Origin of the sequence: Pseudarthrobacter sp. R1, from assembly GCF_024494415.1 — a bacterium.
Lineage (GTDB): Bacteria > Actinomycetota > Actinomycetes > Actinomycetales > Micrococcaceae > Arthrobacter.
The window spans coordinates 1,208,056-1,322,321 of the sequence record NZ_JAMKFI010000008.1; the positions used below are offsets into that span (position 1 = coordinate 1,208,056).

Annotated in this window: 103 protein-coding genes, 7 tRNA genes, 1 other RNA gene, 1 pseudogene and 1 riboswitch (1 of these 113 running past the window's edge); of the genes and pseudogenes, 80 read left to right on the top strand and 32 right to left on the bottom strand. The window is 65.1% G+C overall.

What is annotated here, in order from left to right:
- The first annotated feature begins 550 nt into the window (after positions 1–550).
- From M8J71_RS16550 to M8J71_RS16580, 7 genes are all read left to right on the top strand, one after another.
- Complete coding sequence (locus M8J71_RS16550; protein ID WP_163162713.1) at positions 551–970, top strand: DUF3052 domain-containing protein; 420 nt, start codon at positions 551–553, stop codon at positions 968–970.
- Entirely contained in the window at positions 967–1,461 is a 495-nt protein-coding gene (locus M8J71_RS16555; protein WP_256248849.1) for a peroxiredoxin, read from the top strand. Before M8J71_RS16550 ends, M8J71_RS16555 begins: the two co-directional genes overlap by 4 nt.
- A gap of 6 nt (positions 1,462–1,467) precedes the next feature.
- On the top strand, positions 1,468–2,388 hold the full coding sequence (locus M8J71_RS16560; protein WP_256248850.1) for an NAD-dependent protein deacetylase: 921 nt from the start codon (positions 1,468–1,470) through the stop codon (positions 2,386–2,388).
- Between the two features lie 105 nt (positions 2,389–2,493).
- Positions 2,494–2,566, top strand: a tRNA-Val gene (locus M8J71_RS16565).
- A 92-nt stretch (positions 2,567–2,658) separates the two neighbouring features.
- Positions 2,659–2,949 (top strand): hypothetical protein, encoded by a 291-nt coding sequence (locus M8J71_RS16570; protein WP_256248851.1) that lies wholly within the window; start codon positions 2,659–2,661, stop codon positions 2,947–2,949.
- Between the two features lie 247 nt (positions 2,950–3,196).
- Complete coding sequence (locus M8J71_RS16575; RefSeq protein WP_256248852.1) at positions 3,197–3,994, top strand: IclR family transcriptional regulator; 798 nt, start codon at positions 3,197–3,199, stop codon at positions 3,992–3,994.
- A 159-nt stretch (positions 3,995–4,153) separates the two neighbouring features.
- A complete protein-coding gene (locus tag M8J71_RS16580; protein WP_163162721.1) occupies positions 4,154–5,500 on the top strand; it encodes an MFS transporter in 1,347 nt (448 codons plus the stop codon).
- A gap of 304 nt (positions 5,501–5,804) precedes the next feature.
- Here M8J71_RS16580 and M8J71_RS16585 read toward each other — a convergent pair whose 3' ends face one another.
- Positions 5,805–6,869 (bottom strand): D-2-hydroxyacid dehydrogenase, encoded by a 1,065-nt coding sequence (locus tag M8J71_RS16585; RefSeq protein WP_256248853.1) that lies wholly within the window; start codon positions 6,867–6,869, stop codon positions 5,805–5,807.
- A 58-nt stretch (positions 6,870–6,927) separates the two neighbouring features.
- On the opposite strand from M8J71_RS16585, the gene M8J71_RS16590 reads away from it, so the two are divergent.
- The 3 genes from M8J71_RS16590 to M8J71_RS16600 are packed head-to-tail and all read left to right on the top strand — an operon-like array spanning position 6,928 to position 9,694.
- Positions 6,928–7,857: an NAD(P)-dependent oxidoreductase gene (locus M8J71_RS16590; protein WP_256248854.1), complete on the top strand. Its 930-nt coding sequence runs from the start codon at positions 6,928–6,930 to the stop codon at positions 7,855–7,857.
- Positions 7,854–8,624: an SDR family oxidoreductase gene (locus M8J71_RS16595; RefSeq protein ID WP_256248855.1), complete on the top strand. Its 771-nt coding sequence runs from the start codon at positions 7,854–7,856 to the stop codon at positions 8,622–8,624. The genes M8J71_RS16590 and M8J71_RS16595 overlap by 4 nt, the downstream gene beginning before the upstream one ends.
- The gene (locus tag M8J71_RS16600) at positions 8,624–9,694 is read left to right on the top strand and encodes an L-idonate 5-dehydrogenase (RefSeq protein WP_256248856.1); all 1,071 of its coding nucleotides are present in this window, start codon (positions 8,624–8,626) and stop codon (positions 9,692–9,694) included. The genes M8J71_RS16595 and M8J71_RS16600 overlap by 1 nt, the downstream gene beginning before the upstream one ends.
- A gap of 14 nt (positions 9,695–9,708) precedes the next feature.
- Here the strand turns inward: M8J71_RS16600 and M8J71_RS16605 are convergent, their stop codons facing one another.
- On the bottom strand, positions 9,709–10,434 hold the full coding sequence (locus M8J71_RS16605; protein ID WP_256248857.1) for a FadR/GntR family transcriptional regulator: 726 nt from the start codon (positions 10,432–10,434) through the stop codon (positions 9,709–9,711).
- A 200-nt stretch (positions 10,435–10,634) separates the two neighbouring features.
- Here M8J71_RS16605 and gndA point away from each other — a divergent pair, with 200 nt between their 5' ends.
- Positions 10,635–12,071 carry an NADP-dependent phosphogluconate dehydrogenase gene (gndA, locus tag M8J71_RS16610; protein WP_256248858.1) on the top strand — a complete coding sequence of 479 codons (1,437 nt, stop codon included), beginning with the start codon at positions 10,635–10,637 and terminating at the stop codon, positions 12,069–12,071.
- Between the two features lie 94 nt (positions 12,072–12,165).
- Here the strand turns inward: gndA and epsC are convergent, their stop codons facing one another.
- The 3 genes from epsC to msrA all read right to left on the bottom strand — a co-directional run bounded on the left by epsC (position 12,166) and on the right by msrA (position 14,316).
- A complete protein-coding gene (gene epsC, locus M8J71_RS16615; RefSeq protein WP_163162734.1) occupies positions 12,166–12,750 on the bottom strand; it encodes a serine O-acetyltransferase EpsC in 585 nt (194 codons plus the stop codon).
- Positions 12,751–12,790: 40 nt separating this feature from the next.
- Positions 12,791–13,726, bottom strand: coding sequence for a cysteine synthase A (cysK, locus tag M8J71_RS16620; protein ID WP_163162736.1), 936 nt, complete (start codon positions 13,724–13,726; stop codon positions 12,791–12,793).
- A gap of 65 nt (positions 13,727–13,791) precedes the next feature.
- Complete coding sequence (gene msrA / locus M8J71_RS16625) at positions 13,792–14,316, bottom strand: peptide-methionine (S)-S-oxide reductase MsrA (protein ID WP_256248859.1); 525 nt, start codon at positions 14,314–14,316, stop codon at positions 13,792–13,794.
- A 101-nt stretch (positions 14,317–14,417) separates the two neighbouring features.
- On the opposite strand from msrA, the gene M8J71_RS16630 reads away from it, so the two are divergent.
- The gene (locus M8J71_RS16630; RefSeq protein ID WP_256248860.1) at positions 14,418–15,341 is read left to right on the top strand and encodes a Nif3-like dinuclear metal center hexameric protein; all 924 of its coding nucleotides are present in this window, start codon (positions 14,418–14,420) and stop codon (positions 15,339–15,341) included.
- Positions 15,342–15,451: 110 nt separating this feature from the next.
- Complete coding sequence (locus M8J71_RS16635) at positions 15,452–16,189, top strand: zinc ribbon domain-containing protein (RefSeq protein ID WP_256248861.1); 738 nt, start codon at positions 15,452–15,454, stop codon at positions 16,187–16,189.
- Positions 16,190–16,269: 80 nt separating this feature from the next.
- Here the strand turns inward: M8J71_RS16635 and M8J71_RS16640 are convergent, their stop codons facing one another.
- On the bottom strand, positions 16,270–17,034 hold the full coding sequence (locus M8J71_RS16640) for a YaaA family protein (protein WP_256248862.1): 765 nt from the start codon (positions 17,032–17,034) through the stop codon (positions 16,270–16,272).
- A gap of 56 nt (positions 17,035–17,090) precedes the next feature.
- Here M8J71_RS16640 and rnpB point away from each other — a divergent pair.
- From rnpB to M8J71_RS16665, 5 genes are all read left to right on the top strand, one after another.
- Positions 17,091–17,483: RNase P RNA component class A (gene rnpB, locus M8J71_RS16645), an RNA gene on the top strand.
- 155 nt (positions 17,484–17,638) lie between these two features.
- Entirely contained in the window at positions 17,639–18,064 is a 426-nt protein-coding gene (locus M8J71_RS16650) for a TspO/MBR family protein (RefSeq protein WP_374114857.1), read from the top strand.
- Between the two features lie 261 nt (positions 18,065–18,325).
- Positions 18,326–19,804 (top strand): glyceraldehyde-3-phosphate dehydrogenase, encoded by a 1,479-nt coding sequence (locus tag M8J71_RS16655; RefSeq protein ID WP_256248864.1) that lies wholly within the window; start codon positions 18,326–18,328, stop codon positions 19,802–19,804.
- A 75-nt stretch (positions 19,805–19,879) separates the two neighbouring features.
- Positions 19,880–20,089 (top strand): hypothetical protein, encoded by a 210-nt coding sequence (locus M8J71_RS16660; protein ID WP_163162748.1) that lies wholly within the window; start codon positions 19,880–19,882, stop codon positions 20,087–20,089.
- Between the two features lie 112 nt (positions 20,090–20,201).
- Positions 20,202–20,999, top strand: coding sequence for an HNH endonuclease family protein (locus M8J71_RS16665; RefSeq protein ID WP_256248865.1), 798 nt, complete (start codon positions 20,202–20,204; stop codon positions 20,997–20,999).
- Between the two features lie 49 nt (positions 21,000–21,048).
- Here the strand turns inward: M8J71_RS16665 and def are convergent, their stop codons facing one another.
- The 3 genes from def to orn form a co-directional block, all read right to left on the bottom strand.
- The gene (gene def, locus M8J71_RS16670) at positions 21,049–21,621 is read right to left on the bottom strand and encodes a peptide deformylase (protein ID WP_256248866.1); all 573 of its coding nucleotides are present in this window, start codon (positions 21,619–21,621) and stop codon (positions 21,049–21,051) included.
- A 98-nt stretch (positions 21,622–21,719) separates the two neighbouring features.
- Positions 21,720–21,792: transfer RNA gene (locus M8J71_RS16675), tRNA-His, on the bottom strand.
- Positions 21,793–21,921: 129 nt separating this feature from the next.
- Entirely contained in the window at positions 21,922–22,551 is a 630-nt protein-coding gene (orn, locus tag M8J71_RS16680; protein ID WP_163162754.1) for an oligoribonuclease, read from the bottom strand.
- 167 nt (positions 22,552–22,718) lie between these two features.
- Here orn and mptB point away from each other — a divergent pair, with 167 nt between their 5' ends.
- On the top strand, positions 22,719–24,272 hold the full coding sequence (mptB, locus tag M8J71_RS16685; RefSeq protein WP_256248867.1) for a polyprenol phosphomannose-dependent alpha 1,6 mannosyltransferase MptB: 1,554 nt from the start codon (positions 22,719–22,721) through the stop codon (positions 24,270–24,272).
- On the opposite strand, the gene M8J71_RS16690 is transcribed toward mptB, so the two are convergent.
- From M8J71_RS16690 to M8J71_RS16700, 3 genes are read right to left on the bottom strand one after another with little or no spacing between them, the layout of a single operon-like run.
- A complete protein-coding gene (locus M8J71_RS16690; RefSeq protein WP_256248868.1) occupies positions 24,265–24,948 on the bottom strand; it encodes a DNA alkylation repair protein in 684 nt (227 codons plus the stop codon). The two genes, mptB and M8J71_RS16690, sit on opposite strands and share 8 nt — an antisense overlap.
- A gap of 7 nt (positions 24,949–24,955) precedes the next feature.
- A complete protein-coding gene (locus M8J71_RS16695) occupies positions 24,956–25,693 on the bottom strand; it encodes an alpha/beta hydrolase (protein WP_256249020.1) in 738 nt (245 codons plus the stop codon).
- 2 nt (positions 25,694–25,695) lie between these two features.
- On the bottom strand, positions 25,696–26,841 hold the full coding sequence (locus tag M8J71_RS16700; RefSeq protein ID WP_256248869.1) for a LacI family DNA-binding transcriptional regulator: 1,146 nt from the start codon (positions 26,839–26,841) through the stop codon (positions 25,696–25,698).
- 171 nt (positions 26,842–27,012) lie between these two features.
- Between M8J71_RS16700 and M8J71_RS16705 the strand changes: the two genes are divergently transcribed.
- Genes M8J71_RS16705 through M8J71_RS16715 form a run of 3 tightly spaced genes read left to right on the top strand, consistent with a single transcriptional unit; the run spans position 27,013 to position 30,232 of the window.
- On the top strand, positions 27,013–28,182 hold the full coding sequence (locus M8J71_RS16705; protein ID WP_163162762.1) for a Gfo/Idh/MocA family protein: 1,170 nt from the start codon (positions 27,013–27,015) through the stop codon (positions 28,180–28,182).
- A complete protein-coding gene (locus M8J71_RS16710; RefSeq protein ID WP_256248870.1) occupies positions 28,182–29,396 on the top strand; it encodes a dihydrodipicolinate synthase family protein in 1,215 nt (404 codons plus the stop codon). Before M8J71_RS16705 ends, M8J71_RS16710 begins: the two co-directional genes overlap by 1 nt.
- Positions 29,393–30,232, top strand: a complete 840-nt coding sequence (locus M8J71_RS16715) for a sugar phosphate isomerase/epimerase family protein (protein ID WP_256248871.1) — start codon at positions 29,393–29,395, stop codon at positions 30,230–30,232. The genes M8J71_RS16710 and M8J71_RS16715 overlap by 4 nt, the downstream gene beginning before the upstream one ends.
- A gap of 526 nt (positions 30,233–30,758) precedes the next feature.
- Here the strand turns inward: M8J71_RS16715 and xylB are convergent.
- Both xylB and xylA read right to left on the bottom strand, forming a co-directional pair.
- Complete coding sequence (gene xylB / locus M8J71_RS16720) at positions 30,759–32,177, bottom strand: xylulokinase (protein ID WP_256248872.1); 1,419 nt, start codon at positions 32,175–32,177, stop codon at positions 30,759–30,761.
- A gap of 2 nt (positions 32,178–32,179) precedes the next feature.
- Positions 32,180–33,396 (bottom strand): annotated as a pseudogene (gene xylA / locus M8J71_RS16725) (xylose isomerase).
- Positions 33,397–33,536: 140 nt separating this feature from the next.
- On the opposite strand from xylA, the gene M8J71_RS16730 reads away from it, so the two are divergent.
- Complete coding sequence (locus M8J71_RS16730; RefSeq protein ID WP_256248873.1) at positions 33,537–34,763, top strand: ROK family protein; 1,227 nt, start codon at positions 33,537–33,539, stop codon at positions 34,761–34,763.
- A 78-nt stretch (positions 34,764–34,841) separates the two neighbouring features.
- Entirely contained in the window at positions 34,842–35,663 is an 822-nt protein-coding gene (locus M8J71_RS16735) for a CPBP family intramembrane glutamic endopeptidase (protein ID WP_256248874.1), read from the top strand.
- A gap of 654 nt (positions 35,664–36,317) precedes the next feature.
- Here the strand turns inward: M8J71_RS16735 and M8J71_RS16740 are convergent.
- Positions 36,318–36,390, bottom strand: a tRNA-Arg gene (locus M8J71_RS16740).
- Positions 36,391–36,606: 216 nt separating this feature from the next.
- On the opposite strand from M8J71_RS16740, the gene M8J71_RS16745 reads away from it, so the two are divergent.
- From M8J71_RS16745 to ettA, 3 genes are all read left to right on the top strand, one after another.
- Positions 36,607–37,170 (top strand): single-stranded DNA-binding protein, encoded by a 564-nt coding sequence (locus M8J71_RS16745; RefSeq protein ID WP_256248875.1) that lies wholly within the window; start codon positions 36,607–36,609, stop codon positions 37,168–37,170.
- Between the two features lie 121 nt (positions 37,171–37,291).
- Positions 37,292–37,891, top strand: coding sequence for a DUF6993 domain-containing protein (locus M8J71_RS16750; protein ID WP_256248876.1), 600 nt, complete (start codon positions 37,292–37,294; stop codon positions 37,889–37,891).
- A 52-nt stretch (positions 37,892–37,943) separates the two neighbouring features.
- Positions 37,944–39,626: an energy-dependent translational throttle protein EttA gene (ettA, locus tag M8J71_RS16755; protein ID WP_163164096.1), complete on the top strand. Its 1,683-nt coding sequence runs from the start codon at positions 37,944–37,946 to the stop codon at positions 39,624–39,626.
- A 117-nt stretch (positions 39,627–39,743) separates the two neighbouring features.
- On the opposite strand, the gene M8J71_RS16760 is transcribed toward ettA, so the two are convergent.
- Positions 39,744–40,724, bottom strand: a complete 981-nt coding sequence (locus tag M8J71_RS16760; RefSeq protein WP_256248877.1) for an acyl-CoA thioesterase — start codon at positions 40,722–40,724, stop codon at positions 39,744–39,746.
- A 63-nt stretch (positions 40,725–40,787) separates the two neighbouring features.
- Here M8J71_RS16760 and M8J71_RS16765 point away from each other — a divergent pair, with 63 nt between their 5' ends.
- Positions 40,788–41,447 carry a hypothetical protein gene (locus M8J71_RS16765; protein ID WP_256248878.1) on the top strand — a complete coding sequence of 220 codons (660 nt, stop codon included), beginning with the start codon at positions 40,788–40,790 and terminating at the stop codon, positions 41,445–41,447.
- Positions 41,448–41,508: 61 nt separating this feature from the next.
- On the opposite strand, the gene M8J71_RS16770 is transcribed toward M8J71_RS16765, so the two are convergent.
- Together M8J71_RS16770 and M8J71_RS16775 are read right to left on the bottom strand one after the other, a co-directional pair.
- A complete protein-coding gene (locus M8J71_RS16770; protein ID WP_163164093.1) occupies positions 41,509–41,961 on the bottom strand; it encodes a globin in 453 nt (150 codons plus the stop codon).
- Positions 41,962–41,963: 2 nt separating this feature from the next.
- A complete protein-coding gene (locus M8J71_RS16775) occupies positions 41,964–42,647 on the bottom strand; it encodes a mechanosensitive ion channel family protein (protein WP_256248879.1) in 684 nt (227 codons plus the stop codon).
- Positions 42,648–42,765: 118 nt separating this feature from the next.
- Between M8J71_RS16775 and M8J71_RS16780 the strand changes: the two genes are divergently transcribed.
- A complete protein-coding gene (locus tag M8J71_RS16780; protein ID WP_256248880.1) occupies positions 42,766–43,758 on the top strand; it encodes an epimerase in 993 nt (330 codons plus the stop codon).
- 34 nt (positions 43,759–43,792) lie between these two features.
- Here M8J71_RS16780 and M8J71_RS16785 read toward each other — a convergent pair whose 3' ends face one another.
- Both M8J71_RS16785 and pepN read right to left on the bottom strand, forming a co-directional pair.
- Positions 43,793–44,272, bottom strand: coding sequence for an OsmC family protein (locus tag M8J71_RS16785; protein WP_256248881.1), 480 nt, complete (start codon positions 44,270–44,272; stop codon positions 43,793–43,795).
- Complete coding sequence (pepN, locus tag M8J71_RS16790; protein WP_256248882.1) at positions 44,269–46,848, bottom strand: aminopeptidase N; 2,580 nt, start codon at positions 46,846–46,848, stop codon at positions 44,269–44,271. The genes M8J71_RS16785 and pepN overlap by 4 nt, the downstream gene beginning before the upstream one ends.
- A 168-nt stretch (positions 46,849–47,016) precedes the next feature.
- Here pepN and M8J71_RS16795 point away from each other — a divergent pair, with 168 nt between their 5' ends.
- The 3 genes from M8J71_RS16795 to M8J71_RS16805 all read left to right on the top strand — a co-directional run bounded on the left by M8J71_RS16795 (position 47,017) and on the right by M8J71_RS16805 (position 49,547).
- Positions 47,017–48,033, top strand: coding sequence for a hypothetical protein (locus tag M8J71_RS16795; protein ID WP_256248883.1), 1,017 nt, complete (start codon positions 47,017–47,019; stop codon positions 48,031–48,033).
- A gap of 78 nt (positions 48,034–48,111) precedes the next feature.
- Entirely contained in the window at positions 48,112–48,606 is a 495-nt protein-coding gene (locus M8J71_RS16800; RefSeq protein WP_256248884.1) for a ribose-5-phosphate isomerase, read from the top strand.
- On the top strand, positions 48,606–49,547 hold the full coding sequence (locus M8J71_RS16805) for an Fpg/Nei family DNA glycosylase (RefSeq protein ID WP_256248885.1): 942 nt from the start codon (positions 48,606–48,608) through the stop codon (positions 49,545–49,547). The genes M8J71_RS16800 and M8J71_RS16805 overlap by 1 nt, the downstream gene beginning before the upstream one ends.
- A gap of 172 nt (positions 49,548–49,719) precedes the next feature.
- On the opposite strand, the gene M8J71_RS16810 is transcribed toward M8J71_RS16805, so the two are convergent.
- Positions 49,720–49,793, bottom strand: a tRNA-Gly gene (locus tag M8J71_RS16810).
- Positions 49,794–49,945: 152 nt separating this feature from the next.
- On the opposite strand from M8J71_RS16810, the gene M8J71_RS16815 reads away from it, so the two are divergent.
- The 6 genes from M8J71_RS16815 to M8J71_RS16840 all read left to right on the top strand — a co-directional run bounded on the left by M8J71_RS16815 (position 49,946) and on the right by M8J71_RS16840 (position 55,233).
- Positions 49,946–50,020 (top strand) — tRNA-Pro (locus M8J71_RS16815).
- Between the two features lie 81 nt (positions 50,021–50,101).
- Positions 50,102–51,490, top strand: coding sequence for a trigger factor (tig, locus tag M8J71_RS16820; RefSeq protein WP_256248886.1), 1,389 nt, complete (start codon positions 50,102–50,104; stop codon positions 51,488–51,490).
- Between the two features lie 276 nt (positions 51,491–51,766).
- The gene (locus tag M8J71_RS16825; RefSeq protein WP_163164168.1) at positions 51,767–52,393 is read left to right on the top strand and encodes an ATP-dependent Clp protease proteolytic subunit; all 627 of its coding nucleotides are present in this window, start codon (positions 51,767–51,769) and stop codon (positions 52,391–52,393) included.
- A gap of 36 nt (positions 52,394–52,429) precedes the next feature.
- Positions 52,430–53,089 (top strand): ATP-dependent Clp protease proteolytic subunit, encoded by a 660-nt coding sequence (locus M8J71_RS16830; RefSeq protein WP_013601337.1) that lies wholly within the window; start codon positions 52,430–52,432, stop codon positions 53,087–53,089.
- Between the two features lie 175 nt (positions 53,090–53,264).
- Complete coding sequence (gene clpX / locus M8J71_RS16835) at positions 53,265–54,545, top strand: ATP-dependent Clp protease ATP-binding subunit ClpX (protein WP_163164084.1); 1,281 nt, start codon at positions 53,265–53,267, stop codon at positions 54,543–54,545.
- Between the two features lie 73 nt (positions 54,546–54,618).
- Positions 54,619–55,233: a mycothiol-dependent nitroreductase Rv2466c family protein gene (locus tag M8J71_RS16840; RefSeq protein ID WP_256248887.1), complete on the top strand. Its 615-nt coding sequence runs from the start codon at positions 54,619–54,621 to the stop codon at positions 55,231–55,233.
- A gap of 345 nt (positions 55,234–55,578) precedes the next feature.
- Here the strand turns inward: M8J71_RS16840 and valS are convergent, their stop codons facing one another.
- Positions 55,579–58,200 (bottom strand): valine--tRNA ligase, encoded by a 2,622-nt coding sequence (gene valS, locus M8J71_RS16845; RefSeq protein ID WP_256248888.1) that lies wholly within the window; start codon positions 58,198–58,200, stop codon positions 55,579–55,581.
- Positions 58,201–58,316: 116 nt separating this feature from the next.
- On the opposite strand from valS, the gene M8J71_RS16850 reads away from it, so the two are divergent.
- Positions 58,317–59,075 carry an SDR family oxidoreductase gene (locus tag M8J71_RS16850; protein ID WP_256248889.1) on the top strand — a complete coding sequence of 253 codons (759 nt, stop codon included), beginning with the start codon at positions 58,317–58,319 and terminating at the stop codon, positions 59,073–59,075.
- Here M8J71_RS16850 and M8J71_RS16855 read toward each other — a convergent pair.
- Complete coding sequence (locus M8J71_RS16855; RefSeq protein ID WP_256248890.1) at positions 59,072–60,082, bottom strand: endonuclease/exonuclease/phosphatase family protein; 1,011 nt, start codon at positions 60,080–60,082, stop codon at positions 59,072–59,074. The genes M8J71_RS16850 and M8J71_RS16855 overlap by 4 nt on opposite strands.
- Before the next feature lie 361 nt (positions 60,083–60,443).
- Here M8J71_RS16855 and ileS point away from each other — a divergent pair, with 361 nt between their 5' ends.
- From ileS to ndk, 4 genes are read left to right on the top strand one after another with little or no spacing between them, the layout of a single operon-like run.
- The gene (gene ileS, locus M8J71_RS16860) at positions 60,444–63,782 is read left to right on the top strand and encodes an isoleucine--tRNA ligase (protein WP_256248891.1); all 3,339 of its coding nucleotides are present in this window, start codon (positions 60,444–60,446) and stop codon (positions 63,780–63,782) included.
- A gap of 3 nt (positions 63,783–63,785) precedes the next feature.
- Positions 63,786–65,144, top strand: a complete 1,359-nt coding sequence (locus tag M8J71_RS16865; RefSeq protein ID WP_256248892.1) for a bifunctional folylpolyglutamate synthase/dihydrofolate synthase — start codon at positions 63,786–63,788, stop codon at positions 65,142–65,144.
- A 3-nt stretch (positions 65,145–65,147) separates the two neighbouring features.
- Complete coding sequence (locus tag M8J71_RS16870; RefSeq protein ID WP_256248893.1) at positions 65,148–65,615, top strand: DUF4233 domain-containing protein; 468 nt, start codon at positions 65,148–65,150, stop codon at positions 65,613–65,615.
- A 54-nt stretch (positions 65,616–65,669) separates the two neighbouring features.
- A complete protein-coding gene (ndk, locus tag M8J71_RS16875; protein ID WP_104998214.1) occupies positions 65,670–66,089 on the top strand; it encodes a nucleoside-diphosphate kinase in 420 nt (139 codons plus the stop codon).
- 84 nt (positions 66,090–66,173) lie between these two features.
- Here ndk and M8J71_RS16880 read toward each other — a convergent pair whose 3' ends face one another.
- Positions 66,174–66,857, bottom strand: coding sequence for a vitamin K epoxide reductase family protein (locus M8J71_RS16880; protein ID WP_256248894.1), 684 nt, complete (start codon positions 66,855–66,857; stop codon positions 66,174–66,176).
- A gap of 450 nt (positions 66,858–67,307) precedes the next feature.
- On the opposite strand from M8J71_RS16880, the gene M8J71_RS16885 reads away from it, so the two are divergent.
- The 13 genes from M8J71_RS16885 to M8J71_RS16945 all read left to right on the top strand — a co-directional run bounded on the left by M8J71_RS16885 (position 67,308) and on the right by M8J71_RS16945 (position 80,870).
- A complete protein-coding gene (locus M8J71_RS16885) occupies positions 67,308–70,790 on the top strand; it encodes a ribonuclease E/G (protein ID WP_256248895.1) in 3,483 nt (1,160 codons plus the stop codon).
- A gap of 159 nt (positions 70,791–70,949) precedes the next feature.
- Positions 70,950–71,047: riboswitch (TPP riboswitch) on the top strand.
- A 7-nt stretch (positions 71,048–71,054) separates the two neighbouring features.
- The gene (gene thiD / locus M8J71_RS16890) at positions 71,055–72,578 is read left to right on the top strand and encodes a bifunctional hydroxymethylpyrimidine kinase/phosphomethylpyrimidine kinase (protein ID WP_256249025.1); all 1,524 of its coding nucleotides are present in this window, start codon (positions 71,055–71,057) and stop codon (positions 72,576–72,578) included.
- 263 nt (positions 72,579–72,841) lie between these two features.
- Positions 72,842–73,150: a 50S ribosomal protein L21 gene (gene rplU, locus M8J71_RS16895; RefSeq protein WP_142045052.1), complete on the top strand. Its 309-nt coding sequence runs from the start codon at positions 72,842–72,844 to the stop codon at positions 73,148–73,150.
- 59 nt (positions 73,151–73,209) lie between these two features.
- Complete coding sequence (gene rpmA, locus M8J71_RS16900) at positions 73,210–73,473, top strand: 50S ribosomal protein L27 (protein WP_009372867.1); 264 nt, start codon at positions 73,210–73,212, stop codon at positions 73,471–73,473.
- Between the two features lie 116 nt (positions 73,474–73,589).
- Complete coding sequence (gene obgE / locus M8J71_RS16905; protein WP_256248896.1) at positions 73,590–75,179, top strand: GTPase ObgE; 1,590 nt, start codon at positions 73,590–73,592, stop codon at positions 75,177–75,179.
- Positions 75,169–76,320, top strand: coding sequence for a glutamate 5-kinase (gene proB / locus M8J71_RS16910; RefSeq protein WP_256248897.1), 1,152 nt, complete (start codon positions 75,169–75,171; stop codon positions 76,318–76,320). The genes obgE and proB overlap by 11 nt, the downstream gene beginning before the upstream one ends.
- 26 nt (positions 76,321–76,346) lie before the next feature.
- The gene (locus M8J71_RS16915; RefSeq protein ID WP_256248898.1) at positions 76,347–77,726 is read left to right on the top strand and encodes a glutamate-5-semialdehyde dehydrogenase; all 1,380 of its coding nucleotides are present in this window, start codon (positions 76,347–76,349) and stop codon (positions 77,724–77,726) included.
- Positions 77,727–77,804: 78 nt separating this feature from the next.
- Positions 77,805–78,035: a hypothetical protein gene (locus M8J71_RS16920; RefSeq protein ID WP_163164071.1), complete on the top strand. Its 231-nt coding sequence runs from the start codon at positions 77,805–77,807 to the stop codon at positions 78,033–78,035.
- Complete coding sequence (gene nadD, locus M8J71_RS16925; RefSeq protein ID WP_256248899.1) at positions 77,980–78,705, top strand: nicotinate-nucleotide adenylyltransferase; 726 nt, start codon at positions 77,980–77,982, stop codon at positions 78,703–78,705. Before M8J71_RS16920 ends, nadD begins: the two co-directional genes overlap by 56 nt.
- A gap of 7 nt (positions 78,706–78,712) precedes the next feature.
- Positions 78,713–79,975 carry a hypothetical protein gene (locus tag M8J71_RS16930; RefSeq protein ID WP_256248900.1) on the top strand — a complete coding sequence of 421 codons (1,263 nt, stop codon included), beginning with the start codon at positions 78,713–78,715 and terminating at the stop codon, positions 79,973–79,975.
- A gap of 45 nt (positions 79,976–80,020) precedes the next feature.
- Positions 80,021–80,422 carry a ribosome silencing factor gene (gene rsfS / locus M8J71_RS16935; protein WP_163164069.1) on the top strand — a complete coding sequence of 134 codons (402 nt, stop codon included), beginning with the start codon at positions 80,021–80,023 and terminating at the stop codon, positions 80,420–80,422.
- 115 nt (positions 80,423–80,537) lie between these two features.
- Positions 80,538–80,610: transfer RNA gene (locus M8J71_RS16940), tRNA-Ala, on the top strand.
- A 187-nt stretch (positions 80,611–80,797) separates the two neighbouring features.
- Positions 80,798–80,870 (top strand) — tRNA-Ala (locus tag M8J71_RS16945).
- A gap of 92 nt (positions 80,871–80,962) precedes the next feature.
- On the opposite strand, the gene M8J71_RS16950 is transcribed toward M8J71_RS16945, so the two are convergent.
- A complete protein-coding gene (locus M8J71_RS16950; RefSeq protein ID WP_256248901.1) occupies positions 80,963–82,279 on the bottom strand; it encodes a class I SAM-dependent methyltransferase in 1,317 nt (438 codons plus the stop codon).
- 65 nt (positions 82,280–82,344) lie between these two features.
- Between M8J71_RS16950 and M8J71_RS16955 the strand changes: the two genes are divergently transcribed.
- From M8J71_RS16955 to M8J71_RS16980, 6 genes are all read left to right on the top strand, one after another.
- A complete protein-coding gene (locus tag M8J71_RS16955) occupies positions 82,345–83,427 on the top strand; it encodes an FAD-dependent oxidoreductase (RefSeq protein WP_256248902.1) in 1,083 nt (360 codons plus the stop codon).
- 45 nt (positions 83,428–83,472) lie between these two features.
- Positions 83,473–84,627: a class I SAM-dependent methyltransferase gene (locus M8J71_RS16960; RefSeq protein WP_256248903.1), complete on the top strand. Its 1,155-nt coding sequence runs from the start codon at positions 83,473–83,475 to the stop codon at positions 84,625–84,627.
- Positions 84,628–84,821: 194 nt separating this feature from the next.
- On the top strand, positions 84,822–86,024 hold the full coding sequence (locus M8J71_RS16965; protein WP_256249026.1) for an ROK family protein: 1,203 nt from the start codon (positions 84,822–84,824) through the stop codon (positions 86,022–86,024).
- 111 nt (positions 86,025–86,135) lie between these two features.
- Positions 86,136–87,488: an extracellular solute-binding protein gene (locus M8J71_RS16970; RefSeq protein ID WP_256248904.1), complete on the top strand. Its 1,353-nt coding sequence runs from the start codon at positions 86,136–86,138 to the stop codon at positions 87,486–87,488.
- Between the two features lie 3 nt (positions 87,489–87,491).
- Positions 87,492–88,373 (top strand): carbohydrate ABC transporter permease, encoded by an 882-nt coding sequence (locus tag M8J71_RS16975; protein ID WP_256248905.1) that lies wholly within the window; start codon positions 87,492–87,494, stop codon positions 88,371–88,373.
- The gene (locus M8J71_RS16980) at positions 88,370–89,251 is read left to right on the top strand and encodes a carbohydrate ABC transporter permease (RefSeq protein ID WP_256248906.1); all 882 of its coding nucleotides are present in this window, start codon (positions 88,370–88,372) and stop codon (positions 89,249–89,251) included. The genes M8J71_RS16975 and M8J71_RS16980 overlap by 4 nt, the downstream gene beginning before the upstream one ends.
- Positions 89,252–89,283: 32 nt before the next feature.
- Here M8J71_RS16980 and M8J71_RS16985 read toward each other — a convergent pair whose 3' ends face one another.
- A complete protein-coding gene (locus M8J71_RS16985) occupies positions 89,284–89,487 on the bottom strand; it encodes a hypothetical protein (protein WP_256248907.1) in 204 nt (67 codons plus the stop codon).
- A 140-nt stretch (positions 89,488–89,627) separates the two neighbouring features.
- On the opposite strand from M8J71_RS16985, the gene M8J71_RS16990 reads away from it, so the two are divergent.
- From M8J71_RS16990 to metE, 8 genes are all read left to right on the top strand, one after another.
- Positions 89,628–90,635, top strand: coding sequence for an AAA family ATPase (locus M8J71_RS16990; protein WP_256248908.1), 1,008 nt, complete (start codon positions 89,628–89,630; stop codon positions 90,633–90,635).
- Positions 90,636–90,642: 7 nt separating this feature from the next.
- Complete coding sequence (locus M8J71_RS16995; RefSeq protein ID WP_256248909.1) at positions 90,643–91,515, top strand: DUF58 domain-containing protein; 873 nt, start codon at positions 90,643–90,645, stop codon at positions 91,513–91,515.
- Entirely contained in the window at positions 91,505–91,972 is a 468-nt protein-coding gene (locus M8J71_RS17000) for a hypothetical protein (protein WP_256248910.1), read from the top strand. The genes M8J71_RS16995 and M8J71_RS17000 overlap by 11 nt, the downstream gene beginning before the upstream one ends.
- A complete protein-coding gene (locus M8J71_RS17005) occupies positions 91,963–92,964 on the top strand; it encodes a vWA domain-containing protein (protein WP_256248911.1) in 1,002 nt (333 codons plus the stop codon). Before M8J71_RS17000 ends, M8J71_RS17005 begins: the two co-directional genes overlap by 10 nt.
- The gene (locus M8J71_RS17010) at positions 92,961–94,004 is read left to right on the top strand and encodes a vWA domain-containing protein (protein ID WP_256248912.1); all 1,044 of its coding nucleotides are present in this window, start codon (positions 92,961–92,963) and stop codon (positions 94,002–94,004) included. The genes M8J71_RS17005 and M8J71_RS17010 overlap by 4 nt, the downstream gene beginning before the upstream one ends.
- On the top strand, positions 94,001–94,744 hold the full coding sequence (locus M8J71_RS17015; RefSeq protein ID WP_256248914.1) for a hypothetical protein: 744 nt from the start codon (positions 94,001–94,003) through the stop codon (positions 94,742–94,744). The genes M8J71_RS17010 and M8J71_RS17015 overlap by 4 nt, the downstream gene beginning before the upstream one ends.
- Before the next feature lie 358 nt (positions 94,745–95,102).
- A complete protein-coding gene (locus tag M8J71_RS17020; protein ID WP_256248915.1) occupies positions 95,103–96,068 on the top strand; it encodes a methylenetetrahydrofolate reductase in 966 nt (321 codons plus the stop codon).
- A gap of 83 nt (positions 96,069–96,151) precedes the next feature.
- Positions 96,152–98,482: a 5-methyltetrahydropteroyltriglutamate--homocysteine S-methyltransferase gene (metE, locus tag M8J71_RS17025; protein ID WP_256248916.1), complete on the top strand. Its 2,331-nt coding sequence runs from the start codon at positions 96,152–96,154 to the stop codon at positions 98,480–98,482.
- 75 nt (positions 98,483–98,557) lie between these two features.
- Here the strand turns inward: metE and M8J71_RS17030 are convergent, their stop codons facing one another.
- Positions 98,558–99,061, bottom strand: a complete 504-nt coding sequence (locus tag M8J71_RS17030; RefSeq protein ID WP_256248917.1) for a DUF2004 domain-containing protein — start codon at positions 99,059–99,061, stop codon at positions 98,558–98,560.
- Positions 99,062–99,106: 45 nt separating this feature from the next.
- Positions 99,107–100,024 carry a LysR family transcriptional regulator gene (locus M8J71_RS17035; RefSeq protein WP_163164052.1) on the bottom strand — a complete coding sequence of 306 codons (918 nt, stop codon included), beginning with the start codon at positions 100,022–100,024 and terminating at the stop codon, positions 99,107–99,109.
- 128 nt (positions 100,025–100,152) lie between these two features.
- Here M8J71_RS17035 and M8J71_RS17040 point away from each other — a divergent pair, with 128 nt between their 5' ends.
- The 8 genes from M8J71_RS17040 (at position 100,153) to nrdF (ending at position 108,830) form a co-directional block, all read left to right on the top strand.
- Positions 100,153–101,553 carry an NAD(P)/FAD-dependent oxidoreductase gene (locus tag M8J71_RS17040; RefSeq protein WP_256248918.1) on the top strand — a complete coding sequence of 467 codons (1,401 nt, stop codon included), beginning with the start codon at positions 100,153–100,155 and terminating at the stop codon, positions 101,551–101,553.
- Entirely contained in the window at positions 101,550–102,281 is a 732-nt protein-coding gene (locus tag M8J71_RS17045) for a DUF1365 domain-containing protein (protein ID WP_256248919.1), read from the top strand. Before M8J71_RS17040 ends, M8J71_RS17045 begins: the two co-directional genes overlap by 4 nt.
- Positions 102,278–103,672, top strand: coding sequence for a class I SAM-dependent methyltransferase (locus M8J71_RS17050; protein ID WP_256248920.1), 1,395 nt, complete (start codon positions 102,278–102,280; stop codon positions 103,670–103,672). Before M8J71_RS17045 ends, M8J71_RS17050 begins: the two co-directional genes overlap by 4 nt.
- A gap of 408 nt (positions 103,673–104,080) precedes the next feature.
- Positions 104,081–104,326 carry a glutaredoxin-like protein NrdH gene (gene nrdH, locus M8J71_RS17055; protein ID WP_013601222.1) on the top strand — a complete coding sequence of 82 codons (246 nt, stop codon included), beginning with the start codon at positions 104,081–104,083 and terminating at the stop codon, positions 104,324–104,326.
- Positions 104,327–104,471: 145 nt separating this feature from the next.
- Positions 104,472–104,924 (top strand): class Ib ribonucleoside-diphosphate reductase assembly flavoprotein NrdI, encoded by a 453-nt coding sequence (gene nrdI, locus M8J71_RS17060; RefSeq protein ID WP_256249027.1) that lies wholly within the window; start codon positions 104,472–104,474, stop codon positions 104,922–104,924.
- Between the two features lie 20 nt (positions 104,925–104,944).
- Positions 104,945–107,065 carry a class 1b ribonucleoside-diphosphate reductase subunit alpha gene (nrdE, locus tag M8J71_RS17065; protein WP_256249028.1) on the top strand — a complete coding sequence of 707 codons (2,121 nt, stop codon included), beginning with the start codon at positions 104,945–104,947 and terminating at the stop codon, positions 107,063–107,065.
- A gap of 35 nt (positions 107,066–107,100) precedes the next feature.
- The gene (locus M8J71_RS17070) at positions 107,101–107,859 is read left to right on the top strand and encodes an NUMOD3 domain-containing DNA-binding protein (protein ID WP_256248921.1); all 759 of its coding nucleotides are present in this window, start codon (positions 107,101–107,103) and stop codon (positions 107,857–107,859) included.
- Positions 107,856–108,830, top strand: a complete 975-nt coding sequence (gene nrdF / locus M8J71_RS17075) for a class 1b ribonucleoside-diphosphate reductase subunit beta (protein ID WP_256248922.1) — start codon at positions 107,856–107,858, stop codon at positions 108,828–108,830. Before M8J71_RS17070 ends, nrdF begins: the two co-directional genes overlap by 4 nt.
- 72 nt (positions 108,831–108,902) lie before the next feature.
- Here nrdF and M8J71_RS17080 read toward each other — a convergent pair whose 3' ends face one another.
- The 4 genes from M8J71_RS17080 to M8J71_RS17095 all read right to left on the bottom strand — a co-directional run bounded on the left by M8J71_RS17080 (position 108,903) and on the right by M8J71_RS17095 (position 112,808).
- The gene (locus M8J71_RS17080; protein ID WP_256248923.1) at positions 108,903–109,943 is read right to left on the bottom strand and encodes an AAA family ATPase; all 1,041 of its coding nucleotides are present in this window, start codon (positions 109,941–109,943) and stop codon (positions 108,903–108,905) included.
- 46 nt (positions 109,944–109,989) lie between these two features.
- Positions 109,990–110,757, bottom strand: coding sequence for an SCO1664 family protein (locus M8J71_RS17085; RefSeq protein WP_256248924.1), 768 nt, complete (start codon positions 110,755–110,757; stop codon positions 109,990–109,992).
- A complete protein-coding gene (locus M8J71_RS17090) occupies positions 110,757–111,308 on the bottom strand; it encodes a DUF3090 domain-containing protein (protein ID WP_256248926.1) in 552 nt (183 codons plus the stop codon). Before M8J71_RS17090 ends, M8J71_RS17085 begins: the two co-directional genes overlap by 1 nt.
- Positions 111,309–111,641: 333 nt before the next feature.
- Positions 111,642–112,808, bottom strand: coding sequence for a cytochrome P450 (locus M8J71_RS17095; RefSeq protein ID WP_256248928.1), 1,167 nt, complete (start codon positions 112,806–112,808; stop codon positions 111,642–111,644).
- A gap of 305 nt (positions 112,809–113,113) precedes the next feature.
- Here M8J71_RS17095 and M8J71_RS17100 point away from each other — a divergent pair, with 305 nt between their 5' ends.
- Together M8J71_RS17100 and M8J71_RS17105 are read left to right on the top strand one after the other, a co-directional pair.
- Entirely contained in the window at positions 113,114–113,872 is a 759-nt protein-coding gene (locus tag M8J71_RS17100; RefSeq protein ID WP_256248929.1) for a hypothetical protein, read from the top strand.
- 51 nt (positions 113,873–113,923) lie between these two features.
- Positions 113,924–114,266 carry the 5' portion of a hypothetical protein gene (locus M8J71_RS17105; RefSeq protein WP_256248930.1) on the top strand. It continues 17 nt past the right edge of the window, so 343 of the gene's 360 nt are visible here — the first part of the coding sequence; it begins with the start codon at positions 113,924–113,926; its stop codon lies beyond the right edge, outside the window.

The following is a 114,266-nucleotide window of genomic DNA, read 5'->3' on the forward strand; positions in this document are numbered from 1 at the left end:
GGTACCCTGTTCCCTGATCAACGAATCCAGGGACTCAACCCACTCGGCGGTCTCTTCCGGATCACGATCAGGCAGCTGGTTAGTCAACCCGCTGAGGATATGGGAGGTATCTTCTCCTGCAGCCACGTCCAACCTCTCTTTGCGCGCATTGATGGCGCACTCAGGCCGGGCAGGGTGACCGCCCGGCGTATATACGCCGTGTGCGACGTATCGGTTACAACAGCCCGGTCATGTGTGCCGGGCAGGGTCCTAGCATTGCTACGTCTGCATTGGAGTTACAGGGTTGTTGCCCCGCAGGCATAGTTGTCACCTGCCACTCTAACTCTGTCCGCAACACGATGCGTAGCCGCGGCTTGGACAGCTCTGTTGTATTTCGCCGTCATACTGGTTGTGTGACGAAAAGCCGCTGCGGGCGGGCTGGCCACACCGGTGTGACGCAGAATATGCGCCATCCCGGGGCGCCAGCTTGAAGCGCAGGCACAAAGGGTGTTGGCTTGGGAGTAATGGAAATCACTATGCGCACTGCATATATGAGGCATTGGAGGAACACGTGAGCGAGGCCGACGCCGCCACTTCGGTAAATGTGGCGGAAAAATTGGGTTTCAAGAACGGGGATCTGATTCAGGAGTTCGGTTACGACGACGACGTCGATTTCGACTTACGTGACGATATTGAAGACCTCACGGGCTCGGAGCTGTTGGATGAGGACGACCACGAAGTGGCGGATGCCGTCATCTTCTGGTGGCGCGACGGCGACGGCGACCTGGTGGACAGCCTCATGGATTCGTTGACCACCCTCAGCGAAAACGGGGTTGTCTGGGTCCTCACTCCGAAGTCCGGCAGGGCCGGATATGTTTCGCCGGCTGACATCCAGGAAGCCGCACCGACCGCCGGCCTGCACGTCACAACCTCTGCAGGCGTGTCCAAGGACTGGAGTGCAGCCCGCCTGGTGATGAGGAAAAACAAGTGACGGCAGCGCTTGACGCTGCTTCCGTAGTTGTGCCCGCGATTGGCGGGCCGGCACCTGACTTCGAACTCAGCAACCAGTTCGGCGAACCCGTCCGGCTGTCAGCCTTTCGAGGCCAGAACGTAGTCCTGGTGTTTTATCCGTTCGCTTTTTCCGGCATTTGCACCGGGGAACTCTGCGAGATACGCGACAACCTTGCGATGTTCGAGGATGCGAAGGCCACGGTCCTGGCCATCTCCGTCGACAGTAAGTTCAGCCTGCGCGCCTACGCCGCGCAGGAAGGCTACAGCTTCGACCTGCTGGCCGACTTCTGGCCCCACGGTGGCGTGGCCAGCGCCTACGGCGTCTTCGATGCGGACAGCGGCATGGCGAAGCGCGGCACGTTCATCATCGACGCCGCCGGCCACGTCCGCTACTCGGTGGTGAACCCGCGCGGCCAGGCCCGGGACCTTCAGGAATACCGCACCGCATTGGCCGGCCTGGGGGAGGCCTGACCGGCCATGGAACAGCGGCGGGCGGGTGTAGGCCTGACAGGCTTCGCCAGCATGCCGCCTGTCAAGGCAACGCGTCCTTCCGCCGAGGAGCTCGAGGTCCTGCTGCGGATTCGCGGGGTTCTCGCAGGCAACCCCTTTGCCCTGCTGACTGGCGCCGGGCTGAGTACCGATTCGGGCATTCCGGACTACCGCGGACCGGGTTCGCCGCCGCGTTCCCCCATGACGTACCAGGAGTTCATCAAGGACGAGGCCAACCGTCAGCGCTACTGGGCACGAAACCATATCGGCTGGTCACATCTTCGGCACGCTGATCCCAACCAGGGCCACCACGCGGCGGCCGAACTCGAGCGGCGCGGCTACCTCACCGGCTTAATTACCCAGAACGTTGACCGGCTCCATGAAGACGCCGGAAGTGCCAATGTGGTTGACCTGCATGGCAGGTATGACCAGGTGGTTTGCCTCCAGTGCCGCCGTACCTACTCCCGGCGCCTGCTAGCGGGAGTGCTCGAGGAGCTGAACCCGGACTTCCTGTCACGCGCAGCGGAGTCGGGCCTTGTGGAGATAGCGCCGGATGCAGACGCCACCGTCGAGGACCAGGCGCTGATCAGCAGCTTCGTGGTGGCTGTCTGCCCTGCCTGCGGCGGAACGCTGAAGCCCGACTTTGTGTACTTCGGTGAGAATGTGCCCAAAGAGCGCGTTGAACGCTCATACCGGATGGTTGACGATGCCGGTGCGCTGGTAGTGGCCGGATCATCGCTGACGGTGATGAGTGGCTTGCGCTTCGTAAGGCACGCCGCCAAGGACGGGAAGCCGGTCATCATCATCAACCGGGGGGAGACCCGCGGCGATGACAAGGCAACCATAAAGCTCGACGCGGGCGTCAGCGAATCGCTGACCTGGCTCGCCGCCGAGCTCCCGCACTTGTAGGGGGCGTTCAGGGACGCGGTCCCCGCCGATTCGCGTTTCGCGGCCTGCGTCGGGTAGAGTGTATGTTCGTTGGTTGCGGCGCTGAAGCGCTGGATTCAGCGCAATGGGTCTTTAGCTCAGCTGGTAGAGCGCCACGTTTACACCGTGGATGTCATCGGTTCGATCCCGGTAGGACCCACAAGGAAACCCTGTAGTTTTCGCCGTAATGGCGGAAACTGCAGGGTTTTTTCGTTGCGGCCCAATGTCAGTGCCCCGCCGTAGTTTGCAGGCATGGAACACGTGATGGTGCGGACGGGAAGCAACGGAATGCCGACGGCGGTAGTGACCAACGGCAGGGAATGGACTGTGGGTGCGGAACCAGTCCGATGGTTTGAGCGGGTCAACTGGTGGGAAGTCAACCGCAGGATGCCCAAAGGCCTCGGCAGGGTGGACGTCGAGGTCCTGCAGGTGCAGGTGAGGCTTGGAGGAAACAGCGGCTCTGCGCTGACCACCATGCTGCTGCAAAGGGACGGCGTGGGCGGCGGGTGGCGCCTGCGCGAAGCAGTCGCGGACGCAGCCTGATAGGCGCTCCTGGACGTATCAGGGTATTGGAAAACCCTCCACCGCGACTATTGGGGGATGCCGCGGTGGAGGGCCTGAAATGAATATACCGTGAACCCTCCGAAACAAGAAGTTGTCCGCACTGCGTGTCGGTAGCGTCTGGATGCTGTGGAGCGGCCGGACTCTACGACGCCCCAGCCATTAGAATGGTTGGTGTTCAGCTGGATGAACAACATAATCCAGCGCAGGCGCCTACATAAGGAGAATCATGGCCGATTCCCGCACCTCCCGACCCGCCGACGGCTTGGGCAGCGCTTCGCCGGCGCCCGCCGTCACCCGGGCAGCCGCTGTATTGGATGCCCTTGCCGCATCGGCAACCGGGAGGCTGACCCTGAGCGACCTTGCCCGCGAACTCGGCATTCCCAAGTCATCCACGTCCAATCTGCTTTTGGCACTGGAAGAGGCACGCCTCATCAGCAGGCAAGGAGCTGAATTCACCCTCGGCCGCAAGCTGGTGGAACTCGGCGCCGCCTATCTCAGCCGCCTGGACGAAGTGCAGGAGTTTTACCGGTACTGCGAGCAGGCTCCCACGCTGTCCGGGGAGACGGTCCGGATCGCCATGCTGGATGGAACCAACGTCATCTACCTCGCGCGGTATGAGGGACATCCCGCCGTCCGTCTGACCTCCAACATCGGTGACAAGATGCCGGTTTCCCTGTGCGCCGTAGGAAAGGCGCTGATCGCCCGGCTGCACGATCATGACATCGACGACATGTTCCCCGACGACGCGCAACTGCCCGTCCTGACGCCGAAGTCGCTGCGCACCGGCGCAGAGCTGAAAGCCCAGCTCCACACGATCCGGGAGCAGGGCTACGCGTTCGAGGATGAAGAATCCACTACCGGCGTGGTGTGCCTTGCCGTGTCCGTTCCTACCCGGGGTGCGCACGGCCCGAGCCTTGGACTTTCGGTGACTGCACTGAAGGCCACCTACACGGAGGAGCAGGGTTCGCAGATGGTCAAGGAACTCCGTGAGCTCGCGCGTTCCCTTGGAAACCCCATGGGGTGAAAGGGCAGGAACCGCGGCTGGCTCAACAAAAATAAATGTCCGGCACCCTTGCCGGCTGTTCAACTTGCTGTACGCTGTTCAATACAGTGACCAGCACGGCTCGTGCCGCCACTGACCCACCAGGCCAACGGGGGCCTGGCGTGTGATGAGGGAGTTCTTGTGACAACTCGTACTAATGCACCGCAGGCCGAGGACGGCGCCGTCGTTGAACCGGACCAGCTGCGAAGGGCAACTCTTGCCAGTTCCGTAGGTTCCGCCCTGGAATACTACGACTTCTACATTTATGGCCTCGCCTCAGCGCTGATCTTCGGGCCGCTGTTCTTTGCCCCGCTGGGTGAGAGCGGTGCCGTCATCGCTTCCTTTGCCACGTACGGAGTGGGCTTTGCCGCCCGTCCCTTCGGCGGGGTGGTTTTCGGCTACATCGGGGACAGGTTTGGACGCAAGATGGTCCTCATCCTCACCATCGGCTTGATGGGCATGGCCAGTTTCGCGATCGGTCTGCTGCCCACGTTTGAGCAGGCCGGCATGCTGGGTGCCGTCCTCCTGGTGGCCCTGCGCATCATCCAGGGACTGGGCGCCGGTGCAGAGCAGGCCGGCGCAACCACGCTCATCTCGGAAGTCGCGCCGCGCCGCCGTCGTGGTTTCTTTGCTTCCCTGCCGTTCGTCGGCATCCAGCTCGGTACCCTCCTCGGCGCCGGCACCTTCGCGCTGATGGCCTTGGCTGATAAGTCTGTCCTGCAGGGCTGGCTGTGGCGGGTGCCGTTCCTTGCCAGCTTTATCCTGATCGTTGTTGCCGTCTTTATCCGGCTCCGGCTGAAAGAGACTCCGGTCTTCCAGGAGCTCGAGAAGCACAAGGCCGTCGTAAAGAACCCGGTAGGCCAGATCTGGAAGCACTCCAAAAAGAGTGTGCTGGTGGGAATCGGCCTGCGGATGGGCGAAAACGGCAACTCCTCCATCTACTCAGCCCTTTTGGTGTCCTTCATCAGCATGCCTGCAGGCGTCTTCGCCGGCGACAAGTTCATCGGCCCCACCGGCCTGCTGATTGCCGCCGCATTCGCAGCAGTCATGGTGGTCACCTTCGGTGCACTGTCTGACCGGTTTGGCCGCGTCCCGGTCTACCGGTACGGCGCGCTGTTCCAGGCTGTCATCGCCCTTCCTGCGTTCTACCTGGTGACCCTTGGCAACGTCACGCTGGTGTGGGTGGTTATGGTGGTGGGCATCGCCCTTGGCGTGCAGTCGATGCTTGGCCCCCAGTGCGCAATGCTGCCCGAACTTTTCGGATCCCAGCACCGGTTCACGGGCGTTGCACTGAGCCGCGAACTCTCGGCAGTCCTCGCCGGTGGCTTTGCCCCGATGATCGGCGTCGCCCTTCTCGCCGCCACCAACCACTCCTGGCTCGTTCCGGCCATCTATTCGCTGGTCCTGGCATCGATCTCCTTCTTCACCACCTTCTTCACTCCCGAAACCCGGGGCAGGGACCTGGTCCTGGTGGAGGACGCAAGGTAGCCCGACAGCTCCAGGCGAGGGCCGCTTTCCCCTGTTGGGGGAAGCGGCCCTTCCCTATGCCCTGGGGCGGCGGAAGGGTGACGCTGGGCGGCGGGCAACGGGTAGCGGGCAGCGTGTATTGGGGTGCGGCCAGCGGCAGCGAACAGCAGGCAGCAGCAGATCGGCCTACAGCGGGTGTGCGGCCAAGCCTGGTGCTGCATGACGAAAGGCCCCGGCTGGTTCCTCCTGGAGAGGAGGCAGCCGGGGCCTTGCGTTGTGGGTCTGTAGCCCGCAGCCGGGAGTCTGTTGGGGCGGGAGCGGCCGTTTAGTAGAAGTGCACGGTGTCCACGAGGTGGGGCAGCTCGCCACCGTCAAGGAAGATGCGGAGGTTGCTGCAGAACCGCTCCGTGATCAGGCGGTTCTCTGCTGCGCTGAGGGCGGAGGTGTGCGGCGACACCAACACCTTGGGGTGGCTCCAGAGCGGGCTGTGTTGCGGGAGCGGTTCGACCGCAAAGACGTCAAGGCAGGCGTAAGAGACCTGGCCATTGTCCAGGGCCTCGAGCAGCGCTTCCTCGTCCACCACTGTTCCCCTTCCCACGTTGACGAAAACGGTGCCGGGCTTCATGGCCGAAAAGACGTCCCGGTTGAAGAGCCGTTCCGTGTAAGGGGTGCCGGGCAAGGTGTTGACCACAGCGTCTGCGGTGGCAAGGAGGGCCGCGAGGCCGTCATTGTCCGAAACCTGTTCAATCCCCTCCAGCGGTGCCACCGTGCGCTTGGTCCCGCTGACCTTCATGCCGAGGGCCCGGGCCAGGCGGGCCGTCTCAAGTCCGATTTCGCCCAGCCCGGAAATGACCAGTTGGGAACCGCTGACCAGCCGCGTGGGGGTCCTTAGCTCGGGCCAGACTTTGGCCTCCTGGTCCCGCACGAGCTCGGCGGTTCGTTTGAAGCCGTTAAGGATCCCCAGGGTGGCGAACTCGGCCAGGGGAAGGGCATGGACTCCTGCGGAAGTTGTTACCTTGAACTTCTGCAGCGTTTCCTGGTCCAGCCCGGAGGCTTTTACGGCTCCGCCGGCTCCGGCTGCCATGGCGTGGACCCACTGGAGGTGCGGGTTGTCTGCCGCCACGCGGGCGAGGCCGGCCGGGCTTTCGTTGGGGATGCCGTACAGGACCTGGGCTTTGTTGAGCATGTCCCAGTACCGTTCCTCCTGCCCGGGGGAGCGTTTGAAGGCGGGGTCGCCGGCGTGGTCGGCCGGGTACCGCTCCGGAGGGAGCAGTTGTGGGTCGTAGAGGACTGTGACGGACGGGTCGACAGCGCGTATGCGCTCGACGAGTTCCTCTTCGAGGGGGACGGCGATGGCCACGGTAATGGGAGAGGTCATGGTGTCCATCATACTGAATAGCGGCTAGAATACTGAACAATCTTGAAGCACGAGGACGTGGGGCTGATGTATGCACGGTAGAAAAGCAGGCTTTGTGGGCTTGGGCCTGATGGGCTTCCCGATGGCTGCCAATGCCATCCGGAACGGGTGGCAGATCACGGGATGGAACAGGTCGCCCGGCCCCGCCGTCGAGCTGCAAAAGCTCGGCGGCGCAAACGCAATGAGGATCGAGGACCTGCGCGACCTCCCGGTGATCGTGTTTATGCTGCCGGACCTTGCCCATATCGATGAGGCGGCGGCCGGGCTGCTGGGGAGCTGGGAACACCAGCCGCCGGCGCCGGGCACCATCGTGCTGGTCATGAGCAGCGTCTCGCCTACTTCCGTAAGGGACTTTGGCGAACGCGTTGCGGCAGTAAGCCGCGGCCATGTGCAGGTAGTGGACGCTCCGGTCAGCGGAGGAACAAAGGGCGCTGCGGAGGGAACGCTCGCCATCATGGCAGGCGGAGATACTGCAGCTTTTCGGAGTGTTGAGCCACTGCTGCAATCCATGGGTACCACCGTGCGGCATCTGGGCCCGCTGGGGGCTGGATCCCTCGCAAAGGCATGCAATCAGCTGGTTGTGGGAACCACGACGGCGGCGCTCGCCGAGGCTGCCGAGCTTGCCGAGCGTTCCGGGCTGGACCCCGCGGCGCTGTTCGAGGTGCTGGCGGGAGGGCTGGCCGGCAGCAAGGTGCTGGACATTGTGGGCCCGAGGTTGGTCAGTAAGGATTATGCACCCACCGGGCCCGCTAAATTTATGCACAAGGACCTCTCCTTTGTTGTGGAGGCAGCGCGGGCTTCCGGAACGGCAGTGCCCATGGCGGCAGCCGGCGTCGAACTTTATGCGGAATTGAAGCGCCAGGGCCTCGGCGACCAGGACCTCGCCGTGGTGCGCCACACTATTTCACACCTCAGCGGACGAACCACGGAAACCGTGGCGGAAGGAACAGTAAAGTCATGAGCTCTCTTTTTGACCTGACGGGGCGGGTTGCCCTGGTGACGGGTTCGAGCCGTGGGATCGGCAATGCGTTGGCGAGGGCATTGGCCGACGCCGGCGCCACAGTGGTGCTGAACGGTATCAACGGGGAGCGGCTCAAGGATGCCGCTGCCGCCATGGCTGCCGACTTCGCGCCGGGTCGGGTGCACAGCGTTGCCTTTGATGTCACGTCCGACGCCGGGGCCGCACGCGGCATTGCCTGGGTGGAAGAACACGTGGGGCCGCTGGAGATCCTGGTGAACAACGCGGGCATCCAGCACCGGGTGCCGATGCTGGACCTGGACGTGAAGGACTGGGAACGGGTGATTTCCACTGACCTGACCAGCGCCTTCCTCGTGGGGCGGGAAGCGGCCCGCTTTATGATTCCGCGCGGGCACGGCAAGATCATCAACATCTGCTCGGTCCAGACCGACCTGGCGCGGCCCACCATCGCCCCGTATATTGCGGCGAAGGGAGGGCTGCGGAACCTGACCCGGGCCATGACGGCCGAGTGGGCTGCGTCCGGGCTGCAGATCAACGGGATCGCGCCGGGCTATATCCACACCGAGATGACGCAGAACCTGGTGGACGATGAGGCCTTCAACTCCTGGATCCTGGGCCGGACGCCGGCGAACCGGTGGGGGACCGTGCAGGACCTGGCCGGCCCGGCGGTGTGGCTGGCGTCCAGCGGTTCGGACTTCGTGAACGGGCAGACGATTTTTATCGACGGCGGAATGACGGTGGTGGTCTGATGACACTGGATACAGCGCTCCCCAGCCCGGTCCTTCCTGCCACTGGCCCGGCCGTGGTGGCCCATGCGGCCGGGGACCTGCGGATCGACGAACTGACCCTGGCCGCTCCGGCCCTGGATGAGGCCGTGGTCGAGGTGCACTACGGCGGGATCTGCGGTTCGGACCTGCACTACTGGCTCCACGGCGCCGCGGGCGAGTCCATCCTGAAGGCCCCGCTGGTGCTCGGCCACGAGATCTCCGGGACGGTGGTCCGCGCCGCTGCCGACGGAACCGGCCCCGCTGCCGGGACGCCGGTGGCGGTCCACCCGGCCACGCCCGGTCCGGGTGCTGCCCGGTACCCGGCGGACCGGCCCAACCTGTCCCCGGGCTGCACCTACCTGGGCAGCGCGGCCCGTTTCCCGCACAAGGACGGCGCGTTCAGCCGGTACGTGAACCTCCCGGCCCGGATGCTCCGGGCCCTGCCGGACAGCATCGGCCTGCGCACCGCGGCCCTGATCGAGCCGGCTTCCGTGGCCTGGCACGCGGTGGCCCGGGCGGGGGACGTGGCCGGGAAATCAGCGCTGGTGATCGGCAGCGGCCCCATCGGCGCCCTGGCGGTCGCGGTCCTGAAGCGGGCCGGCGCGGCCCGGATCACCGCCGTCGACATGCACCAAAAGCCCCTGGAAATCGCCCAGGCGGTGGGAGCGGACCAGGTGCTGCAGGCCGGGGACGCGGCGGCGATCGCCGCCGTCGAGGCCGACGTCGTCATCGAATCCTCCGGCAACCACCACGGCCTCGCCTCCGCCATCCAGGGCGCAACCCGCGGCGGCACCGTGGTGATGGTCGGGCTGCTGCCCACCGGCCCGCAGCCGGTCTTGATCTCCCTGGCCATCACCCGCGAACTGGAGCTGAAGGGGTCCTTCCGGTTCAACGACGAGATCGACGACGTTATCGCCGCCCTCGCCGACGGCACCCTGCGCATCGACCCCGTCATCACCCACGAATACCCCGTGGACAAAGCACTCGAAGCCTTCGACGTCGCACGAAACTCCGCCGAATCCGGCAAAGTACTGCTGAGTTTTACTTCCTGACAGGACCGTGGGAGCTAGTGGCGCACGGGGATGAAAACGCGCGGCTGTTCGGTCCAGGTATCCGACATTTGGGACATGGTCCGGCGCATAATCCGGTCCGAGGCGTCACGGGCCGCCTCGGCGTCGCCCCGGGCGATCGCCTCCGCGACGTCGACGTGCCACTGCAGGGCGGCTTCGTGCGGATGGTCGGGCATAAGGCCATGGACGGTGCGCCCCGTCAGGGTCTCGGCCACCTGCCCCATCAGGTTGGCGAACATCTCATTGCCCGAGCCGGAGAGCAGCAGGGAATGGAACTGGATGTCCAGCTCCAGGAAGCGGGGCACGTCACCGTTGTGGCCGGCGTCGCGCATTGCGTAGGCGACGTCCACGAGTTCCAGGCGCAGCGGCGCGGGGGCGTTCCCGGCCGCCAGTTCCGCCGCCGCAGGTTCGACGGCGGCGCGCAGCTCGGCGAGGGAGCGCAGCTGGGCGCCCCGCGCGTCACTGGCAAGGCGCCAGCGGATGACCTGTGGATCGAACGGGTTCCAGCGGCTCGGCGGCAGGACCCGGATGCCCACCCGCTTGGTGGTTTCCACCAGGCCCAGGGACTGCAGTACGCGGACCGCTTCGCGGATGACCGACCGGGACACCTTCAGCTCGTCCTCCAGCTGCTCCGCCAGTATCACGTGGCCAGCGGGCAGGTTGCCCGAGACGATTCGGGTGCCCAAATTCTCGATGGCACGGTGGTGGAGGCTGGTGGTCATGCTGCTAAGCCTAGTGGCAGCCACTGCTCCGCATGCCTTCGGCCCTGGACGGCAAACGACACAAAAGGTTCCAATAGGTGGGCGTTACTTTCCTGTGACCCTGCGAATATATATGCTTTATTCAGACCCATGGTCTGCAACCGTGCTTCCGCGCAAAGGGAGCCACTGCACATCCAACGCACGTATGAATTGGAGTTTTGATGTCTGCACACATCGGTGTCACCGGCCTAGCGGTGATGGGCGCCAACCTGGCCCGCAACCTCGCGCGGAACGGCTTCACGGTCGCACTGCACAACCGTTCAGTGGAAAAGACTGACGCCCTGCTGGCGAAGCACGGCTCGGACGGCGACTTTGTCCGCACCGAAACCCTGCAGGAGCTGGTGGACTCCCTGGAGAAGCCCCGCCGCGTCCTGATCATGGTGAAGGCCGGCAAGCCCGTTGACTCCGTCATCGAGCAGCTCGAACCGCTGCTGGAGGCCGGCGATATCATCATCGACGCCGGCAACTCCCACTACGAGGACACCCGCCGCCGCGAAGCCGCGCTGGCCAAGAAGGACCTGCACTTCGTGGGCGTCGGCGTCTCGGGCGGTGAAGAAGGTGCCCTCAACGGCCCCTCCATCATGCCCGGCGGTTCCAAGGAGTCCTACAAGGCCCTCGGTCCGCTCCTGGAAAAGATCTCCGCCAAGGTGGACGGCGAACCGTGCTGCGCCTGGGTGGGAACCGACGGCGCCGGCCACTTCGTCAAGATGGTCCACAACGGCATCGAATACGCCGACATGCAGGTCATCGGCGAAGCGTTCGACCTGCTGCGCTCCGGTGCCGGCATCGAGCCGGCCGAGCAGTCCAAGATCTTCTCCGAGTGGAACAAGGGCGAGCTCTCCTCCTTCCTGATCGAAATCTCGGCAGAGGTCCTGGGCCACGTGGACGCCAAGACCGGCAAGCCGTTCGTTGACGTAGTGGTGGACGCCGCCGGCCAGAAGGGCACCGGCCGCTGGACCGTCATCTCCGCACTGGAACTGGGCTCCCCGGTTTCCGGCATCGCCGAATCCGTGTTCGCCCGCGCCCTGTCTTCGCAGGCGGGCCAGCGCAAGCTGGGCCAGGAGCTCCTGGCCGGCAACGAGGCTTCGGTGGAAATTCCGGAGACGTTCGTCGAGGACGTCCGCCAGGCGCTGTACGCCTCCAAGCTGGTGTCCTACGCCCAGGGCCTGGACATGCTTACGTCCGCAGCCAAGGAATACGGCTGGGAGCTGAAGCTGGACGAAATTGCTTCGCTGTGGCGCGCCGGCTGTATCATCCGCGCCGAGCTGCTCAAGGACATCACCAAGGCTTACGCAGCTGACGAGAAGCCTGCCAACCTGCTGTTCGCTCCGGCCTTCACCAAGGCCATCGCCGAGGCTGTTCCGGCCTGGCGCCGCGTTGTTGCCACCGCTGTCCAGCTGGGTATCCCGGTGCCCGTGTTCTCCTCCTCGCTGGCCTACTACGACGGCCTGCGCCGCAAGCGCGTTGCTGCCGCCCTGATCCAGGGCCAGCGGGACCTCTTCGGTGCCCACACCTACGGCCGCGTGGATGCAGAAGGCACGTTCCACACCCTCTGGGGCGAGGATAAGTCCGAAATCGAGGCAGTGGACACCCACTAGTTCCGCAGAACGCCGAATGGCCCGCAGCTCCTGGAGAAATCCAGGAGCTGCGGGCCATTTGTTCAGGTCAGCAGGGCGTCAACGCAGGTGAGGGTCAGAGATGGTATTCGATCTCGTACTCAGCCGGGTCCACGGCGGGCTTCGTCTCCCGCTGCGCGTCCCGGTGGCGCCACTTGGCGGGAACGCCGGTGACGATCGATTCCGGCGGCGCGTCCTTCACAACCACCGCGTTGGCGCCCACGGCACTGTCCTCGCCGATGGTGATCGGTCCCAGGATCTTCGCGCCGGCGCCAATGGTTACGCGGTCACCGATGGTGGGGTGCCGCTTAATCCTCGCCAGCGAGCGGCCGCCCAGCGTGACGCCGTGGTACATCATCACGTCCTCGCCGATCTCCGCCGTTTCACCGATCACCACACCCATGCCGTGGTCAATAAAGAACCGGCGGCCGATCGTGGCGCCGGGATGGATCTCGATGCCGGTGACGAACCTGCCCAGCTGGGAGATCAGCCGCGCAGGGAAACGCAGGGCCGGGTTCTGCCACAGACGGTGCGTCAGCCGGTGGATCCAGATGGCGTGCAGGCCGGAATAGGCGAAAAAGTTCTCGAAAGAACCTCGAGCCGCCGGGTCGTGGGACCGGGCGGCGTCGAGGTCTTCCTTTAGTCTTGCGAAAAAGCCCACAAAGTTCTTTCTACAGGAAACGGGCGGATGGTGGTTCTAATCAGCCGCGGATGTCGTCATAGAGCACCGTGGAGATGTAACGCTCACCGAAGTCGCAGACCACGGCCACGATCAGTTTGCCCGCGTTCTCCGGGCGCTTGGCCAGTTCCAGGGCGCCCCACACGATGGCGCCGGAGGAGATACCGCCGAGGATGCCTTCCTTGACGCCGAGCTCACGGGCTACGCGGACCGAGTCCTCGAGCGTGGCATCCAGGACTTCGTCGTAGACGTTGGTGTCCAGGATTTCGGGGACGAAGTTTGCGCCGATGCCCTGGATCTTGTGCGGGCCGGGTGCGCCGCCATTGAGGATCGCGGAGTCCTTGGGCTCCACGGCCACGATCTGGACGCCGGGCTTGCGTTCCTTCAGGACCTGGCCGACGCCGGTGACCGTACCGCCGGTGCCCACGCCCGCGACGAAGATGTCCACGGCGCCGTCAGTGTCAGCCCAGATTTCCTCAGCGGTGGTGTTGCGGTGGATTTCGGGATTCGCCTCGTTGGCGAACTGCTGGGCCCAGATGGAGTTCTCGGTGTTGGCGACAATTTCCTGGGCCTTTTCCACGGCACCGCGCATGCCCTCAGAGCCCGGCGTCAGGACAATCTCGGCACCGAAGGCGCGCAGCATGACCCGGCGCTCGGTGGACATGGTCTCCGGCATGGTCAGGATGACTTTGTAGCCGCGGGCAGCTCCCACCATGGCCAGGGCGATGCCGGTGTTACCGGAGGTGCCTTCAACGATGGTTCCACCGGGCTTCAGGGCCCCGGACTTCTCCGCGGCGTCAACGATGGCCACGCCAATGCGGTCCTTGACGCTGTTGGCCGGGTTGTAGAACTCGAGCTTGACGGCGACCGTGGCTTCCAGCCCCTCGCTGAGCCGGTTGAGCTTGACCAGCGGCGTGCCGCCGACCAGCTGTGTTACATCGTCATAGATCCGTGCCATGGAGATACGCCTATCTTGTGAGGGGTGAATACTGAGGTCAGCCTAACGAGGCCGCGTAACACCCGCTAAGCGTTAAGCCATGCAGAGTAATATTTCCTGGCCTTGGCGAGCTTGGGGTTGATGATCACCTGGCAGTACCCCTGCTCCGGATGCTTGGCGTAGTAGTTCTGGTGGAACTCTTCGGCGACGTAGAACCGGGGGAGCCGGCTGACCTCGGTGACGATGGGGTTTGCCCACAAAGCCTGGTTCCGTTCGATGGCTTCCTCGAAGAGGATCTTCTCTTCGGTGGTCTCGTAGAACATGGACGAGCGGTACTGGGTGCCGACGTCGTACCCCTGCCGGTTGAGCGTTGTGGGATCGTGCAGGGCGAAAAACATGTCCAGGATGACCTCCGCCGGAATCACGTCCTCGTCGAAGGTCACGGCCACCACTTCGGCATGGCCGGTGGTGCCGTTGCAGACCGAGTAGTAGTCCGGGTGGGGATCGTGGCCCCCCGTGTAGCCGGACACCACTGAGGTGACGCCCTTGGTTTTCTGGTAGACGGCGTCGAGGCACCAGAAGCAGCCTCCGCCTAAAACAAAAGTTTCCATGACCTCTTCAATGGTTCGCGGCACCGGATGATTCCCTTGCCCTTGTGCGGCGCCGCTTCAAACATGCGGTACGGGCGGGGCGATGAGGTAAAACTAAGACTATGGAACCTGTGGACACTGACGTTACCGGCCAGGAGAATCACGACGGCGACGCTCCCTCCGGCGCGGAGGAAGCGGACGGCCAGCCCCAGGCTCCCACCCTGGGTGAGCTGCTCCTGGCTGTGGAGGAGCTGTGGCCTGAGTCCCTGGCGGAGCACTGGGACGAGGTTGGGCTGGTGGCGGGGCATCCCTCGGCCGCGGTGACCCGGGTGATGTTTGCCGTCGACCCCACGCTTGAGGTGATTGAGGAGGCGGTGGAATGGGGCGCGGAGCTCCTGATCACCCATCATCCGCTGCTGCTTAAAGGTGTCACCACAGTCGCTGCCACCACCGCCAAGGGCCGGGCTGTCCACCGGCTCATCGAGTCGGGCACTGCGCTCCTGACTGTGCACACCAACGGTGATTCCGCCGTCGGGGGTGTGTCCGACGTGCTTGCCGATGCGCTGGGCCTGCAGGACGTCGCGCCGCTCACCGTGGCAGCGAATGGCCTTCCGGAAGAGGGAATCGGACGCGTCGGTGACCTGGCGGACGCCATGACCCTGGGGGATTTCGCAGCACGTGTCTTTGGCATCCTGCCTTCCGTGGCGGGGGGAGTGCGCGTCTCGGGAGACAAGGACGGCCTGGTGCAGCGGGTTGCAGTCTGTGGCGGCGCCGGGGATTCGCTGTTCAATGAGGTGCGTGCCAGCAACGCCGACGTCTATGTCACCGCCGACCTTCGCCACCACCCGGCCTCCGAGGCACGGGAAGCGGCATTGAACGGCCGGCCCTACCTGGTGGACGTATCGCACTTCGCCAGCGAGTGGCTGTGGCTGCCGGCAGCCGCCGCGGCGCTGGGCAACGTCCTCGCCGACCAGGGACACGACGTCGAAATCCAAGTCAGCACCACCAACAGCGATCCCTGGGACTTCATCCTCACTCCGGGCTAGGCCTGGCATGCGGGTTGGTCGCGAGGCAGGGGAGCAAGGCAGGCGCTAGAGTCTAGGAAGCGCCGTTCAGGTGCCCGGCTCCGGCCGGAAGTAATTATGCGGAGGTAACAGTGGCGAAGGCAGCACCGGCGGAACAGTTGAAGTTGCTTGAGCTGCAGGGGCTGGATGCCAGGCTGAAGTCGCTCGCCAACCGCCGCCGCTCGCTGGAGAACGATCCCAGGATCAAGGATCTTGAAGCCGCCCTTTCCGTCGCCAACGGAGAGTTGGGTGCCGCGAAGGTGGCAGTTCACGATGCCGAGGCAGAATTGAAGCGCGCCGAGGCGGACGTGGAGCAGGTTGCCTCCCGGATCGAACGGGATGAAGCAAGGCTCAACAGCGGAACCGGACTGTCCAAGGACCTGGTCGCCCTGCAGAAGGACATTGCCTCCCTGAACAAGCGGCGTTCGGACCTGGAGGACGTGGAGCTCGAGGTCATGGAACGGCTCGATTCGCTCCGGGCCAGGCAGGCCAAGCAACAGGGGATCGTGGACGACATCCAGGGATCCTTCGGCAGCATCCGGGCCGAGCTGGATGCAGCCCTGGCCGAAGTTGAGGCCGAAGCCAGTGGGCTCCGCAACCAGCGTTCAGCGTTTGCCGGCACCCTCGACGCCGGAATGCTTGCTGTGTACGAAAAGACCCTGGCGAAGCGCGGAGTGGGCGCTGCGAGGCTGTTCCACGGAACGTCCGAGGCTTCGGGAATGAAGTTGAGCCCGGGCGACCTCGCCGAGATCAAGGCAGCGGCAGCTGACGACATTGTCTTCTGCCCGGACTCCGGCGCCATCCTGGTGCGTTCGGACGAGTGGGCCTGACCCAACTGAGTAGCGCTAAGTGTCATTTTGGAGCGTCATAACGACACTTAGCGCTACCTAGTTGGGGAGGCGCGGGGGAGTCAGCCCGGCAGGATGATGTTCAGCGCGTGTGGCTTCCGTGCCGAACCATCCACCAGTTCGGCCTCCCACTTTTCGCGGCTGGCCTTCAGCAGCTGCCCGGGCGACTCCGGCGCCTTGCCCCGCCGGGCCAGGAGATGCCGTGCCAGCTCACCGCGGGTGTGCTTTGCAAAGTGGCTGACGACCTTCCGGACGCCGTTGACCTCGGTGAAGACATTGACGGTAACTGTTTGGGTGGCCGGCGGAGCCCACGCTGCCGCGTAGGTGCTGGACCGGCAGTCCACCAGCAGGTGCCCTGGAACGGCCCCGGCCAGTGCATCGGCGAGTTGCGGTTTCCAGAATGAGGCCAGGCGTCCGACGTCGGGCAGCGCCGTTCCCATGGACAGCCGGTAGGCAGGCACATTGTCACCGAATCGGATGGCGCCCCAGAGCGCCGAAATGACGAGGACCGATTCGTCCGCCTTGCGGCGTTGGCCGGCAGTAAGTGTCTTGTAGCCCAAGGCGTCGTAAAGCACCCCTGAATATATTTGGTGCGCCGGAGCCGCCGGTTCAGCACGGAGCCGGGTGTTGCGTTCGACGTCGTCCTTCAGCGATGCCCCGACCCCCAGCAAGGCGAGGGCGTCCTCGTGCGCGCTTACCGTACCCAGCGCGTCCAGCACCTTGGCACGGTAGGAGTTCAGCTGCGGGAAGCTCAGCGCGGGCCAGTCGACGGCGGATCCACGGACCGCGGGTGTCTTGCCTTCAGAGGGGGGAAGCAGAATCAGCACCGTCCGATCCTACCGGCGGCGGGAAAGCGGCACGGCGCCGGTAGACTGGATCCGGATGGGTTGACCAGGCGGCCGCGCGTCACGCAAGTGGCTCGAGGAACGTCCGGGCTCCGCAGAGCAGGGTGGTGGGTAACGCCCACTCGGGGTAACCCGCAGGCCAGTGCCACAGAAAACAGACCGCCTGGGTCGCGCCGGTATTGAAAGCGGCACGAAACAGGTAAGGGTGAAACGGTGGTGTAAGAGACCACCAGCTTCCCGGGTGACCGGGAAGGCTAGGTAAACCCCACCCGGAGCAAGGCCAGACAGGGCACGTTTGAGGGCTGCTCGCCCGAGTGTCCGGGTAGGCCGCTGGAGGGCGCCGGCAACGGCGTTCGTAGATGGATGGCCGCTACTCCCGCACCAGCAACGGGGCGGGAGCACAGAACCCGGCGTATCGGTCAACCCATCCACCTAACCGGTTTGACCTTGGAAGCTCTGTTGGGGATGCTGAACCGTGCCCTCTAATACTGATGGACAACCCGGGCCGGGAACGGCCCCGGCCCGTTCCCCGGGTAGGCAAGTTGTTGCGCTGCTTGGTCTCCTTGCCCTTTCGTATGCCGTCTGCATGCTCGCCTCCATCCCCATCATCCTTAATTCCAACGGCTGGTTCGCCGGCTCGGTCAAGGCCCCCTGGATGCCGGCAGGATGGATGTTCCGTGCCGCCTGGCTTTCGCTGTATGCCGGAATCGCGGTGGCCGACTGGCTGGTCTGGCGGAGGGGAGCCCTGGTCCGGCCGGTTGCGCGCATGTATGTTCTGCAGCTGCTGCTCAACCTTGCCTGGCCCATCACGTTCTTTGGCATGTACCCCATGCTCGGCGCCGCCGCTTTATGGATCGCCCTCGCGGTGATCGGCGCATTGGCTTTTGTCCTGGTCCTCCTCATCCTGCGGTTCGGGCCCGTCAGCACGGCGGCCGGGCTGCTGGTTTTGCCCTATTTCTCCTGGGTGGTTTTCTCCGCGAGCCTCAACCTCTACTCCGCCATCCACAACTAAGGCCGTACCAGGGCCGCCGGGAACCTGGTGTGAGTGATTTCACGCGGCTCGGGCCACCCCGGGGCAGTCCGCCAAATTAGAATGGATACCGGACGCAGGAGTTCTTCCGCCGGAATTGCGTTCGCACCCGGCGGTTTTCTTTTGCACACGATCCAGGCACCTGGGGGACAAACCCCGCGGGTGCCGGTGCCCCTGGACATCATCAGGTGGCCGACATCCGTGTACGAGGACGTACGCGGCTGAACCGAGGAAGGTATTTCTGTGAGCCAGACGTCTGATTCTTGTCTTGATACGTGGATGGGCCGGGAGGCCCTCGCCGAGGCCATGATTCCGGTGATCGGCCGGCTGTACCGCGAAAACAACGTGGTGACCAGCATCCACGGCCGGAGCCTGATCAATAAGTCCACCATGAACATCCTCAAGGCACACCGCTTCGCGCGCAGGATGAGCAAGGATGAGCTGCTGCTGGAGGAGACCGCTCCGCTCCTGAACACCCTGGCGGGGCTGGAGCTCGGTGCGGCCGCGATCGACATCGCCCGGCTGAACCAGAAGTTCAAGGAAGAGGGCGGCGACGCCACCCTGGAGGAGTTCCTCCGCGGGGAACTCGCCGAGATCGTGGGCAAGCGCGGCGGCGACGACCGCACCAGCACCGACGTCGTGCTGTACGGATTTGGCCGCATCGGCCGGCTCCTGGCCCGCCTCCTGATCGAAAAGGCAGGCGGCGGCCACGGCCTGCGGCTGCGCGCCATCGTTGTCCGCAGGGGCTCCGATAACGACCTGTCCAAGCGCGCCAGCCTGCTGCGCCGCGACTCGGTGCACGGCTCCTTCGAGGGCACCATCCGCGTTGACGAGGCAGCCAACACCATCACAGCCAACGGTGTCCAGGTGCAGGTTATCTACTCGGACAACCCCGCCACCATCGACTACACCGCCTACGGCATCAACAATGCGCTGGTGGTGGACAACACCGGCCGCTGGCGCGACGCAGAAGGCCTGTCCCAGCACCTCCAGAGCAAGGGCGTGGCACGGGTGCTGCTGACCGCCCCGGGCAAGGGCGAGCTGAAGAACATCGTCCATGGCATCAACCACCGCAGCATCGAGGACACCGACCAGATTGTGTCCGCGGCTTCCTGCACCACCAACGCCATCACGCCGGTCCTGAAGGCCATCAACGACAAGTTCGGGGTAGTCCACGGCCATGTCGAGACGGTCCACTCGTTCACGAACGACCAGAACCTGATTGACAACTTCCACAAGGGCGACCGCCGTGGCCGTTCAGCAGCACTGAACATGGTGATCACCGAAACCGGAGCGGCCAAGGCAGTGGCCAAGGCCCTGCCCGAACTGCTGGGCAAGCTCACCGGCAGCTCCATCCGCGTCCCCACCCCGGACGTTTCCCTGGCCATCCTGAACCTGAGCCTGGAAAACGGGACCACCAAGGATGAGGTCAACGAATACCTGCGGGAGATGTCCCTGCACTCGGACCTGCGCAAGCAGATCGACTACATCGACTCACCCGAGGTGGTTTCCACGGACTTCGTCGGTTCCCGCCGTGCAGGCATCGTTGACGGGCTCGCCACGATTTCGAACGAAAAGAACCTGGTGCTCTACGTCTGGTACGACAACGAGTTCGGTTACAGCTGCCAGGTTGTCCGCGTGATGGAGGAAATGGCCGGTGTAAACCCGCCATCCTTCCCCGCCAAGGAATCGGCCGCAGCCCTGGCCGCAATTTCCGTCTGATCCAGCCCTCCGGCCAATCTCGATTTCCCGGCTGATTCGCTGGAATCAGCCGGGAAACGGGACCACACTTGTGCCATGGATAAAGATTCGACGCTCCAGCATGAAACTACCCTGGAACACGCACTCGATGTGGCAAAGGCCAATCACAAAGAGGCCGTCCGCCTGCTTGAAGGCGCCCGCGCCGGCCACGCAGCGGGCGACGTCGGCGAGGACCGGGTGCGGCAGCTTGAGGGACTCCTGGCCATCGCCGAGGAGGACCTTCGACGGGTGATGCGGGAGCAGTAGCTCCACCGGGTGCCCTTTCACCCGCCCTCCACAGTGTGGATATCGGCGGGGATGGTGTTCGGCTGTCCTAGGCTCTTCTGGTGCAGAAACATACCGGCAGGGCAGGAACCCCATGACCGTGAGCTGGTCCGCCTACCGCCGTGCCCGGCGCCGTTCGCGGCAGGCGTGGGGAGTCCTCGCAGTTTTTGCCGTCTCGGCGCTGGGGGCCTTGTTCTGGTTCTTTACCGCCGGCCAGTTTGCCGCAGCGGAGCCCGCCGCTTCCGGGCCCACAGAAGCTCCCGTCTTTGACCCCGGCTGGATGAAGCCGGTTGTGCCGGTCCATCCGGTGCCCCCGGGAACGGCACTCTCGGCACTGGACGCACTTGCCGTCAAGGGGCGCGCGGGGAAGGACAACTACAGCAGGGAGGCGTTCGGCCAGGCCTGGCAGGACGTTGACCGCAACGGCTGCGATACCCGCAACGACATCCTGCGGCGTGACCTTACGGCTGTGGTCTTTATGGAAGGGTCCACGTGCCGCGTGGCAGCCGGGACCTTCCATGAACCCTACCTCGGAGAGTTTGTGGACTTCCGCCGGGGCTCCGAAAGCAGCCGGGCAGTCCAAATAGACCATGTGGTTGCCCTGGGGGACGCGTGGCAGAAGGGCGCCCAAGGGCTGACGGCAGGGGAGCGGCAGAGCCTCGCCAACGATCCCCTGAACCTCATCGCTGCCGACGGACCGGCCAACCAGCAGAAGAGTGCCGGCGATGCCGCCACCTGGCTTCCCAAGAACAAGTCGATCCGCTGCCACTATGTGGCCCGCCAGATCTCCGTCAAGGCTGCTTACGGCCTCTGGGTTACCGAGGCGGAGAAGGACGCCATGAAGCGGGTTCTCGGGTCCTGCCCGGACCAGCAGACCGTCTCAGCCCGCTGATTCCCGATCCCGGACGCTCCTGGCGCGCGGAGGCAGCCCGCCGTCGGGCCTAATGGCCGAAGGGGTCCGGGTCCACGCCCGGCATCCAGGTGAGTCCGGGGACGCCCCACCCGTTTTTCTTGGCCTGCTTCATGGCCTTGCGGGCGTAGCGGTCCATCAGGCGGTTGACGTAGAGCTTGCCGTCAAGGTGGTCGTACTCATGCTGCATCACTCGGGCGAACCAGCCGGTCGCCTCGAACGTGACCGGCTGCCCAAAGCCGTCAAAGCCCTCCACGCGAGCCCACTCGGCGCGCTTTAGCGGGTACTGGCCGCTGGGGAAGGACAGGCAGCCTTCCTCTTCCTCGTCGGGATCGGGGACAGCACCGGAAATTTTGGACAGGGTGAGGACCGGGTTGACCAGCACGCCGGTGGGGGGAGCGCCGTCGTCATTGGCGAATTTGTAGACGAAGATCCTTTTGCCCACCCCGACCTGCGGGGCCGCAAGGCCCACGCCGTTGGCTGCATCGTTGGTTTCGAACATGTCCGCGATCAGGGACCGCAGTTCGTCGTCGAAAACTTCCACTTCGGTTGCCCTGCGGTGCAGCACGGGCTCTCCCCAAATGGTGATTGGCAGAACAGTCATCCCTCGGTCCTTCGGCGGTATCTTGTGCAAAAGAAAGGAGGCCGCACCGGATATCCGGTGCAGCCTCCTTTTGGACGGCTGTAATACCATCCCGTGAGGGTGAGCTACGGGGGTTGAACCCGCGACCTCCTGGACCACAACCAGGCGCTCTGCCAACTGAGCTAAGCCCACCATGCGCCCTGCAGATTTACCGGCGAACCGGCTCTCTTGAAAGGCAACTCAAATAGCTTACCTGCTCTTCAAGGGTGCTTTGTCCACTTTTGCCGATTTCACCGAAATTTCCCGCAAACGTGGTGCAGATTACGCTTCCGGCTGCTGGGAATCGCCGGCGGCCGTAATGCGCTTCGCGATCTGCTGCGCCGTAGCACTGTCGGGTCCGGGCGGCGGCACAAACACTGCTTCCCGGTAGTAGCGGAGTTCATCGATCGAATCCTTGATGTCCCCCAGTGCGCGGTGGCCGCCCTTCTTTGCCGGCGACTGGAAGTAGGCCCGGGCGAACCAGCGGCGGGAGAGCTCCTTGATGGTGCTGACGTCGATGACGCGGTAATGGAGGTGCTCCACCACTGAGGGCATGTCCCGGGAGAGGAAGACGCGGTCAGTGCCTACCGAGTTGCCCCCCAGGGGTGCCTTGCGCGGGTCCGGCACCCACTTTTCGATGTACTCCATAACGGCCGCCTCCGCCGCAGCCATGGTGGTGCCGTGGGGGAGTTCCTTGAGCAGGCCGGACTTGGTGTGCATGTCCCGGACGAAGTCGTTCATCTGGGCAAGGGCCGCATCATCAGGTTTGATCACTACGTCCACCCCGTCACCGAGGATGTTCAGTTCGGAGTCCGTGACCAGGGCTGCCACCTCGATCAAGGCGTCGTTCTTGATGTCCAGACCGGTCATTTCGCAGTCGATCCAGACGATTCGTTCGTTAGATATAGGCACCGGACCAGCCTACCGTTTCACCTCCCGGCTGCCTGCCGGTGCTAGGATTTCGGGTACGCGGCGGGACCACTTGCTGTCGTTGTAACCCGCCCCGGCCGGCGTGCAGCCCGCCGGGCAGAACCGCGCCAAGCCAAGAGCGCAAACCCAAGAGATTGGACGATCCTGAGATGACGGCGCCTTTGCCTGCAGCGGGGGAGCTTGTGGCCGTTGACACTGCCGCAACTGTGGCCGAAGTCGATAATCCCCGCTCACCGCTTCTGGCCGGATTCGTGGGCTCGATGTTTATGCTGATCGGATCCCTGGGGGTGGGCTGGTTGGCTCCCGTCTCGGAACTCCGCCGGATGCCCCTGTTCATCTGGATGCGGGCAGAAGCAGGCGGCGTGGCCCTGTCCATCGTTCTGCTGGCGGTAGGCGGAATGCTTCTGGTGCGCGCCTGGCTCCGGTTGGGCCAGCGCGTTCATGTCTGGGGAGAAGAAGCCCGGAAGGCGACACTGATGGCAGTGGTTGCCTGGGGACTGCCCATGATGTTCAGCGTGCCGCTGTTCAGCCGCGACGTGTACGCCTATATCGGCCAGGGCCGCCTGATGGTGGAGGGCTTCAACCCCTACGAGAACGGCATCTCGGCGCTCTCCAACTACTTCCAGCTGGGCGCGGACAAAATGTGGACCGAGGCGCCGGTTCCCTACGGGCAGTTGTTCCTGTGGATCGAGCAGTTCGTTGTGTGGGTGACAAACGTCCAGCCGGAAACCAGCGTGATGCTGTTCCGGCTGGTGGCCGTGGCCGGCGTGGTCCTCTGCGTGATCTATGTGCCGAAGCTTGCCGAGCTCCATGGAGTAAATCCCCACCGGGCCCTCTGGCTCACGGCCGCCAACCCGCTCTTCCTTACCAACTTCATTGCCAGCGTCCACAATGACGCCCTCATGATCGGACTGGCCCTGGCAGGCCTTTACTACTCAGCCACCCGCCGCGTGGTCAGGGGCATCGTCCTGGTGACACTCTCGATCGCCGTCAAACCCATCACCATCGTTTTCCTGCCGTTCATCGGTCTCCTGTGGGCAGGGAAAGACGCAGGCTGGCTCCGGAAGTTCGCCTTCTGGGGGCTGACCGCAGGACTGAGCCTGGGGATCCTGGTGTTGATGAGCCTGGTGAACGGGTTCGGCTTTGGCTGGATCAACGGACTTTCCGCTCCGGGCAGCATCTACATCTGGTACGCGCCGGTGGGGCTGATCGGCATGGTGGTCGCCTCACTGGGTAACTCGTTCGGGATGGACGGATGGCTCCTCGCGGGCTGGGTGTTCGACGCCGGGAAGCTGCTGGCGGTGGGGATCGTTGCCTGGCTGATCTTCAGGGGTGAGCACGACCGCCTGATCCGCCGGCTGACCCTTGCGTTTGCGGCGATTGTCCTGCTGGCACCGATGATCCAGTCCTGGTACGTGGTGTGGCTGATTCCGTTGTTTGCCGTGACCGGCATCCGCAACGACTGGCAGGTCAAGGCCCTCTACTTTGTGGTCTCGTTCTTTATGATTTACGCCATTTCGGACCAGCTGGAGGTTTTCCCTTACCTTCAGACCGCGGACCTTGGGCTGGCGCTGGCCCTGGCCCGTGTAGCCGCTGCCGTGACCGGCCTGCTGTTCGGCCTCTACCTGATCTTCTGGGATCCGCGCACCCGAAGCCTCTTCCGGAAGAGTCCCGAACCTGTGGTTGAACGCCCCGTCATTTAGGCAGGTGCTTCAACGCTTCCCGGCGTGACAGCGGGCTCATCCTGTCCCCATGTTCAGCCACGAAATCCGACACCCAGCCCGGCGCGGTCTTGGCGTACTCCCGCAGCGCCCAGCCGATCGCTTTCCTGATGAAGAACTCGGGATCGGAAAGGTTCGCCTCAATGACACGGCGCAGGAGATGGGGATCGGTGTCCCCTTTGGCCTTCAACTGCGCGGTGATCGATGCACGCCTGATCCAGAGGTCCGGGTCGGTGCTCCACTCCAGAATGACCGCCGATACTTCGGTACGGTGTGCCTGCAGAAGCGCGCAGATCCGGCCAGCCACACCGTCGGCGAAGTCCCACCAGGCACCCTGGCGGATGATCTCCTCGTAGACCGGAAGCATCGTCAGGTCCTTGCCCACCAGCTTGCCGAGAGTCAGGTCGATGGCCGCATACCGCTCCTCCCGGAACTCCGCATTGCGCCACAGTTCCAGCACGGTGGCCCGCTGCCCGGCCGCTGAGTCGAAGGGATACCGGGCAACAGCAGCCGCGGTCAGCCGGCGCACCTCCGGTACCCGTACACCTAGGAACGGCATGGAAGATTTCATGTACGCCTGCGCACCGGCAGCACGCACCGGATCCGCCGCTTGCTGAAGCCGGACGCGGATGGCATCGAGCACTTCCCGGTTGACCATGCGGGGATCAGGAGGGGTCGGTCCAGCCCGCCCGGCCCAGCCAGCCCGCACACAGCGAGCTCCATTGATCAGGCCCGGGTTCGCCGTCGGCAAGGCCCAACCCATGGCGTCCGTGCGGAAAGACGTGCAGCTCAGCGGGCACGCCTGCGCTCAGCAGCGCGCCTGCGTAGCCGAGGCTGTGGCTTACCGGTACGGCGGCGTCGTCGGCCGTGTGCCAAAGGAACGCGGGCGGCGTTTCGCCGGTTACCTGCTGTTCTGCTGACAGCTCCGCCAAAACGTTCGACGGCGGCGCCCCGCCAAGGAGGTTGTCCACCGAACCCTGGTGCACTTCCCGGATGTAGGACACCACCGGGTAGCACAGGACGGTGAGGTCGGGGACAGCCCCGGGAACGTCGAGGTCAGCGCTGCCGGTGGCCACCGCGGTGGAAAGCGTTGCCGCGAGGTGTCCGCCGGCGGAAAACCCGAGTACCCCCACGCGTTCCCGGTCAACAGCGAGGCCGTGCGCTCCGCCGCGGATGTGAAGCATTGCCTGCTTTGCGTCCTCGAGCGGCGCCGGGTGCCGGTCAGGGGCAACCCGGTACCGCAGGACAAAAGCGTGAATGCCCAGTCCGGCGAGCCAGTCAGCAACAGGCTCCGCTTCATGGTCGGCCTGGCGGGCGTAGCCGCCCCCCGGGAGGACCAGGACTGCGGGCCGGTCACCGGCCGCGCCGCTGCGGGAGGGGACAGCTGTCAGGCGGGGCGCCACGGTCACGCCGCCGTCTCGGTGCTGCGGCGGAGCGTCACTTCGCCGGCGATCGGATGCGGCTGCACGACGTCGGCCCCTCCCTTTTCCGTACCGCCGGTTCCTGCGTCCCTGGATACCCTTTCCGGCCCTCCGCCGCCCGCGGGGGTTCCCGGGGCTGTGGCACGGGTGGCAAGGCGCCCGATTTCTTCGAGCGGGAGGCGGACCGTGGAGAGTGCGGGGCGGAAATCGCGGAGTGTCTCGATGTCGTCGAAGCCGGCGATGATGGCGTCGCGCGGAATGCGGAGCCCCTGTGAACGGAGGGCAGCCGTGGCGCCGATGGCCATCACGTCATTGACGGCGAAGATGCACAATTTCCTGCCGCCGGCCGCATCCCCGGATCCCGCCTGGCGTTCCTTGATCAGCCCGGCAAGCTTGAGGCCCGCCTCGTAGCCGCCCGCCCGGTTGAAGGCGGTGCGCAGGATGTCCGCAGCTTCGCGCCCGGCCGCGGCGAGACCCTCCTGGAAACCGCGGACCCGGTCGTCGGAGGTGAAGAGCCCCTCCGGGCCGCCGATGATCACAAAGTCGCCGTCCCAGCCGGAGGCAAGTTTGCCCGCCAGCGCTGCGGCGAGTTCCTGGTTCGGCACGGCCACCACGTGGTAGCCCTCCTCCGCCGTCGCACCAACTACCGGGTGGCCCACAACCGCTACCCGGCCGCCGTTGCGGCAATACCTGTCCAGTTCGGCCGCCAGTTCCGCATTGCCCTCCTGGTTCTCCGGCTGGGACGAGCGGGAACCTGCAATCACGATGGAGTCGGCGCGGCGGGCGGCAAAGGCTGCCACGGCTTCCTTCTCTTCTGCAGGAGCTCCGCCGGTGGTGGCCAGCAGGACCATTTTGCGCTGCTCACGTGCTGCTTCCTGCACGCCCCGGGCAATGGCGGCGAAGTAGGGGTCGGCGATGTCGTGGACAATCAGGCCGATCAGACCGGAGCTGGACTTCGCCAGGCCCTGTGCCTGCGCATTGGGAATGTAGCCAAGGGAGTCAGCGGCCTGCCGGACCCGGTCCGCGATGTCCGGGCCGGGCTTGCGCGCGGAACCATTGAGGACACGCGAGGCGGTGGCTGGCGACACGCCGGCGAGCCGCGCCACCTCGGTAAGGGTACTTGCAGCCACAGCAACTCCTGGAGGCTTTAAAGGGACAGTAAGCGTGCTCACATTATGGCAGTTTTGAACCCTTTCCGGAAAGCGCTTGCCAATACGTCTGCCCCGGTGCATCATGGATGTAGTGGGAATGCGCTTTCCCAATCAGCTTGAGTACTACTGCTCACTCACCGTGGAGGAAACATGGGCTTCGAAACTAAGACGATCCGCATCGCCATGAACGGCATCACCGGCCGGATGGGCTACCGCCAGCACCTGCTGCGCTCCATCCTCCCCATCCGGGACGCCGGCGGCTTCACCCTGGAGGACGGTACCCGCATCCAGGTTGAGCCCATCCTGGTGGGCCGCAACGAAGCCAAGATCCGCGAACTCGCGGAAAAGCACAAGGTCTCCGAATGGAGCACCGACCTCGACGCCGTCATCAACGATCCCACCGTCGACATTGTTTTTGACGCCTCCATGACCAGCCTTCGTGCTGCCACCCTGAAGAAGGCCATGCTCGCCGGCAAGCACATCTTCACGGAAAAGCCCACGGCCGAGACCCTCGAAGAAGCCATCGAACTGGCCCGCATCGGCAAGGAAGCCGGCGTGACCGCGGGCGTTGTCCACGACAAGCTGTACCTGCCCGGCCTCGTCAAGCTCCGCCGCCTGGTGGACGAAGGCTTCTTCGGCCGCATCCTTTCCATCCGCGGCGAATTCGGCTACTGGGTCTTCGAAGGCGACGTCCAGGCTGCGCAGCGCCCGTCCTGGAACTACCGCAAGGAAGACGGCGGCGGAATGACCACGGACATGTTCTGCCACTGGAACTACGTCCTTGAAGGCATCATCGGCAAGGTCAAGAGCGTCAACGCCAAGACCGCCACCCACATCCCCGCCCGCTGGGACGAAGCCGGTAAGGAGTACAAGGCCACCGCCGACGACGCCTCCTACGGCATCTTCGAACTCGAGACCCCGGCCGGCGACCCGGTCATCGGCCAGATCAACTCCTCCTGGGCGGTCCGCGTCTACCGGGACGAGCTCGTGGAATTCCAAATCGACGGCACCCATGGTTCCGCCGTGGCAGGCCTGAACAAGTGCGTTGCCCAGCAGCGTGCGCACACTCCGAAGCCGGTCTGGAACCCGGACCTGCCCGTCACGGAATCCTTCCGCGACCAGTGGCAGGAAGTGCCTGCCAACGCCGAGCTGGACAACGGCTTCAAGCTGCAGTGGGAAGAGTTCCTCCGCGACGTCGTTGCCGGCCGCGAACACCGCTTTGGCCTGCTGTCCGCCGCCCGCGGTGTTCAGCTCGCAGAGCTCGGCCTGCAGTCCAACGACGAACGCCGCACCCTCGACATCCCGGAGATCACGCTCTAATGACCTCACTTATCCTTCCCTCCCACGACGGCGGCACCAGGGAATACCGGCTGCAGGGCGCTACGTCCTGGGCCCGTCCCGCCGCCCCGCTGACAGCCCGCCGCGCCTACGCCGCAGCACACGTCATCCCCGAGGTCCTGGCAGACAACACCCCCGGCGCCCCGGCCCGGCTCGACTGGGAAGCCACCATGGCCTACCGCCACGAGCTGTGGTCCTACGGCCTCGGTGTTGCCGATGCCATGGATACCGCCCAGCGCGGCATGGGCCTGGACTGGGCCGCCACGCAGCAGCTCATCAAGCGCACCGGAGTCGAGGCTGCCTCGGTGGTCTCGTCCGGCAACGCGGCCACGGCCGGCAAGTCGGTCCGGGACCTCGTCTCCTGCGGCGCCGGCACGGACCAACTGGACATCGATTCCCTTCCCGTGGGCGAAGCCGGACTCAAGGCTGTCCTCGAGGCGTACCGCGAGCAGATCGCCGTCATCACCGAGGCCGGTCCCAAGGTCATCATCATGGCCTCGCGGGCCCTCGCCAAGGTGGCCAGCGGTCCCGAGGACTACCTGAAGGTGTACTCCACCCTGCTGCAGGAAGTGGACCAGCCGGTCATCCTGCACTGGCTCGGCACCATGTTCGATCCCGCCCTCGCAGGCTACTGGGGTTCGGATGACGTCGCGACAGCCACGGACACGTTCCTCGGGCTCATCAAGGACAACGCGGCGAAGGTGGATGGGGTCAAGGTCTCCCTGCTCGACGCCAGCCACGAGGTGGCCCTCCGCGCTGCGCTGCCCGAAGGCGTCCGCCTCTACACCGGCGACGACTTCAACTACCCCGAGCTGATCGACGGCGACGGCAGCCACCACTCGGACGCCCTGTTGGGCATCTTCGCCGCCATCTACCCGGCGGCTTCGGTGGCCCTGCAGAACTACGATGCCGGCAACGCTGTGAAGGCCCGGGAGATCCTGGACTCTACCCGGGAACTGGGCAAGCACATCTTCAGCGCCCCCACCTTCTACTACAAGACCGGCATCGCGTTTATGTCCTGGCTCAACGGCAAGCAGCAGGGCTTCCAGATGGTGGGCGGCCTGCACTCCGGCCGCTCCGTGTGCCACCTCGCCAGGACGTTTGAACTGGCAGACCAGGCCGGACTGCTCCGGGATCCGGCACTCGCCGCTTTCCGGATGTCTGACTACCTGCGGATCAACGGGGTAGGGGTATGAGCGACTTCTCCCGCCTCGCCATCAACAGCGCCACCACCAAGAAGTGGACCCTCGCCCAGGTCGTCGAGGGCTGCGTCAACGCCGGGATCCCGTCCATCGGGCCCTGGCGGGACCGGGTTGAGGAAGCCGGCCTGGACAAGGCGGCGCGCCTGATCAAGGACGCCGGTTTGCGCGTCTCCTCCCTGTGCCGCGGCGGATTCCTCACCGCTGCCGACCCCGAGGGGCAGGCCGCCGCGCTGGCCGACAACCGCGCCGCCATCCTGGAGGCTGTGGCCCTGGGGACCAAGGAACTGTTCCTTGTTGTCGGCGGACTGGCGCCGGGGGAGAAGGACGTGGTGGCCGCGCGCCGGCGCGTCGCGGACCGCCTCGCCGACCTCGCTCCTTTTGCGGAGGAAAACGGCGTCCGCCTGGTCCTCGAGCCGCTGCACCCGATGTACGCGGCGGACCGTGCCCTGATCTCCACGCTGGGGCAGGCCCTGGACCTTGCAGCGCCGTTCGACTCCTCAACGGTGGGCGTTGCGGTTGATACCTTCCATGTCTGGTGGGATCCCGAGCTCAAAGCCCAGATTGAACGTGCCGGCCGGGAGAACCGCATTGCCTCCTACCAGGTGTGCGATTTCAACATGCCCATCGCCGCCGATCCGCTGCTGTCCCGTGGATACATGGGCGACGGCGTAGTGGACTTTGCCACCATCGGCACCTGGGTGCGGGATGCCGGCTACACCGGTGACATCGAAGTGGAAATCTTCAATCAGGACATCTGGGACACGGACGGCAACACCGTCCTGGCCACAGTGAAGGGGCGCTACGCGGAGCTCGTCCTCCCGTACGCCTGACACGTTCCGCAGGTCCTGATCCAGACCGCGGGCTCCTGCTACGTCACGGCAGGAGCCTGCGCCCCACCAATAAAGGACCCGGCCCGCCATCGGCGGTCCGGGTCCTTTTGTGTACGCCCAGCATGGGCATTCGCTTGGAGGTGAAAGTCCTCTGAAGGAGAAGGTGGTTTAACTTCTAGCCAATGGCAACTGCGTCATCGTGAGGTGGGGTGGGAAGGAAGCCGGAGGCAAATCCCTGCACCGAGGGACACGAACCGCATAGAAGGCATGCAAGCTCGGGATCAGGCCGGATCTGGCCTATCAATGGGGCAACAGCAGCCGAGCCTACTGGCGGGTCGCGAAGTCGCCCATCCTCCACAGGGCCCTGCCAACCGAGTACTGGGCAGGGCAAGGCCTCACTCTCTTTCGCACTGCATGGGATCGCTTTCAAACGACCTAGCGAACCGCCGTATGCGAGGCCCGCACGTACGGTGGTGTGAGAGGTGGGTCGGGAAACCCGACCCACCTACTCGATTGGTGAGGATACCTAGGCGTACAGCGAGGCGCACCTGCGGTAGCGGGCCAGCACCCCGCCGTCGTCCTGCCCTGCGGGGAGGTCGACGGCGTCGAGCGCCCACTGCGGAAAATGCCCGGTGAGTGCCGCGGCGGCCTGGCGTGCGGCGCCGTCGGCTACGTATTCCCCGGGACGCGGCACGGTGACCTCGATTCCCAGCAGCTGCGCTGCCGCCTCCTGCACGGCCGCGGACTGTGCCCCGCCGCCCACCAGGATGATCCGCCTGGCCTCGACTCCCTGCTGCTGGAGGGCCGCCAGCCCGTCCGCCAGCGAGCACACCACGCCTTCGACGGCGGCGCGGGTCAGATTGGCCGGGGTGTAGTTGCGGCGGGTAATCCCATGCAGGGATCCTGTGGCGTCGGGCAGGTTTGGCGTCCGCTCGCCGTCGAAATAGGGCACGAGGGTCAAGCCCCCGGCACCACTTTCGGCGGAGAGCGCCAGCTCGGTGAACTCCGGCAGGCTGACGTCCAGCAGGGCTGCGGTGGCATCAAAAACCCGGGTGGCGTTGAGCGTGCACACCAGCGGCAGGTAATTCCCGGCGGCGTCCGCAAACCCTGCCACCAGCCCGGACGGGTCGGCGGCGGCTGTACCGGACACGGCAAAGACCGTTCCGGACGTGCCCAGTGACATCACCACATCGCCGACGCCGGCACCAACACCCAGTGCCGCTGCGGCGTTGTCCCCGGCGCCGGCGGCCACGAGGGCGCCGGCGGGAGTCTTGCCTGCGACGTCCAGCGGGCCCAGCACTTCGGGCAGCAGCGGGACGTGCCCCAGTGACCGCTCCAGGACGTCCGGAAGGTACCGGCCTGCCGCCGTCGAATAATAGCCTGTACCGGAGGCGTCCGACCGGTCCGTGGTCAAGGCCTCGAGGCTTCCCGGTCCGCTGCCTTCGCCGTTGCCCAGCAGCCGCCAGGTCAGCCAGTCGTGCGGCAGGCAGACCGCCGCAACCTTCGCCGCGTTCTCCGGCTCATTTTCAGCCAGCCAGTGCAGCTTCGTGAGCGTCAGCGACGCAACCGGGACAGTACCCATGGCACCGGCCCAGTAGCTGGCGCCGGCGGCAGGGTCGCCGTCACCCGCGGTGCGGATCAGCTCCAGTGCCGCACCGGCACTGCGCGTGTCATTCCACAGGAGCGCAGGCCGGATCACCCGGCCGTCACTGTCCAGGCAGACCATGCCGTGCTGCTGGCCGCCCACCGAAACCGCTGCGACGTCCTCCAGTCCGCCGGCCTTTGCGATCGCCTCCTGCAGGGCTGCCCACCAGTGGTCCGGGTGGATTTCGGTGCCCTCCGGGTGGCTGGCCCTGCCTTCGCGGACAAGTGCTCCGGTGTCCGCATCACGGATCACCACTTTGCAGGACTGCGTGGAGCTGTCGATACCTGCTACGAGTGCCATGGTCAGCGTGCGTTGAGGAGGTGTTCGATGGCGAGCTGGTTGAGGCGGACGAAGGCGAAGGAGCGTTCGGCTGCTTTGTCGGCGTCGAAGTCTTCGAACGCGGCGGTGTCGTTGAGCAGGTCGGTGGCGGTTTCGCCGGCGGTGAGGGTGGTTTCGCCGAGTTCGAAGACGCCGGAGGCGGTGAGGGCTTCCTGGACCTGGGGGTCGGCGCGGAACGCGGTGGCGCGTTCTTTCAGGAGCAGGTACATGGCCATGTTGGCTTTGGCGGATTCCCAGACGCCGTCGTAGCCGTCGGTGCGGGAGGGCTTGTAGTCGAAGTGCCGCGGGCCCTCGTAGCGGGGGCCGCCGTTGGGGAAGCCGTTTTCGAGCAGGTCCACGTGGGGAAGCCGTTTTCGAGCAGGTCCACGGTGAAGAAGGCGCTGGTGAGGTCGCCGTGGCCGAAGACGAGGTCCTGGTCGTACTTGATGCCGCGCTGGCCGTTGAGGTCGATGTGGAACAGCTTGCCTGCCCACAGGGCCTGGGCGATGCCGTGGGTGAAGTTCAGCCCGGCCATCTGCTCGTGCCCGGTTTCGGGGTTCAGGCCCACGATGTCGCCGTGTTCGAGCTGGGCGATGAACGCCAGGCCGTGCCCGACGGTGGGCAGGAAGATATCGCCCCGGGGTTCGTTGGGCTTGGGCTCCAGAGCGATCCGCAGGTTGTAGCCCTTGTCCTTGATGTACGCGGCGGCGGTGTCCACGCCCTCACGCATCCGGTCCAGGGCCGCGGAGAGGTCCTTGGACGCGTCGTATTCGCTGCCCTCACGACCGCCCCACATCACAAACGTTTCGGCGCCGAACTCGGCGGCGGAATCGATGTTCCGCAGGACCTTGGACAGGGCGAAGCGGCGGATGGAGCGGTCGTTGGAGGTGAACCCGCCATCCTTGAACACCGGGTGGCTGAACAGGTTGGTGGTCACCATCGGGACCTTCAACCCTGTCTCGGCGAGGGCCGCCTTGAAATTCTTCAGGATCAGCTCCCGCTCCGAGGACGTGGCCTCAAACGGGACCAGGTCATTGTCATGGAACGTGATGCCGTACGCGCCCAGCTCCGCGAGCCGATGCACCGCCTCCACTGGATCCAGCGCCGCGCGGGTCGCAACACCGAACGGGTCAGCACCGGTCCAGCCAACAGTCCAAAGGCCAAAAGTGAACTTGTCAGAAGGGGTGGGGGAAAGAGTCATGATGCGTCCTTGCACTAGTGGTACCGCCGTCGGTCCGGCGGGTTAGTTCATCGCTTGAACTATATAAGCGTGATTACGCTAAGGTCAATAGCAAAGGGAACGCAACCCACGGTCCCGCATCGAGTACGAGGAGGCCGGCCATGGCGACCACGGCAACAGCGACAGCGTCCGACGCCGCCACCCCGGGGAGCATGGGCGACGTGCGCCGAAGCAACCTTGCCCTCGTCCTGGGCACAGTTGCACAGTCCCCGGCCGGGTTCCACCTGACCCGGGCGCAGATTGCAGCAGCCACGGGACTGACCAAGGCCTCGGTGTCGAGCATTGTCCTCGACCTTCTCGAAGCGGGAATTTTGCACGAAATTGGCCTGAACCCCCAGGGCGAGCGCGGCCGGCCGGGCGTCGGACTGGAATTGAACCCCGCACGGGGCGTGATGGGTATGGAAATCAACGTCGACTACATCGCTGCCGGCGCCACCAGTCTTTCCGGGGCCGTGGTGGTGCAGGAGATTCGTGAACGGGACAACCGCGACACTGCAAGTGCACCTGTGATGGCTGCCCTCGCTTCGTTGGCCGCCGAGGTGCGGGCGGCGGCCGCGGCCAAAGGCATGGAGGTTCTGGGCGGAGGACTGGCTGTTCCCGGACTCGTGGATGCAGGCAGCGCAACTGTCATCACTGCCCCCAACCTGGGGTGGGTGGATGTAAAGCTGGATGTTGCCCGGCTGCTTCCCGGCCTGCCGTTGGGTGTCACGCTGTTCAATGAGGCCAATGCTGCCGCCCTCGCCGAACTGGCCCACGGTCCCCACCGCAAGCAGGACTTCCTCTTCATCTCCGGCGAAGTGGGTGTTGGCGGCGGGCTGGTCATCAGGTCGGAGCTTTTCACCGGCCCGGAAGGGCACGCCGGGGAGGTGGGCCATATTGTGGTCGACCCTGAAGGCAGACCATGCTCGTGTGGTGGAACGGGCTGCCTGGAGACGATAGCCGGGCAGGACGCGATTTTTGCCGCCGCGGGAATTGAAGGAAAGCGGCAGGCGAGGTCGGAAAGCATGTCCGCCCTGGTGGAGGCGCTTGCTGCGGAGAAGCCGGACGCAGTGCTGGCCGTGCAGCGCGCCGGGCGGTCGCTGGGCGTCGCGATTGCCTCTACGTCACGGGTTACCAACATCAGGGCTGTTGTGCTCGGCGGGCACTTCGCCGTCCTCGAGCATTGGCTGCGCCCGCCGTTGGTCGAAAGCCTCAGCAAGTACGCACCCGGAAAAGTACTCCCGAAAAACATCACCACTGCCGCTGTGGGGGAGGGCGGAGCCCTGCTGGGTGCCGCGGGCAGCGTAGTCCGTTCCCTCCTGGAGGCGCCGCACCGGCTCCACTCCTAACGTCTTGCCGCGCTACTGGCGCGCATGGGAGCCGGGGCGGACAATGGGAGCACCGTGCAGTGACTGTTTGGAGCCGTCATGCGCCGATCCACCGGCTGGCTGAAACACCACAGGCTTTTGGCTTTTTTTGTCCTGACCTACGCGATCTCCTGGGCGTCGTGGCCCGCTTACGCATCAGGACTGATTCCCCGTATGGAATTCCTGCCGGTGGGCCCGCTTGCCGCGGCGATCATCGTCATCGCCCTGGCCGAGGGCCGTGCCGGCTTCCGCACGTGGGGACGGCGGCTCGTACGTTGGCGCGTCGGGTGGGTGTGGTACGCCGTCGCGCTGCTCCTCCCCGCCGTGCTTGTCCTGGCGGCGGGGCTCATAACTATGGCGCTCGGGGCTTCCGCTCCGGGCCTGGCCCAGCTGACGTGGGGCGGGCTGCTGACGGTTTTCGCCGTCCGCCTGGTCAATCCGCTGGACGGGCCACTGGGCGAAGAACCCGGGTTCCGCGGCTACGCCCTCCCGCTGCTCCAGGTGTCCCGTCCTCCGCTGGTGTCCGCAGCCATTCTGGGCGTCCTCGTGGCCCTGTGGCACCTGCCGCTGGTCCTCTTTAGCGGGCTAAGCCTCATAGGACTGCCGACGACGTTTGCCATTACCTTCCTCTACGTGTGGCTTTTCAACCGCACGGGCGGCAGCGTCCTGCTGACGCTCCTGTTCCACAACAGCCAGGGCACGTTCACCATGGGTTCCTTCGGCTTCACCGGCGCCGAAGCCACCCGCGTGGAATTGATCTACTTCGTCGTCGTCGTTCTCGCCGTTCTGGCCACTGTGGCGCTGGACCGCGGGGCCTGGCGCAAGGCACCGCGCCGTGCCACCGCCGTCGGCGCCTTCTCCCTAAGGAAGCGTCCGCTATGACCACACCCCTGGTTATAGCTGCCGGCCACACCGCGCGTGTTTCCGGCGTTGTTTTTGCCGCTGTTGACGTGGCCCGCCTGCTGACTGCCGACCGGAGCCTCGACCGCATCGAGATGATGAGGCAGGGACCCTTCCAACTGGCCAACGCTTTGTATTGGGTGGTGTTCATCGGACTTGTTCTTGCCCTGGTGTCCGTCTACTTCAGGCTCGGCGGCCGGGCGGGAGGCCTGGGCGCCGTCGCATTCTGCTTCGCGCTCGTGGGCACCCTGGACATGGCCGGCAACATGTGGTTCGACGGCTTCGCCGCCCCCTGGATCGCAGACGTCGCCCCCGATGCCATCATTGCAGGAGGGTCCGGAATGCTGGCGATCGGCGGATTTTCCAGTTACGTGCTCTTCGCCCTCGGCTGGATGGTCTTCGGCATGGCAGGCTGGCGTTCGCACATGTTCCCCGCCTGGACTGGCGCGCTGTTCGTTGTGGCAGGAGTCATTGGCTTCAACGCGGGACTGCCACCCTACGGCATTCCGATAGGCCTGGTGGTGGCAACACTGGGTTGGTGGATCATTCGCACAGGCGCCCCGGCCACCTTCTCGACACCAAATCCGGGCAGCGGCTCTGACCTGCGTTTCCGTACGTCAGAGCCACTTCCCGAAGTGCCCCAGGAGGGAATCGAACCCCCGACCGGCGGATTAGAAGGCCGCTGCTCTATCCCCTGAGCTACTGAGGCAATGGCTTCGGAGCTCAAATCCGGCGCCGCAAAAAGTCTACATTGCCCGCAGTCCCGGTGCTGTCACAGGTACGCAACCGCGACTGTTCCTCCACAGACGGCGGAGGAGGGCCCGTTATGCACATATGCAAGGCGAAGCCTCCCGTGTGGTCCCGCACGGGCGGGATGCTGGTCTTGCCTGCTAGGGCATCACCACATGAAGACAAGGACGTAAAGATGAGCGACACCATAACGATCCGGGGCTTCGTTGCCACCGAGATCAAAAGCTCCACCACGCCGGGGGGAGTGGCCACGGCTTCTTTCCGCATTGGGTCCAATTCCCGCCGCTTCGACAAGCAATCGGGCACCTGGGGTGATGGCCACACGAATTGGTTCACGGTCCAGGGCTACCGCCACCTTGCAGGCAGCATGGGTTGCAGCATTAGGAAAGGCCAGCCGGTCATCGTGGTTGGCAAGTTGAAGATCCGCAGTTGGGAAAAGGACGGCCGGGTCTACTACTCACACGTCATAGATGCTGACGCCGTGGGCCACGACCTCACGTGGGGTACGGCCAACTTCATCCGGTCCTCCACCAAACCAATCCTGTCGCTCGTGGACCAGGAGGCTCCCATCGAGGCCGAACCCCGTTCCGGCGCGGACGGACCGTTCGACGAGCCGGAGGACAGCGAAGAAGACCTGGACGACGCCGGTGATCCTGCTGCAGCCTTCGTCGAGGACAGCAATGGCGACCTTCTTGCCCTGGATCTGGAAACGGGGGAACTCGCCGAATCCGGAGTCTAGGAATTTCCTGTATCAACGTCCCCCTTGGATCCCTGGGCGGGCAGGACCGCGGCACCCCCCCGGCCGCGCCCTGCCCGCCCAGGTTGTGAGCGACCGCCGGACCACATGGCAGAATGACAGCATGCGGACCAGCCCTGACCACCGGCAGAACAGTACGGCCGGCGCATCCACGGCCACTCCTTCCGCTTCACGGCACCTTGCCGCACACCGCGTGCTGGCGGCCGTCACGGGCGCCGCACTGGTAGCCGGCTTGTCGGCGTGCGTGGGCGGGGTGACCGGCGCCCAGCCTGGTGCGGCTGAACCGGCAACTGCGGCGTCACCTAGTGCTGCGTCCCCCGACCCGGCCCCGTCCACCGGCCCCGGGTCCTCCGAAGCCCCGGCCGAGCCGCTGGCGGAGACATCCGGAGGGCAACTGACTGATAGCCAGGCCGCCGCCACCGAAACGGTCAAGAAAACCGTCACGGACGCCCTGGGCCGGCTGGCGGCGGGATCTCCCAAACCCGCTACCGCGCAGGTGACCGAAGCCCTGACCGGAGCGGGAGTGAACCCGGCGGCATTGCAGGTCTCGCAGAGCCGGACCCCCACCGGCCTGGAAGCCGACGCCATCGAAGCCTCCGTGCTCCAAGGCAGCGACTGTGTCATCGGCCAGGTCCGCGACGGTGCCGTCACAGTGACGGTCCTGCCGGTACTCGCCAGCGGCAAGTGCTTCGTAGGCTCCTGATCATGGTTCGCCGAATGTGAGATATGCCCGCCAACCCACTAGATTTGGAACCATGGCGGAATTTATCTACACAATGACCAAGGCCCGCAAAGCCGTTGGCGAAAAACTCATTCTTGATGACGTAAGCATGTCCTTCTTTCCCGGCGCCAAGATCGGTGTTGTGGGCCCGAACGGTGCCGGTAAGTCCACCATCCTTAAGATCATGGCCGGGCTGGACACCCCCTCCAACGGTGAAGCCCGGCTCAGCCCCGGCTACAGCGTTGGCATCCTCCTTCAGGAACCACCCCTGAACGAAGAGAAAACCGTTTTGGGCAACGTCCAGGAGGGCGTCGGGGAGATCTACGGCAAGATCCAGCGCTTCAACGAAATCTCCGAGGAAATGGCCAGCCCCGACGCTGACTACGACACCCTCCTCGAAGAGATGGGACACCTGCAGGAAGCCATCGACGCCGCAGACGCCTGGGACCTGGACTCGCAGCTGGAGCAGGCCATGGACGCGCTCCGCTGCCCGCCGGCGGACGCCGACGTCACCAACCTTTCCGGTGGTGAGCGGCGCCGCGTGGCCCTGTGCAAGCTGCTCCTCCAGAAGCCGGACCTGCTGCTCCTGGACGAACCCACCAACCACCTGGACGCAGAAAGCGTGCTGTGGCTCGAACAGCACCTGTCCACGTATGCAGGCGCTGTCCTGGCCGTCACCCACGACCGTTACTTCCTGGACCACGTGGCCGAATGGATCGCCGAAGTGGACCGCGGCCACCTGTACCCCTACGAGGGCAACTACTCCACGTACCTGGAGAAGAAGCGCGCCCGTTTGGAAATCCAGGGTAAGAAGGATGCCAAGCAGGCTAAGCGCCTCAGCGAGGAACTGGAATGGGTCCGGTCCAACGCCAAGGGCCGCCAGACCAAGTCCAAGGCCCGCCTCGCCCGCTATGAGGAAATGGCGGCAGAAGCCGACAGGACCCGCAAGCTTGACTTCGAAGAAATCCAGATCCCGCCGGGACCCCGCCTGGGTGGCCTGGTGCTGGAGGCAAAGAACCTGCAGAAGGGCTTCGAAGACCGGACCCTGATCGACGGACTGTCCTTCAGCCTGCCCCGCAACGGTATCGTCGGCGTCATCGGCCCCAACGGCGTCGGCAAGACCACGCTCTTCAAGACCATCGTCGGACTGGAGCCGCTCGACGGCGGCGACCTGAAGATCGGTGACTCCGTCAAGATCTCCTACGCGGACCAGAGCCGCGGCGGCATCGACCCCAACAAGACCCTGTGGGAGGTCGTCTCGGACGGCCTGGACTTCATCCAGGTTGGCCACGTGGAAATGCCGTCCCGCGCGTACGTTGCCGCTTTCGGGTTCAAGGGCCCGGACCAGCAGAAGAAGGCCGGTGTGCTCTCCGGTGGTGAGCGCAACCGCCTGAACCTTGCCTTGACCCTCAAGCAGGGCGGCAACCTGCTGCTCCTCGACGAGCCCACCAACGACCTCGATGTTGAAACCCTCAGCAGCCTGGAAAACGCGCTGCTGGAATTCCCGGGCTGCGCCGTGGTGGTCTCGCACGACCGCTGGTTCCTGGACCGGGTGGCCACGCACATCCTGGCCTACGAAGGTGACGAGGAAAACCCGTCCAAGTGGTACTGGTTCGAGGGCAACTTTGAATCCTATGAGGAGAACAAGGTGGAGCGGCTGGGTCCGGACGCGGCCAAGCCGCACCGGGTCACGCACCGCCGCCTAACCCGCGACTGAGCCAAACCACGACTGAGCCAACCCGCGCCGAAAGGCGCTGGCGCGACAGGCAATAAACAGGCCGGCACCCTCAGGGGTGCCGGCCTGTTTGCGTCGTCCGGAACAAAGCGCTGCCGTCTACTCCCGGGAAGCCTTGCGGATCTGGTGCTCCATGACCTTGGATTGGAAGGCGCCCACCACCTTGTTTTTCAGGTCCGAAGGCACGCGGACCATCCCTTCCTGGGCCACCGACGCCACGTGCTGGCCGGCCTGGTTGAAGATCTTGCCCGTCGCCAGCCCGCGGGCGCCCTGTGCGCTTGGTGATTCCTGGACGTACAGCAGCCATTCATCCACCCGGGCCGGGCGGTGCCACCACATTGCGTGGTCCAGGCTGGCAACGTTCATCCCGGGAGTGATCCAGCTCAGCCCATGGCGTCGCAGGATCGATTCCAGCAGGGTGTAGTCGCTGGCGTAGGCCAGGGCCGCACGGTGCAGGTTGGGGTTGTCCGGCATGGGACCGAACGTCTTCATCCACACGGCATTGCGTGCTGCCCGCTCACCGTTCGCTGACACGTACAGCGGAGGATCCACGTGCCGGATGTCGAAAGGCCGTTCATACGCCCAGTGCCGCGCCACCGGATGGTCGAACTTGCCCAGCAGGTCCGCTGTGCTGGGCAGGGACTCGGGGTCGGGAATCCCGCTGGGCATCACGGACTCGTGCTCGACGCCCTCGTCCTCGCCCTGGAAGGAGGCGATCATTGACAGGATGGGCACGCCTTCCTGGTAGGCATGGACCCGCCGTGCCGAGAAGGACCGGCCATCCCGGAGGCGCTGCACACCGAACGTGATGGGCTTGTTCGCGTCGCCGGGGCGAAGGAAGTAGCCGTGCATGGAATGGACAAAGCGGTCCGGATCCACCGTCCTGAATGAGGCAACAAGTGACTGCGCCAGCACCTGTCCGCCGAAGACCCGGTGATGGGGCTGCTGCTGCGACGGGCCCAGGAAGATGTCCTCGTCCGTCCGTGCTCCCTCCAGCTCACCAAGGTCAAGAAGGGAGATAAGCGATGAGGTGGGGTCTCCGCTGGGGAGCGCCAGGAGTCCGGCGTCGGCTTCAGTCATGGTTCGACTCTAGACGGCGCCCCGGCACTGCTCAACAAAGGTACAGCCGGTAGTGTTCTTGGTGTGTCTGATCTACTCACCTCGTCCTTCCGTTTCGCCGATCCCCGCGATCTCGCCGACCTGAAGACCTTCGCCGCACGCGCCAAGTCCATTGACGACGGCGCCATCCGCCTTCAGGCCGCGGGTTCCGTTCTCGCCGCGTACGTCTGTGTGCTGCGGCCACGGGTGCTCGGCGAATCGACCCCCACGATCCTCGGACCGCGCACCATGGCGCTGGCGGAGCCGTCCGGAACTGACGTCACAGTCCCTCTCGCGGCAGTTCTTGACCGGCTTGCGCGTGCAGGGGAGGACGACGTCGAACTGCCGGTTCCGCCGTCCACCGTCACTGAGTCCTGGACCGGCGTCGGCGCGCCCAGGAGCGGGTGGGAGCTGCTGGGTTCACGCAGCGATGCAGAGTTGCGGCGTGCCGCAGAGGCGGGCATCGCTGAAGTGGCCGGAATCGTGCCGGACAGGCCCGGCGCGTTGATCGTCAACAACGCCCGGGCAATCGTCTGGGGCAGGGAGCTTGATGATTCCGGACTGCCGGCAGGCGCCGCCTTTGCAGCACTCACTCTGGGCTTCCTCGCCGACGGCGACCAGCAGCTTTACCGCGCCGGCCGCTGGTTCCGGCTCACGGGTCCACGCGGACACGTCCTCGCCCGGACGGGAAGCGGACTGCTCTAACGGCAGGCCGCAGCGACCGGATTGAGGGCAGCAAGCACCGCCGCTGCCGCAGGGAACTCCGTCACTGCCCGGCCGGGCTGTTCACCATGGACAAGGCTGCGCGCTCCATGTAATCCCAGAGGGTTCCCTCGTACAGGGGCGGGAGTTCCAGTGCGTCCACAGCTGTGCGCATGTGGAAGAGCCAGCGGTCCTTGGCCTCCGGCGTCACCTTGAAGGGCATGTGGCGCATGCGCAGCCGGGGATGGCCGCGCTCTTCCCCATACGTGGTGGGGCCGCCCCAATACTGCTCCAGGAACATCAGGAACCTGCGCTTGGCGGGCACCAGGTCCTCTTCGGGGTACATCGGCCGCAGCAGCGGATCCGTCGCCACGCCGTCGTAAAAGACATCGATCAGCTTGACGAACGTTTCATGGCCGCCCACAGCGTCATAGAAGTTGTCGGTGTAGCCGGGCTGGCTGAACGGATCGTTCTGCATCAGCTGGCGGGGCCGCTGCGGTTCGATGGGGATGGTCATTGCTAGTCTCCGGCCTTCTGGTCCGTCTTTTTCGGTTCGGCGTGATCGGTGCCCTGGTCCGTGGTCCCGTCCGGCGACTCGTGCAGCGGCACGTAGTTGCCCTGTGAACGGTTGCCGACGCGGAGGATCTCGCCGTTCCGGAGGTACCAGATGGCGCCGTCGTCGGACCGTACGCGCGTGATGCGCAGGCCCATGGACTCCACCACACCAACAACCTCGCTGGTTTCGATCACATCGCCGATTCCGTACTGGTCTTCAATGGTAATAAAAATCCCGGCCAGGAAGTCGCGGATCAGCTGCTGGGCACCAAAACCGATGGCCACACCCAGGATGCCCACGCTGGTAAGGAGGGGGGTGATGTTAATGTCCAGGTTCTGCAGGACGTACATGCTGGTGATGACCACCACCAGCACACCGACGATGCTGTTCAGCAGCGACCCGATGGTTTCGGCGCGCTGCACCCGCCGCTCATGGTCCAGTGCCCGCAGGGCCGGTGCCGCCCATTTAAAGGTGGGCCTCTTGAAAAAATTGCTGCCTGCCGCCACGCGGCTGGTGATGCGGGAGATCACAAAAGTGGCAACCAGCCAAACGGCAACGCCCACGCCGAGGCTGATCACGATGCCCGTGATGCTGATGCCGTCCGGTTCGGTGGTGGCGGAAGGAATGATTGACAACATACTGACCATAGGGGGGAAGTACTCCTGGGGTTCGCCGGCGGTGCCGGGATGCGGGGGCCCGAGCGCCGGTTACGCCCGGCGCGGAAGGCTCTGTTCTCCTTCAACCCTAGCGCCGTAGCGTAGCCGCATGCGCATTCTTGTCCTGGGCGGAACCGCCTTCCTGTCCGCAGAAATCGTCCGCCAGGCAGTCGCCAGGGGGCACGAGGTAACCTGCCTCGCCCGCGGCTCGGCTGCTGATCCGCCAGGGGGAGCGGCGTGGCTGAAAGCCGACCGCTCGCTGGGCGCAGAAGCCTACGACGGCGTTGAGGGGGAGTGGGACGAGGTCATCGATGTCGCCCGCGATCCCGTGCCGGCGTCAGCAGCGCTGGACGCCCTCGCAGGCAGGGCAGCCCACTGGACATTCGTCTCCAGCTGCTCCGTCTACGCCGATGCTGCGGTGCCCGGCGCAGCCGAGGACGCCGCCCTCCTCCCGGCGTTGGCGCAAGGGACTCCTTCGACGCCGGAGAATTACGGTGAGTCCAAGGCCGCCATTGAGGCGGCAACCCTTACAGCGGCCAGCGGGAAGGCCCACCTGTGCCGTGCAGGCCTGATCGGGGGACCAGGCGACGGCTCGGACCGCTACGGTTACTGGCCCGCCCGGTTCGCCAGGGACAACAGCCCTGCCATCGTTCCGGATATAGCCGATCACGCAACACAGGTCATCGACGTACGGGACCTTGCCGCCTGGATCCTGCTTGCCGCGGAGCAGGGGATCACCGGGGCACTGAACGCGCTGGGGGACCAGGTCCCCTTCGGGGAGTACATCAGCGCGTCCAGGCAGGCGGCGGGCCATGACGGAGACGTGGTCCCCGCAGCCGGGGACTGGCTGGCGGACCAGGGCGTCAGCTGCTGGGCGGGGCCCGATTCGCTGCCGCTGTGGCTCCCGCCCGGGCACGAGGGGTTTATGGCCAGGAGCAACAAGGCCGCGGTGGACGGCGGCCTCCGGATTCGGCCGTGGCAGGAGACGCTGGCGGACACGCTGGCTGATGAACGCCGGCGCGGGCTGGACCGGCCCCGGAAAGCCGGCCTGGCGCCGGAAACGGAAGCGCGGCTGGTCGGCATCCTGCGCAACCGGGTGTGATCAACCCAGCAACGGCAGCAAAAGACAGCCGTGGTTAGCGCTGGCCGGCCACCGTGACGGGGGCATGCTCCACCGGGAAGTTCACGCTGCGGGCGATAAAGCACAACTGGTTGGCTTCATGGTGCAGCTGCCCTGCCAGCTCCAGGTGGCGCCCGTCCGTCACCGTCACCTGCGGGCGCAGCGTCACTCTCTCGAACTGGCCGCTGCCGTCCCGGTTCAGCTTCATCAGCCCGGTTGCCTCGTCGCGGTAGTCCGTCACCACGACGCCGTGCTTCACCGCCACATGCAGGAAGGACAGCATATGGCACTGGGCAAGGGCAGCCAGGAGGAGCTGCTCCGGGTTGTAACGTTCCCTGTCGCCGTGGAACGTGGGGTCGGCTGAGCCCTTGAGAGCCGGCAGCCCCGGAATCAGGACGTCGTGGTCCCGGGAGTAGCCCCGGTACGACGACGTTCCCCCGCCCAGGTTGCCGGTCCACTGGACGGTCAGTGCATAGCGGTGCTCGCTCAGCGTCACAATGCCGGCCCTGCCTCACCCGGAAGGACGTCAGCGGCGCGTGCGCGCAATGCCCGGGCGACGCCGTCGCGGTTTTCCAGCATCATCCGCCGAAGGGCGGCGCTCTGCGGCGGGAGCGCGGCCAGGAAGCCGTCGGTACGGTCAACGGTGGCCTGGGTGGTCAGCAACGCCGGGTAGAGCCCGACGACGATCTGCTGGGCCAGTGCGTGGGTGCGGGTTTCCACGATCCCCGGCACCGCCTCGAAATACTTCTCCGCGTACGGCTCCAACAGGGACCGGTCCAGGACCCGCATGAAGCCGGTCACCGCCGACCCCTGAAGGGCATTGGAGAGTTCGCCTTCGACCACAATCGAGTCCCAGGCTGCGGCCTTCGCCTCGGGCGTGGGGATCGCCGCCTTTGCCTGGGCAGCCGCGTTCTGGCCGCTGGAGGTGTTGTCCCGCTGCAGTTCGGCATCGATGCCATCCTGCGCCAGCCGGCCGCCCACCACCAGTGAAGTCACCAGTTCCCAGCGCAGGTCCTGGTCAACGGTCAGCCCGTCCAGAACCAGCGAGCCGTCAAGGAGGCCCGCCACTGTGTCCAGCTGGTTTCCACTTCGGGCCAGCAGTGCGAAGGATTTCACGAACTGCAGTTGCGCGTCCGAGCCGCCGGGCACCTCAGACGCGAGTTCCCACAGCCGGTCCGTTGCAGCCACAGCCGTGGCCTCGCGGTGCTCCTCGGCGACGTAGAAGTTCAGGGTGGTGGCCAATTGGCGGAGCTGGACCAGGATCACCGACGAATCGGTCTCCGCGGCCACATTGGCAAGGATCAGTTCCACGTAGCGCCGCGCCGGCGTTTCGCCGTCCCGGGCAGCATCCCAGGCGGAGTTCCACACCAGGGTCCGCGGCAGGCTTTGGCTGAAGTCCTTCAGGTGGGCGGTGGCGGTGGCAAGAGACTTCTCATCGAGCCGGACCTTGGCGTAGGCGAGGTCGTCGTCGTTTACGAGGATCAGGTCCGGCTGAGCCATGCCAACCAGTTCCGGAACCTCGGTGCGCTCGCCGTCAACGTCCAGTTCCTCGCGGTGCACCCGCTCGAGCTTGCCGGCGTCGTCCAGGTTGTAGAAGCCCACGGCGAGCCGGTGCGGACGGATGGTGGGCCACTCCTCGACGGCGGACTGCAGAACCGCAAAGGAAGTCAACCGCCCGTCGCTGTCCACTGCCAGCTCAGGCTTGAGGGTGTTCACGCCGGCCGTCTCCAGCCATTGCCGCCCCCATTCGTCCAGGTCGCGGCCGCTGGCTTTCTCCAGCTCCACCAGGAGGTCGCTCAGCTCGGTGTTCTGCCAGGAGTGTTTGGCGAAATACTCCCGGACGCCGGCCATGAACTGCTCCGGCCCCACCCACGCCACCAGCTGGCGCAGGACAGAGGCGCCCTTCGCGTACGTGATGCCGTCAAAGTTCACCTCAACGTCCTGGAGGTCGTTGATCTCGGCGAAGATCGGATGGGTGGTGGGCAGCTGGTCCTGGCGGTACGCCCATGACTTTTCCACCGAGGCGAAGGTGGTCCACGCGCTCGTGAAGGAGGTGGCTTCCACGGCCGCGAGGTGCGACATGTACTCGGCGAAGGACTCGTTGAGCCACAAATCGTTCCACCAGCGCATGGTCACCAGGTCGCCGAACCACATGTGTGCGAGCTCGTGCAGGACGGTGATGGCCCGGCGTTCGATCTGGGCGCCGGTGACCTTGCTGCGGAAGACGTAGCCCTCAAGGATGGTCACGGCCCCGGCGTTCTCCATGGCCCCGGCGTTGAACTCCGGAACGAAGAGCTGGTCGTATTTCTCGAAGGGGTAGGGGCAGCCGAACTGCGCCTCGAAGAATTCAAAGCCCTGCCGGGTCAGCTCGAAAATGTTCTCCGCGTCGAGGTACTGCATCAGCGACTTCCGGGCGAAGACTCCCAGCGGGATGACCCTGCCGTCAGAACTTGCCACCTCGCTGCGCACGGACTGGTACGGCCCGGCGATCAGGGCGGTGACATAGGAGGACAGGCGCGGAGTGGGGGAGAAGGACCACACGGAGCGGGCACCGCCGTCGTCCCCCGGGGTGGTTTCCGCCGGCACCGGGGTGGGGGAGTTGGAGATGACATCCCAGTGCGAGGGTGCGGTGACCGTGAAGGTGAAGGCAGCCTTCAGGTCCGGCTGCTCGAACACCGCAAACATCCTGCGCGAATCGGGAACCTCGAACTGCGTGTAGAGGTAGACCTCGTTGTCCACGGGGTCCACGAACCGGTGGAGGCCTTCGCCGGTATTCATGTACGGAGCATCCGCCACGATGGTGAGCTCGTTAGCCTCCGCGAGGTCCGGCAGCTGGATCCGAACTCCGTCCGAAACGGCGGCCGGATCAAGGCTGCGGCCGTTGAGCACCACACTGTGAACGGCGGCGGTGACGGCGTCAATGAAAGTGGAGGATCCCGGCCTGGCGGTGAACTTCACCGTGGTGGTGCTGCCAAAGACCTTTCCGCCGCGGGTCAGGTCGAGGCTGACATCGTAGGACTCGACGGAAATCAATTCGGCACGCCCGCTGGCTTCAGCGCGCGTCAGATTCATACCTGGCAAAGTGGGGCCTCCAGAATAAGTGCGTCAGCCGGCTGGCGATGCCCAGCGGCGGCACTGATCATTCTTGCATTCCTTCACCCCCGAACAAGTAGCGCCGCTCACAGTGGGTATGGACACTGGTGGGAAGCCATTGGCCGGCGGCGGGAGTAGCGTTAAAACATGGGGAAGTTCATGGAGTCGGTGGACACGAAGGCCCTGCGCTTCGTGGCGGGGTTCCCGGTGGTGGTTGGAGCCGCTTTCGTGGTCTGTGCTTTTTTGCTTCGGCCGGACCTTCCTGAGCCGCTCGCCATTCGATGGGATGACGACGGCGGCGCCGCCTTTGCGCCCTTTGCCACCTATGTCACTGCGGGTGCCCTGATGATTGTGGCCGCCGGCTGGCTGGTCCTCTCCCAGGCGCTGCCGGTCAGCAGGCCGGTTCCCATGCGGCGGATCATGATGGGCGCCGGATTGTTCCTGTGCCTCTTCGTTGCCACCGCCCTGGCTGCCGGACTCGTTGGCCAGACTGGCCTGGCAGATGCCCGCGAGTCCCGGGTGGACCTCACTGTCCTTGCGCTGGGAAGCGGGGCTGCCGTGTCCCTCGGGGTCATTATCGCCTTCGTCTACAAGGCGGACCAGCAATGGTCCCCCGACGACGACAAGGCCCTCCAGCTTGCCATCGCCAGGGAGCTGGACCCGGACCTGTCGCGGGACACTATCCGGCTCTGGGTCCATGCCCGCAGCTCTGTCTTTGTCATGATCGGCGTAGCCTCGCTGTTTCCTGCCGCGCTGATTGCCATCGCCGTGCCCTGGCTCGGAGTCCTGCTGGTGGTCCTGGCCGTCGTCGGCGCGGCTTTCCTCTGTGCCCGGATCAAGGCGGACCGGCGCGGACTCAAAGTCCTGCTGGCCGGCGTCGTGCCTGTTATGGATGTTCCGGCAGGCGCCATCTCGGCGGCGAACGCAGCCGATGTCCGCGCCGCGGACTATGGCGGCTGGGGCTACCGGCACCACAGCGGAACCGCCGCCATGCTGGTCAGCAGCGGCCCCGCCGTCGTGGTGAAAAAGACCGATGGGCAAAGCCTTGCGGTGAGCGGCGGGAGCCAGGCCTCCGCGGCGCGGCTGGCCGAGGTCCTCACGCGCGTGGCGGCACGGGCCCGCGGCGGCAGCGGCCCGTCCGCGGGCGGCCAGCCGGAGTCCTAGTATTCTTGTCCGTGTTGTTCACCCCGGCCTGCACCCTCCGTGCCGGCCGCCAGCGCCCACACCGAACGGATTCTGCTCGTGACTTCTTCCCCTGCCTTCCCGCGGGTACACATTGCCACCGACCACGCCGGCATGGAACTCAGCGCCCACCTGGTAACCCACCTGACGGCCAAAGGCTATGAGGTGGTGGACCACGGTCCGAAGGTCTACGACGCCCAGGACGACTACCCGTCGTTCTGCATCAATGCCGCCCTGGCCGTGGTCGCTGACCAGCAGGCCGGTGTCCACGCGTTGGGCATCGTGCTGGGCGGATCGGGTAACGGGGAACAGATTGCGGCCAACAAAGTGAAGGGTGTCAGGGCAGCACTGGCGTGGAACCACTCCACCGCCACCCTCGCCCGGGAGCACAACGACGCCAATGTGGTGGCTGTGGGCGGCCGCCAGCACACCGTGGAGGAAGCAACGGAGCTGATCGAAGCGTTCCTGGCGGAGCCCTTCAGCAACGATGAGCGCCATGTCCGCAGGATCGGCAAAATCGCCGCCTATGAAACTACCGGCGAGGTCATCGAGTAGTGCCGGAAGGGCATACCCTCCGGCGCCTGGCGCAGCAGTTCGGGGACGTTTTCGGCGGCCAGCGGCTCGCTGTATCCAGCCCGCAGGGCCGGTTCGCCGGGGGAGCCGCGCTGCTGGACGGACGCACCCTCGTTGCTGCCGAGGCCCACGGAAAACACCTGTTCCTGCACTTCGACCACTCGCTGGTGCTGCACGTCCACCTGGGCCTCTACGGGGCCTGGACCTTTGGCGGAGACAGCACTTTCGCAGGGTCCTCCAGCATCGGCGCTCCCCGCCGGGTGGGGGAGCAGGAAACCTTCGGTGGCGACGGCGGTGACTCCGGTGTGTACACCGGCCCGCCGGAGCCGGTGGGGGCCGTGCGTGTCCGGATCGTGGGCAGCAATGGCTGGGCGGACCTGCGCGGGGCGACGACCTGCGAAACCATTACGGTTGCCGAGGCCGATGCCGTGCTGGCCCGGCTGGGCCCGGATCCACTGGTCAACCGCCGGGGGGATGCCGGCCGGTTCGCCGCGAATCTGCTAAGCCGCAAAACCCCGGTGGCTGCGCTGCTGATGGACCAGAAGATCATTGCCGGAGTGGGAAACGTATACCGTGCGGAAGTCCTTTTCCGGCGGCGGATGGATCCGTGGCTGCCGGGCAGCGACGTTCCGGACACCGAGGCACGCAAGCTGTGGCGCGACGTCGTCTCCGTGATGGGCGACGGCGTCGCGGACGGCAGGATCATCACCACCACCCCCAGGTACTGGTCCGGAAACGGCAGGACGGCCAAGGCTGCGGCTGACGCAGCTGCGCTCAAGAGCGACAGCTTCCCGGCCAGGGAGAACGCCCACTTCGTCTATAAACGCAACGGGCTGCCGTGCCGGGTGTGCGGTACCACGGTGCTGATGGCCGAACTGGTGGCACGCAAGCTCTACTGGTGCCCGTACTGCCAGCAGTCCTAGACAGGGCGGACCTGGTTTACGGGTGCGCCGGACCGGGGCACTTCGACACGGACACACCGTCGGACGCGGCGGATCGCGGCTCTTGCGCCGTCAAAGCGCCCCGGGATGGCTTGCCTGCCTGGAGTCCTTCGGACGCCAAAAAAGGCCCCTCACTGAGGGGCCTTTTGATCTGTGGAGGGGACGACGGGAATCGAACCCGCGTAATCAGTTTGGAAGACTGAGGCTTTACCATTAAGCTACGTCCCCGAAAGAAGGTCCAGCTGCAGGGCCGTGAGGCGCTGGCAGTCTGGCAACTTCGGGCTGGCTGTTGAAGCCGGATATAACTAAACCTAATTCATGGGGTACGTGTCAAATGTGCAAACTTGGCGCGTATGACCGTAGACTTGCCTGTGCACTTACGGGGTGTAGCTCAGCTTGGCTAGAGCGCCTGCTTTGGGAGCAGGAAGTCGCAGGTTCAAATCCTGTCACCCCGACTCTGCGGCCCGGACCTGTCGGCCTGGACAAAACATTGCGTTTGCAGAAACCCATCCCACAAACCCAGGAGTACTTAGACCGTGAAGAGCGCTGTCGAGAACCTCACCCCCACGCGGGTCAAGCTCAATGTTGAGGTCCCCTTTGAGGAATTGAAGCCCAGCATCGACTCGGCCTACAAGACCGTTGCTTCGCAGATCCAGGTCCCTGGCTTCCGTAAGGGCAAGGTCCCCGCAAAGCTGATCGACCAGCGCGTCGGCCGCGGCTACGTCCTGGAGACGGCCATCAACGAAGGCCTCAACGGCTGGTACCAGGCTGCTGTCCAGGAATCCGGCATCCGTCCCCTGAGCCGTCCCGAGGTGGAGATCACCGAGGTTCCGGATCCCTCCGCCACGGATGGCGGCCTGAAGTTCGCCGCCGAGGTGGACGTCCGCCCCGAAATCGAACTGCCCGACTACGCCGGCATCCAGGTTGAGGTTGCTGCAGCCCAGTCCTCGGACGAAGACGTTGACAAGGCCCTCGACGAACTGCGCGGCCGCTTCGGCACGCTGAAGTCCGTGGAGCGTCCGGCTGCCGACGGCGACTTCCTCACCATCGACATCACCGCCACCATTGAGGGCGAAGAGGTGGACTCCGCTGCCGGCCTGTCCTACCAGGTTGGCTCGGGCACCATGCTTGAAGGCCTCGATGAAGCCGTGACCGGCCTCAGCATCGACGAGGACGCCATCTTCAACACCACCCTGGTGGGCGGCGACCACGCCGGCGAAGAAGCACAGGTCAAGGTGGTTGTGAAGGCCGTCAAGGAACGCGAGCTTCCTGAAGCGAACGACGACTTCGCCCAGCTGGCTTCCGAATTCGACACCCTTGCCGAGCTCCGCGAGGACCTGGCCAAGCAGGCCGCAGACTCCAAGGTCGTAGAGCAGGGCGTCGAAGCCCGCGACAAGGTCCTGGACAAGCTCGTTGAGCTGGTAGAGGTTCCCGTTCCGGATTCAGTGGTGGAAGAGCAGCTCGAAGCCCACTTCAAGGAGGGCAACGGCCACGGTGAAGGCGAGCACGACACCGAGGAGCACCGTGAAGAGGTCCGGGCCAACACCGCCCGCGCTTTCCAGAACGAGATCATCCTGGACGCCATTGCGGAAAAGGAAGAAGTCAACGTCAGCCAGAACGAGCTGATCGACTACATCGTCACTACTGCGAGCCAGTACGGCATGGACCCCAACCAGTTCGCCCAGATCATTGATCAGAGCGGCCAGGTCCCCATGATGGTTTCCGAGGTCCGCCGCCGCAAGGCACTGGCAGTTGTCCTGGGCCAGGCCACGGTGACCGACACCGAGGGCAAGGCTGTTGACCTCAGCGACTTCGTCCGTCCCGGCGGCGAAGAGGAAGCTCGCGCCGTAGACGCCGAAGAAGCAGCAGTAACCGAAGCACCTGAGGCTGCTGCTGAGGAAGACAAGGCAGAGGCCAAGGCCTAATACCTCGCTGTAGACGCAGTACCTCGCTGTAAGCGCAGTACTGAGCTGTAAAGCAGTGTGAACGGCCCCCGGATCAGGCGATCCGGGGGCCTTTTGCATTGGTTCAGGCCATGTCCCCGCAAGGGGCCTGCCGATCGTGCGCCGTCAGCGAACAGCCCATGGTGCGCGAACAAAACGTCGGTGAAACCGGTTAGTGTCCAAGTAGTGATTTTCAGTGATGTCACCGTCACCAGCGAGAGGTAAGTACACATGTCACAGCACGCAGAGGCCCCCCGGATGGCTACTGTCGATCCTGCAGCCCAGGACAACTACATCTACAACCGCCTCCTGAAGGAACGGATCATCTGGCTGGGCTCAGAGGTGCGTGACGAGAACGCCAACGCCATCTGCTCGCAGCTGCTCCTCCTGTCCGCGGAGAACCCGGACAAGGACATCTACCTTTACATCAACTCCCCGGGCGGATCCGTCACGGCAGGCATGGCCATCTACGACACCATGCAGTTCATCCCGAACGACGTCGTCACCGTCGCCACCGGCCTTGCCGCTTCCATGGGGCAGTTCCTGCTTTCCTCCGGCACGAAGGGCAAGCGGTACGCCACGCCGAACGCGCGCGTGCTGATGCACCAGCCCTCAGGCGGCATCGGCGGCACGGCCTCGGACATCAAGATCCAGGCCGAACTCATCCTTCACATGAAGAAGGTCATGGCGGAACTGACGGCAGAGCAGACCGGCCAGACCGTCGACACCATCCTCAAGGACAACGACCGCGACAAGTGGTTCACCGCCACCGAAGCGCTCGAATATGGTTTCTTCGACAAAATCGCGGCGCACGCAGGCTCTGTTGCCGGCGGCGGCGGCACGTCGTCGAACGGTACCTCGGGCGAATCAGCCTCCGAGAAGTAAACCGGCACAAGAACACTCAGATCAGGAGCAAAGAAAATGAACTACAACTTCGGGTGGTCCGCCGGTAATCTTCCGTCCAGCCGCTATGTCCTGCCCCAGTTCGAGGAGCGCACGCCGTACGGCTTCAAGCGCCAGGACCCGTACACCAAGCTCTTCGAGGACCGCATCATCTTCCTCGGCGTACAGGTGGACGACGCCTCCGCAGACGACATCATGGCGCAGCTGCTGGTCCTGGAATCCACGGACCCGGACCGCGACATCACGCTCTACATCAATTCGCCGGGTGGCTCCTTCACGGCCATGACGGCCATTTACGACACCATGCAGTACATCCGCCCTGAGATCCAGACCGTGTGCCTGGGCCAGGCGGCCAGTGCAGCTGCTGTCCTGCTGGCGGCCGGCACGCCGGGCAAGCGCCTGGCCCTGCCGAACGCGCGCGTCCTGATCCACCAGCCGGCACTGTCCGGCGGCCAGGGCGGCCAGGCCTCCGACCTTGAGATCCAGGCCGCCGAGGTCATGCGCATGCGTTCCTGGCTTGAGGACACGCTGGCCCACCACTCGGGCCGGACGTCGGAGCAGGTCAACAACGATATCGAGCGTGACAAGATCCTGACCGCGGAAGAAGCCCAGGTGTATGGCCTGATCGACCAGGTCCTGGATTCACGCAAGATCAAACCGCAGGCCATCACCAGGTAGCGGTAAAGTAAAGCGCCGGTGGCGCCAATCATTTGGCTCCACCGGCCTTTTCCTTCCACCCTCGGGAGCGAATGTGACCTAGAGTGGATGTTGTCACAACCGGTCCACGCAGGCTGGTGGAGATTCCAGCAACGGTGCAAGGCTGCCTGGCAGCAAGATACTAAGGGGTTCACTTATGGCTCGGATTGGCGAGAGCACGGATCTGCTGAAGTGCTCTTTCTGTGGAAAGAGCCAGAAGCAGGTGCGCAAGCTCATTGCCGGGCCCGGTGTCTACATCTGTGATGAATGCATTGAGCTTTGCAACGAAATCATCGAAGAGGAACTGGCGGAGGTTGCCGACCTTGGCAGCTTCGAGCTTCCCAAGCCGCGCGAAATCTTCGACTTCCTGCAGGAATACGTCATCGGCCAGGAGCCTGCGAAACGGTCCCTCGCTGTTGCCGTCTACAACCACTACAAGCGGATCCAGGCCGGCCACGCACCAAAGTCGGGAAGCCTGGCCGAAGGCGGCCACCACGACGACGTTGAAATCGCCAAGTCCAACATCCTCCTGATCGGCCCCACCGGCTGCGGCAAGACCTACCTGGCCCAGACCCTCGCCCGCCGCCTGAACGTGCCGTTCGCCGTCGCTGATGCCACCGCCCTGACCGAAGCAGGCTACGTGGGCGAGGACGTGGAGAACATCCTCCTCAAGCTCATCCAGGCCGCGGACTACGACGTCAAAAAGGCCGAACAGGGCATCATCTACATCGATGAGATCGACAAGATTTCCCGTAAGAGCGAGAACCCCTCCATCACCCGCGATGTTTCGGGCGAAGGTGTCCAGCAAGCGCTGCTGAAGATCCTGGAAGGCACCGTGGCCTCGGTACCTCCGCAGGGCGGGCGGAAGCACCCGCACCAGGAATTCATCCAGATCGACACCACCAACGTCCTGTTCATCGTTGCCGGTGCCTTTGCCGGCCTCGAGGAGATCATCGGCTCCAGGTCCGGACGCAAGGGGATCGGCTTCGGCGCACCGCTCAATGACGCCAGCAAGAAGATCGACTCCTATGGCGAAGTGATGCCGGAGGACTTGCTGAAGTTCGGCCTCATTCCCGAATTCATCGGCCGGCTCCCCGTGATCACTACGGTGTCCAACCTGGACCGCGACGCCTTGATCCAGATCCTCTCTACCCCCAAGAACGCCCTGGTGAAGCAGTACCAGAAGATGTTCCAGATCGACGGCGTGGAACTGGTGTTTGATGACACCGCCCTGGATGCCATCGCGGAGCAGGCGCTGGAACGCGGCACCGGTGCCCGCGGCCTGCGGGCCATCATGGAGGAAGTGCTGCTTCCCGTGATGTTCGACCTGCCCAGCCGGGAGGACGTAGCCAGCGTGGTCATCACGGAGGACGTCGTCCTGAAGGGCGCGGAACCAACCATGATCCCGCATGTCGCCAAGCGCCGGAAGTCTGCCTGATAATCTTGCGCAACACACCGTCAGATGCGGCTGCCCCCTGCGCGGCCGCCTGCCACCTGAAGGAGTAACCCCTATGACTGACACTGCACGGAACAAGGCCGATTTCTGGTTCGATCCGCTCTGCCCCTTCGCCTGGATCACCTCGCGCTGGATCGGCGAAGTGGAGGTTGTCCGCGATATCGAAACCGTCTGGCATGTCATGAGCCTCGCCGTCCTGAACGAGGGCCGCGACCTGGAACCGGCGTACCGCGAGTCCATGGACAACGCCTGGGGCCCGGTGCGCGTCATCATCGCCGCGCAGCAGGAACACGGCCAGGAAGCGGTCAAGGCGTTGTATGACGCCATGGGTTCGCTCATCCATGAGCGCGGCGAAAAGGACCGTTCCGTTGTCATCACCAAGGCGTTGGCGGAATGCGGTCTTCCCGCCGAGCTGGCATCCGCCGCCACCACTGACGCTTTCGATGGCCAGTTGCGCGCGAGCCACGAGGAAGGCATCTCGCTGGTGGGCCAGGACGTCGGAACGCCTGTGGTGGCCTTCAACGGAACCGCGTTCTTCGGACCGGTCCTCACCCGCATCCCGCGCGGCGAAGAGGCCGGCAAGCTGTGGGACGCCACCACCGCCCTCGCGTCGTACCCGCACTTTTTCGAACTGAAGCGCAGCCGCACCGAGCGGCCCGAATTCAGCTAGGACTGCTCCACGTGCCGGTCCGGCAGCACAGAGGGAGCCCCGGTAGAACTACTCGTTTGTAGTTCGGCCGGGGCTCTTGCGCTTGCAGAGGGGCAGGACAAGAATGGTCTTTACCCACTTCGAAAGAAGCGGGACGCAGAAACCAAAGATTCAGTGATATGTCTTCGACGCAGCCATCGGCAAAGTCAGAAGCAAGCTACCAGTGACGAGGTAGGAAGACCTGAAGATCCGAGGATTCTGCCAGACCATCAAAGACGTCACCGGGATGGCCGAAAAGTCGAAGCCCCACCAACGGCAAAACGCTGATGGGGCTTCCCCTTTGCCCTAAAACGGGCGGCAGTACGGTCAGGCCTGGGCGGGTTCCTCCGTGGTGGCCAGGGCGACGTCGCTGACAGCCAGGTCGCCGTCGCCTACCAACAGCGTGATTTCCCGGGCATTCGATGCGGCCTTGAGGTCGGCCAGCCCGGCCTTCAGCTGCGTGGTGAGCGCCTCGGACGCCGTGATGGTCGCGGAGAGGACCTCGGTACGCTGCTTGACCTTCGCTTCGGACTTCGCCTTGCGGACGCCACTGAGGGCAACACCCACGGTTGCAAGCATCGTGGTGTCACCGCCCGGAACGTCCAGCGGTGCGGGCCACTGGGCGCGGTGGACAGAACCGGTGCGCCACCATCCCCAGACCTCTTCGGTGGCAAAGGGCAGGAACGGCGCGAACAGGCGCAGCAGGGTATCCAGGGTGGTAGCCAGTGCTGCGAGGACGGAAGCCTGTTCGGCGTCGCCCGCGGCGCCGTAGGCCCGGTCCTTGATGAGCTCCACATAGTCGTCCGTGAACTGCCAGAAGAAGCTTTCGGTGATCTGCAGTGCGCGCGCATAATCGTAGTTCGCGAACGCCTTGGTGGACTGGGCCACAACCTCCGCGAGCTGGGCAAGGACGGCCCGGTCCAGCTGGTTGGTCAGCACCGAAAGGTCACCGGACAGCACTGACGCCTCCGTGGCGCCGAGGTTCAGCACAAACTTCGAGGCGTTCAACAGTTTGATCGCAAGACGCCGGCCGATCTTCATCTGCGCAATCTCGTAGGCGGTGTCTGCCCCGAGTTTGGCTGAGGCAGCCCAGTAGCGGACGGCATCGGAGCCGTATTCCTCCAGCACGTCGGTAGGTACCACCACGTTGCCCTTGGACTTGGACATCTTTTTGCGGTCGGGGTCCAGGATCCAGCCGGAAATGGCAGCGTGCTTCCACGGCGCACAGTTTTCCAGGGCATCGGCACGCACCACGGAGGAGAAAAGCCAGGTCCGGATGATGTCGTGGCCCTGGGGCCGGACGTCAAAGGGGAACACCTTGGCGAACAGGTCCTCGTCGCGCTTCCAGCCGCCCACGATGTTGGGAGTCAGCGATGAAGTGGCCCAGGTGTCCAGGATGTCGGCGTCGCCGGTAAAGCCGCCGGGAACATCGCGCTGCGCTTCGTCGAACCCGGGCGCGGCGTCGGCGGCGGGGTCTACGGGCAGCTGCTCATCGAATGGGACGATGGGGGAGTCGTAGTCCGGGTTTCCGTCGGAATCCAGCGGGTACCAGACGGGGATGGGCACGCCGAAGAAGCGCTGGCGGGATACCAGCCAGTCACCGTTCAGCCCGGAAATCCAGTTCTCGTACCGTGAACGCATAAATGCGGGGTGGAAGTCGATTTCCTGCCCGCGGGCGATAAGCCGCTCCCGGCGGTCCTCGTCGCGGCCGCCGTTCCGGATGTACCACTGGCGGGACGTAACAACTTCAAGGGGCTTGTCACCCTTTTCGTAGAAGTTCACGGGGTGCATGATCTTCTTCGGCTCGCCCTCCAGCAGGTCGGCGACGGTGAGGAGTTTCACCACCTCTTCCTTCGCGCTGAAGACCGTCTTGCCCGCAATCGCGGCGAAGGCTTCACGGCCAATATCCGTGGTGATCCACTCGGGAGCCTCGCTGACGATCCGGCCGTCCCGGCCCACGATGGCGCGGGTCGGAAGCTGCAGTTCGCGCCACCAGGTGACGTCAGTCAGGTCACCGAAGGTACACACCATCGCGATGCCGGAGCCCTTGTCCGCTTTGGCCAGCGGGTGCGCCTTAACCTCAACCTCAACGCCGAACACGGGGGACGTGACCTTCTTGCCGAACAGCGGCTGGTACCGTTCGTCGTCGGGATTCGCCACCAGTGCGGCGCACGCCGCGAGCAGTTCGGGACGGGTGGTTTCGATGTAGATCCGCTCCCCGTCCTCGGTGAAGAACGGGTAGCGGTAGTACGCCCCGGGCACCTCGCGGTCCTCCAGTTCGGCCTGCGCCACTGCCGTACGGAACGTCACGTCCCAGAGCGTCGGCGCTTCGGCCATGTACGCGTCACCGGCGGCAAGGTTGGCCAGGAAGGCGCGCTGTGAGACGGCCCGCGAGTTGTCGTCGATGGTGCGGTAGGTGAGTTCCCAGTCCACGGACAGGCCAAGGGTCTGGAAGAGGTTTTCGAAGACCTTCTCGTCCTCGACAGCAAGCTCTTCACACAGCTCGATGAAGTTGCGGCGGGAGACGACGTCGAAGTCCCGCTGGTTCTTCGCAGGCTGCGCCGGCGGCTGGTAGCCGGGGTTGTACGGGATGGAGGGATCGCAGCGGACGCCGTAGTAGTTCTGTACGCGGCGTTCGGTGGGCAGGCCGTTGTCGTCCCAGCCCATCGGATAGAAGACGTTCTTGCCGGTCATGCGCTGGTAGCGGGCCAGCACGTCGGTCTGCGTGTAGGAGAACATGTGCCCCACGTGCAGCGATCCGGACGCGGTGGGAGGGGGAGTGTCGATCGAGTAGACCTGTTCCCGGGTGGTCTCCCGATCGAACTTGTAGGTCCCTTCGGCCAGCCAGCGCCGCGTGAGGGCAGCTTCGAGGCCCTCGAGGGCAGGTTTGTCCGGAACGTTGATGGGGGCGGTGGTGGGCGTGTCTGTACCCTGCGTGTGTTCAGCCATCCGACAATTGTTTCATGGACCGGCCCTTCCGCCGGTCGGCTGCCTCTCCGGTGCCGCCAGGGTCCCCGTGCGTCATGGGGCGGCGTGCTGCGGGTGCCTGCCGCTAGGGTGGTGCCATGACTCAGGACTTCCAGAAAAAGGCAGCTTTGGTGACCGGCGCGAGCAGCGGAATCGGGGAGGCAACAGTCCGCGCCCTGGCAGCGCAGGGGTGGACAGTGTTTGCCGTGGCCCGCCGCGCAAAACGTCTCGCCGCCCTCGAAGCCCAGACGGGCGCCGTCGGAATTCCTGCCGACATTTCCGAGGACGACGACGTGTCCCGGCTGCTTGCCCGGGTGACGGAAGCCGGGGGAATAGACACCCTGGTCAACATCGCCGGCGGCGCCCGGGGCGCCGACACCCTGGGCAAGGCGAGCACCGAGGACTGGGAGTGGATGTACCGGGTCAACGTGCTGGGCACCATGAAGCTCACCCGGGCGTTCCTGCCGATGCTCCGTGCACACGGCGAGGGAACCGTGCTGAACCTGACCTCCACTGCCGCGCTGGCTCCATATGAAGGCGGAGGCGGCTACAACGCTGCGAAGTCTGCCCAGCAGGCCATGACCGGGGCGCTGCGGCTGGAGGAAGCGGAGAACAACGTCCGCGTCATCGAAGTGGCTCCGGGGCTGGTGTACACGGAGGAGTTCGCGCTGAACCGGCTTGGTGACAAACAGGCCGCCGAAAAGGTCTACCAGGGCGTGGAGAAGCCGCTCACGGCAGAAGATGTGGCGGAAGTGGTCCGGTACGCCGTCACTGCCCCGCATCACGTCAACCTGGACCAGATCGTGATCCGCCCTGTGGCGCAGGCCGCAAACCACAAACTGATCCGTAAGGGCTAGGAAACCTTGACTTCAAGTGTTGCCACCACTGCCGCATGGTCGGTCCCGCGGATCCGATGGACCGAGTAATCCCGCCCCGCAACATCGGGACTGGTGACCAGGTGGTCCAGCGTGACGCCGGGAAGCAGGTACCCCCGTGTTGGCCACGTGGGGACCAACCGGCTTCCCAGCGCCGATGCCACATCCACCAGCTTGCGGCGGCCGGTGGAGCCGTCCAGCAGGCTGCGGAACTCCCAGTGGTCATAAGTCGCATTGAAATCGCCGGCCAGCAGCAGCGGTCCGGAACCGGTATCGATCCGGGCAAGTTCCCTGAGGTCGCTGCGCCACTTCTCCACGCCGTCGCCCACAGGTGCTACAGCGTGTACGGCCACCACCCGCACGGCTGCACCATCCCGGGCGTCGCCGAGGTCAAGGCTGGCAACCGGCATGGTGAACTGGGTATCCGGCAGCACGCCGGACTCCCTCAATCCGAAGGAGGAATAGATAGCGCTCCCGCCGGCCCCTTCTTTGGGATGGGAAACCCGGTGCGGAAGCAGTCCGTCCAGCCCTGCGGCGGACAGCCTGGTTGCCAGTTCCGGTGTATATTCCTCCACCACCAGCAGGTCCACGTTCCGGTCCCGGACCAGGGCAACGATGTCGTTTACGTCCGCACCACCCACCTCCGCATTGATGGTCATGGCAACGAACGTAGTCGTGGTTCCGGCAGCTTCGGCGGCAGGCTGCCGGATGTCCAGCGGGAAAAGCCAGAACGACTGGAACGCAATCAGGACCAACACCACTACACGCTGCCAGCGGCTCCGCCCCAGGAAAGCCAGGACCAGTGACGCTGTTGCCGGCACCGCAAGCCACGGCGTAAAGGCTAGGAGCTGCACCACAAGCACCGGCCACTCCACCGGCACGGCACGGAAGACCGACATCACCGCCACAGGCAGGGCGGCCGGAAGGAACAGCCACCGGGACACAGCGGATGTGCGCGTCCCTCCGGCGGGGCGGACGGAAGCTGTCATGAGGTGAGTCTAGGCAACGGCGTTCCCTGCGTCAGCCCCGCTGCCGGGAATGGCAATGGGCGCCGCGGAAATAGTAGACTTGAGAGTGGCTATGACCCGGCTATCACCGGTGAGCTTCCGGAAGAACGCGCCAACCGCCTCCCAGGCGGGGGCGTCAGTAGAACCGGACGGGTAAGCCCGTCACAGCAGTAATGAGAGGCCGGAGCAGGCACGTTCCCAGGGAACTGGCAGCGCCGGTAAGTGAGGTGGTACCGCGGTGAGCGTGGGGTCCAAAGGACACCACGGCAGCCGTCCTCGCATCCTGAACGGAACTGTCCGGCGCAAGCCGGCAGTTCGCCAAGCTCAACCCAGGATGTCGAGAATGACGTATTACCCCAAGGCCTCAGCCTCTACCAGTGGCACCTCTTCCAGCCGCAACGCGGGTGTGTCCGCTTCCGTGAAGTTCCCGGAAATCGAAGAGCGCATCCTCAAATACTGGGACCAGGACGGCACCTTCCAGGCCAGCATCGACCAGCGCAGCGCGGACGCCCCCGGCGGCGAACCCGGCAGCAACGAGTTCGTGTTCTACGACGGCCCGCCGTTCGCCAACGGCCTGCCGCACTACGGCCACCTGCTGACCGGATACGCCAAGGACCTCGTGGGCCGCTACCAGACCCAGCGCGGCAAGCGCGTGGAGCGGCGCTTCGGCTGGGACACCCATGGGTTGCCGGCAGAGCTGGAAGCCATGAAGCAGTTGGGCATGACGGACAAGACCCAGATCGAAGCCATGGGCATCGACAAGTTCAACGACGCCTGCCGCGCTTCCGTGATGAAGTATGCCGACGAATGGCGCAGTTACGTCACCCGGCAGGCACGCTGGGTGGACTTCGACAACGACTACAAGACCCTCAATGTCGAGTACATGGAGTCTGTCCTCTGGGCGTTCAAGCAGCTCCACGAAAAGGGCCTGACCTACAACGGCTACCGTGTACTGCCGTACTGCTGGAAAGACGAAACCCCCCTTTCCAACCATGAGCTGCGCATGGATGACGACGTCTACAAGAACCGCCAGGACCAGACCGTTACGGTGACCTTCCCCATCACCGCAGGGGAGTCCGAACTGTCCCGGCAGCTCGACGGCGTCCAGGCGCTCGCCTGGACCACCACGCCCTGGACCCTTCCCACCAACGCCGCGCTCGCCGTCGGCCCCTCCATCACCTACGCCGTGCTGCCCGCCGGCCCGAACGGCATCAAGGCCGCCTCCGCGGACGCGCCCGTCAGCGGCAGCTTCCTGCTTGCCGCGGACCTGCTGGGCAGCTACGCCAAGGACCTGGGCTACGACGATGTCGAGGCAGCACAGGCCGCCGTTGTGTCCACCCACTCGGGCGCGGAGCTGGAAGGCCTGGTTTACCGGCCGCTGTGGCAGGACTTCGCCGACAACGAAAAATACGGCATGGAGAACGCGTGGCGGATCCTCGTGGCCGACTATGTCACCACCACCGACGGCACCGGCATCGTTCACCAGGCACCCGCCTACGGCGAGGACGACCAGAAGGTCTGTGAAGAGGCCGGCATTCCGGTGATCCTGTCCGTCGACGAGGGCGCCAAATTCCTCCCGCTCTTCAAGCACGGCGACCTGCACGACATCGTCGGCCTGCAGGTCTTCGAAGCCAACAAGCCCATCACCCAGGTGCTGCGCGCCCAGGGCCGCCTGGTCCGCCAGGCCAGCTACGAGCACAGCTACCCGCACTGCTGGCGGTGCCGCAACCCGCTGATCTACCGGGCCGTGTCCTCCTGGTACGTGGAGGTCACCAAGTTCAAGGACCGCATGTCTGAGCTGAACCAGGAGATCAACTGGATCCCCGGCAACGTCAAGGACGGCCAGTTCGGCAAGTGGCTGGAGAACGCCCGCGACTGGTCCATCAGCCGCAACCGCTATTGGGGCAGCCCCATCCCCGTGTGGCAGTCCAGCGACCCCGAATACCCCCGCACCGACGTGTACGGCTCACTCGCCGAGATCGAGGCGGACTTCGGCCGGCTCCCGCTGAACAAGGACGGGCAGGTGGACCTGCACCGGCCGTTCATCGACGAATTGACGCGGCCCAACCCGGACGATCCCCGCACGCCCGAAGAGGGTCAATCGGTGATGCGCCGCGTCGAGGACGTGCTGGATGTCTGGTTCGACTCCGGCTCCATGCCGTACGGCCAGGTGCACTACCCGTTCCAGAACGAAGCCTGGTTTGATACCCACAACCCGGCCGACTTCATTGTGGAGTACATCGGCCAGACCCGCGGCTGGTTCTACATGCTGCACATCCTCTCTACGGCCCTGTTCGACCGGCCGGCCTTCCGCAACGTCATCAGCCACGGCATCGTACTCGGTTCGGACGGGCAGAAGATGTCCAAGAGCCTGCGCAACTACCCGGACGTCTCCGAGGTGCTGGACCGCGACGGCTCGGACGCCATGCGCTGGTTCCTGATGTCCAGCCCCATCCTCCGGGGCGGCAACCTGGTGGTCACCGAACAGGGAATCCGCGACGGCGTCCGCCAGGTGATCCTGCCGCTGTGGAACGTGTACAGCTTCTTCACGCTCTACACCAACGCCTCCAACGGCGGGGAAGGCTACGACGCGAAGCTCCGCTACGACGGCTACGCCGACACGCTGGACCAGTACCTGCTGGCCAACACTGGCGACCTGGTGCGGAACATGACCGCGCAGCTGGACACCTACGACATCTCCGGGGCCTGCGATGAACTGCGCAGCTACCTGGACATGCTCACCAACTGGTACGTCCGCCGGAGCCGCCAGCGGTTCTTCGACGAGGACCAGGACGCCTTCGACGCCCTGTTCACCGCACTGGAAACTGTTACCCGCGTAGCTGCGTCCCTCCTGCCGCTGGTCTCCGAGGAAATCTGGCGCGGGCTCACCGGCGGCCGCTCCGTGCACCTGGCCGACTGGCCGGATGCGGACCTGTTCCCGGCCAACCCCGACCTGGTGCAGGCCATGGACAAGGTCCAGCAGATCTGCTCCACCGGTTCCTCGCTCCGCAAGGCAGCGAACCTCCGCGTCCGCCTGCCGCTGCAGGAACTCACGGTAGTGGCACCCGGTGCTGACGCGCTGGGCGGTTTCGCCGCCGTCGTGGCCGATGAGCTCAACCTGCGTTCGGTCCGCCTGCTGGACGCAGCCACGGCCTCCCCGGAGGAGTTCGGGATCCAGCAGAAGCTGGTGGTCAACGCCCGCGCTGCCGGTCCGCGCCTGGGCAAAAACGTCCAGGCAGCCATCAAGGGCGCCAAGTCGGGTGACTGGTCGGTTGACGAGAGCGGGGCGGTAACAGCCGGGGGACTGCAGCTTGAACCGCAGGAGTACACCCTGGAAACCGTCGTTGCAGAGTCCGACGGCGGTGCTGCCGCTGCCAGTAAGGCCGTCGCGGTGCTGCCCGGCGGCGGCTTCGTGGTCCTCAACACCGAGGTCACCCCGGAGCTGGAGGCCGAAGGCTTGGCCCGTGACATGGTCCGCTCCATCCAGCAGGCCCGCAAGGACGCCGGACTGAATGTGAGCGACCGGATCCGGACCAGCATCACGGCGGCCCAGGATGTTGTGGACGCTTTGAAAGCCCATGAAAGCCTTCTTGTCAGCGAAACCCTCACCGTGGAGCTTGGTTTGTATTCCAGCGGCGATGGCACGGAGCTGCAGATCGCCGTCGAAAAAGTAGAGGCCTAATCCATGACTGACGAATTTTCCGTTGAGAGCGTCTACGCCGAACTGCTGGGCCGGGCGCCGGAAAACAAGATGGAACCGCGGCTTGCCCCGCTGTTCCGGGCGATGGACGTGCTGGGGGAGCCGAACAAGGCCTTCCCGATCATCCACGTCACCGGAACCAACGGCAAGACGTCCACCGCCCGCATGATCGAATCGGTCCTGCGGGCACACGGCCTGAGCACCGGGCGGTACACCAGCCCGCACCTGTCCAAGGTCACCGAACGCATCAGTATTGACGGGCATCCGGTATCCGATGAGACGTTCGTCCGGATCTGGGACGAAATCCGCCCGTACCTGCAGATTGTGGACTCGGAGCTGGAGGCCGACGGGCAGCCACGCCTGACGTACTTCGAATGCCTCACCATCCTGGGCTTTGCGATCTTCGCCGACCAGCCCGTCAACGTGGCAGTCATCGAAGTGGGCCTGGGCGGCATCACGGATGCCACCAATGTGGGGGACGGGCAGGTTTCGGTGGTGACCCCCATCTCCCTGGACCACACTGACCTCCTCGGTGACACCACCGAGGACATCGCCTACGAAAAAGCCGGCATCATCAAGCCAGGCGGCTACCTCATCAGCGCAGCCCAGCCGCTGGACGCAGCCCAGGTCCTGCTGGAGAAGGCCAAGGACGTGGGCGTGCCCTTCAAGTTCGAGGGAGTGGAGTTCGGCGTCGAATCGCGGACCGTGGCGGTGGGCGGCCAGATGGTCACCATCCAGGGCATTGCAGGGCGCTACCCGGATCTGCTCGTGCCGCTTCACGGAGCCCACCAGGCGCAGAATGCGGCAGTGGCAGTGGCTGCACTCGAAGCGTTCTTCGGCGGCGAAAAGGAACTCGGATTCGACGTACTGCAGGAAGGCTTCGCCGAGGTCACCTCCCCGGGCCGGCTTGAGGTGGTGCGCACGGCACCCACCATTGTGGTTGACGCCGCCCACAACCCCGACGGAGTCAAAGTGTCCGCAGCCGCCCTCCAGGAGGCCTTCACCTTCACCAGGCTGGTCCCGGTGGTGGGAATCCTTAAGGAAAAGGACGCCGAGGAGATCCTCCGCCAGCTCAAGGAGTCCCTCGGCGGGATGGCTGAGGAGTACTGCTTCACCCAGTCGAACTCCCCGCGGGCCGTCCCTGCTACCGAACTCGCAGAGCTCGCCATCGACCTCGGTTTCGGCGAGGACAACGTGCACGTCGCGGAGAAACTCGACGACGCCCTGGAATGGGCCGTGGAACGCGCCGAGGCAAACGACGACCTTTCCGGCGGCGTGCTGGTGACCGGTTCCATCACCTTGGTGGCCGAGGCGCGGATCCTGCTCGGGAAGACGGAGGCGTAGGCGATGGCCAAGCTGACCAAAGCCCAGCGCGAATGGCGGCCCGGCATGCCCAAAAAGCGGCGTTCCACCAAGGTGCTGTTCGCTTCCACGGTGCTGCTCCTGGAAGCCTTCGTGATGTTTTTTGCCACGCTCGCGGTGTTCGGGCTGCGCCGCGGGGAGTTCCCGCCTGCGGTGATCCTCGGCGTTGGCATCGCCCTGAGCGTCGTGATGGTCGTGGCCTGCGCCTTCCTCACCAAGCCCTGGGGCATCGGGCTCGGGTGGATCCTTCAGCTCGTCCTGATCCTCACCGGCATCTTCGAGCCGGCCATGTTCCTGGTGGGCGGCCTGTTCGCTGTGGCCTGGTGGTACGGGATCCGCACCGGAATTCGGCTGGACCGGGAAGCCGGGCAGCGGGCCCGCGAGCAGGCCGAATGGGAAGCCGCCCATCCGGACCAGGCCGCCCGGCCCGGCCAGCAGCCTCCATCCCCGTAAACAAAGTCCCCGTAGACTTGACCCGAAATCCCTTACCAACGCATTGGAGCAGTTGTGACTACTGAGCGCACCCTCGTCCTGATCAAGCCCGACGGCGTCGCCCGCAACCTCACGGGGGCCATCCTGGCCCGGATCGAAGCCAAGGGCTACACCCTGGCCGAGCTGAAGAAGGTCGACGCCTCACGTGAGCTGCTGGAGCAGCACTACGAGGAGCACGTCGGCAAGCCCTTCTACGAGCCCCTGGTGGAATTTATGCTCTCCGGCCCTGTGGTGGCAGCCATCTTCGAAGGCCACCGCGTCATCGAAGGCTTCCGCTCCCTGGCCGGCACCACCGACCCCACCACGGCAGCGCCCGGCACCATCCGCGGCGACTTCGGCCGCGACTGGGGCCTGAAGGTCCAGCAGAACCTGGTCCACGGCTCCGACTCCACCGATTCCGCTGAGCGCGAGATAAAGATCTGGTTCCAGGCCTAGTTTCACCGGGTACCGACAGATAAGGCCGATGTTCGTAAAGAACATCGGCCTTAGCTGTCACTCCATGCGGTTTGGGAGGCGGGGTCAGAACCCCGAGGTCCCGGCGAAAACCTGGATGAAGGCGAAGAAGATCGTGGCGATGACGGCCACGTAAAGAAGCGCAGTGATGATCCACCCGGAGTCGCCCAGGATTCGGGCTGCGTTGTCCGGCATCGGAATCACCCCGGCGGTGACGTTCCGGATGGTTACCCAGACGAACAGGGGAATCATTGCCGCCCAGACAATCATGCAGAACGGGCAGAGGATGTGGATGTCGTAAAGCGCCTGGGACCACAGCCACACCACAAAGGCGAAACCGAGCGTGACCCCGGCCTGCAGGCCTGCCCAGTACCAGCGGGCAAAGGTTGCGCCGGCGAGTAGGGACATGCCCACGGTGATGATGACGGCGAAGGCCACGATGCCGATGAACATGTTCGGGAAGCCGAACAGCGAGCTCTGCCATGTTTTCATCACGTCGCCGCAGGAAATCCAGGGATTCACGTCGCACACCGTGGTGTGGTTGGGATCCTGAAGCACCGCAAGCTTTTCCAGCACCAGGGTTCCGGAGGCGAGCCAGCCGATGGCCCCCGTGATCACCAGCAGCCAGCCGAAGGGCCGGTTACGGGTCATCGCCGGGACAGTTGCTGCTTCCCTTCCTGCCGGATCGCTGTGGTGGTTCAGGCTCCGTTCCTGGGCAGGGGTGCCGCTGAGGGGGGAGATGCTGGGCATTGGTGTGGCGTCCTTTTCATCCGGTGCTCCTTGCCTGATTGTAACGCCGGAGGCTGGAAGGGCCGTCCAGACGAGGGGAATGGGCAGCGCGTTTGGTGCTGCCTCCGCCGGGATTTAGCCCGGGTATGAGAGAATGAACGTGGCTGGAAGCCGATCCACATTCGGACTCCGGTCCGGTGGCTTGTTCCCAAGACCGCCAATGACGAGCAGGGCAGGCATCGGTTCCACCGACGCAGTCTCCCGCGACTCCATTGAGCGGCACCTGGTTGTAGCACGTAGAACAACGGGTTTCAGAACATCCCGCCGGCCCCCACGGGCTGCCGCACCCCACTGCCGGTGCGAACCTGGGGGTATCCACTTGACTTCTGTCAACGCCTGCGGGTTTTGACAATATGTGCCCCAATGGGTGCCGGATGTGGCGGTACGTCAGGGGCAGGAGTGTTGCCACATATGGATAATGAACAAGTTTTAGCCGTTAACGACGCAGCAGCGGCCACGGAGGCAGACGCTGCACCCAAGAAGGCCACGAGGACGCGCCGAAAGGCCGCACCCAAGGCCGGGGCCCTGATCCCGGAAACCGACGTCACCGGAACCGGCACTCCGGAAGGCGCGCCGGCCGGCGTCGATGCCCCGGAAGGCAGCGCAGCCGGTACCGGCCCTGCCGATTCCGGCGCCCCGGAAACCAAGGCTCCCGTACGGCGGACCCGCGCCCGGAAGAAGGCGGACACCGCCGAACCTCTCCCGGCTTTCGCCGCAGAGGCAGGATCCGCAGCGGCAGAATCCCCAGAGGCAGAATCAACAGCGGCAGAACCGGAAGCAGTACCCGGCGTCGAGGCCGCTGCCGGTGCTGACGCGGGCACTCCAGACGTGGCCACCGTGGAGCCCGCCGGCGAGGCCGCCGAAACGAAGCCCGTCCGCCGCCGTCGCGTCGCCACCCGGAAGACCTCCGCACCTGCCGCCGAAGCGGAACCGGCAGATATGCAGGCAGCCGAAGCCCTGCCTGCCGAAGAGGCCAGCGGAGTTGCGGCCGGGAAGCCCGAAGCGGTTGAGGCATTTGCAGTCCCGGCAGCAGCAGGTACCGCTGGGGTACCAGCAGAGGGTGCGGCTGCACCGCTGGAAACCACCGAAGAAGAGGCCACCGAAGAAGAGGCCACCGAAGAAGAGGCCTCCGCAGAAGCAGCGTCGGCCGGGCAGGCGCCCGCGGCTCCTTCCAGCCCCTTCGGCACCCTGTTCATGGAGCCGGCGTCTCCCACGTCCGTGCTGTTCCAGGCACCGGACCTGAGCACCGTGGTGCGTCCGGTTCCCGCCGCTGTTGAAGAAGCAGGCGAGGACGACGCCGACGAGATCGATTCGGAGGACGCGGGCCGCCGCAGGCGCCGGGGCCGCGGACGCCGCGGACGCAGCCGCACCGGTGAGCGTGAAGCTGACGGCGACCTTGAAGGCGGCGAAGGTGCCGACGTCGATGCCTCCGACGACGCCGACGAGGAGTCTGCGGGGCAGGTCGAAGAAGGCGTGACGTCCCGCCGCCGCCGTCGCCGCCGCCGCGGGGACCAGGACCTTGAGCTGACCGGCGGCGGGGATGACGATCCGCCCAACACCGTCACCCGCGTCCGCGCTCCGCGGGCGGTCACCGAGCCCGCCGTCAACAACCGCGTGACCAGCGTGAAGGGCTCCACCCGCCTGGAGGCGAAGAAGCAGCGCCGGCGCGAGTCCCGCGACACCGGCCGCCGCCGCACCGTCATCACCGAAGCCGAGTTCCTGGCCCGCCGCGAGTCCGTTGATCGGCAGATGATCGTGCGCCAGCGCGACGACAGAATCCAGATCGCCGTCCTCGAAGACGGTGTCCTGGCCGAGCACTTCGTATCAAAGACCCAGCAGGATTCCCTGATCGGCAACGTGTACCTGGGCAAGGTCCAGAACGTGCTGCCCTCCATGGAAGCCGCCTTCGTGGACATCGGACGCGGCCGCAACGCCGTGCTGTACGCCGGCGAGGTGAACTGGGAAGCGGTCAACCTCGAGGGCAAGCAGCGGCGCATTGAAAACGCCCTTAAATCAGGCGATACCGTCCTGGTCCAGGTGACCAAGGACCCTGTGGGACACAAGGGCGCCCGCCTGACAAGCCAGATCTCGCTGCCCGGCCGCTACCTGGTGTACGTGCCCGGCGGTTCCATGACCGGCATTTCGCGCAAGCTGCCCGACGTGGAACGCAACCGCCTCAAGCGCATCCTCAAGGACCGCCTCCCCGAGCAGGCCGGCGTGATTGTCCGGACCGCCGCCGAGGGTGCTTCCGAGGAAGAGCTGACGCACGACATCAACCGGCTGCGCGCGCAGTGGGAGGGCATCGAGAGCCAGTCGAAGTCCACCAAGATCCTTGCCCCTGAACTGCTCTACGGCGAACCGGACCTCACCATCAAGGTGGTCCGCGACGTCTTCAACGAGGACTTCTCCAAGCTGATCGTCTCGGGCGAGGAAGCCTGGGACACCATCGAGGCGTACGTTACGTACGTAGCGCCGGACCTGGTGGGCCGCCTTGAGAAGTGGACCAAGGACCAGGACATCTTCGCTGCCTGGCGCATCGACGAGCAGATCCACAAGGCGCTCGAACGCAAGGTCTTCCTGCCCTCGGGCGGTTCGCTGGTGATTGACCGCACCGAGGCCATGACCGTGGTGGACGTCAACACCGGCAAGTTCACGGGCAGCGGCGGCAACCTCGAAGAGACGGTGACCAAAAACAACCTCGAGGCTGCGGAAGAAGTTGTCCGCCAGCTCCGCCTCCGCGATATCGGCGGCATCATCGTCATCGACTTCATCGACATGGTCCTGGAATCCAACCGCGACCTCGTGCTCCGCCGCATGGTGGAATGCCTGGGACGCGACCGCACCAAGCATCAGGTTGCGGAAGTTACGTCACTCGGCCTGGTGCAGATGACGCGCAAGCGGATGGGCACCGGGCTCCTCGAAGTCTTCGGCGAACAGTGCGAAGCGTGCGCTGGCCGCGGCGTGGTTACCCATGACGACCCCGTTGAGCACCGACGGGCCAACATTGTGGCCGCCGAGCACCACGTCCAGCGAACCGACAGCAGGCCGGAAGCCCGCAGCGAAGGCCACCGCAACGACGCCCAGCGCGTCGACAACAACCAGCCCGGCGCGCGCCCGGACCGCAAACGCCGGCGGGGCCGCGGTGGCCAGCAGCCGGAGGTTGCCCCGGCAGCAGCAGCCGTGCACGTCCACACGGTCCACCCCGACCCCTCGGACGCTGAACGGCATGCCAAGGCGGAGGCCACAAGGCTGGCCCTTGCCAACATTGCCGCCGCCGCGCATGCAGCCCACCTGCACGACGACGAAGTGGCGGCGGCCAAGCAGGCGGCCGCCACCCAGCCTGCCGCTGCCTCCGCAGCCGAAGCTGCGAAGCGTGACGACGAAGCGCGCCAGGCTGCCGTGCTGACCTTCGGCGGCGAGAAGGTGGTGCTGCCGTTCGTTGAGCACGCTGAAGAGCAGCCGCAGAAGCCTGCCCTGACCTTGGACCGGCTTGCGGAGGCCTTCGCCCACCTTGGCCAGCCGGCACCTGCCGAAGACCAGCCCGAGCAGGCAGAACCGGAGCAGAAGCCGGTGGAGCCCGTGGAATCGGCGGCGCCCGTACAGGCGCCCGCAGCTGCAGCACCGGCGAAGGACTACAGCGACCACACGCTGGAGCAGTCCCGGCAGCGCCGGCCGCGGCGCAACCGCAGTGCCAGCCGTGCCCAGGGAGCTGCCAACGAAACCACTGTGCAGCATCACGAAAACGTGGCGTCAGCCGGCACGGGGCATACCCACGAGGCGAAGGCCCCCGAACCGGCCGGTGCCGGCGGCTCCAGTGACGGCAATGCCGGCACCGTGAAGCCGGCCGAGGCGCCCATCATCCTGGGCGTCGGGGTTCCGGCCTCGGAGCTCTAAGCGTCCCCGGCAAGTAAATGCCCGGCCAGCCACAACAGGGCCGGCCGGGCATTTTCGTGTGTAAGGCCAGCGATGCAACGGCAGTGCGGCATTTCAAGGCACGGCGCCGGGTCGCAATGTGTCACCTTCGGCCTGCGCCAGGCAAAAAAGCTAGGCTGGGGAACCGACACGGGGTGCCGCGCAGAGAGCCGGCTGAGATTCACACCCGTTGAACCTGTCCGGCTAGCACCGGCGAAGGGATGTCTCTTGTCTACGACCCTTGTAATGCCCACTGCCACCTCGGCAACATTTCCTGCGGCACCGACACGCCCGGGCAGGCCCGTACCCCGGGTCCTTTCCATAGCAGGCTCCGACCCTTCCGGCGGCGCCGGTATCCAAGCCGACCTTAAGAGCATTGCCGCGCTGGGCGGCTACGGGATGGCTGCCATTACGGCCCTGACCGCCCAGAACACCCGCGGAGTCCGGTCCGTTCATGTGCCGCCCGCAGCGTTCCTGAGCGAGCAGCTGGATGCGGTCAGTGACGACATCGGCATCGACGCTGTGAAAATTGGAATGCTGGGCAGTGCCGAGGTGATCGAGGCAGTGGCGGCATGGCTCCGGAAGGTGCGCCCCGCCGTCGTGGTCCTGGACCCGGTGATGGTCGCCACCAGCGGTGACCGGCTCCTGGAAGAATCTGCCGAAGCGGCACTGCGCGGGCTTCTTCCGCTGGCCCACCTCATCACCCCCAATCTGGCGGAGCTTGCCATGCTCGTTGGCGGCGAACTGCAGGACACCTGGGCCGGGGCGCTGGAACAGGGCCGCGCCCTCGCCGCTGCCACCGGCGCCATTGTGCTGGTCAAGGGCGGCCACCTGGACGGCGACGAGTGCCCCGATGCGTTGGTTAACACCACGGGCCTTCTGTCCGATGAAGTAGTGGTGGTGCCGGGGGAGCGGGTGGCAACGCGGAACAGCCATGGCACTGGCTGTTCACTGTCCTCCGCCATGGCAACGGCACAGGCACGCCTGGGGGACTGGGAGGCTTCCCTCCGTGAAGTCAAACCCTGGCTGGCCGGCGCGCTGGAGGCATCGGGAACACTGGAGGTGGGAACAGGCAACGGGCCGGTGCACCACTTCCACCACCAGCAGCCGGTGCTATCTGAAGGGAGCTTCGCCGCAATACTCTGGCGCGAGGCGCAGCAGGACCTGGACGACATCCATGCCCTGGACTTCATCCGCAACCTGGCCTCGGGCAGCCTGGGCGAGAAGGAGTTCGCGTACTACCTCGCGCAGGATGCCATCTACCTCAACGGCTATTCGCGCGTGCTGGCCAGGGCCAGTGCACTGGCACCCACCGAGGCGGAGCAGCTCTTCTGGGCGGCCTCTGCCCGGCAGTGCCTCGAAGTCGAGTCCGAGCTGCACCGCTCCTGGCTGGGCACGCGAACCGTGCAGCCCGGGCTTGGCCCTGTTACGAAGTCCTACGTGGACCACCTGACGGCGGCATCGGCGTCGGGCAGTTATGCGGTCCTGGCGGCGGCCGTTTTGCCCTGCTTCTGGCTCTACGCCGAGGTGGGAGCAGCGCTTTACGCCCGGTTCGTTGCCGCCGGCGAACCGTCGGTGCACCCGTATGCGGACTGGCTGCGCACCTACGCGGACGAAGACTTCGCAGCTGCCACCCGCAGGGCCATTGCGATCGTGGACGAAGCGGCACGTTTGGCCTCGGCCGCGGACCGGGCAGCAATGGTCACGGCGTTTAGGCAGTCCTGCCGCCTGGAAGTGGACTTCTTCGACGCGCCGCGCCTGTACTCCTGACGCACTGCCCGTGGCCTTGCCGGTACTATGGTGGGGCACGGTGCGGACGCCGGAGTTGAGCTGTGGCACCTATCACAGTCCACCCGCCGGAACCAGCCTCATTTGCGGCCGAAGGCAAAATTAGCGTATTCTAGATCTTCGGTGCTTACGCCAACACTTGGGTTATGACCCCACGGCGTTGAGGCACAGCGAGAAACCAGGCTTTTACAGGCCGGTTCCGCACGCAAATTTAGTAATAAACGTCGAGAGAAGTGAGTTCCCAAGTGGTGTACGCGATTGTCCGCGCAGGCGGCCGCCAAGAGAAGGTTTCCGTTGGAGACTTCGTTACCCTGAACCGCGTCGCCGGTGGAGCTGGCAGCACCATTCAGCTGCCCGCACTGCTCCTGGTTGACGGTGACAAGGTCACCTCTGCCGCTGCTGACCTGGCCAAGGTAACTGTTACGGCTGAGATCCTGAACGACCTCCGTGGTCCGAAGATTGTGATCCAGAAGTTCAAGAACAAGACCGGTTACAAGAAGCGCCAGGGTCACCGCCAGGAACTGACCAAGGTCAAGATCACTGGTATCCAGTAACTTTCGTTACTGTTCAGGTTTTTCAGCAGATCCCCAGAATTTAGAGGCAGGCATTTCAAATGGCACATAAAAAGGGCGCGAGCTCCACTCGCAACGGTCGTGATTCCAACGCTCAGTACCTCGGCGTAAAGCGCTTCGGCGGCCAGGTTGTTTCCGCCGGCGAGATCATCGTCCGCCAGCGCGGCACCCACTTCCACCCGGGCGCCGGCGTTGGCCGTGGCGGCGACGACACCCTGTTCGCACTGACCCCGGGAGCCGTTGAGTTCGGCACCCGCCGCGGTCGTCGCGTCGTCAACATCGTTGCTGCTGCAGCTGCAGAGTAACAAATAGTTCTGAAGCGGTGGAGCGGGCCAGATGGTCCGCTCCACTGTTCTTTTAACCGCATTACAATCGTCTTGGCGCCCGGCGGCGTCCAGGAAACAGCACTGAGGAGATCCACGTGGCCAGCTTTGTAGACCGGGTAGTACTGCACGTATCCGGCGGTAGCGGCGGCCACGGGTGCGTCTCTGTCCACCGCGAGAAATTCAAGCCGCTGGGCGGCCCCGACGGCGGCAACGGCGGCAACGGCGGCCCCGCGATCCTTCGCGTGGACCACCAGACCACCACCCTCCTGGACTACCACCACGCACCCCACCGCCACGCCAGCAACGGCGGCCCCGGCATGGGCGACTGGCGCGGCGGCAAGAACGGCGAGACGCTCATCCTCCCTGTCCCGGACGGCACCGTGGTCAAGTCCAAGGACGGCACCGTCCTCGCGGACCTCGTCGGAGAAGGTGCCGAGTACGTAGCCGCAGCAGGCGGCATTGGCGGCCTGGGCAATGCTGCCCTTTCATCGCAGAAACGACGCGCTCCTGGATTCGCCCTGCTCGGCATCGAAGGCGAAGCCAGCGATATTGTCCTGGAACTCAAGTCGATCGCCGACATCGCCCTGGTGGGCTTCCCGTCCGCCGGCAAGTCCAGCCTCATCGCCGCCATGTCTGCGGCCAGGCCAAAGATCGCGGACTACCCCTTCACCACTCTTGTTCCCAACCTGGGCGTCGTCCAGGCCGGGGATGTCCGCTTCACCATCGCCGACGTCCCGGGCCTCATCGAAGGCGCCAGCGAGGGCAGGGGCCTGGGCCACCACTTCCTGCGGCACGTAGAGCGTTGCGCTGCGCTGGTCCATGTCCTGGACTGCGGCACCCTCGAATCGGACCGCGACCCCCTCTCCGACCTCGCCGTCATCGAGGCCGAACTGGAAAAGTACGCCGTTGACATGAGCTACGCCGGGCAGGACGGCGAAGTTGTTCCGCTGAACCACCGCCCCCGCCTGGTGGCGCTGAACAAGGTGGACCTGCCCGACGGCAAGGACATGGCAGACTTTGTGCGCCCGGAACTCGAATCCCGCGGCTACCAGGTATTTGAAGTGTCCGCCACCAGCCATGAGGGCCTGCGCCAACTCGGTTTCGCCATGGCCGGGATCGTCAAGGCCGCCCGTGATGCTGTTGCCGCTGCGCCGCCCAAGGTCCAGCCGGCCGTGCTGCGCCCGCGTGCGGTCAACGAGTCAGGCTTCAGGATCCGCCGTGAGGAGAAGGGCCTCGAGCCCCTGTTCCGCGTCATCGGCGAAAAGCCCGGGCGCTGGGTCAAGCAGACCGACTTCACCAACGAGGAAGCCATTGGCTACCTTGCTGACCGCCTCGCAAAGCTCGGTGTGGAGACGGAACTGTTCAAGCAGGGCGCCAAGCCCGGCGATACCGTGGTTATTGGCGAGGACGACGGTGTCGTCTTCGACTGGGAGCCCACCATGATGGCAGGCGCGGAGCTCCTCGCATCGCCGCGCGGTACCGACGTCCGCTTCGCTGACCTGGGCGACCGTCCCACCCGTGGCCAGAAGCGTGAAGAGCAGCAGGAACGCAAAGACGCCAAGGCCGCCGCCCGCGCGGAGCTGGAAGCGGAACGCAAGGCCGGCATCTGGACCGAGTCAGTGAGCAGCCGCAGGGTGGCCAAGCCCCTCAAGGAGAGTGGACTGGACGCAGGCGATGAGTTCTAGGGCTGCAGCCGTGGAACCGCTTGTCCGGGCCGTGGACAGGAGCGTGCTCGCCAACGCCGGCCGCGTTGTGGTCAAGGTGGGTTCATCGTCGCTGACAAGCATCAAGGGCGGCATCTCCGAGGAGTCGTTGACGGCCCTGGCGGACGCGCTGGCTGCCAAGCGGAATACGGGAACCGAGATCATCCTCGTGTCCTCCGGCGCCATCGCTGCCGGCCTGGCTCCGCTCGGCCTTGCCAAGCGTCCGCGCGACCTGGCCACCCAGCAGGCAGCGGCCAGCGTGGGCCAGGGCTTGCTGATGGCCCGCTACACCCAGGCGTTTGGCGCGCATGGCGTCACCGTCAGCCAGGTCCTGCTCACCGCCGAGGACCTGATGCGGCGCAGCCAGCACACGAATGCTTTCCGTGCCCTGGACCGGCTGCTCAACCTCGGGGTGGTTCCCGTGGTGAACGAGAACGACACCGTAGCCACGCACGAGATCCGGTTCGGCGACAACGACCGCCTCGCCGCCCTGGTGGCGCACCTGGTACGGGCGGACGCGCTGGTGCTGCTGTCCGACGTCGACTCCCTGTACGACGGCCCGCCGTCGCTCGGTGCCAAGAGAATTCCACTCGTTGAAGGCCCCCAGGACCTGGAAGGCGTCTCCATCGGCAAAACCGGCAAGGCAGGCGTGGGAACCGGGGGCATGTTGACCAAGGTGGAGGCGGCAACCATGGCTGCCGGCTCGGGCATCCACGCCCTGGTCACATCCACCCCCAACGCCGCGGCCGCGCTGAACGGCGAGGACGTAGGCACCTGGTTCACCGTTAACGGGGCCCGCAAGCCGGTCCGCCTGCTGTGGTTGGCACACGTCGCCTCCGTCCAAGGGCGGCTTGTGCTGGATGATGGCGCCGTGAAGGCTGTGCGCCACCACCGCACGTCGCTGCTGCCTGCGGGGATCTCCGCCGTGCATGGAGACTTTGAAGCGGGCGACGCCGTCGAGATCGCCAGTGCCGACGGCACCGTGGTGGCCCGGGGGCTGGTGAACTACTCGTCTGCCGAGCTGCCCCAGATGCTGGGCAGGTCCACCAGGGACCTTGGCGAGGCGTTGGGCAGCGGCTATGACCGTGAAGTTGTTCATGTAGATGACCTCGTGCTGGTTTGAGCTCCGGGCTCGCCTAAACTTGGAACATGACTGAGGCCCTGATCCACAAGACCGCTGAAAACTCCGGAGACACTGCTGCGCCTGCCAGTGTTCCTCCCGTCGAGTCACCCGCAGCACCGGTCCCGGCTGAGGTTCCCCTTTCCGCCGGCGACGTCGAAGCAGCAGTCCACGCCATCGCTGACCGTTCGCGCCAGGCAGCGCGCCGGATGGCCATGGCGAACCGTGCCTGGAAGGACCGGGCGCTCCGCGCCGTGGGCGCCGCCCTGCAGGAGAGCACCGCGGCCATCCTGTCCGCTAACGCGAAGGATGTGGCAGCAGGAAAGGCCAACGGCACCTCCGCCGCCATGCTGGACCGGCTTACACTGACCGAAGCCCGGATTGCAGGGCTTGTGGCGGCCCTGGAGAACCTCGCCGGCCTGCCCGATCCGGTGGGCAACGTGGTCCGCGGCCAAACCCTGCCCAACGGTCTGCGCCTTCGGCAGGTCAATGTACCCATGGGTGTTGTCGCTGCCATTTACGAGGCCCGGCCGAATGTCACCGTGGACATCGCCGGGCTGGCCCTCAAGAGCGGCAACGCCGTGATCCTGCGAGGCGGAAGTGCCGCGGAGGCCACCAACCAGGTCCTGGTGCGCCTGTTGCGGGAGGCACTCGAATCCGTCGGCCTGCCCGCCGACGCCGTCCAGACGGTTGACCAGTACGGCCGCGCCGGAGCCAACGTCCTGATGCGCGCCCGCGGCAGGGTGGACGTACTGATTCCCCGCGGCGGCCGGGAGTTGATCCAGACCGTGGTCACCAACTCCGCCGTTCCTGTCATTGAGACGGGGGAGGGGAACGTGCATATCTTCATTGACGAGTCCGCCAATGAGGACATGGCCGTGGAGATCCTCCTGAATGCCAAGACGCAGCGGCCCAGCGTCTGCAATACCGTTGAGACCCTGCTGGTCCACTCCGGCTCAACGGTGCTGCCCGCCGTCGCCGCCGCCCTGCGCAAGGCCGGTGTCCGGCTGCACGCCGACGAGCGCGTCCGGGCCTCGCTTCCCGCATCGATCGAATCGGAACCGGCCACCGACGAGGACTGGGGCAGCGAGTACATGGACCTTGACCTCGCTGTTGCCATGGTGGACAGCCTGGACGAGGCCGTAAAGCACATCCGTACCTGGTCAACCGGTCACACCGAGGCGATCCTCACCAACGACCTCGCCAACGCCGAGCGGTTCATCGCCGAAGTGGATTCCGCCGCCGTCATCGTCAACGCCTCCACCAGGTTCACCGACGGCGGGGAACTAGGCCTTGGCGCGGAGGTGGGAATCTCCACCCAGAAGCTGCACGCGCGGGGCCCGATGGGGTTGACCGAACTCACCACCACCAAGTGGATCGTGCAGGGCGAGGGCCAGGTCCGCGGGTAGCAACGCGGTAACATAGACCAGAAGTCAGAAACGGCGGAGCTTTCCGCTGCCACAATCGTTTGAACCCAAGGGGAGAAAATGCTGTTCCAGCAGATTGCCACGACCATCGCCGAAGGCGAAGAACATGAACTCGCCCCGCTGTGGGCTGAGCCGTGGGTCTTCGGAGTGGTCATCTTCGCCATTCTGCTGGTCATGATGTTCATCACCCTGTCCTACTCGAACCTTGGCAAGCGCCACGCTGCCACCGAGGAGCATGCGGATCCGCACCGCCAGCACCCGAACAAGCACGATCACGGGCAGGGCCACTAACATTTCCCGCGTTCTTCACCACAACGGTGCCAACGGCAGGCTGCGCCTGGGCGTTATGGGCGGGACTTTTGACCCCATCCATCACGGCCACCTGGTGGCAGCCAGTGAAGTGGCGGCCGAGTTCGACCTGGACGAAGTGGTTTTTGTCCCCACGGGCCAACCGTGGCAGAAGTCCCACAAGCAGGTCAGCGAACCCGAGCACCGCTACCTCATGACCGTCATCGCCACGGCTTCCAACCCGCGGTTCACGGTCAGCAGGGTGGACGTTGACCGTCCCGGCCCTACTTATACCATCGACACGCTGCGTGACCTTCGGGCCCAGCGCCCGGACGCGGATCTCTTCTTTATCACCGGGGCCGACGCGCTGGCGCAGATCCTGTCATGGAAGGACATCGACGAGTTGTGGTCACTGGCCCACTTCGTGGGGGTGACCAGGCCGGGGCACGTGCTGGACGGCATGGGCCGGAAGGACGTCAGCCTCCTTGAGGTGCCGGCCATGGCCATCTCATCGACGGACTGCCGGTCACGGGTGGCCGCGAACAACCCTGTGTGGTACCTCGTGCCGGACGGGGTGGTCCAGTACATCGCCAAGTACGGCCTTTACCTGGACGCCCCGGCAGCTGCCAATGCTCCAACCTCCGAAGCAAGCGAACCAGCCAGCACTGAATGAGTTCTCCATGAGTCAGGAACAGCCCCCCATCCGCAGCCGCCGGGAACTCCGGAAGGCCAGGGATGCGCAACAGCCATCCGTGTCCACGGCCACGGATCAGCTTTCGCCTGCCACAAAAAAGCCCGCGGCAAGCCGACCTGCCCCCGGCACTGCAGCGCCGGCTCCTGAACAGACGCACACCCAGCGTTCCTCCCAGATCCGCGCGCGGGACCGGGCGGCACTGCGCACCATCAAGGAATTGGAAGAAAAAGAGGGCCAACTGGCAGCCGGGGGTCCGCCCACACGGCGCCAACTCCGCCTGCAGCAGCTCAAGGAACAGGCGCTTACCGCTGCCAACCCCATTGTTGCTCCTGCCGGGCCCACTGACCCGGGCGCCAGGATCCCCGCATCCCCGGCCTCCGGCGGGAAGGCGGCGGGGGAGCAGGGTTCCCCCGCCGTAACCAGGGCGCCTTCCCCGATCTCCGATGCCCCTCACGGGATGACCGTGGAGCAGGCGTTGGCAGCGAGGGCGCTGATCGCTGAGCAGGCCAAAAACCAGATCGCGAAGATGGAGCACATCGCCTCCCTCGATCCTGAAGCCGTGGACCCTGAGATCCTGGCGGAACAGATCGCCCTGGCGGAACGCGCTGCCGTGCTGAACCGGCGGGCCGTGGCCAAGCAGAAACTAGCCGAGCAGACCGGCGTCCCTGCCCCCGCCAACGATCCTTTGCCTGACCAGGAACCTGCCCCCCAGCAGCAGGGACCGAAGGCGCCGGCAGTTCCCGCGCAGCGGCCGGCACCCTCGACAGCCAGCAACCTGGCCATGGTCACCCCCTTGGAGTTCGTCCAGGTGCCGGGCATCGACCGGCCGGTCATGAAACCGCCGGCAACAAGCCACGTTCCGGTCACCACCCGGCCCGGCACTAAAGTCCCGCCGCCCGCCGCCAAGAAGCGGCGCCCCGCCGGCGGAGCCCGGCCGGCAGCGTCCGACGCCGGATCCGGCCGTTCGCAGGTCATTGCCCGGGCTGAGGCCGCCGCCAGGGCTGCTGCCCGGCCCAAACCTGCTGTCCTGCCGCCGGCAGTGGTGGCGGAGAGCCACGCCGAGGACGCCTTCGAGGACCTGCCCCGGGTCCCGGCCCGGTCGGCCCACGGACTGGACCCGCTGGACGCGGCAACGGCAGGGCTGGCCCGCGCCACGCGCAACCGCATCCTCCAGTTTGCTGTCCTGGCCTTCGGGATTTTGGCCCTCGTCGCGGGCATCGTCCTGATCATCAGCGGAATGTCCCGCTAACCGGCGCTGCCGGCACCACAAGCTTTTTAACCAACAAGGAGTCCCGTGACTGCATCAGATTCATCCATCATCACAGCCCGTGTTGCCGCCAAGGCAGCTGCGGACAAGATTGCCCAGGACATTGTGGCCCTGGACGTGAGCGAACGCCTCGCCCTGGCCGACGTTTTCCTCATTGCCTCCGCTCCCAGCGAGAGGCAGGTCAACGCCATCGTTGACGGAATTGAAGAGGAACTCGCGAAACAGGACCTCCGCCCGACCCGGCGCGAGGGGCGTTCCGGCGGCCGTTGGGTCCTGCTTGACTACTCGGACATCGTCATCCACGTCCAGCATGAAGAAGACCGCGTCTTCTACGCGCTGGAGCGCCTGTGGAAGGACTGCCCCGTGGTGGACCTCCAGCTCGGCGACGACACCTCCGCGAAAGCTGCCGCCTCCACCGAGACGGAGTAGATGCGCGGGAACCAGCCGAATATGCCCGATTTGGAATTTTCGGAATTGCTGTTCTAAGATATTTGAGTTGCTCCGGGGAAACCCGGAAGAAAAGCTCGTAGAGCGGCAATAGTTCGGGGCTGTGGCGCAGCTGGTAGCGCACCTGCATGGCATGCAGGGGGTCAGGGGTTCGAGTCCCCTCAGCTCCACCGATAATCCGCCGGAATCAGTAGGTTCCGGCGGATTTTTTCGTTTCCGGGGCGGCGGCTGAATCGCTCCTGCGGCAGTGGTGGCACGCCGCCACACAGCAGGACGTGCCGATTGGCGCCCGGCGCGAAAGTGCATTAAGCTGATCAGGTTGCTTCGGCGGGACATTCTCCCACTCAGGCAAAGTCCGGGGCTGTGGCGCAGCTGGTAGCGCACCTGCATGGCATGCAGGGGGTCAGGGGTTCGAGTCCCCTCAGCTCCACGGGTTATCCTCCCGCCAGGGAGGAAGCAAAAAGGGAACCACCCTTCGGGATGGTTCCCTTTTTGGTTCCCCAGCAGTCCAGTGCCCTTTCCTTACAGCCACTGCGTCCGGCGCAGCGGCGGCGGGTCGCCGCCGGGCCGCTGGACCAGAACCTGGTTGACGCCCGTCAGTCCGTTCTCAAAGCCGAGGGCACTGGAAGCCATATACACCCGCCATACCCGGGCCCGTCCGCGGCTGGTCAGCGTCACTGCCTGGTCCCACTGCTCCTCCAGCCGGCTGACCCAGGCACGCAGGGTGAGCGCGTAATGCCGGCGTAAAGCCTCCACGTCCAGGATCTCGAAGCCGGCTGATTCCAGGGCAGTGGACATCTCGCCCAGGCTGATCATCTCGCCGTCCGGAAAGACGTACCGGGGGATAAAGGAGTGTGGGTCCGGGTCCGTAGGGCCGGCGTTCCAGGAAATGGCGTGGTTCAACAGCCGGCCGCCGGGGCGCAGCAGGCTGAACAACGTGGCGGCGTAGCGCGGCATCTCTGCCCGTCCCACGTGCTCAGACATTCCAATGGAGCTGATGGCGTCAAAGGGCCCGTCCTGGACATCGCGGTAGTCCTGCACCCGGATATCAATTCGTTCGGTAAGGCCGGAATCTGCGGCACGCTTACGTGCCAGGATGGCTTGCTCCTGGGACAGGGTCACACCAACCACCGTGACGCCATACCTTTCCGCAGCATGCAGGGCCAAGCTTCCCCAGCCGCAGCCCACGTCCAGCACGCGCATCCCCGGCTTAAGCCCAAGCTTGCGGCACACGAGATCCAGCTTTGCCTCCTGGGCGGCGTCCAAACCCTCGGCAAGCCGATCGCCGGCTGGAATTCGGCCGTCCTCCTCTTCAGGCCACACGGCGCAGGAGTAGACCATGGACGGCCCCAGGACCAGGGCGTAGAAGTCATTGCCGACGTCGTAATGGTGCGAGATGGCGGCGGAATCCCTGCGACGGGAGTGCAGCCTGCCCTTGCGGGCAACCCGCGCTTCCTCCGGGGGAGGAGCAGGATTGGGGCCCAGCGCTCCCAGCCGCACGGCGGTACGGAGCAGCGTCCAGAGTTCGCCAACTGTGAGCGGCCGGAACGGACCGGGCTCTGCAAACTTACCGGCCGAGCTCAACGCGGTGAAAGCGGCAAACACGTCCCCGGGCGCATCAATGTCACCGGAAACGTAGGCCCGGCTCAGGCCCAGCTGTCCCGGCGACCAAAGCATGCGCCTCAGGGCACGCCGGGCACGGAACTCCAGGACCGGCGCCCCCTCCGGCCCGGCCTCGGAACCGTCCCAGGCCCGCAACCTCAGCGGTATTTCCTCAGTACCGAGCACGATGGCCAAGGCCTTGGCGAGCCGTGCTGCGTTTCCGGTTCCAGTGGTCATATGGTCCTCCTGTCTCCATGGGCCAAGACTAAGGCCGGGAAGCCCCGTCCGACTATCATGGGTGGGTGAATCCTGCCCGAGCCGACGTCGTTGTCATCGGCGCGGGCCAGGCGGGACTTTCCGCCGCCTACCATCTGCAGCGCCGGGGGCTTGACTTCGCAGTGCTCGACGCCGAGGAAGGTCCGGGCGGCGCGTGGCGGCACCGGTGGAAGAGCCTCCGGATGGCAACCGTGAACGGCATCAGCGATCTGCCCGGTATCGCCAAGCCCGCCGTGGACCCCAGGGAACCGAGCTCGGAGTTCCTGTCGCGCTACTTCCGTGCTTATGAGGAGGAATTGGGCCTGTCCGTCCAGCGGCCCGTGAAAGTAAGGTCTGTCAGCCGCGAAGACACGGACCCTGCCGGCAGGCTGCTGGTCAGCACGTCCAACGGCGGGTGGAGCGCTGCCGCGGTCATCAATGCCACCGGCACGTGGACCCGGCCGTTCTGGCCCATCTATCCCGGACAGTCGACGTTCCGGGGAAGGCAGCTCCATGTAGCCGACTACGTCTCGGCCGAGGAGTTCGCGGGCCAGCATGTGATTGTGGTTGGCGGCGGGATTTCCGCCGTCGGGCTCCTGGACGAAATTTCCCGTGTCACGTCCACCAGCTGGTTCACCCGGCGGGAGCCGGTGTGGCGGGACGCCGAATTCGATGCCAGGGCCGGCCACGATGCCGTGGCACTGGTGGAGGAGCGCGTGCGCCAGGGCCTGCCGCCGCAAAGCGTGGTGTCGGTGACCGGCCTCATCTGGACGCCCGCACTCCGGGCGGCGGCAGCACGAGGCGCGCTCGACCGGCAGCCCATGTTCACGTCCATCGAACCCGACGGCGTCCGGCTGGCCGACGGGCGCTTCCAGGCGGCAGTTGTGATCCTGTGGGCCACCGGGTTCCGGGCCGAACTGGAGCATCTCGCTCCGCTGCACCTTCGTGGACCGGGCGGGGGAATCGCTATGGACGGCACACAGGTGGCAGCGGAGCCGCGGGTCCATCTGGTGGGCTACGGGCCGTCGTCGTCCACCATCGGCGCCAACCGGGCAGGCCGCGCTGCGGTAGCTGCCATTCTGAAACTGCCGGGCATCCGGCCGTCCGCCAGAACGGTAAATTGGGGCTGACGGCTGGGTACGGGCCAGGACCAACACTACAAGGCGGCAGGAACAGTGGCACTAAAGACTCTTGAAGACGTCCTCCCGGTGCTTCGGCGGCGGCCGGATGTCGAAGCGCCCAACCTGCAGGCATGGGATGCCACAGACCGGCTGCTGCTTGATTCGGCCGCCGCCCACGTCTCGGCCGGAAGCACGGTGGCGATCATCGGTGACCGCTACGGCGCCCTGACCCTCGGTGCCCTTGCAGTCCTCGATCCCGACGCGGTCAGGGTGCACCAGGACCTCATCACCGGTGAGCAGGCGTTGCGGCTCAATGCCGCCGCGGTACTCGGAAACGGGGCAGGAGGCAGCCTGCCCTTTACCCAGCTTCCCCTCGGACGCGAACTCCTTGAGGACGCAGGGACTGTCCTGCTGCAGCTGCCAAAAACCCTGGCGGAGCTGGACGAAATTGCGGCAGCAGTGGCCGCCTACGCCTCCCCGGACGTGGTGCTCCTGGCCGGCGGCCGGGTAAAGCACATGTCCCTGGGCATGAACGCCGTCCTCGAGCGCCACTTCAGGTCCGTCACGCCGCAGCTCGCCAGGCAGAAGTCCAGGGTGATCGTGGCCACCGGCAGGCAGGGGAGCGGGGATCCGGGGCGCTTTCCCGTCGTCGAGCACCTGGCCGAGATTGATCTTGACGTTGCAGCCCACGGCGCGGTTTTTGCCGGGCCGCGGCTGGATATCGGTACCCGGTTCCTGCTGACGTTCCTGCCGTCCATGCGGCCCGCGCAGCACGCCATCGACCTGGGCTGCGGCACGGGAATCCTTGCCGCGATGTACGCCCGGCAGCATCCCCGCTCCACAGTCACCGCCACCGACCAGTCCGCCGCCGCCGTGGCATCTGCACTCGCAACCGCCCGGGCCAACGGCCTGGCAGGGCAGGTCCGCGCCCTGCAGGACGACGCCATGGGCACCCTGCCGGCAGGGAGCGCGGACCTGATACTGCTGAATCCGCCCTTCCACGTAGGCGCCGGCGTCCATGCAGGAGCGGGCCTGAAACTGATCGAAGCAGCGGGCCGCGTGCTTGCCCCCGGCGGGGAGCTGTGGACCGTCTTCAACCGCCACCTGGCCTACCTCCCCGCGCTCGAGCGGCACGTTGGCCCCACCGTCGTGAAATGCCAAAACCCCAAATTCACCGTGACCTTAAGCACCCGCCGCAGCCCGAGCTGATCATGCTCGAGTAAGCAGGCACAGCCATCAGAGAAGGCCCGCCAAAGCTGCGCCGCGCCGTCGGCCGCTCCTATGGGTCTGCGCCTGTGCGTAACGTACGATTCAGACATCAGTAACTATGTGCCGGAGACGAAGGGGACGCCGTGACTGAGATCCGCCAATCCTCACCAAGGCGCGGCACCAACCTGCCCCGGATGGGTGACTTCAACCTGACGGTGATCCTCGACGCCGTGCGCCGCTCATCCGGCGGGCTCAGCAGGGTGGAGCTCGCCCAGATTGTGGGCCTTTCGCCGCAGACCATCTCCAACATTTCCCGCCGCCTGCTGGACCAGAACCTCATTGTTGAGGCAGGCAAGGAAGGCAGCGGTCCCGGTAAGCCCCGCACCATCCTCCGCCTCAATCCGGGCGGCATGTTCGCCGTCGGTGTGCACCTCGACCCCGCAGTGACCACGTTCGTGGTCCTGGACCTCGTGGGCGCGGTGGTGCAGCACTCCCGGATCAAGACACCCGGCGGAAACGATCCTTCCGCCGTCATTGCCACCATCGCCGCCGAGATCTCCCAGCTGGTGGAGGATTCCGGCGTGGACAGGGACAGGATCGCCGGCCTTGGCGTGGCGGCTCCCGGCCCCATCGACCTTGATAACGGCACCGTGGTGGACCCGCCGCTCCTCCCGGGCTGGGACAGGGTGGAACTGCGCAACGCGCTGTCGGAAGCCACCGGCTACTCCGTGCTTATGGACAAGGACGTCACCAGTGCGGCCGTTGCGGAAACCTGGGCCGGCGGCCCGAGCGGAGCGGGCAGCTTCATCTTTATGTACATGGGCACCGGAATTGGCTGCGGGATCGTCCTTAACGACGAAGTGGTCCGGGGCACGTCCGGCAACGCGGGGGAGATCGGCCACATCGTGGTGGATCCGGACGGTCCGCCGTGCGACTGCGGCCTGCGCGGATGCGTAAAGTCTTCCTGCATCCCGCAGGTACTCGTGGCCGAGGCCGAAGCCGCCGGCATCCTTGACGGCTCCCGGTCGGGCAACAGCGGGGCAGAAATCCAGCAGAGCTTCTCCGCGCTGTGCGACCTTGCAGACCAGGGAAATGAACAGGCGCTTGCCATCATCGACAAGTCCGCGGTGCTGGTCGCGCGGGCAGCGTCCGTGGTGACCAATACCTTGGACGTGGAGCGGGTGGTGTTCGGCGGGCCGTTCTGGAGCCGCCTTGCAGAACGCTACCTTGAGAAAATCCCTGTCCTGCTCGACGCCAACAGTGACACCCGGCTGATCCATCCCATCGAGGTGGTGGGGACCGGCGTGGGGGAGGACGTGGGGGCCATCGGCGCAGCGTCGCTGGTTCTGGAACACACGCTGGCTCCCCGCGCCCAGAGGCTCCTGCTGGAGAGCTGAGGGGGTGCCTTGCCCTTGCCTGGGGCCGGGCACAGATCTAGCATTTGCGTATTGCCGCGGCTGGGGGGCCCGCTGACAAGGGCCCCGCAGCCATTGATCGAATGGAGCACCATGCGTCGCCCGGCCCTGAAGACCATGTCCCTGATCGCATCCGCACTGGTTGTTTTGACGGCCTGCACCCCCGGTGCTTCCGAGGATGGATCAAAAACGCTCAAGGTGGTCTATCAGAAGACCGACTCCTTCACCGCCCTGGAGACCATGTTCCAGGCAGCCAAACAGGAGTTCGAGGCTGCAAACCAGGGAGTGACGGTTGAACTGCAGCCCATCCAGGGGAACGACGACGACTACGGCACCAAGCTGGCCCTCGCCCTGAGGTCGCCGTCCACCGCGCCGGACGTCTTCTACGAAGACACCTTCAAGGTCCGCTCCGACGTCGACGCCGGCTACCTCCTGAAGCTGGACAGCCACCTTGAGGGCTGGGAGGACTGGGACAAGTTCGACGACGGCGCCAAGGCGGCAGGGCGGGCGGACGACGGCGGAACGTACGCGGTGCCGCTGGGAACCGACACCCGGGCCATCTGGTACAACCGGAAGGTCTTCGAAGGCGCCGGGATCACCCTTCCCTGGCAGCCGCGCAACTGGCAGGAGATCCTGGACATTGCCCGGAAGATCAAGGCGAACGATCCCTCGGTGGTCCCGTTCAACATGTATGCCGGCAAGGGCACCGGTGAAGGCACCGTAATGCAGGGATTCTACGAACTGCTCTACGGAACCGGGTCCACGCTGTACGACGAGGAAACAAAGAAGTGGGTAGTGGGCTCCGCCGGTTTCACCGACTCCCTGGCTTTCCTCAAGACCCTCTATGACGAGGGGCTCGCCGTTACCCCGGCAGAGGCGCTGGATGCGAACGTCTGGAAGAAAGTGTTCGGGGAATGGTTCCCGAACGCGAAGCTGGGCGCCACCGTGGAAGGCTCCTATGCGCCGTCGTTCTGGCAGGACGGCGGCAGCTACGAATGGCCGGGCTATGAGCAGGACATGGGTGTCGCCCCGTTCCCCACGCAGGACGGCGCCGCCCCCGGAGCGGTGAGCATGTCAGGCGGTTGGACGCTCGCGATTAGTGCCGGGACGAAGGAGCCCGACCTGGCGTTCAGCTTCCTCAGCACCGCAATGAACCGCGATAACTCGCTGGCCTTCACGCTCGACAGTTCGCAGATCGCCGTCCGCAGTGACGTTGCGGAGGACTCCGGTTACCAGTCCGCGAACCCGTTCGTAAAGGACGTCTCCGAACTCGTCTCGGTGACGCGCTACCGCCCTGCAACATCCGATTACCCTCGAATTTCCGCGGCAGTCCAGGAGGCAACGGAGGCCGTGATTACCGGTGCCCGGTCACCGGAGCAGGCAGCGTCGGATTATGATGCTGCGGTGGCGGATATCGTGGGTGGCGACAACACCATCCGGAAGTAAGCGGTGGCGGCCCACAGCGGGGGACGCGGGCTGCTGCGCTACCTGCCAGTCCTGCCTGCCGTCGTGCTCCTGGCGGTTTTTCTCGCCGGTCCGGTGCTGTGGGCTTTCCACGCGTCCTTCACCAATGCGGGCCTGACGGGCCGCAACGCGCGCAATCCTGACTGGATCGGGCTGGAGAACTACCAGCGGCTCCTGGCGGATCCCGTGTTTCCCCTTTCCCTGGGGTTGACCGTGCTGTTCGTTCTGGGCTCCGCGGTCCTGGGGCAGAACCTGCTGGGGCTGGCACTTGCGGTGCTTATGCGCCGCGCACGCCGGGCCGTGTCTGCCGTGGTTGGAACAACGGTGGTGGCTGCCTGGGTGCTTCCCGAAATCGTCGCTGCCTTTGCCTCCTATGCCTACTTCAGCCGGGACGGCACGCTGAACCAGCTGCTGGGCGGCCTGGGGCTGGACCAGCCCGACTGGCTCTATTCCTGGCCCATGGCGGCGGTAGTGCTGGCCAACATCTGGCGCGGCACAGCCTTTTCCATGCTGGTGTACCGGGCAGCCCTGAATGACATTCCGTCGGAAGTGGCTGAAGCCGCTCAGATGGACGGCGCCGGGGGCTGGCAACGGCTTGCCTACATCACCCTGCCCATGATCCGTGGGAGCATCGCCACCAACCTGATGCTGATCACGCTGCAGACGCTGGCGGTCTTCACCCTGATCTGGGTGATGACCGCAGGCGGCCCGGCCAACGCGAGCAGCACACTGCCCATCCTGGCCTACCAGGAGGCCTTTAAGTTCGGTGACATCGGTTACGGCACTGCCGTGGCTACTGTGCTGATCCTCATCGGAGCGGTCTTTGGCGCCGTCTACATCCGGCTGCTTCGGGAGTCGAAGCGATGACCGCGCCCGCCAAAGCCTCAAGGGTTGTTCCTCCCGGCGAAGCCACCGGCCGGACCCGTGGGCCGTACCGCAGCAGTACTCCCGCAGACGTGGCCCTGCTGTTGCTTGGTGCATGTTTCCTGCTGCCGCTGCTCTGGCTGGTCCTGGCCTCACTGGACGCCGACGCCAGCCACGAAACCCGGGTGCCGGCCCAGGCCGGCCTGGAGAACTTTGCCGCCATCATGACACCCGCGCTGCTGCTCCAGCCGCTGTGGAACAGCCTGGTGCTCTCCACCGGCACCGCTGCCGCCACCCTTGTGGCGGCCGTGCTGGCCGCCTATCCGCTCTCCCGCTACAGGTCCAGGTTCACCACTCCGTTTATGTACACCGTCCTGTTCGGCACCTGCCTGCCCATCACGGCCATCATGGTGCCCGTCTATGGGCTGTTCGTGCAGCTGGAACTGCTGGACTCGATGCCGGCCACCATCCTTTTTATGGCCGCCACAGCCCTGCCCATGGCCATCTGGATGACCAGGAACTTTATGGATGCGGTGCCGGCATCCCTGGAGGAAGCGGCGTGGGTGGACGGCGCGTCGAGGATGACCGCACTGCGCACCATCGTCCTGCCGCTGATGCGGCAGGGCCTGGGCGTGGTATTCATCTTTGTGTTCATCCAGGCCTGGGGGAACTTCTTCGTCCCCTTCGTGTTGCTCCTGTCCGAGGCGAACCAGCCCGCCGCCGTGTCCATCTTCAGCTTCTTCGGACAGCACGGAGCAGTCGCTTACGGCCAGCTGGCCGCGTTCTCCATCCTGTACTCACTGCCGGTCCTGGCCCTGTACGTCATTGTTGCCAAGGGTGCCGGCAGCTCATTCGCCCTCTCCGGAGCGGTGCGCGGTTGAGCACGCATCACAGCACAAGCCCGGGGCCCTTCCTAGTCGATATCCTCGAGGACCACCCCGAAGGGGAGGCTGTCGTCGAGGTGGGCCTGGTGGCCGGTGGAGCCGGGGTTGTACACAACCCGGACGCCGTGCAGCCTGTCCGCCGCTGACTGCTGCAGGACAGGCTTGACAGTGTTGATGAACATCTCGCTTTTGTCGGCGAGATACTCCTTGTAACTGGCTGGAAGCTCGCTCATGTCAAAAGGATAGACCCGGGGAGGCACGGTGGGGAGGGGTCCCCATTGCCGGAACCGGCGGGCCGGTCTTGGATAGGATTGCGGCGGAGGGCAGGCAGCGGGCCCGCCTGCCGCCAGTACAGCCATCAGGGGGAATACCAGTGCTTCAAACCAGCGAGTCGGCAAGGCTTGAACCGGCGGAGCTGGCGAGGGCGCAGCAGGTTGCCGCCGGCATCGCCAGGAGCTTTGACGCCAAAATGGTGGGGCAGTCCCGGCTGAAGGAATCATTGCTGGTGGGGCTGCTGACCGGCGGACACATCCTCCTTGAGAGCGTTCCCGGCCTGGCCAAGACCACCGCTGCGCAGACCGTGGCCGAAGCCGTCAGCGCGGAATTCCGTCGGATCCAGTGCACACCGGACCTCCTGCCGAGCGACATCGTCGGCACCCAGATCTACGACGCCGCCAAGGGCACCTTCGTGACGCAGCTGGGCCCGGTCCACGCCAACATCGTGCTCCTGGACGAGATCAACCGTTCCAGCGCCAAGACCCAGAGCGCCATGCTGGAGGCCATGCAGGAGCGCCAGACGTCCATTGGCGGCCAGGAGTACCGACTGCCTTCCCCGTTCCTGGTCCTGGCCACCCAGAACCCCATCGAGCAGGAGGGAACGTACCAGCTCCCGGAAGCCCAGATGGACCGCTTTATGCTCAAGGACGTCCTCGATTACCCCTCGCCTGCAGAAGAGGCCGAGATCATCCGCAGGATCGATGCCGGGATCTTCACGCAGGAGCAGAAGCCGGCCGCAGCGTCGTCGCTGGACGCGGTGGTCCAGGCCCAGGGCGTGGTGAAGCGGATCTACATTGACCCGGCCATCGTCGATTACATCGTGGGGCTGGTCTACGTGACCCGGAACGCCGGGCAGTACATCGATCCGCGCCTGGCCGGCTTCATCGAATTCGGTGCCAGTCCGCGCGCCAGCATTGCATTCAGCCAGGCTGCCCGCGCGGTGGCCCTCCTGCAGGGCCGGGACCACGTTGTCCCCGAGGACGTGAAGTCCCTGGCCCACCGCGTGCTGCGGCACCGGATCATCCTGAACTTTGAGGCCGTGGCCGGGCAGGTGCCGGTGGAAACGGTGATCGACGCTGTCGTCGCGGCCGTCCAGACACCCTGAGGCAGGGATGACCACACTCCTTCAGCGGGTGAAGTCGAAGATGGCCGTCTTCGCGCACCGCAAGGCCCGCGGCATGCTCGACGGCGAGTACGGCTCAGTATTCCGCGGACGCAGCCTGGACTTTGACGACCTCCGCGCCTACGTGCCCGGTGACGAGGTGCGGGATATCGACTGGAAAGCCACGGCCCGGCACGGCTCGCCGCTGATCAAGAGGTACGTCGCGGTCCGCCGGCAGACAGTGCTCCTCATCACGGATACCGGACGCAACATGGCAGCCGTGGCCCAGGGCGGCGAAACGAAGAAGGACATCGCCGTGATGGCGCTGGGGGTCCTGGGGTACCTCGCCCACCGCCACGGCGACGTGGTGGGCCTGGTCAGCGGCGACTCGAGCGGGACCAGGACCCTTCCGGCGAAGGGCGGGGAGGCGCACCTTGAGTGGCTCTTACGCCACGTCCATGCCCATGCGTCCGAGGACGCGGCCGGCAGCAGTATTGAGGAGCAGCTGGAGCACGTGGCCCGGACCGTCAAAGGGAGGCACCTGCTGTTTGTGGTAGCAGACGAGATAGCGGCGAACCCGGAGCTGGACCGGCTGCTCCGCCGGCTTCGGGTACAGCACGAAATCCTGTGGCTCACCATCCGAGACGCCGATTTGGCCTCGGCCGCGGAGTGGTACGGCGTGGATGATTCCTCGCCCCTGCTGAGCCACCTGGCATCGTCGCCGGCCGTGGCGGCAGCTTACACGCAGGCCGCCGCAGAACGGGATGCCGGCCGGAAGAACATGCTGCGCCGGGCCGGGATTACCGAAGGCTCGGTTGCCGGCACCCATGATGTCATCACCGCACTGTTCGCACTCCTGGAAAGGCACCGCCGTGCAGGCTGATCCCGGTTTCCAGGGCCCTCTGCAGTACAGCCCGGCGTGGCTGTGGGCGGGCCTGGGGCTGCTCCTCCTGGTGGCTGCCTGGTACATTTTTGTCTTCACCAGCACCCGCCAGCCGCGCCGGGACATGGCGGACGTCCCGGCTCCGCTGACCGACCTGCCGGCGCTCAAGGCGGCATACCTGCAGCGGATCAGCGACGTGGAGCAAAACGCGGCAGCCGGAAGCCTCGCTGCCCGTGCGGCCCATCAGGAGATCAGCCTCCTGCTGCGCCGTTTCGTCCGGGATGCCACCGGAGTGGACGCGCCGCGAATGACGCACGCCGACCTCGCCGAACATCCCCTGCCTGCGGCTGCCGCTGCCATCTCGGCCTTGTATCCCGGCGAGTTCGGCCCCGAGCCGCTGCCTGCCGTTGCCGCCTCTGCCGCCACGGCCCGCGAGGCGGTGCGTTCGTGGAGCTGATCTTCTGGGGGCTGATCCCTCCTGCTGCCATTGCGGCAGGCCTGGCAGGATGGGCGGCCCTGCGCGCTGACAGGAAAGCCAACGCTCGACGCCGGCCGGCAGCGCACGCTGACCGGCTCACCAGGCTGCCCGAATACCAGGCAGCGTTGCGGCGCCACCGCCGATGGCTCACCGTGGCCGCAATCGCCTGCGCTTCACTGCTGGCGTCCACGGTGCTGGCTGCGGCACGCCCAGTGGAGATCAGCACTATCCGGCCGGAGCAGCACAACCGGGACATCGTCCTGTGCCTGGACACCTCAGGATCCATGAGCAGCGTCGACGCCGCGGTGGTGGATGTGTTTGCGCGGCTGGCCCAAGATTTTCAAGGCGAACGGATCGGCCTCACCATTTTCGACAGTACCGCCATCCAGGTCTTCCCCCTGACGGACGACTACCAGTACGCCCGGGAACAGCTGACGCTGGCCCGCGACGCCTTCGACGGGAAGCCCGGCACGTCCGGCTTCCTCGACGGGACCTGGAGCGGACGCGGTTCATCCCTGATCGGGGACGGCCTGGCCTCCTGCCTCAACAGCTTCCCGCACGGCGCCGACAGTGAGACGAGCGAGCCCAAACGCTCGCGGTCGGTGGTGCTGGCTACGGACAACTTCGTTTCCGGGCAGCCCATCATGACGTTGAAGGAAGCCGCAGGCCTGGCCAAGGACAGGGCGGTGCGTGTGTATGCACTGAACCCCGGGGACCTGGACTACGGCACAGGCGCAGACCAGCCGGGGGCACAGCTGAGGGAAGCGGCCGAGCTCAGCGGCGGAGCGTACTACGCCCTGGACAGCGCCGAGGCTGTGCCGGGCATCGTGGAGGGGGTGCATGAAACGGAGGCAACTGCCCGCCAGGGTGCTCCCCGGGCGGTGGCCTCGGACCGCCCTGACCTTCCCTTGGCCCTTGCCCTCCTGTCCGGACTGGCCCTCGCCGTCGCGGGTTGGCGGCTCCGGCCATGACACTGCACCCGATCCTGCCGTGGTGGCTCCTGCTGCCCGTTGTCACGGCCGCGCTGGTGCTCCTGGCCTGGCGAATTTCCCACGAACGACGGCGGGGCGTGCGCAGCGAAGTCCGATGCGCCCTGCTGGTGCTGCTTCTGTTCGCCGCGGCACTCCGGCCGGGTTTCCCCGGCGGGCCAGCCGCACCAGCCACGGCCGACCTCAATGTATTCTTCGTGGTGGACACCACCAGCAGCATGGTGGCCGAGGACTACGGAAATTCCGAGCCGCGGCTGAAGGGCGTGCGCCAGGACATCATGGCGATTGCCCAGGAGCTGCCCGGCGCCCGCTTTTCCGTCATCACCTTTGACACCAAAGGGCATGTCAGGATGCCCTTAACCACTGACACGTCAGCGTTGGAGACGCTCACCGCCATCCTCCAGCCGCAGGTCACGGCCTATGCGAAGGGCAGCAGCATCACGGCCGCCCGCGAGGTACTCGCAGAGCGGCTCGCAACCGCCCGGGAGAGCCATCCGGAGCGGCCCCGGCTTGTCTTCTACCTGGGCGACGGCGAGCAGACCGCCGGCAAGGAACCGGAACCGCTGCAACTGGAGGACGGCTCTGTTGCCGGGGGAGCAGTGCTGGGCTACGGCACGCCCGGCGGCGGACGGATGAGGGAAAGCACCGGGTTGGACGTCGACGACGATGCCCCCTACATCCGGGACAGCAGCGGCAGTGCCACCAGGGATGCTTTGTCCGTGATTGATGAAGGCAGGCTTCGCGGGATCGCGGCCCAGCTGGATGTACCTTATCTGCACCGGGCAGAGGGGGACCCGGTGCCGCCGATGCTCCAGCAGGCGCGCCCGGGTGCTTTGGAACCCACCGTTGAGGACGGCAGCCTGGCGGGCCGGACAGAGCTTTACTGGCTGTTCGCGGCGGGCGCCTTTGTGCTCGGTCTGGCCGAAGCCGTCCTGATCATGAGGCAGTTCCGCGAACTACGTCCTGTTTCCGGCCCGCGCCCTACCCGGCGCTCCGCGGACCCAGGGAAGGCAGCCCGATGAAGGCCAACGAACATCAGGCCTGTAGCACTGCCCGGATCCGGAGGCGGCGCCTGCTGCTCTGGTCAGTGCTGCCCGTACTCCTGCTGCTGTGCGTGGCCGCCAAACTGCTCAGCGTGGGCCCCCTCGCAGGGCAGGCGGCCGGCGCCTTCGCAGCCAACGATGCCCACGCCGTCGGAAAGGCTGCTGAGGGGCTGCAACTGGCGAACATCCTCGAGCGGCACAAGGCCCCGTTCGCAGCAGGCGACGCCCTGGTGCTTTCCGGCGACGTCGGCGCCGCCAGGCTCAAGTTTGAGGAAGCCCTGAACCTTGCGCCGGCCGATTCGGCGGACGCCTGCACGATCCGGCTGAACCTTGTCCTTGCCATCGAGAGGCTCGGTGATGACAAGCTGCGCTCGGAGGACCCGGCGTCGGCCGTTGCACTGTTCACGGAAGCGCTGGACATCGCCGGCGCGGCACCCGGCGGCTGCTTCGCCGGCCAGGAAGCTGCAGAAGCCGGACAGAAACTCAGCGAGGCCGAAGGGCGCCTGAAAGGGAAACTCGAGGGAGCCGGCAACGGGCAGGCAGGGACGCCGAAGGAGGCCGGCGAGGTGGAACCGGAAGCGGGGACTCCCAGCAGGAGCCAGCTGGAGAAGCTGGCCGAAAGCGGCCGGGAATCCCAGCGCGAACGTAACAGCGGACGGGAACGCGAGGACTACCTTTCGGACACCGACTACGCTCCCGGCCCGGACCGCCCCTGGTAAACGGGCGCGCAGCCGCGGTCACGGTAGGGCCGCCCGCGGCGAAGAATGTTCTGCCGGGCGAAGAAACAAGGCGTAAGACTGCGTCTTAATTCGGAGTTGAACTTGAATGCTCATCCGGCCGCTCCTAGAGTTCTATACAAGTTACCGCGGTAACGTGTCAGCGATCCTCCGTTAGGGAGGGTGTGGGTGCCCCCATGTGGGCCTGACATTTGCTCACGGACAACTTCATTCCAGGCGTAACAGTCGCGGCTGCGTCCTTGTGGAGTTCTTCCGTGTTCCCCAAACTCAATTCATTGCCGGTGTCCCGTCACAATTTTCCTGGCGGGCAGCCCTCAATGGCCCAAAGCCAAGGACGCAAATGTCACCACCAAGCCTTATTGACACACATCCACATCTCTCCGACGCCGCCCCGGTGGCGCTTTCCTACGAGTTGTTCCCGCCCCGGTCGCCGGCCGCCGCGGAGACGCTGTGGACCACCATCCGCGAACTCGAAACCACCGAACCGGACTACGTCTCTGTCACGTACGGTGCCAGCGGCTCCAACCGGGACACCGCCGTCGAACTTATCAACCGGCTCCTGCTTGAAACCACCCTCCGGCCGCTGGCCCACCTGACCTGTGTTGGTAACACGCCGCAGGAACTGGCGGGGATCATCGGCGAACTGCTGGACACCGGCGTTCGGGGGATCCTTGCCCTGCGGGGTGACCTTCCCAAGGACGGCGGGGAACCTGCCGCGGGCTCACTGCGGTACGCCCAGGACCTGATCGAACTCATCCGCCGGGTTGAGCAGCGCCGGTCAGCGCTGCTGTGCGCCGGAAAGATCGCAGTGGGTGTGGCGGCCTATCCCACCAGGCATCCGGAATCACCCAGTGAGGCGCACGACGTCGAAGTGTTGCTCGCCAAGCAGCGCTCCGGCGCCGACTTCGCCATCACACAGGTGTTCTTCCATACCGAGCAGTACGCGGACCTGCTCACCAGGGCACGGCGTGCCGGTGTGACGATTCCCATCATTCCGGGTGTTATGCCGCTCACCAGCCTTCGCCGGCTCAAGCGGCTGGGGGAGCTGACCGGAGTGGAGCCCGCTCCCGAACTGCTGGGCCGAATGGCCGCAGCGGACAGCGACCTGGAACGCCTCCGGATCGGCGTCAGCGCCACGGTGGACCTGGCCAACGCTGCCCTGGATGCAGGAGCACCGGGCATCCACCTGTACACCTTCAACGAGCACCAAAGTGCCTTGGACGTACTGGAGAAGCTGGCTCTTCCGCGGCGCTCCCGTGCCGGCAGCCGGCGTGAAGCCGTGGCCCGGCCGCAGCTCGCCAGCTGAGCATCCCGCCCCCGGCCGCACGGCGATAGCCCCCGGCCACAAAGCCCAAACTTTTCAGACCCGTCCCTACCTGAGGATTTGCCATGCCTAAAAACAACACCCCTTTCCCGTCCGCCTCACTCCTCGGCTACCCGCGCATCGGCCGCCGCCGCGAGCTCAAGAAGGCCGTGGAGGCCTACTGGGCCGGCAAGATCGACGCCGCCGCCCTGGACGCCGCCGCCAAGGACATCCAGCTGACCATCGCCAGGCGCCTGCAGGAGCTCGGCCTGACCGAAGCCGCAGCCGTTCCCGGCACCTTCTCCTACTACGACCAGGTCCTGGACACCACGGCCCACCTGGGTGCGGTCCCGGCCCGCTTCGGCAAACTCCTCAATGGAGAGGGACAGCTCGACGTCGACGGCTACTTCACGCTTGCCCGCGGCACCAAGGAACAGCAGCCGCTGGAGATGACCAAGTGGTTCGACACCAACTACCACTACCTGGTGCCGGAGATCGGCCCGGAGACCGAGTTCACCCTCGCCTCCACCGCCAAGGTGGACGAGTTCGCCTTCGGCCTGGCCAACGGCATCGAGACCCGCCCCTACATCGTTGGCCCGGTCACCTACCTGCTGCTTTCCAAAGCTTCCGACGACGCCCCGGCCGGCTTCGCGCCGCTGTCCCGCCTCGAGGACATCCTGCCCGTCTACGTGCAGCTGCTTGAGAAGCTCGCCGCCGCCGGCGCCGGCTGGGTCCAGCTCGACGAGCCTGCACTGGTGGTTGACCAGGACATCCAGGCCGCGGAGATCGAGGCAGCGGTTGCCCGCGCCTACGAGGTCCTCACCGCTGCCGTCAACCGTCCGCAGATCCTCGTTTCCACCCCGTATGGTTCGCTTGACGGCCAGCTCGGCACGCTCGCCGCCACCAACATCGAGGCACTGCACATCGACGTCTTCAAGGGCGCCGTTCCCTCAGCTGCCGCCCTGGCGGGCCTGGGCGACAAGACCCTGGTTGCCGGCGTTGTTGACGGCCACAACATTTGGCGCAACGATCTTGCCGCGTCCGCCGCAAAGCTGGAGGAACTGAAGGCCGCCGCGGGCAAGCTCGCCGTCTCCACCTCCACCTCCACCCAGCATGTGCCCCACGACGTAGCCGAGGAAACGCAGCTCTCCGAGCAGCTCCGCAGCTGGCTGGCGTTCTCGGACCAGAAGGCCGTGGAGGTCAAGACCCTCGCCTCCTACCTGGCCGACCCCTCCTCCGCCAAGGCAGCCATCGACGAGGCAACCGCAGTGATCGCTTCCCGGGCCACCGCCGAAGGCGTCCGCCGTGCAGACGTCCGGGCCCGCACCGCGGCCCTCACCGCCGCTGACTTCAGCCGCTCCGAATACTCCGTCCGCGAAGCCGCGCAGGAAGAGGCGCTGGACCTGCCGCCGCTGCCCACCACCACCATCGGTTCCTTCCCGCAGACCTCGGAGATCCGTTCGGCCCGGGCCCGCAACAACAAGGGCGACCTCACGGACGAGCAGTACGGGAAGCTCATGAAGGACGAGATCAAGCGCGTTGTGGCCCTGCAGGAAGAACTCGGCTACGACGTCCTGGTCCACGGCGAGCCCGAGCGCAACGACATGGTGCAGTACTTCGCCGAGAACCTCGAAGGTTTCGACGTCACCGTCCACGGCTGGGTCCAGTCCTATGGCTCACGCTGCACACGCCCGTCCATCCTCTGGGGCGACGTGACGCGCAGTGCTCCCATCACCGTGGAGTGGGCCAAGTATGCGCAGTCCCTCACCAGCAAGCCGATGAAGGGCATGCTCACCGGTCCGGTCACCATCCTGGCGTGGTCCTTCGTCCGTGACGACCAGCCCCTGGGTGAGACCGCCAACCAGGTTGGCCTCGCGCTGCGCGACGAGATCGCCGACCTCGAAGCCGCCGGCATCAAGGTCATCCAGGTGGACGAGCCCGCACTGCGCGAACTCCTCCCGCTGCGGAAGGCCGACCACGACGACTACCTGCAGTGGTCCGTGGACTCCTTCCGCCTGGCGACCGCCGGTGCTGCGGACGCCACCCAGATCCACACCCACCTCTGCTACTCGGAGTTTGGCGTGATCATCGACGCCATCGACGGCCTGGACGCGGACGTAACCTCGATCGAGGCCGCACGGTCCCGCATGGAGGTTGTCCACGACCTCGAATCCCACGGCTTCGGCCGCGGCGTTGGCCCGGGGGTGTACGACATCCACTCGCCGCGCGTTCCCGGCACCGAGGAAGTCACCGAGCTGCTCAGCACCGCCGTCAAGCACGTGCCGTCCCGCCAGCTCTGGGTCAACCCGGACTGCGGCCTGAAGACCCGCGGCTACGCCGAGACCGAGGAATCCCTACGGAACCTGGTGGAGGCCACCAAGGCAGTCCGCGCCGAACTGCTCGAAGCAGCGAAGTAGTAACGGCCAAGTAAAGCAGGCAAGCGATCGGCCGGCCACCTCCAAAGGTGGCCGGCCGGCGTCGTTTAATCTACGTCAGGACCAGACGATCTCGTCGTCCACTACGCCGTCCTCATCGGCCGACGCCACCAAGACCTCATCGGTGAAATGCTCGCCCAGGGTGAAGTCCAGAACGAAGTAGCGCTCGGGCTGGCCGGGGTAGATGCGGACGTGGCCGAGCTTCAGTGCCTTAAGAAACACTTCGTTGGTGAGCTGGCTGCGTTCGGTCACCCCGAATACCTTCTGCAAGTGCTCATCCTTGAGTGCGTTGCAGTGGAACTGGAGGTACTCCTGGGGGCTGGTGCCTTCCTGGTCCAGCTCCTCAGCGATCATGTCCCGCACCTCGTCCACCAGCTCGGGCAGGAAGCGCAAACGGTAATCGACCTTGCGCAGGGCGGCCTCGTCGAAGTGGTCGTGGGCGGTGACGTTCAGGTCGATTTCCAGCGGATGGCCACGCAGTTCATGCTTGGCGGCGATGAAGTGATCCCTGCCGTGATTGAGCTCGATCTCTCCAAAGTGCTGGCTCGCTACCTTGTTCATAGTTTCAACATAGACCCGAACTGCGGTGCATTCCAGCGTTCAGGCCTAATTCACTGCCGTGCGCATCCCGGCCAGGGTCTCAGCCAGCAAATCAACAAAGAGCTGCACCCGGGCGGTTTTCCTGTCATTGATCAACAGCGCGAAGACGTTGCGGGCCAGCCGGATCTCTGGAACGTCAAGCACCACCACGCCTTCAGGCCGGTGGCGCAGTGCGAGCTCAGGCACAAGCGCCGCCCCCAGCCCTGCAGCAGCCATTTCGAGGCTTGCATGGAAATCGTCACTGTGGGCCACCACGCGGGGATGCAGGTTGCAGCCGGCGAAAAGGCGTTCAATGACCATCGCATCGCTGGTGCCCGGGTGGTGCATGATCCACGGCATTTCGGAGAGGTGGTCTGCTGCCACCTTCGCGTCAGTCCGGAAACCCCAGCCGGCGGGCAGCACCACCCGGAAGTTGTCGTCGCCGATCCACTGCCGGTTGATGGTGTTCGGCCAGGCGAACCCGGTCTGGCCCACCTGGAAAACCACGGCCAGGTCCAGGTCACCGCCGGTGCGCAGCCCTTGGATGGTCTGGCCCGGTTCCGCCACGGAGACCTTCAGGTCAATTCCCAGGTTCTTCCAGGCCGGGTTTTTGAGTATCCTCGGCAGGACGTAGGTTGCCAGGCTGGGGAAGATGCCGAGCCGTAGTTCCTGGTTGGCTGTGTCCTGGGTTTTGGAGGCTGCGGCCATCAGTGCCTCCATGTCCGTGAGCACCTTGGCGGCGTGGCGGGTCATCACGACGGCGGCTTCCGTGGGCACCACGCTGCGCGCGGAGCGCTGGAAGAGGACCACGCCGGTATCCCGTTCCAGCGCAGACATCTGCTGGGAGACAGCCGAGGCCGTGTAGCCCAGGGTCGATGCGGCGGCGGCGAAGGAGCCGAGCCGCGTGACCTCCAAAAGCGTCTTCAGGTGTACCGGATTTACCACCTGCCCACAGTACTCCGCCGCCCAGCGCTGAAGAAGCTGGCAGGCACGGCACCCATCCGCGGCCGCACCGGCGTCGAATTGCCCTCTGTATACCCACCCTTGGCAAATGTTCAGCAGAGGAGCATAAGTTGTCACCTGACCCAGCAGTATCCGGAGGCCGACGACGGCGCGTGGCCGTCATTGGCAGCGGCGTGGCCGGTTTGACCGCCGCCTACGTCCTCAACCGGGAGGACGACGTCACCCTTTTTGAGGCGGAGCCGCGGCTGGGCGGGCACGCCCACACGCACGATCTTCCGCAACCGGACGGGTCCGCTGTCGGCGTCGACACCGGCTTCATCGTCCACAACGAGCGGACCTACCCCACCCTGCTGCGGCTTTTCGCTGAGCTGGGGGTGGAGACGCAGGACTCAGAGATGAGCATGTCCGTCCGCTGTGACGGTTGCGGGCTGGAGTACGCCGGTGCCCGCGACGGCGGCCGGGGAATCATTGCCAGGCCCTCCAGCCTGCTGAGGGGACGTTACCTGCTGATGCTGCTGGAGGTGACGCGCTTTTACCGGAAGGCACGGGCGCTCCTGAAGACCGAGCCCATCCCGGCGGCCAGTCCGCATGCCGCGCATTCGGAGCTGACCCTCGGTGAGTTCCTGGAACGGGAAGACTTCAGCCCATACTTTATTTCCCACTTCATGACCCCGGTGGTCAGCGCTGTCTGGTCCTGCGACCCCACCACCGCGCTCGCCTACCCGGCCCGCTACCTCTTCACCTTCCTGGACCACCACGGGATGCTGGGCGTGAAGGGTTCGCCGCAGTGGCGCACTGTCACCGGCGGTTCAGCCCGGTACGTGGAGAAGCTCGCGGCCACGCTGACTGATATCCGGCTCAGCACTCCTGTTACTGCCATCCGGCGCCTGCCGGAAGGTGTGGAGCTCGCAACGGAGCACGGGCTTGAAGACTTTGACGCCGTCGTGATCGCCACCCACCCGGCCCAGGCACTCGGGTTCCTGGCTGATGCGACGCCGGCGGAGAAGGAAGCGCTGGGCGGGATGCCCTACTCGGTGAACCACACCGTGTTCCACCGGGACCCTGCTGTCCTGCCTGCCGCCAGCAACGCGAAGGCGTCCTGGAACTACCGCCTGCCGTCCTGCAGCGCCCGGCCGGACAAGGTCCTGGTCACTTACGACCTCACCCGCCTGCAGCGGCTGGACCCGGTTGATGGCCGTCCGTACCTGGTGAGCCTGGGGGAGTCGGAGCTGATTGCCGATGACGCGGTGCTTGAGCGCATGGTGTACGAGCACCCGCAGTACACGCCGGAATCGCTGCAGGCGCAGCAGGCAATTGCCGCCCTCAGTGACCACCGGATTGCCTACGCCGGCGCGTATTTGGGATGGGGATTCCATGAGGACGGTGCACTTGCCGGCGTCCGCGCGGCGGAAGCGCTGGGCCGCTCCTGGGGTCCCGTCCTGCCGGCTGACGACTCAGGGGCATCGGATGACGGCGAACGGGAGCTTGCTCCCGTGGCGGAACCCGCATGACCACCGGGGCAGCCATCTACCGCACCTCCATTTCGCACGTGCGGCGCACGCCGTTGAAGAACGCGTTCACATACCGCAGCTATAGCTGGTTCGTTGATGTGGACAAGCTTCCGCGGCTTCCGCTCCTGCTGCGGCCACTGGCCGTGTTCCGCGCCGGGGACCACCTGGGCGATCCGGACGGCACCATCCGCAGCAACGTGGAACGGTACCTGCGCTCGCAGGGGATAGGGCCCGACGGCGGCCCCATCCACATGCTGGCCAGCGCCAGGGTGTTTGGCTATGTCTTCAATCCGCTGTCGCTGTTCTGGTGCTACCGGTCCACCGGGGAGCTTGAGTGCGTGGTGGCCGAAGTCCACAACACGTACGGGGAGCGCCACTGCTACCTCCTCCGGACGGATCCCGCCGGGCGGGCTGCCGTTCCCAAGGCCTTTTATGTTTCACCCTTCAACAACCTGGACGGGCAGTACCGTATGAAACTCCCCGCGCCGGGGGAGCGCCTTGGGGTTTCCATCGTGCTGGACCGTGAAGGCCACAGCCCGTTCGTGGCCAGCATGGACGGCGCCCGCCGGCCGGCCACGGTTCGGAACATCCTGGCAGCGGCCCTTGCTGTTCCGGCCGCGCCGTTGCTGGTATCCGCGCTCATCCGGGTACAAGGCATCAAACTCTGGGCCAGGCGCCTGCCTGTTGTTGCCCGGCCACACCACCCCTCACAGGAGGCAGTCCAATGACACTGATAGACGACAACGAAACAACTGCAGCTCCTGTCCTCGGTAAAGCCAGGGACAACGCTGGACTTTCGGACCTGGCCGCCACGCACTATGCCGCAGCCTGGACCGCCACCGGTATGCCGGCGTCGCCCGCCACCATCGATCCCGACGTATGGCCGGAAGTTGCGCAGCCGCCGTCGGGCGCCAAAGCGGCGGTGGCAGGCAAGGCCGCAGGCCTTCTCTTCAAAGGGGCCGTGAAGCGGCTGCCCCTGCGTGTTGAGTACCCGGACGGCACGGTCCTGGGGACCGGCGGCGCCGGCGGCCCGGTGATGGTGATGGTCCGGCCGGAGGCGTTTGAAGCCAGGATCGGCGACAACGGGCTGATCGGGCTGGGCGAGTCGTTTATGGCCGGTGATTGGGAGGCCAGCGACCTGGCGGGTGTCCTGGAAGTCTTTGCCGCCTCGGTGGATACGCTGATTCCCGTGCCGCTCCAGAAGCTGCGTGCCCTGTACCTGCCGCGCACGCCGCGGCAGGAACGCAACGCCGAGCAGAATACGCGCAGCAACATCTCGCGGCACTACGACCTGTCCAACGAGCTGTTCTCCACCTTTCTTGACTCCACGTTGAGCTATTCGTCGGCGCTGTTTCCGCTTGAAACCGGACCGCTGTCTGCTGTTGCCTGGGAGGTTCTGGCCGAAGCGCAGCAGGCGAAGATTGAAAGGCTGCTGGACAAGGCCGGCGTCGGGGCCGGGACCAGGCTCCTGGAAATCGGTACGGGCTGGGGCGAGCTGGCGCTCCGGGCTGCGGCCCGCGGCGCCATTGTCTACAGCGTCACCCTCTCCAGCGAACAGCAGGCGCTCGCGCAGGAGCGAATCGCGGCCGCCGGTTATGCGGACCAGGTGACCGTGGCGCTGCAGGATTACCGGGCCGTGGAGGGTGAGTACGACGCCATCGTCTCCGTTGAGATGATCGAAGCTGTGGGTTACGAGTACTGGCCCATCTACTTCCAGACCATCGACCGGGTGCTGGCACCAGGCGGGAAAGTGGCCATCCAGGCGATCACCATGCCGCACGGGCGCATGCTCGCCACCCGGAACGCCTACACCTGGGTCCACAAGTACATCTTCCCGGGCGGGTTCCTGCCGTCCGTCCGCGCCATCGAAGGCGTGACTCAGCAGCACACCACGTTGCGGGTGCGGGAACGGATGGGCATGGGGGACCATTACGCCGCCACCCTGCGGCTCTGGGAGGAGCGGTTCCTGGAGCGCTCGCGCGAGGTGGGCGAGCAGGGGTTCGATGCGGTGTTCCAGCGGATGTGGCTGTTCTACCTGTGCTACTCCCGGGCAGGGTTCCAGTCGGGCTACCTGGATGTGCAGCAGATTGTGCTGGACCGCCGGGAGGTCCAGCTCTAGCAGCCGCCGGTTCCGGCGCCGTGACGGAGGCGCCCGCAGCCGGCGTCGTGCGGGTCAGTGGGATTGGTCACCACAAGGGGTTCCGAAGGTCACTTCGGGGCCCCTTCCGGCTGTCCGGGGCGGTGCGGAACCCGCCCCTGGACTGCGGGCGACACGCCGTCTTTTCCTCGACACGCTGGGCGTTAAATGTGGCTAAGTAGTCCACAGGATGTGGATTGCGTCCGCAAAATCAGCGGAATCCCGGACATTTTGAAGGCCCCTCCCTGTGGATTAAAGGTGCATTAAATGACATACTTGTAATACATCATCTTGGGGTTCCAAAGAGGCGTCTGCACTAGATGTAGTATCTAGGTACAGCTTGGGCGGGAACACCGGACGAGCAAGTTTTCAGTAAAGGGGACAGGAACCATGACCGTAACGGTTTACACAAAGCCTGCTTGTGTTCAGTGCAACGCCACCTACCGGGCGCTCGACAAAAAGGGCATTACCTACCAGAGCGTTGACATCTCCCAGGACGCCGAGGCCCTCGAGCGCCTCAAGGCGCTGGGCTACATGCAGGCCCCTGTTGTGGTCACCGACCAGGACCACTGGTCAGGCTTCCGCCCGGACAAGATCGAGGAACTGGCGCTTTCCGCAGTTTCCTCCGTGGCCTAGGGGCCACACTTTTTCTGCCGGCAATCAACAACCAGCTGAGGTGACTCCCACGGCAGCACCAGCAGCCCAGGACTTCGACACAGCACAGGAGTTCGACACAGCACAGGAATCCCGCACTTCCCAGGATGTTCACGCGGCTCAGCGCGTGGGGGATCCCGGGGCGGTTCCGCCGGTTGTCACCGGCAGCCAGCTCATCTTTTTTTCCTCGGCATCCGAGAACACCACCCGCTTTGTCTCGAAGCTCGGCCGCGAGGTGGCCCGGATTCCGCTGTTCGCCAAGGACGCACCCCTCCTCGCCACCCGGCCGTTCGTGCTGGTGGTGCCCACCTACGGCGGCACCGGGGGAGAGGGTTCTGTCCCGAAACAGGTCATCCGGTTCTTGAACATTCCGCAGAACAGGCAGCTGCTCCGCGGGGTGATCGGCGCCGGCAACACAAACTTCGGGGACAACTACTGCCTGGCGGGGGACATCATCGCCGCCAAGTGCGGAGTACCGCACCTCTACCGCTTCGAATTAATGGGCACGCCAGAAGACGTGGCCCGCGTAAACAATGGATTGGACACGTTTTGGACACGACTGTCGCAGACACAGAAGTAACCAGGGCCCAGAAGCCCGAGATGCCCGCCGCCTATAAGGGCCTGGGTTATCACGAGCTGAACGCGATGCTGAACCTGTACGGCCCCAGCGGCGAGATCCAGTTCGAGGCGGACCGCGAGGCCGCACACCAGTACTTCCTGCAGCACGTGAACAACAACACCGTGTTCTTCCATGACCTGGAAGAGAAGCTCGAATACCTGGTCAAGAACGACTACTACGAGCGCGAGACGCTTGACCAGTACACGATGAACTTCATCCGTGACCTGTTCAACCGCGCCTACAAAAAGAAGTTCCGCTTCGAGACCTTCCTGGGCGCGTTCAAGTTCTACACGTCCTACACACTGAAGACGTTCGACGGCAAGCGCTTCCTGGAGCGCTACGAGGACCGCGTGTGCATGGTTGCCCTGCACCTGGCCCGCGGCAATGAGCAGCTTGCCCTGCAGATGGTGGACGAGATCATCGACGGCCGCTTCCAGCCGGCCACGCCCACGTTCCTGAACGCCGGCAAGAAGCAGCGCGGCGAGCTGGTTTCCTGCTTCCTGCTCCGCATCGAAGACAACATGGAGTCGATCGGCCGGTCCATCAACTCCGCGCTGCAGCTGTCCAAGCGCGGCGGCGGCGTGGCCTTCGCGCTGACCAACATCCGTGAAGTGGGCGCGCCCATCAAGCAGATCGAGAACCAGTCCTCCGGCGTCATCCCCGTGATGAAGCTCCTCGAAGACAGCTTCTCCTACGCCAACCAGCTCGGTGCCCGCCAGGGTGCCGGTGCGGTGTACCTGCATGCGCACCACCCGGACATCTACCGGTTCCTGGACACCAAGCGCGAGAACGCGGACGAGAAGATCCGCATCAAGACCCTCTCGCTGGGCGTTGTCATCCCGGATATCACGTTCGAGCTGGCCAAGCGCGACGAGGACATGTACCTGTTCTCCCCGTATGACGTGGAACGCGTCTACGGTATGCCGTTCTCCGACGTCTCGGTCACCGAGAAGTACTACGAGATGGTGGATGATTCCCGGATCAAGAAGACCAAGATCAAGGCCCGCGAGTTCTTCCAGACCCTCGCCGAGATCCAGTTTGAATCCGGCTACCCGTACATCATGTTCGAGGACACCGTGAACCGGGCAAACCCGATTGACGGCAAGATCATCATGTCCAACCTGTGCTCGGAAATCCTCCAGGTTTCCCAGCCCACCACGTACAACGATGACCTGTCCTACGCGGACACCGGCAAGGACATCTCCTGCAACCTGGGCTCGCTGAACATCGCCAAGACCATGGACTCGCCGGACTTCGGCCTGACCATCGAGACGGCCATCCGCTCGCTTTCGGCTGTGTCTGACATGTCCAACATCACCTCGGTGCCGTCCATCGCCAAGGGCAACGACCAGAGCCATGCCATCGGACTGGGCCAGATGAACCTGCACGGCTACCTTGCCCGTGAGCGGGTCCACTACGGGTCCGAAGAGGGCCTGGACTTCACCAACATCTACTTCTACTCGGTGGTGTACCACGCGGTCCGCGCCTCCAACCTGCTGGCCATCGAAACCGGCCAGACCTTCGGCGGCTTCGAGAAGTCCAAGTACGCGTCCGGTGAGTTCTTCGACAAGTACACGGAGCAGGAATGGCTGCCGCAGACCGAGAAGGTCCGCGAGCTGTTCAAGAACGTGCACGTTCCCACGCAGGCTGACTGGCTGGCGCTGAAAGCTTCCGTTATGGAGCACGGCATCTACAACCAGAACCTGCAGGCTGTTCCGCCCACCGGCTCGATCTCCTACATCAACAACTCCACCTCCTCGATCCACCCGGTGGCGTCCAAGATCGAGATCCGCAAGGAAGGCAAGCTGGGCCGCGTGTACTACCCGGCGCCGTACCTCACCAACGACAACCTGGAGTACTACCAGGACGCGTACGAGATCGGCTACGAGAAGGTCATCGACACCTACGCGGCTGCCACCCAGCACGTGGACCAGGGCCTGTCGCTGACGCTGTTCTTCAAGGACACCGCCACCACGCGCGACATCAACAAGGCCCAGATCTACGCCTGGAAGAAGGGCATCAAGACCATCTACTACATCCGTCTCCGCCAGCTCGCGCTGGAAGGAACTGAGGTGGACAACTGTGTTTCGTGCATGCTGTAATCAACCGAAATTGGTTGACTTTCATTAGGGGATGAATGATGGAAACGACGACGGCGACGGGTGGCTTGGTCTACGGCATCCGGCTTCGGCGGGAGGTCGAGTACCGCTATGTCGGTATTACCACCAAGACAGCCAGTCGTCGTTTCCATCAGCACCTCCGAGTGGCCGCGGAGGGACGGAAGACGCCGTTCTACGACTGGGTTCGTAAGCAGAACCCAGGTGACCTCATCGCTGATGAGCTGGATTGGATTGAAGGCCTGCAGGAGTTGGGCGAGGCTGAGATGGATTGGATCAGCTACTTGCGCCGGGAGGGCGACCGGCTGCTCAATCTTTCGGATGGTGGCCTTGGTCCTACCGGGGTCATTTGGACCGAGGAAATGCGGGAGGCTGCACGAGTCCGGAATACAGGCAGAAAAGGTCTGAGCCGGCCGGGTGCTGCCAATCCATTCCACGGTAAAAGGCACAGCCCAGAGCAACGCAAGAAGTGGGAAGAAAGCCGCAAAGGAACTAACTCAGGGCCCGCCAATCCTAACTTTGGTAGGTTCGGAGCGGACCATCCTAGCTTTGGCCATACGATGAGCAAGGAATCGCGCAAGGCACTTTCTGAAGCCAGGAAGGGTGCTGGGAATCCAAACTTTGGCAAGAAGGCAAGCGAGGAAACCCGAGCGAAACTTTCCCTGAGTAACCACTTAAGACATCACACCAACAAGGGCATTGAGAAGGTCGGCTGCAAACACTGCGTCGAGGACTCAGCCAAACCAAGTCTTTCTTCAGAAAGTGAGTCGGCATCATGACCGAAAAAGTAAAGCTTCTCAGCCATGTTGAGGCGATCAACTGGAACCGGATCCAGGACGACAAGGACGTGGATGTCTGGAACCGCCTGGTCAACAACTTCTGGCTGCCGGAGAAAGTGCCGCTGTCCAACGACGTCCAGTCCTGGAACACACTCACGCACGACGAGCAGCAGCTCACCATGCGTGTGTTCACCGGTCTTACCCTGCTGGACACCATCCAGGGCACCGTTGGCGCTGTCAGCCTGATCCCGGACGCATTGACCCCGCACGAAGAAGCCGTGTACACGAACATCGCCTTCATGGAGTCTGTGCACGCCAAGAGCTACTCCTCCATCTTTTCCACGCTGGCCTCCACCAAGGAGATCGACGAGGCGTTCCGCTGGTCCACTGAGAACGCGAACCTTCAGAAGAAGGCGCAGATCGTTATGGACTACTACCAGGGCGACGATCCCCTGAAGCGCAAGGTTGCCTCCACGCTGCTGGAGAGCTTCCTGTTCTACTCGGGCTTCTACCTGCCCATGTACTGGTCCTCACGCGCCAAGTTGACGAACACGGCTGACCTGATCCGCCTGATCATCCGTGACGAGGCCGTGCACGGCTATTACATCGGCTACAAGTTCCAGAAGGGCCTGGAGGGCCTGTCCGAGGAACGCAAGCAGGAGATCAAGGACTACACGTTCGAGCTGCTCTTCGAGCTGTACGAGAACGAAGTCCAGTACACGCACGATTTGTACGACGGCGTTGGCCTGGCCGAGGACGTCAAGAAGTTCCTGCACTACAACGCCAACAAGGCCCTGATGAACCTGGGCTACGAGGCCATGTTCCCGGCGTCTGTCACCGATGTGAACCCGGCCATCCTCTCAGCCCTGTCCCCTAACGCGGACGAGAACCACGACTTCTTCAGTGGGTCCGGCTCGTCTTACGTGATCGGCAAGGCTGTTAACACCGAAGACGAGGACTGGGACTTCTAGGTTTTCAGGCTAAGAAGCGCAAAAGGCTGAGGCGGTCGACTTACTTTGACCGCCTCATTTGCGTGGATCCGGTCAGGCCAGCCAGCGCCACCAGCGTGGCTGCTCCGGTTCCGGCGTCTGTTCCGGTTCCGGCTCCGGCTGCTCGCCCAAGGCCAGCGCGGCCTGGACGATGTCGTCCGCGGTGAGCGTCATGACGGCCTCACGATCAAGCGCGTCGAGACTTTGTTCCTCGTTGAGCGACAGCCGCAGCGCCTGGCGGTTGAGCGCCTGCTCGAACAGCGTGCGGGCGAACCGTGCGTTGCCGGAGTCCTCGCCGGCGTGGAGCCCGGTGAAAATGCGGCGCAGCATCTGGTCAGCACCCGACTCCAGCGTGTACTCGTGCTGGGCCAGCATCTGGTGGAAGATCGCCTGGAGTGCGTCGACGGAGTAGTCGGGGAACGTGATCTCGCGGGCGAACCGGGAGCGCAGTCCGGGGTTCGAGAGCAAGAAGGACTCCATCAGCCGCGGGTACCCGGCAACGATCACGACGAGGCGGTGGCGGTGGTCCTCCATCCGCTTGAGCAGGACCTCGATCGCCTCGGGACCGAAGTCCATCCGGCCGTCCTCCGGGGCCAGCGCGTAGGCCTCGTCGATGAACAGGACGCCATCCAGCGCCCGCCGGATCACCCGGTCCGTCTTGATGGCGGTCGCGCCGACGTATTGCCCCACCAGGCCCGAACGGTCGACCTCGACCAGGTGGCCTTTCTGCAGCAGTCCGACCGCGCGGTACATCTCGGCCAGGAGCCGCGCCACGGTGGTCTTGCCCGTGCCCGGGTTTCCAAGGAACACCAGATGCTGTGATGTGGCCACCTCCGGCAGGCCGTGCGCCTTGCGGCGGGCCTGGACCTGGAGCAGTGCGACGAGGCCACGCACCTGTTCCTTCACGGTCTCCAGTCCGACCAGCCCGTCGAGCTCGGCCTGCACCTCGGACAGCGGCCGGGCCGGCCCGGGCCTCACACCGATGAGATCGCCGACCAGGTCGTCGACGCGCTCCGAACCGGGCAGCTTGAGCTGATCGGCCAGATGGCCGATAGTTTCGCGCAGGTCGTCGAGCGGATTGCGGCCGGGAGCCATACATCCACTGTAGTACTCGATTCCCCGCCCTGATGCAGATGGAGCCTTAGAACAGCGGCCAGGGCACCGCCGACATTTCACCGCTCGGAGCAGGGAACCGACCCGCCTGGCGCAACCGGGCGCAGCGCACGGCGGCCGACGCAATTTCTTCGGCGGAGAGCAGGTCCGCCAGGCTTCGGCCAAGCTCACCGTCCAGCCCTTCGCTGACACGGTCGATGCCCTCAAGTTCCTCAACGGTCAGAACGTCTCCCAGCCACCCCCACAGCACCGTGCGCAGCTTGTGGTCACGGTGAAAGGTGAGTCCATGGTCTACGCCGTGGCGGTGCCCGTCCGTCATGGCAAGGATGTGTGCGCCTTTGCGGTCGGCGTTGTTCACGACGACGTCGAACACCGCCATGCGTCTCAGTGCCGGCGTGTCCTCGTGGACGAGGGCGACCATCCGTCCCTCCTCATCCTGACCCTCAAGGACGTGTTTCCAACCACTTTCCGGGACGTCGTCCGTTGCCACAAGGTCCACCGCGTTCTGGCCGGGGTCTGTCTCCTGCCAGAGCTGCACCATTCCGATGCCGAACGGACCATCGCGCAGCCAGGTGCGTGGCACCACGTTCCAGCCAAGGACCTCCGAGACCAGGTAGGCGGCAACCTCCCGGTGGGCAAGGAAGCCGTCGGGAAAGTCCCACAGCGGCTTCTCCCCGGCAACTGGTTTATAGACGACCGTCGTGTCACCGATGCTGCCCAGGAATGTAGCGTTCGACGCCGTCGTGATGCGGCCAGTGAGCGTCAGCTCGGCAGTCAGCAGGTCGGGCGCCGGCATCAGACTTCGGGAAGAGTGCAGACGTGTCCGTCGGGGTCCACCGGGTAACCGCAGAGTGGGCATGCGGGGCGTCCGGCGCCGACAACCTCTCGGGTGCGCTTGGCGAAGGCGCGCGCGGTACCGACCGGCATCCGCACCAACAGCATTTCGGGCACTTCGGCGCCGTCTTCCTCAAATGACCCGTCATCTGCAGCATCAACTTCCGCGATCGGGTATGCCTCGATGACCACCTGCGCCGTCGTCGGGTCCCAACCCAAGGTCATGGCCCCGGTTCGAAACTGCTCCTGAACTATCTCAAGCTGGTCGTTGTCCACGAGTTCAATGGGAGTACCTGTGGGCACGCTGAAGGGGTTGCCCTCGAGGGTAATGAGCTGATCGAGGATTTCGTCAATTTTCTCGGCGAGCTGGGCCGACTGCTGCTTCTCCATGGCGATGCTTACAATTTGCTGACCTGTGCGTACCTGCAAATAGAACGTGCGCGACCCCGGAACGCCGATCGTTCCAACAACGACCCGATCGGGCCAGGCAAATTCATGAACACGTGTAGGCATAAGAGCATTTTAGGCACGGGCGGTTCCTGGTGCCTGATTGGTTGCAAGGGTGGCGAGGTCGCGTATCACTCGTTGGACCTCATGTTCCCGTCTCCGGGCAAGGGAAATTTGTTGTACTGCGCGCGGCTTTACCAAGGGTTTGGTGGGCGGAGCAGGAACAGGAGTGTCGCCGATACGTACTTCCTTTGCCGTGGGCGGAATACTGCTCATGTTCTTACGTCCCCCGACCTAGATGTATTGCTGCCCTGTGGGGACACTCTATGAAGCCGGGAGAACAAGACGGAAGGGTGTTTATCCACCTTTGGGACTTTTTGCGTCGATCTTGAGCTACGGTCAGGCCCTCTGCCAACTTACCGGGATCGCCTTCAGCCCATAGATGATGGTGCTATCCATTCGTTCCAGGTGGACTCCCTGATCCAAAGAAAGCCCGGGCAAACGGGACAGTAGGGCACCCAGCGCGATCCTTGCTTCGAGCCGGGCCAGCGGGGCGCCGAGGCAAAAGTGGATGCCGTGGCCGAACGCCAGATGCCGGTTCTGGCCGCGGTCCACGTCGAACTCGGCAGGCCGCTGGAACTGCCGCTCGTCGCGGTTCGCGGAGCCGATCCAAGCCACGATCGGTGCGCCGGCCGGAATCAGTTCGTCTCCCAAAACAGTCTCCGTGACTGTCACCCTGTACATGGACTGGACCGGCGATCGAAAGCGCAGCACTTCTTCGATGGCCCGGGGAAGCAGGGCGGGTTCCCTCAGCAGGCGGTCCATGGTGCCGGGGTACTCAGTCAGGCACAAAACCGCATTGCCGATCAAATTGGTGGTGGTCTCGTTGCCGGCGACGAGCAGTAGAGCGCAAAAACCGAGCAGCTCAGGAACCGTCAGTTTTTGGCCGTCAATCTCCGCTGCCAGCAGGGTGCTGATCAGGTCCTGGCCCGGCTGGTGCCTGCGTTGGTCGATCAGGGCCAGGAAGTACTCCGTCATCTCCATGTTTGTGCCGGAGTGGTTCTCACTGGTCGAACCGGTCCGCGTCTGGCTGACAATCACGTCGGACCACTGTTTGAAGCGCTCACGGTCCTCCGCGGGGATCCCCATGAGTTCGGCGATCACTATGACCGGCAGCGGGTACGCCAATTCCTTAATCAGGTCTGCGCTGCCGCGGTCCGCGATCCCCTCCAAAAGTTCGTCAGTGAGCGCCGCGATACGGGGAGCCAGCGCGTCCACGGCTCTAGGCGTGAACGCCTGGGTCACCAGGGACCGTAGCTGCCGGTGCCTTGGGGGATCGGTGGCAATCAGGCTCGCGGCGAACAGTTGGCCGGTCCCCGATGCATCGTCCCCGCCCATGCGCGACGAAAATGTTGCATATTCGGACAGTGCCCGCTGGACGTCGTCGTATCGGAAGACGTTCCAACTTCCGGATTGTTCGTCGTAATGGACAGGGGCGGTTTCCCGCATTCGTTCGTAGTGGGGAAAGGGGTTGAGCTGATATTCAGCGGACTGAATGAAGTCCACGGCTGGCCTCTCTGCTCGCCGGGAGCCCTATCGGCCGAACGGACACCGGGCCCGGGTCGACTGAGCGTCGAGCCTTGATTTTAGCCAATGCCGGCTCCTGGGTCAGTAGCAGGCGGTAAAGCAGTTGGTTCTGGATCCGCAGCTACCGGTGTATGCGTTCTTGCCAGTCTGCCGGTACCTTGCCTGCGGGTGCAGGTGCGGGCTGCTCCGGTGGTCTGGACTGCGGATCCGGAAGCCGCGGGCCGCGGAAAAATTTCTTCGTGGTGTGTTCGTAGAACCAGTCCTCCCCAGGTTCAAAGGGCCTCATGACGCTGTTCGTGTTTCCGCTCCGGACTGCGGAATGGTTCGCGTGGACAGTCAATCCGCCCATGACCGCCGTCTTCCTCGGCGCAGCCTACTGGTCCGCCGCGGGCCTGGAGGTGGCGGGCGCCCGGTCAGCAAGTTGGGAATCAGCGAGGCTGGCTGTCTGGCCGGTGTTCGTTTTCAAGGCATTGACCCTCGGAATCACCCTGCTTCATCTCGACCGTTTCCACCTGTCGCCAGGCACTGCCACCCTTGCCCAGGTGGCCACCTGGGCATGGCTGGCGATCTATGCGATCGTGCCCGTTGCAATGCTCCTTATCAGCTGGATGCAGATCCGCTCCCGGCCTCCTGCCCCAAGGTCTGTAATCGCGGGATGGCCGGTGCTGCCCCCTGCGCTGCGGCTGCTCCTGCTGGGAATCGCTGGGATACTGCTGTTGTACGGCGACGCGCTCCTGGCGGCACCCATTCCCGCCGCGACATGGTGGCCGTGGCCATTGTCCGAGCTTACAGCCAGGGCGGTCGGAGCATGGCTGGTCGGTCTTGGGTGGGCGGCCGCGCAGGGCCAGATGAGCGGCGACCTTCGCACCGTCCGCCCCGTGGCCCTGACCTCCGTTGCCTTCGTCATTCTGCAGGCGCTTGCCCTGCTGCGGCATGGCGACGCCCTGGCATGGCCGAGCGTACCGGCGATCGGCTTCGTAACCGTCCTCCTTGCCATTGGAGTGGCCGGCGGATGGGCGCTCGCGCTTTCCTTTCGCCGGTAGCGGGGGCCGGAATTACGTGAGCGGCCTTCCAGTCCCCACTATGCTCTTAGCATGGCGGTTCCAGATTCTCCGGGTAATACGACCAAGGCCATCCATCGGGACCTTGGTCAACGCCGTGGCTGGATTTTGACGATCGCCGTGGGATTCGCTGTTCAGATCCTCAGTGTCGTTATCGGCTTGAAGACAGTGGGGCCGCTGTGTGGCAGCCCGCTGCTCCCGCAAAGCCGTGCAGCTGAAATGGCAGACCTGCAGCTGCGGACTACGGAACTGGCGGCAGAGTGCTACCGGAACATCGATTCCGCTTCGGTTCCTGTTTGGCTCCTCATGGCGTTGGGAATCGGCATTGTCCTGACCGGAGTCGCCGTCAGGATCGTCGCTATCCGCAGGTCTATAG

Bases quoted from the DNA above. Each gene is read 5' to 3' on its own strand.
- M8J71_RS16560 (WP_256248850.1), top strand. From the start codon at position 1,468: ATGGAACAGCGGCGGGCGGGTGTAGGCCTGACAGGCTTCGCCAGCATG.
- M8J71_RS16570 (WP_256248851.1), top strand. From the start codon at position 2,659: ATGGAACACGTGATGGTGCGGACGGGAAGCAACGGAATGCCGACGGCG.
- M8J71_RS16575 (WP_256248852.1), top strand. From the start codon at position 3,197: ATGGCCGATTCCCGCACCTCCCGACCCGCCGACGGCTTGGGCAGCGCT.
- M8J71_RS16585 (WP_256248853.1), bottom strand. From the start codon at position 6,869: ATGATGGACACCATGACCTCTCCCATTACCGTGGCCATCGCCGTCCCC.
- M8J71_RS16590 (WP_256248854.1), top strand. From the start codon at position 6,928: ATGCACGGTAGAAAAGCAGGCTTTGTGGGCTTGGGCCTGATGGGCTTC.
- M8J71_RS16595 (WP_256248855.1), top strand. From the start codon at position 7,854: ATGAGCTCTCTTTTTGACCTGACGGGGCGGGTTGCCCTGGTGACGGGT.
- M8J71_RS16600 (WP_256248856.1), top strand. From the start codon at position 8,624: ATGACACTGGATACAGCGCTCCCCAGCCCGGTCCTTCCTGCCACTGGC.
- M8J71_RS16605 (WP_256248857.1), bottom strand. From the start codon at position 10,434: ATGACCACCAGCCTCCACCACCGTGCCATCGAGAATTTGGGCACCCGA.
- gndA (WP_256248858.1), top strand. From the start codon at position 10,635: ATGTCTGCACACATCGGTGTCACCGGCCTAGCGGTGATGGGCGCCAAC.
- cysK (WP_163162736.1), bottom strand. From the start codon at position 13,726: ATGGCACGGATCTATGACGATGTAACACAGCTGGTCGGCGGCACGCCG.
- msrA (WP_256248859.1), bottom strand. From the start codon at position 14,316: ATGGAAACTTTTGTTTTAGGCGGAGGCTGCTTCTGGTGCCTCGACGCC.
- M8J71_RS16630 (WP_256248860.1), top strand. From the start codon at position 14,418: ATGGAACCTGTGGACACTGACGTTACCGGCCAGGAGAATCACGACGGC.
- M8J71_RS16650 (WP_374114857.1), top strand. From the start codon at position 17,639: ATGCTCGCCTCCATCCCCATCATCCTTAATTCCAACGGCTGGTTCGCC.
- M8J71_RS16660 (WP_163162748.1), top strand. From the start codon at position 19,880: ATGGATAAAGATTCGACGCTCCAGCATGAAACTACCCTGGAACACGCA.
- M8J71_RS16665 (WP_256248865.1), top strand. From the start codon at position 20,202: ATGACCGTGAGCTGGTCCGCCTACCGCCGTGCCCGGCGCCGTTCGCGG.
- def (WP_256248866.1), bottom strand. From the start codon at position 21,621: ATGACTGTTCTGCCAATCACCATTTGGGGAGAGCCCGTGCTGCACCGC.
- mptB (WP_256248867.1), top strand. From the start codon at position 22,719: ATGACGGCGCCTTTGCCTGCAGCGGGGGAGCTTGTGGCCGTTGACACT.
- M8J71_RS16690 (WP_256248868.1), bottom strand. From the start codon at position 24,948: ATGGTCAACCGGGAAGTGCTCGATGCCATCCGCGTCCGGCTTCAGCAA.
- M8J71_RS16705 (WP_163162762.1), top strand. From the start codon at position 27,013: ATGGGCTTCGAAACTAAGACGATCCGCATCGCCATGAACGGCATCACC.
- M8J71_RS16710 (WP_256248870.1), top strand. From the start codon at position 28,182: ATGACCTCACTTATCCTTCCCTCCCACGACGGCGGCACCAGGGAATAC.
- M8J71_RS16715 (WP_256248871.1), top strand. From the start codon at position 29,393: ATGAGCGACTTCTCCCGCCTCGCCATCAACAGCGCCACCACCAAGAAG.
- xylB (WP_256248872.1), bottom strand. From the start codon at position 32,177: ATGGCACTCGTAGCAGGTATCGACAGCTCCACGCAGTCCTGCAAAGTG.
- M8J71_RS16730 (WP_256248873.1), top strand. From the start codon at position 33,537: ATGGCGACCACGGCAACAGCGACAGCGTCCGACGCCGCCACCCCGGGG.
- M8J71_RS16735 (WP_256248874.1), top strand. From the start codon at position 34,842: ATGCGCCGATCCACCGGCTGGCTGAAACACCACAGGCTTTTGGCTTTT.
- M8J71_RS16745 (WP_256248875.1), top strand. From the start codon at position 36,607: ATGAGCGACACCATAACGATCCGGGGCTTCGTTGCCACCGAGATCAAA.
- M8J71_RS16750 (WP_256248876.1), top strand. From the start codon at position 37,292: ATGCGGACCAGCCCTGACCACCGGCAGAACAGTACGGCCGGCGCATCC.
- ettA (WP_163164096.1), top strand. From the start codon at position 37,944: ATGGCGGAATTTATCTACACAATGACCAAGGCCCGCAAAGCCGTTGGC.
- M8J71_RS16760 (WP_256248877.1), bottom strand. From the start codon at position 40,724: ATGACTGAAGCCGACGCCGGACTCCTGGCGCTCCCCAGCGGAGACCCC.
- M8J71_RS16770 (WP_163164093.1), bottom strand. From the start codon at position 41,961: ATGACCATCCCCATCGAACCGCAGCGGCCCCGCCAGCTGATGCAGAAC.
- M8J71_RS16775 (WP_256248879.1), bottom strand. From the start codon at position 42,647: ATGGTCAGTATGTTGTCAATCATTCCTTCCGCCACCACCGAACCGGAC.
- M8J71_RS16780 (WP_256248880.1), top strand. From the start codon at position 42,766: ATGCGCATTCTTGTCCTGGGCGGAACCGCCTTCCTGTCCGCAGAAATC.
- pepN (WP_256248882.1), bottom strand. From the start codon at position 46,848: ATGAATCTGACGCGCGCTGAAGCCAGCGGGCGTGCCGAATTGATTTCC.
- M8J71_RS16795 (WP_256248883.1), top strand. From the start codon at position 47,017: ATGGGGAAGTTCATGGAGTCGGTGGACACGAAGGCCCTGCGCTTCGTG.
- M8J71_RS16825 (WP_163164168.1), top strand. From the start codon at position 51,767: ATGGCTACTGTCGATCCTGCAGCCCAGGACAACTACATCTACAACCGC.
- M8J71_RS16830 (WP_013601337.1), top strand. From the start codon at position 52,430: ATGAACTACAACTTCGGGTGGTCCGCCGGTAATCTTCCGTCCAGCCGC.
- clpX (WP_163164084.1), top strand. From the start codon at position 53,265: ATGGCTCGGATTGGCGAGAGCACGGATCTGCTGAAGTGCTCTTTCTGT.
- M8J71_RS16840 (WP_256248887.1), top strand. From the start codon at position 54,619: ATGACTGACACTGCACGGAACAAGGCCGATTTCTGGTTCGATCCGCTC.
- valS (WP_256248888.1), bottom strand. From the start codon at position 58,200: ATGGCTGAACACACGCAGGGTACAGACACGCCCACCACCGCCCCCATC.
- M8J71_RS16850 (WP_256248889.1), top strand. From the start codon at position 58,317: ATGACTCAGGACTTCCAGAAAAAGGCAGCTTTGGTGACCGGCGCGAGC.
- M8J71_RS16855 (WP_256248890.1), bottom strand. From the start codon at position 60,082: ATGACAGCTTCCGTCCGCCCCGCCGGAGGGACGCGCACATCCGCTGTG.
- ileS (WP_256248891.1), top strand. From the start codon at position 60,444: ATGACGTATTACCCCAAGGCCTCAGCCTCTACCAGTGGCACCTCTTCC.
- M8J71_RS16865 (WP_256248892.1), top strand. From the start codon at position 63,786: ATGACTGACGAATTTTCCGTTGAGAGCGTCTACGCCGAACTGCTGGGC.
- M8J71_RS16870 (WP_256248893.1), top strand. From the start codon at position 65,148: ATGGCCAAGCTGACCAAAGCCCAGCGCGAATGGCGGCCCGGCATGCCC.
- M8J71_RS16880 (WP_256248894.1), bottom strand. From the start codon at position 66,857: ATGCCCAGCATCTCCCCCCTCAGCGGCACCCCTGCCCAGGAACGGAGC.
- M8J71_RS16885 (WP_256248895.1), top strand. From the start codon at position 67,308: ATGGATAATGAACAAGTTTTAGCCGTTAACGACGCAGCAGCGGCCACG.
- thiD (WP_256249025.1), top strand. From the start codon at position 71,055: ATGCCCACTGCCACCTCGGCAACATTTCCTGCGGCACCGACACGCCCG.
- rpmA (WP_009372867.1), top strand. From the start codon at position 73,210: ATGGCACATAAAAAGGGCGCGAGCTCCACTCGCAACGGTCGTGATTCC.
- proB (WP_256248897.1), top strand. From the start codon at position 75,169: ATGAGTTCTAGGGCTGCAGCCGTGGAACCGCTTGTCCGGGCCGTGGAC.
- M8J71_RS16915 (WP_256248898.1), top strand. From the start codon at position 76,347: ATGACTGAGGCCCTGATCCACAAGACCGCTGAAAACTCCGGAGACACT.
- M8J71_RS16920 (WP_163164071.1), top strand. From the start codon at position 77,805: ATGCTGTTCCAGCAGATTGCCACGACCATCGCCGAAGGCGAAGAACAT.
- nadD (WP_256248899.1), top strand. From the start codon at position 77,980: ATGCGGATCCGCACCGCCAGCACCCGAACAAGCACGATCACGGGCAGG.
- M8J71_RS16930 (WP_256248900.1), top strand. From the start codon at position 78,713: ATGAGTCAGGAACAGCCCCCCATCCGCAGCCGCCGGGAACTCCGGAAG.
- M8J71_RS16950 (WP_256248901.1), bottom strand. From the start codon at position 82,279: ATGACCACTGGAACCGGAAACGCAGCACGGCTCGCCAAGGCCTTGGCC.
- M8J71_RS16965 (WP_256249026.1), top strand. From the start codon at position 84,822: ATGGGTGACTTCAACCTGACGGTGATCCTCGACGCCGTGCGCCGCTCA.
- M8J71_RS16970 (WP_256248904.1), top strand. From the start codon at position 86,136: ATGCGTCGCCCGGCCCTGAAGACCATGTCCCTGATCGCATCCGCACTG.
- M8J71_RS16980 (WP_256248906.1), top strand. From the start codon at position 88,370: ATGACCGCGCCCGCCAAAGCCTCAAGGGTTGTTCCTCCCGGCGAAGCC.
- M8J71_RS16985 (WP_256248907.1), bottom strand. From the start codon at position 89,487: ATGAGCGAGCTTCCAGCCAGTTACAAGGAGTATCTCGCCGACAAAAGC.
- M8J71_RS16995 (WP_256248909.1), top strand. From the start codon at position 90,643: ATGACCACACTCCTTCAGCGGGTGAAGTCGAAGATGGCCGTCTTCGCG.
- M8J71_RS17010 (WP_256248912.1), top strand. From the start codon at position 92,961: ATGACACTGCACCCGATCCTGCCGTGGTGGCTCCTGCTGCCCGTTGTC.
- M8J71_RS17015 (WP_256248914.1), top strand. From the start codon at position 94,001: ATGAAGGCCAACGAACATCAGGCCTGTAGCACTGCCCGGATCCGGAGG.
- M8J71_RS17020 (WP_256248915.1), top strand. From the start codon at position 95,103: ATGTCACCACCAAGCCTTATTGACACACATCCACATCTCTCCGACGCC.
- metE (WP_256248916.1), top strand. From the start codon at position 96,152: ATGCCTAAAAACAACACCCCTTTCCCGTCCGCCTCACTCCTCGGCTAC.
- M8J71_RS17030 (WP_256248917.1), bottom strand. From the start codon at position 99,061: ATGAACAAGGTAGCGAGCCAGCACTTTGGAGAGATCGAGCTCAATCAC.
- M8J71_RS17045 (WP_256248919.1), top strand. From the start codon at position 101,550: ATGACCACCGGGGCAGCCATCTACCGCACCTCCATTTCGCACGTGCGG.
- M8J71_RS17050 (WP_256248920.1), top strand. From the start codon at position 102,278: ATGACACTGATAGACGACAACGAAACAACTGCAGCTCCTGTCCTCGGT.
- nrdH (WP_013601222.1), top strand. From the start codon at position 104,081: ATGACCGTAACGGTTTACACAAAGCCTGCTTGTGTTCAGTGCAACGCC.
- nrdE (WP_256249028.1), top strand. From the start codon at position 104,945: ATGCCCGCCGCCTATAAGGGCCTGGGTTATCACGAGCTGAACGCGATG.
- M8J71_RS17070 (WP_256248921.1), top strand. From the start codon at position 107,101: ATGATGGAAACGACGACGGCGACGGGTGGCTTGGTCTACGGCATCCGG.
- nrdF (WP_256248922.1), top strand. From the start codon at position 107,856: ATGACCGAAAAAGTAAAGCTTCTCAGCCATGTTGAGGCGATCAACTGG.
- M8J71_RS17080 (WP_256248923.1), bottom strand. From the start codon at position 109,943: ATGGCTCCCGGCCGCAATCCGCTCGACGACCTGCGCGAAACTATCGGC.
- M8J71_RS17085 (WP_256248924.1), bottom strand. From the start codon at position 110,757: ATGCCGGCGCCCGACCTGCTGACTGCCGAGCTGACGCTCACTGGCCGC.
- M8J71_RS17090 (WP_256248926.1), bottom strand. From the start codon at position 111,308: ATGCCTACACGTGTTCATGAATTTGCCTGGCCCGATCGGGTCGTTGTT.
- M8J71_RS17100 (WP_256248929.1), top strand. From the start codon at position 113,114: ATGACGCTGTTCGTGTTTCCGCTCCGGACTGCGGAATGGTTCGCGTGG.